The sequence below is a fragment of the Paraburkholderia sp. J63 genome, from assembly GCF_905220245.1.
GTDB lineage: Bacteria > Pseudomonadota > Gammaproteobacteria > Burkholderiales > Burkholderiaceae > Paraburkholderia.
In genome coordinates, this window is record NZ_CAJMZF010000021.1 from 1 (window position 1) to 115,343 (window position 115,343).

Consider the following 115,343-nt stretch of genomic DNA (forward strand, 5'->3'; position numbering starts at 1 on the left):
CGCGGCGCAAACGTGAATGGATCGCAGGGTTCGTGCATGGGTGTCGGGCCCTGTTCGATGGGTCGGCGTTGTTGCGGTGCGTTCACGGTCGCATCGGGCAGGCGCGGTGTCAATGCGATCCGGCGTACGTTGGCCGTTCGGCTATGACGTTCGCGAGGGCCGTTCGGCGGCGCACGAAGCTGGCCGTTCGGCCGATGCCACGGGTGTGGCTTCCTGAGATAATCTGACAATCCAGACACTCAAAAGAAACCGCCCCAAGCATGGTCCGTCATACCGCCCGTCCTTCCGAAGAACCCACTGCGGCGCAGCGCGCGGCGTGGTTGCGCGCCGAACTCGAGCGCGCCAATCACGCGTACTACGTGCTCGACCAGCCGGAGCTGCCCGACGCGGAATACGACAAGCTGTTCCGCGAACTCCAGCAGATCGAGTCCGGGAATCCGGAGCTCGTCTCGCCCGATTCGCCCACGCAGCGCGTGGGCGGCGAGGCGGCGGCCGGCTTCGAGCCCGTGGTGCACGACGTGCCGATGCTCTCGCTGAATAACGGCTTCGCGGACGAAGACATCGTCGCGTTCGACAAGCGCGTGTCCGACGCGCTCCACAAGAGCGAGGGCAACCTGGTCGAGTACGCCTGCGAGCTCAAGTTCGATGGCCTCGCCATCTCGCTGCGCTACGTGGACGGCGTGTTCGTGCAGGCGTCCACGCGCGGCGACGGCACGACCGGCGAAAACGTCACGGAAAACGTGCGCACCATCCGTTCGCTGCCGTTGCGCCTGAAGGGCAAGCGCGTGCCGAAGGTGCTCCACGTGCGCGGTGAGGTGCTGATGTTCCGCCGCGACTTCGACCGCATGAACGAGCGGCAGCGCGAAGCGGGCCACAAGGAGTTTGCGAACCCGCGCAACGCGGCAGCGGGCAGCTTGCGCCAGCTCGATTCGAAGATCACCGCGCAGCGGCCGCTGTCGTTCTTCGCGTACGGCATCGGCGTGCTCGACGGCGAGCCCATGCCGGCCACGCACAGCGAACTGCTCGACTGGTACAAGGAAATGGGCCTGCCCGTGAACAGCGAGCGCGCAGTCGTGAAGGGCGCGCAGGGCCTGCTGGACTTCTTCCGCGCCGTGGGCGAGAAGCGCGACGCGTTGCCCTACGACATCGACGGCGTGGTCTACAAGGTCAACCGGCGCGACGAGCAGGAGGCGCTCGGCTTCGTCTCGCGCGCGCCGCGCTTCGCGCTCGCCCACAAGTTCCCGGCACAGGAGGCGCTCACGAAGGTCGTCGCCATCGACGTGCAGGTGGGCCGCACGGGCGCCATCACGCCGGTCGCGCGTCTCGAACCTGTGTTCGTGGGCGGCGCGACCGTCACGAACGCCACGCTGCACAACGAAGACGAAGTGCGCCGCAAGGACATCCGCATCGGCGACACGGTGATCGTGCGTCGCGCGGGCGACGTGATTCCCGAGGTGGTGAGCGCGCTCCTCGACCGCCGTCCGGCCGATGCCCGCGAGTTCGTGATGCCCACCGAGTGTCCCGTGTGCGGCTCCAGCATCGAGCGTTTGCCCGACGAGGCGATCGCGCGCTGCACCGGTGGCCTGTTCTGCCCGGCGCAGCGCAAGCAGGCGCTGTGGCACTTCGCGCAGCGCCGCGCGCTCGATATCGACGGTCTGGGCGAAAAGATCATCGACCAGCTCGTCGATCAGAATCTCGTGCGTACGCCGGCCGACCTCTTCAATCTCGGGTTCTCCACGCTGGCTGAGCTCGATCGCATGGCGGACAAATCGGCACAGAACCTGCTCGATTCGCTGGAAAAAGCCAAATCCACCACGCTCGCGCGCTTCATCTATGCGCTAGGGATCCGGCACGTCGGTGAATCCACGGCGAAGGATCTGGCGAAACATTTCGGCTCGCTCGACCCCATCATGGACGCCACCCTCGAACAACTGCTCGAAGTGAACGACGTCGGGCCGATCGTGGCCGAGTCGATTCATCAGTTCTTTGCGGAAGAACATAACCGCACCGTAATCGAGCAACTGCGCGCGCCGGGCAAGGTCAGATGGGCGGACGGTCCGCCCGCGCCGAAGGCGCCGGTGGGCGTGCTGGCGGGCAAGACGGTCGTGCTCACCGGCACGCTGCCCACGCTAAAGCGTGAAGAGGCGAAGGAGATGCTGGAGGCGGCCGGCGCGAAGGTGGCCGGCTCGGTGTCGAAGAAGACCGACTATGTGGTGGCGGGCGCCGACGCGGGCAGCAAGCTCGCGAAAGCCGAGGAACTCGGCGTGCCGGTGCTCGACGAAGAAGGGTTGCACAAGCTCCTGGAGGGGCACACGACATGATTCGCGAAATTCTCAGGATGGGCGATCCGCGCCTGCTCGGCATCGCCAGACCGGTCGACCATTTCGATACGCCCGAGCTGCACGAACTGATTGCCGACATGTTCGACACGATGCACGCGGCGAACGGGGCGGGGCTGGCCGCTCCGCAGATCGGCGTCGACCTGCAGGTCGTGATCTTCGGCTTCGAAAACAACGAGCGCTATCCCGAGGCGCCGGCGGTGCCGCAGACGGTGCTGATCAATCCGGTCATTCATCCGCTCTCGCACGACATGGAAGAGGGCTGGGAAGGCTGCCTTTCGGTGCCCGGCATGCGTGGCGCGGTGAGCCGCTATTCGATGCTGCGTTACGACGGCTTTGACCAGTACGGCAAGCCCATCGAGCGCGTGGCGGAAGGTTTTCACGCGCGCGTGGTCCAGCACGAATGCGACCATTTGATCGGCAAGCTGTACCCCATGCGTATCACCGACTTCTCGAAGTTCGGCTTCACCGACATCCTGTTCCCCGATCTCGACCCGAAGAGCGATGATTGAGAATGCCCGCGCCTGAAAGCAGGCGCGCATGAAAAAACGGGAGCCAGTGTGATCTGGCTCCCGTTTTTTGTTTCGGCTCGGCGCGCGATGTACGGGCTTCAGTGGTCTTTCAACAAGCTCAGAAGGCCTCGTCAGCCGACAGATAGCGCCATTGCCCTTGCGGCAGCGCGCCCAGCAGCACGCGGCCCATGCGCACGCGCTTGAGGCCCACGACCTTCAGCCCGACCAGTTCGCACATGCGGCGGATCTGGCGTTTCTTGCCTTCGCGCAGCACGAAACGCAGCTGTTCGCCGTTTTGCCAGCTCACCATGGCGGGCTTGAGCGGCACGTCGTCGAGCGAGAGGCCGTGGCGCAGCTTCGCGAGCAAGTCGGCCGGGAAGTGTTGGTCGACTTCCATCTCGATGTCGCCGTAGGTCACGCGCACGAGGTACTCCTTGTCGATATCGGAGCTCTCGCCGATCAACTGCTTTGCCACGCGGCCGTCCTGGGTCAGGACGAGCAGACCCGTCGAATCGATGTCGAGGCGGCCCGCCGGCGCGAGTGTGCGCAGGTGTTGCGCCGAGAAACGGATGCCCGAGCGGTCGCCGTCCCAATGATTGTCGGCCGTGACGAGCGTGGCCGCCGGCTCATAGCCGTCTTCGGCCTGACCCGAGACGTAGCCCACCGGCTTGTGCAGCAGGATGGTCACCTGGCGAGCCTGCGCGGCGAGCGCGGCGGGATCGACTTCGATGCGCTGCTCGGGCGTGACCTTCGCGCCCAGTGTGTCGACGACTTCGCCGTCCACGTAGACCCAGCCTTTCTCGATCCATTCGTCGGCCTCGCGGCGCGAGCACAGGCCCAGTTCCGACATGCGCTTGGAGAGGCGCAGGGCGTTGTCGCCTTCGACTTCCACGCGCGTTGCGCGCTGCGGCGCCTGGTCGCCGTCTTTCGCGAAGGGCTTCGGTGCGGGCTTGCGGGTCGGGGTGTCTTCCGTGCTGCGCCGCTCGCGCGGTGCGAACGACTCGCCGTCGTTGCGGCTGCGCGGACGCGAACCGGTGCTGTTGCGCTCGTTTGCGTTGCCCCACGATGATTTCACTGGGCGTGCGAAATCCCGCTCGCCGCGCGGTGCGGCTCCCGGTGCGCGTCGATCGGTCTGGAACGGGCGGCGTTCCTGGTTTTCGCCGCGTGGGCGGGCGGGGCGTTGGTCGTCGCCTTCGTCACGGCGGGGGAAGCGGCGTTCGCCACCTTCATCGCGAGCGCGGAAGGGGCGTCGATCATCGCCTTCATCACGCCGTGGGAAGCGGCGTTCGCCGCCTTCTTCACGCGCGCGGAAGGGGCGTCGGTCGTCGCCTTCGTCACGGCGGGGGAAACGGCGCTCACCACCTTCTTCGCGAGCGCGGAAAGGGCGTTGCTCGCCACCTTCATCGCGCCGTGGGAAGCGTCGCTCACCGCCTTCGTCGCGAGCACGGAACGGACGTCGGTCGTCGCCTTCGTCACGACGCGGGAAACGGCGCTCACCACCTTCTTCGCGAGCGCGGAAAGGGCGTTGCTCGCCACCTTCATCGCGCCGCGGGAAGCGTCGCTCACCGCCTTCGTCGCGAGCACGGAACGGACGTCGATCATCACCTTCGTCACGACGCGGGAAACGGCGCTCACCACCTTCTTCGCGAGCGCGGAAAGGGCGTTGCTCGCCACCTTCATCGCGCCGTGGGAACCGCCGCTCACCACCTTCCTCACGCGCACGGAACGGACGTCGCTCATCGCCTTCACGGCGCTCGCGCGAAAAACTGCGCTCGCCGCGCTGATCGCCCTCGGCGCGGCGTGCGGGCCGCGCATCGCGGTCCCACGGCTTGGTGGCGCGCGGTGCGTCGCCCGTATCGCGGCGGCGGCGCTCATCGCCGTAGCCGCCGCCTTCGCGCGGCGCGCGAGCGGGGCGGTTCGATGCGTCGCGCTCGCGCCCCATCGCCGGTTTCCCTGAGGGCGACTTGCCACCGGGCTTTGCCGCGGAGGGTCGCCCTTGACCGGGGCGCGCGTCGGCGGGCCGCCCCTCAGCCGGCCGCCCTTCGGCCGGGCGCACCGGCTTGCGGGCGGTCGTGCTGCCGCGGCGGACGGGGGCGCGTTCGGGCGTGGCCGGGCGCGGATGTTTGGCTGTCAGTTTGGCTCGCATGGTTCTACGTCTTTCGCTGTTGCTTTCACACTGCTATCGCGCGCAGCAGTTCGGTTTCGACGCGGATCTGCTGCCGGTTGTCGGAGAGCCCCGAGCCGTCGAGCAGAAACACGTCCTCCACGCGCTCGCCGAGCGTATTGATCCGCGCCGCCTGGACGCCGATGCGGTGCTCGGCCAGCACGCGCGCGATGGAATAAAGAAGGCCCGGCCGATCGTTCGCCGACACGGACAGGATGTAGTACTGGCCGCGCTCGTCGGCCCGCAGGTCGACGCGCGGCGTGACCGGGAAGGTGCGCGACAGGCGCGACAGACGCCCCTTCGAGGGCTCCGGCAGCGGGTTGCCGGACGTCCCGAGGCGCTGGGCGAGCTCCTGCTCGACCAGATTCGCGATATCGCGGTAATGCACGTCGCCCTCGGTATGGGCGACGATGAAATTGTCGAGTGCGTAGCCGTGACGCGTCGTGCTCACGCGCGCGTCGAGCACGGACAGGCCGCTGCGGTCGAAATAGGCGCACATCGTCGCGAACAGGTCCGGGCGGTCCTTCGCGTAGACGAGCACTTGCAGCGCCTCGCCGACTGGCGAAGGCCGCGCGCGCACGACGGGCGAGGGCGTCTCCACATGGCGGTAGAGCACGCGTGTCTGCCACGCGATATCGGCGGCATCATGGCGCAGGAAGTAGCCGACGTCGAGCTTGTCCCACAGCGCGCGGTGCGCATGCTCCGGCACGGTTTCGAGGCGCAGCAGCGCGAGCGCCAGCTCCTGGCGCGTCTTGAGTTCCGAGTGCGCGTCGGGCTCGGCGCCGCCTAGCACGGCGAGCGTCGAGCGGTAGAGGTCCTCGAGCAGCTTGCCTTTCCAGTTGTTCCAGACCTTGGGGCTCGTGCCGCGGATATCGGCGACGGTCAGCAGATAGAGCGCCGAAAGCCGCCGCTCCGTGCCCACCAGATCGGCGAATCGCTTCACCACTTCGGGGTCGCTCGTGTCCTGCTTCTGCGCGACCTGACTCATGGTCAGATGCTGCTGCACGAGCCAGACGATCAGGTCGGCGTCTTCGCCGGCGATGCCGTGTTCACGGCAAAAGCGCCGCGCGTCCGCCATGCCGAGCTGCGAATGGTCGCCGCCGCGGCCCTTGGCGATGTCGTGAAAGAGCGCCGCCACGTAAAGCACCCAGGGCCGCTCGAAATTGCCGATCAGCTGGCTGCAGAACGGGTACTCGTGCGCATGCTCGGCCACTGCGAAGCGGCGGATGTTGCGCAGCACCATCAGGATATGCTGGTCGACCGTGTAGACGTGATAGAGGTCGTGCTGCATCTGCCCGACGATGCGCCGGAAGTTCAGCAGATAGCGCCCCAGCACGCTCGTCTGGTTCATCAGCCGGATGGCGTGCGTGATGCCCGCGGGCTCCTTGAGGATCGCCATGAAGAGGCGCCGGTTTTCCGGGTCGCGGCGCCAGTGCTGGTCCATCTTCTCGCGCGCGTTGTAGAGCGCGCGCATCGTGCGCGCCGACAGGCCCTTCACGCCTGGCACTTGCTCGTAGAGCAAAAAGGCTTCGAGAATCGCGTGCGGTTCGCGCTCGAATACGTCGTCGGACACAATCTCGATCATGCCCTGTTTTTCGACGAAATGATTCGAGAGGGTGCGCGTGATGCCGCTCGTGCTCGGGAACAGTTGCGCCTCGATGTTCTGGATGAGGATGCTCGAAAGCTGCGTGACCGCTTTGGCGGCCCAATAGTAGCGGCGCATGAGCTGCTCGCTCGCGCGCCGCGCTGCGCTGGCCGAGTAGCCGAAGCTTTCGGCCACACTCGTCTGCAGGTCGAACACGAGGATGTCCTGGCGGCGCCCAGCGATCACGTGCAGGCGCGCGCGCAGCGTCTTCAGGAACGCCTCGTTGCGGCGCAGCTCGCGCGCCTCGCGCCCGGTAATGAGTCCGCGCTGGTCGAGCTCCTTCCAGCTGCTGCCGAATGCCGCGGCTTCCGTGATCCAAAGGATCAATTGAAGGTCGCGCAAGCCGCCGGGGCTTTCCTTGACGTTCGGCTCCAGCGAGTAGGGCGTGTCCTGAAAGCGCGCGTGGCGCTGGCGCATTTCCAGCACTTTCGCCTGGAAGAACGCGCGGGGGTCCATGGCGTCGCGGTAGCGCTGCGCGAAATCGCCGAACAGCGTCGGGCTGCCCGTGAGGCGGCGCGCTTCGAGCAGCGACGTGCGCACGGTCACATCGTTGGCGGCCTCTTCGAGGCATTGCGAGACGCTGCGCACGCTGCTGCCGATATCGAGCCCGAGGTCCCACGCAAGACCGATGAAGCGCTCGATGCGCGCTTCGAGCGGCGCGAGCGCTTCGTCGTCGGGGAGCAGCACGAGGATGTCGACGTCCGAGTACGGCGCGAGCTCGCCGCGTCCGAAGCCGCCCACGGCCACGAGCGCAAGCGAGGCCGGCAGCTCGCAGAGGCTCCAGGCTTGGCGCAGGGTGTCGTCGGTGGTGCGGGCCAGCGCGCGCATCAGCGAGTCGACGTTGGCCGCGCGCTTGAAGCGTTCGAGCAACTCGGCCTTGGCGGCCTTGTAGTCGGACTTCAGCGACGACGTATCGGGTGCGGCGACGGCGGGAACGCTCATGGGCTTCGGTGCGGTTGGCGCGATTGGAAGGGGCCCGGCCGCGCGCGCGGACTGCCGGGCGGCGGACCGTGCGGGCGCGGGATGATGCCGGTTGTTGCCTTGGTGGTGCCTGGATAGTGCCTGGGTCGTACCTGCTGGGCCATACCTGGTTGGTGCCAGTGTGGCGCCAGCCGATCCCGGTAATACCGATTTAATGCCGATTTTTGCCTGGCCGGCGCCCGGTTGCGGCTCGCCGCGGCGTCTTGCCGCGTGAATGCGTAACTGCGTAAGCGCGTGGCGAAGCAGTAAGCACTGCGTGTTGCGGCCGGCCGCGCAGCGCCTTGCAATCAATCAAATCAATCAGGCCGGATCAGGCCGCCGTGCCCGCCATCTGCGCGACGATAGCCGGCTTCGCCGGCGTGCCGGCCGAAACCGTCAGCACTTCGTAGCCGGTCTCGGTCACGAGCACCGTGTGCTCCCATTGCGCCGAGAGGCTGCGATCCTTGGTCTTGACCGTCCACTGGTCGGGCATGGTGCGGATATCGCGGCGGCCGGCGTTGATCATCGGCTCGACGGTGAAGATCATGCCCGGCAGCAACTCGACGCCGGTGCCGGCGCGGCCGTAGTGGAGCACCTGCGGCTCGTCGTGGAACACCGTGCCGATGCCGTGGCCGCAATATTCGCGCACGACGCTGTAGCCCTGCGATTCGGCGTAGCGCTGGATGGCATGGCCGATGTCGCCCAGATGGCCGCCCGGTCGCACCTGGTCGATGCCGAGCCACATACATTCATACGTGGTCTGCACGAGGCGCTTCGCCAGAATCGACCCCTCGCCGACGATGAACATGCGGCTCGTGTCGCCGAAGTAGCCTTCCTTGATGACGGTGATGTCGATATTGAGCGTGTCGCCGTTCTTCAGCGCCTTGTCGCCCGGAATACCGTGACAGATCACGTCGTTGACCGAGGTGCAGATGGCTTTCGGGTAGGGCGGATAGCCGGGCGGCTGATAATTGAGCGGCGCGGGCACCGTGCCCTGCACGTTGGTCATGTATTCGTGGCAAAGCCGGTCGAGTTCGCCCGTCGTCACGCCCGCCACGACGAACGGCGTAATGTAATCGAGCACCTCGCTCGCCAGCCGGCAGGCGACGCGCATTTGCGCGATGTCGTGTTCGTTCTTGATCGAAATGGCCATGGTGTGCGCCCGAAAATGCAGTCGAATATCAAATTATCGCACCTTATCCGCACGGTCGCAGGCTTTTGAGAAGCGGGGCGGGCGCTTGCGGCCAACTTGGGGCCAGACAGGCTTAAAGCCCGGGCGCACTCGCTCCGAGGGTAATAGCTGGCTTGAGTACGGTCAGTTTTACGTGCTATAATCTTCGGCTAAGTCGCTTCCTATGTTCTTTCGATTGCGAAAGTGCAGTGAGGGTGCAAGCGGCGATTATGCCTGCTGTCGCCGCGGGCAAAAAATAACGGCGGCAATTGAGCAGTAGTAAGTAGCAAAGTGAAATCGCGAGCCGGCGCACCCAGGGTGTCGGGCGCGCCAGTCCTGCAAGAGAGCGGGGCGGCGCACCGATACGGCAGCCGGCTTAAGACCCAACCCTAGCGGAGAATTGCAACATGGCAGTTACCATGCGTCAGATGCTGGAAGCCGGTGTCCACTTCGGTCACCAAACGCGCTTCTGGAACCCCAAGATGGCCCCATTCATCTTCGGTCATCGCAACAAGATTCACATCATCAACCTCGAAAAGACGCTGCCGATGTACAACGACGCACTGAAGTACGTGCGTCAACTGGCAGCGAACCGCGGCACGATCCTGTTCGTCGGCACGAAGCGTCAATCGCGCGACACGATCTCCGAAGAAGCAAACCGCGCTGGCATGCCGTTCGTGAACGCGCGCTGGCTCGGCGGCATGCTGACCAACTTCAAGACGCTGAAGGTTTCGATCAAGCGCCTGAAGGACATGGAAGCGGCCGTGGAAGCCGGTGAGCTCGAGAAGATGAGCAAGAAGGAAGCGCTCCTGTTCGAACGCGAAATCGCCAAGCTGCAAAAGTCGATCGGCGGCGTGAAGGACATGGGCGGCATTCCTGACGCAATCTTCGTGGTCGACGTCGGCTACCACAAGATTGCCGTGACGGAAGCCAACAAGCTGGGCATCCCCGTCATCGCCGTGGTCGACACGAACCACTCGCCGGAAGGCATCGACTACGTGATCCCGGGTAACGACGACGCCAGCAAGGCCGTCGCGCTCTACACGCAAGGCGTGGCGGACGCGATCCTCGAAGGCCGTGCAAGCGCGGTCAACGAAGTGGTTGCAGCCGTGCGTGGCAACGAAGGCGACGACGAGTTCGTCGAGGTCAATCCGGAGGCGTAAGCCGCCCCGTGTCCGGCAAGAAAAGGGGGCTTTCCATAGGCCCCTTTTTTTTAAGCCGTGGCGTTCGAAGCCGCATCATATTGGCGGCACCGTAGTCCTGTAGAAGCAGCTGTAAAAAAGCGTTTCAGCACGGCATTTACGGAAACGAATTCCTGCTGGCCGCATCGAACTATGCGGCCGGCGCGTACCAGACAGATTCAAGGAGCGAATGATGGCGGCAATTACCGCAAGCATGGTGGCAGAACTGCGCGCGAAGACCGATGCGCCGATGATGGAATGCAAGAAGGCGCTGACGGAAGCCGACGGCGACCTCGCGCGCGCTGAAGAACTGCTGCGCGTGAAGCTCGGCAACAAGGCCAGCAAGGCCGCTTCGCGCGTCACGGCCGAAGGCGTGATCTCGTCGTTCATCGGTGCCAACGCTGGCGCCGTGGTCGAGCTGAACTGCGAAACCGACTTCGTCGCGAAGAACGACGACTTCCTCGCATTCGCCAAGACGATCGCTGAACTCGTCGCCACGCAGAACCCGGCTGACGTCGCTGCCCTGTCGGCGCTGCCGCTGGAAGGCTCGACGGTCGACGCAGTGCGCCTCGCGCTGGTCGGCAAGATCGGCGAAAACCTCTCGATCCGCCGTTTCGCGCGCTTCGAAACCGCCAACAAGCTGGCTGCGTACCTGCACGGCACGCGCATCGGCGTGCTGGTCGAGTACACGGGCGCAGAAGAGCAAGTGGGCAAGGACGTCGCGATGCACATCGCCGCGATGAAACCGGTCTCGCTGTCGTCGGACGACGTGCCGGCCGAGCTGATCGCCAAGGAGCGCAGCATCGCCGAGCAGAAGGCCGCCGAATCGGGCAAGCCGGCTGAGATCGTCGCCAAGATGGTCGACGGCTCGGTGCAGAAGTACCTGAAGGAAGTCTCGCTGCTGAACCAGCCGTTCGTGAAGAACGACAAGCAGACGATCGAGCAGATGCTCAAGGCTGCTGGCACGACGGTGCAGAAGTTCGCCCTCTTCGTGGTGGGCGAAGGCATCGAGAAGCGCCAGGACGACTTCGCCGCCGAAGTGGCCGCGCAAGTCGCTGCTGCAAAGCAGCAATAAAGGCCGCGCAAGCCTTTCGCGTATTTTGAGTAGCAAGCAGCACCAAGTTTTACCGCAGTAAAAGCCTTACCGCAGTACCGTAGCAAGCCGCGGCGGAGTGATCCGCCGCGGTGGGCAGCGTAGCGACGCCCGATGTAGCGGCGCCTTGCGCGGCGGACCCCGCCGCGCCCCGTGGCGCAAATCTTCGCTATTCTGGCGGCGCTTGCCCCAAGCCGTATTTCACCCCTACAGTTTCAAGTTATTGCCCTTTGCGCGCGATCCTGGATACCTCCATGCCCACACCCGCCTATAAACGCGTCCTGCTCAAACTTTCCGGCGAAGCCCTCATGGGCGACGATGCCTTCGGCATCAACCGCGCCACGATCGAACGAATGGTGGCAGACGTGGCCGAGGTGGTGCGTCTGGGCACCCAGCTCGCAGTCGTGATCGGCGGCGGCAATATTTTCCGCGGTGTCGCGGGCGGCGCGGCCGGTATGGACCGCGCAACGGCCGACTACATGGGCATGCTCGCCACCATGATGAACGCGCTCGCGCTGCAGGACGCCATGCGTCACGCCGGCATCGAGGCGCGCGTGCAGTCGGCGCTGCGCATGGACCAGGTGGTCGAGCCGTACATTCGCCCGCGCGCGATTCGCCAGCTCGAAGAGGGCAAGGTCGTGATCTTCGCCGCAGGCACGGGCAACCCGTTCTTCACCACCGACACCGCCGCCGCGCTGCGTGGCGCGGAAGTGGGCGCGGAAGTCGTGCTCAAGGCCACCAAGGTCGACGGCGTCTACTCGGCGGATCCGAAGAAGGACCCCGCGGCCACGCGTTACTCGACGATCAGCTTCGACGAGGCAATTGGCCGCAACCTGCAGGTGATGGACGCGACGGCGTTCGCGCTGTGCCGCGACCAGAAGCTGCCCATCCGGGTTTTTTCCATCGTCAAGCCGGGTGCACTCAAGCGCATCATTCAAGGCGAAGACGAAGGCACGCTCGTCCACGTGTAAACTCTCGTCTCACGCGAGACACGAACGCGGGCCGCGCCGCCCCTTGAGCGCGCTGGCGGGCCCGTACCGTAATGAAGGTTCGGAGGTATCAAAATGGCTGTGGCTGACATCAAGAAGGGCGCTGAGCAGAAAATGCAGCGCTCGATCGACGCGTTCAAGAGCGACCTGGCGAAGATCCGCACGGGCCGCGCACACACGGGCCTGCTCGACCACATCCAGGTCGACTACTACGGCTCGCCGGTGCCCATCTCGCAGGTCGCGAACATGACGCTCGTCGACGCGCGCACGATCGGCGTTCAGGCGTGGGAAAAGAAGATGGTTCCGGTCATCGAAAAGGCCATCCGCGAGTCGGATCTCGGCCTGAACCCGGCGACGCACGGCGATCTGATCCGCGTGCCGATGCCCGCGCTGACCGAAGAGCGCCGCAAGGAGCTCACGAAGGTCGTCAAGAACGAAGGCGAAACAGCCAAGGTCGCCGTGCGCAACCTGCGCCGCGACGCCAACGAGCAGCTCAAGAAGCTCGTGAAGGACAAGGAAATCTCGGAAGACGACGAGCGCCGTGGCGGCGACGACGTCCAGAAGCTCACGGACCGCTTCGTGGCCGAGATCGACAAGCTCGTCCAGACCAAGGAAGCCGAGATCATGACGGTCTGAGGCCGTCAGGCTCTCAGTTCCGCCAGGGTTTGCTTTCCCTATTGTCCGCATCCGCAGTTTTAGTCCGACGGCCATGACCTATACCAGCTCAACCGTTCGCGTGCCCGACGTGGCGGCCGTGCCGCGCCACATCGCGATCATCATGGACGGCAATGGCCGTTGGGCGACTCAACGCCGCTTGCCGCGCGTCGCGGGCCATACGCGCGGCGTGGACGCCGTGCGCTCGGTCGTCGAGGCCTGCGTCGAGCGCGGCGTCGAATATCTCACGCTGTTCGCCTTCAGTTCGGAGAACTGGCGACGTCCGACCGACGAGGTGTCGTTCCTCATGCGTCTGTTCGTCACCGCGCTCGAACGCGAAGTGGCGCGCCTGCATGCGAACGGCATTCGCCTGCGCGTGGTCGGCGACCTGTCGATGTTCAACGAGCGCATCCAGGACCTGATCCGTCGCGCGGAAACCAAGACCGCGCGCAACACCCGCCTGACGCTCACGATCGCCGCGAACTACGGCGGCCGCTGGGACATCATGCAGGCCACGCGCAAGCTGGTCGAGGCCGCCGCGGCCGCGGGCGAACCGGTGCCGGTCACCGAGGACACCATCGGCCAGTATCTGGCCATGAGCTACGCGCCTGAGCCGGATCTCTTCATTCGCACGGGCGGCGAGCAGCGCGTGAGCAATTTCCTGCTCTGGCAGCTCGCTTACGCAGAATTTTATTTCACCGACACGTTCTGGCCGGACTTCAACGCCGAAGCGCTCAATCGCGCGATCGGCTCCTATACCGAACGTGAGCGCCGCTTCGGCCGCACGAGCGCCCAGCTCGAAAACCAATCCCAGAACGCCGACTCGCTTTCATGCTAAAGACCCGTGTCATCACGGCGATCGTCCTGCTGGCCGTCTTCCTGCCGGTCACGCTGTTCGCGCCGGTGGCCGCCTTTGGCGTGCTGATCCACCTCGTGGTGGTGTTCGCTGCGTGGGAGTGGGCGCGCCTGCTCAAGGCCGGCAAGGTGGGCTCGATCGTCTACGCGATACTGGCGGCGCTGGCCGTGTCGGCGAGCACGCGGTTCGACTCGGCGCATTCGCTGTATCAGGCCGCCGGCATCTTCTGGCTCGTCGCCGGCCCTTATGTGCTCCTGCGCAAGCCGACGCTCGCCGCGGGCGTCTGGCGCGCGTTCCTGCTAGTGGCCGGGCTGGTGATCTTCTGTGCCTGCTGGCACGCGCTCGTGGCGGCGCGTGCGGTGGGCGTCGCGTTCGTGCTCTCGCTGCTGCTGGTCGTCTGGCTCGCCGATATCGGCGCATACTTTGCGGGTAAGGCATTCGGAAAGCATAAGCTCGCGCCCGCGATCAGCCCCGGCAAGACCTGGGAAGGCGCCGTGGGCGGCTGGGTGGCCGTGATGGCCGTGTCCATCGCCGCGCTCGCGCTGCATGCGTTCGAGCCGACCCTGTATTCCGCGCTGGCAGCCCGTCTGGGTCTTGTCAGGGCGCTCTTCGTGTTGACCGTGCTGGTCGCGTTCAGCGTGATCGGCGACCTGTTCGAGTCGATGACGAAGCGCCAGGCCGGCGTAAAAGATTCGAGCGGCCTCCTGCCGGGCCACGGTGGCGTTCTCGACCGCATCGACGCATTGTTGCCGGTGCTTCCGCTTGCCATGCTCCTGCTGGGTTAGAGGCGCTCGACCAGAGAAATGAAAATGCAAAAACGACTCACTTTGCTCGGGTCCACGGGCTCGATCGGAGACAGCACGCTCGACGTGGTCGCGCGTCATCCGCAACGCTTCTCCGTCTACGCGCTCACCGCGCATCGCAACGGCGAGAAGCTCGTCGAACAATGTCTGCGCTTCGCGCCCGAAGTGGCCGTGGTCGGCGACGCCGAGACGGCCGCTGCGGTCGAGCGCAAGCTGCGCGCGGCCGGCTCGAAGACCATCGTGACCTACGGGCCGCAGGCGCTCGTCGAGGTCGCGAAGAGCGACGGCTGCGACACCGTGGTCGCGGCCATCGTGGGCGCGGCGGGCCTCGTGCCCACGCTCGCGGCGGCGCAGGCCGGCAAGCGCATCCTGCTCGCGAACAAGGAAGCGCTCGTGATGTCGGGCGACATCTTCATGGATGCGGTGCGCGAAAACGGCGCGGTGCTGCTGCCGGTGGACAGCGAGCACAACGCCGTGTTCCAGTGCCTGCCTTCGGAAGGCACGCAGCATGGCGGCGTGACGAAGATCATCCTGACCGCGTCGGGCGGCCCGTTCCGCACGCGGGAGCCTGCCACGCTCGTGGGCGTGACGCCCGACGAGGCCTGCAAGCATCCGAACTGGTCGATGGGTCGCAAGATCTCGGTCGACTCGGCCACGATGATGAACAAGGGGCTCGAGGTCATCGAGGCGCATTACCTGTTCGATCTGCCCGGCGAGCGTATCGACGTGCTGATCCATCCGCAGAGCGTGATCCATTCGATGGTTTCGTACGCGGACGGTTCGGTGCTCGCGCAACTGGGCAACCCGGACATGCGCACGCCGATCGCGCATGCGCTGGCGTTCCCGGAACGCCTGGATTCGGGCGTTGCCCAGCTCGACCTCGCCCAGGTGGCCACGCTCCAGTTCGAGCAGCCCGATTACGCGCGTTTCCCGTGCCTCGCGCTGGCCATGAAGGCGCTGGCCGAGGGCGGTGTGGCGAGCGCGACGCTCAACGCGGCCAACGAAATCGCGGTCGAGGCGTTCCTCAACCGCCGGATCGGCTTCATGGCGATCGCGCAGACGGTCGACGCCGTGCTCAACGCGCTGGACAATCGCAGCGCCGCGAGTCTCGAGGTCGTGCTCGAAGCCGACGCAGCCGCGCGCCGCGCGGCGCTCAAGATCATCGACAGCTTGCCGGTGCCGGCTTGATGCCTCGCTCGGGTTGCGCCTGGACGGCGTTCGGGCGGCTCGGGCAAGAGGTCATGAGGGTCTCGTCGCAGGCCCGTCGGCCCGCCCATGAGGCTGGCCCCGCACCGGCGCGCTGCTTCCAGTAGAGGAGGCGCATATGAATCTGCTCACCGAACTGGTGGCGTTTATCGTGGCGATCGGCGTACTCGTCGTCGTACACGAATATGGGCACTACAGCGTCGCGCGCTTGTGCGGCGTCAAGGTTTTGCGGTTTTCGATCGGCTTTGGCAAGCCGCTCGTGCATTGGGTCAGCAAAAAGAGCGGCACCGAATGGACGATTTCGGCGCTGCCGCTCGGCGGCTACGTCAAGATGCTCGACGAGCGGGAATCGCAAGAGAAAATTCCTTCGGCTGATCTGCCGAATGCCTTCAACCGGCAGTCGGTGGGCAAGCGCATTGCCATTGTCGCGGCCGGACCGATTGCCAATTTCATCCTCGCCATCGTGCTGCTCGCCGCGGTGTTCGCGAGCGGCGTGACCGAGCCGACCGCGATCGTGGCCGCGCCGCCGGCGCAAACGGCCGCCGCGCAGGCGGGTTTCCAGGGCGGCGAGACCATTCTCTCGGTGAGCGACGCCAACGGCAGCGACACCGAGCCCGTGCGCTCGTGGGCGGATCTGCGCTGGAAGCTGCTTTCGGCGGCCTTCGATCAGCATCGCGTCGTGCTTGTTGCGCGTGACGGCGGCGGCACCTACGACTTTCCGCTCGATCTCTCGCATCTCACCAGCAAGGATCTCGACGACGACTTCATGTCGAAGCTCGGCCTCGAGGTCGGCGGCAGCAAGCTGACGATCGCGGGCGTGGAGCCGGGCAGCGCCGCGCAGCAGGCGGGGCTGGAAAAGGGCGATCGTCTGCTGGCGATCGATGGCCGACCCGTTGACAGCGCAAGCACTTTCATCGGCTACGTGAAGGCCCATGCGGGCAAGCCCGTGCACTTGCAGATCGTGCGCGGCGGCGATGCGCAGAACGTGGCGCCTGGCGCGGCGCCCAGGACCGGACAACCGGCGCAGACGATCACGCTCGCGGTCACGCCGGCCGCACAGCGCGACGACGAAACGGGCGAGCAGGTGGGACGTATCGGCGCGGCGCTCGCGGCGCAGGCGCCCACGGTCGACGTGCGTTACGGCCCGATCGAGAGCATTCAGCTCGGTGCGTTGCGCACCTGGAATATCGCCTTCTACTCGCTGCGGATGTTCGGCCGCATGCTCACGGGCGAGGCGTCGCTGAAGAATCTGTCGGGCCCGGTGACGATTGCTGACTATGCGGGCAAGAGCGCAAGACTCGGTCCGTCTGCGTTCCTGTCGTTCCTCGCCCTTGTCAGCATTAGCCTTGGCGTACTCAACCTGCTCCCAATTCCGGTATTGGACGGGGGGCATCTGTTATATTATGCGGTTGAAGCCGTAACGGGCAAAGCCGTCTCGGACCGCTGGCAGCTCGTGCTGCAGCGCGCGGGACTTGCCTGCATCGTCGCGCTGTCGGCGATCGCGTTGTTCAACGATCTGGCTCGGTTAATCCATTTTTAAAGATGTCTGGCGGCGTCCGAGGGCGGGCCGCCTGATCTGATGCAGCTATACACACTGGGGAAGCACGTTGTTTAGACCTCATCGCTTGGTTCCAAAAACGGTTGCGGCCGCGGCGATCGCCGCACATGGCCTCGTCGCTCACGCAGCGACAACGCCTTTCGTGGTACAGGACATCCGCATCGAAGGACTGCAACGCGTCGAGCCGGGCACGGTGTTCGCGTACCTGCCGATCAAGCAGGGCGATACGTTCACCGACGACAAGGCCTCAGAGGCCATTCGCGCATTGTATGCGACGGGCTTCTTCAACGACGTGCGCATCGCAACCGAAGGCAGCGTCGTCGTCGTGCAGGTGCAGGAGCGCCCGGCGATCGGCACGATCGACTTCGCGGGCATCCACGAGTTCGACAAGGACAACCTCACGAAGGCGCTGCGCGCCGTCGGTCTCTCGCAAGGCCGCTACTACGACAAGGCGCTCGTCGACAAGGCCGAGCAGGAGCTCAAGCGCCAGTACCTCACGCGCGGCTTCTACGCGGCCGAGGTCACGACCACGGTCACGCCGATCGACCGTAATCGCGTGGGTCTGCTGTTCTCGGTGGTCGAAGGCCCGAGCGCGAAGATCCGCCAGATCAACTTCATCGGCAACAAGACCTATAGCACCGGCACGCTGCTCTCCGAGATGCAGCTCTCCACGCCGAACTGGTTCTCGTGGTACACCAAGAACGACCTGTACTCGAAGGAAAAGCTCACGGGCGACCTCGAGAACGTGCGCTCGTACTACCTGAATCACGGCTACCTCGAGTTCAACATCGACTCGACGCAGGTCTCGATTTCGCCCGACAAGAAGGACATGTACCTGACGATCGGGATCCACGAGGGCGAGCCGTACAAGATCTCGGGCATCCATCTGGCCGGCAATCTGCTCGACCGCGAGGCCGAGCTCAACAAGCTCATCAAGATCAAGCCGGGCGACCGCTTCTCGGCCGAGAAGCTGCAGGCCACGACCAAGGCCATCGTCGACAAGCTCGGCGAATACGGCTACGCGTTCGCGACCGTCAATGCGCTGCCGCAGATCAATCAGGCCGATCACACGGTCGACCTCACGCTGCAGGTCGATCCGAGCCGCCGCGTCTACGTGCGCCGCATCAACGTGATTGGCAACACGCGTACGCGCGATGAAGTCGTGCGCCGCGAAATGCGTCAGCTCGAAAGCTCGTGGTTCGATTCGAGCCGACTCGCGCTCTCGAAGGACCGTATCAACCGTCTCGGCTACTTCACCGACGTCGACGTGACCACGGTGCCCGTGGAAGGCACGGCCGACCAGGTGGACGTCAACGTCAAGGTGACCGAGAAGCCGACCGGCGCGATCACGCTGGGCGCGGGCTTCTCGTCGACGGACAAGGTGGTGCTCTCGGCGGGCGTCTCGCAGGACAACGTGTTCGGCTCGGGTACGAGCCTCTCGGTGAACGTGAACACCGCGAAGTCGTACCGCACGCTGGCCGTCACGCAGGTGGACCCGTACTTCACGGTGGACGGCATCAAGCGCATTACCGACGTCTACTATCGCACGTACCAGCCGCTGTACTACTCGACCGATTCGAGCTTCCGCATCATCACCGCGGGTGGCGACCTGAAGTTCGGCATTCCGTTCTCCGAAGTGGATACGGTGTTCTTCGGCATCGGCTTCGAGCAGGACCGCCTCGACGTCGACGCGTACACGCCGCAGAGCTATATCGACTACGTGAACGAGTTCGGCCGCGTGTCGAACAACGTGCCGCTCACCGTCGCGTGGTCGCGCGATGCGCGTGACAGCGCGCTGGTGCCGAGCCGCGGCTACTTCGCGCAGGCGAACGCCGAGTACGGCACGCCGCTCGGCTCGACGCCGTACATCAAGACCGACGTGCAGGCGCAGTACTATTACTCGTTCGCGCGCGGCTTCGTGCTGGGCCTGAACTTCCAGGCGGGCTACGGCAAGGGCCTCGACGGCAAGCCATACCCGATCTTCAAGAACTACTACGCGGGCGGTATCGGTTCGGTGCGTGGCTATGAACCGAGCTCGCTCGGTCCGCGCGACGCCAAGACGAACGACCCGATCGGCGGTTCGAAGATGGTGGTCGGCAATATCGAGCTCACGTTCCCGCTGCCGGGCACCGGCTACGACCGCACGCTGCGCGTCTTCACTTTCGTCGACGGTGGTAACGTCTGGGGCGACGAGGGCAACACGAGCACGGGTGCGAACGGCCTGCGCTACGCCTACGGTGTGGGTCTTGCATGGATTTCGCCGATCGGCCCGCTCAAGCTGAGTCTCGGCTTCCCGATCGTGAAGCACGAAGGCGACCAATACCAGAAGTTCCAGTTCCAGATCGGTACGGCCTTCTGACGAGGCACGCAGGAACAGGCATTTACAGAAACGAGAGGATAACTTTGCTAACGGGACTGTTTTCCAGACGGACGATCGGGGCCTTGACGCTAACGCTTGCGATGCTTGCTTTTGGCACGGGCGTCGCCCATGCGCAGGAAGCGAAGATCGCCGCGGTCAACTCCGACCGCATCCTGCGCGAATCCGCCCCCGCGAAGGCCGCGCAAACCAAGCTCGAAGCCGAGTTCGCGAAGCGCGACAAGGACCTGCAGGACATGGCGCAACGCCTGAAGTCGATGTCGGATGCGCTCGACAAGAATGGCCCGAGCATGTCGCCGGGCGATCGCGCGCAGAAGCAGCGCGATCTTTCGCAGCTCGACAGCGACTTCCAGCGCAAGCAGCGCGAATTTCGCGAAGATCTGAACCAGCGCCGCAACGAAGAACTCGCGGCGGTGCTGGACAAGGCGAACAAGGTGATCAAGCAGATCGCCGAGCAGCAGCACTACGATCTGATCGTGCAGGAAGCGGTGTACGTGAGCCCGCGCATCGACATCACCGACCAGGTCCTCAAGGCGCTCGCAGCGTCGAGCGGCACGGGCAGTAACACTGGCAGCAGCAATTAAGGCAGGAGCAGCACGCGCATGGCTTTTACGCTTGAGGACATCGCCGGGCGGTTCGGCGGCGAGGTGATCGGCGACCCGACGCAACGTGTCGGCTCGCTCGCGCCGCTCGACCAGGCCGGTCCGCAGCAGCTGGCGTTCCTCGCCAATCCGAAGTACCTGTCGCAGGTCGAGGCGACCCGTGCAGGCGCGGTCCTCATCAGCCCGGACGATCTCGAAAAGCTCGCTTCCCGCGAAGGCCGCAACTTCATCGTCACACCCAATCCGTATGCTTATTTCGCGCGCGTCGCGCAGGCGTTCATCGACCTCGCCGCGCCGAAGGTGCAGCCGGGCGTGCACCCGAGCGCGCACGTCGACGCGAAGGCGTCGGTTGCCGCGAGCGCGGTGATCGGCCCGAACGTCACGGTAGAGGCGGGCGCCACGATCGGCGAGCACGTGCGGCTCGACGCCAACGTGTTCATCGGGCGCGGCACCGAGGTGGGCGAGGGCGCGCACTTCTATCCGGGCGTGACGGTCTATCACGGCTGCAAGATCGGCGCGCGCGCCATCGTGCACGCCGGCGCCGTGATCGGCTCGGACGGCTTTGGCTTCGCGCCCGACTTCACGGGCGAGGGCGATGCGCGCGCGGGCAGCTGGGTCAAGATTCCGCAGGTGGGCGGCGTATTGATCGGGCCGGACGTCGAGATCGGGGCGAACACCACGATCGACCGTGGCGCGATGGCCGACACGATCATCGAAGAGTGCGTCAAGATCGACAACCTCGTGCAGATCGGCCACAACTGCAAGGTGGGCGCGTACACCGTGATCGCGGGCTGCGCCGGCATCGCGGGCAGCACCACGATCGGGCGTCATTGCATGATCGGCGGGGCGGTCGGCATTGCGGGGCACGTCACGCTCGGGGACTACGTGATCGTCACGGCGAAGTCCGGCGTGTCGAAGTCGCTGCCCAAGGCCGGCATCTACACGAGCGCGTTTCCCGCGGTCGATCACGCCGACTGGAACAAGAGCGCCGCGCTGCTGCGCAATATCGACAAGCTGCGCGATCGCATCAAGGCGCTCGAAGCCGCCGCCCAGAAGCCGCAAGGCGGCGCATAACAAGGGCAGGTTCGGGGGGCTCGGGGCGAAAGCGTTCGAGTCCGGGCCGCGCGCCCCGGTCTGCGTGAGCCGGGCTACATGCCCCGGTCTGCGAGACCCGGGGCAATCCGCATGCACGAAGTGCCTTGCGTGGCGCATACTGCGCGTCAGCGCGGGCCGCAGGGGTACCGCCGGAGCCGGGCTTCGGTATGCCGGGCACTTCAGGCATTGCATTCGACAGTCACACGCAATTCCTGCGTGAGCAGAAACACCATGAACATCGAAAAACTCAACTTCGACATCCACAAGATCCTCACGCTGCTTCCGCACCGTTATCCGTTCCTGATGGTGGACCGGGTCATCGATCTCGAGCCGCACAAGAGCATCAAGGCGTTGAAGAATGTGACGGTCAACGAGCCCTTTTTCACGGGCCATTTCCCGCAGCGCCCGGTCATGCCCGGCGTGATGATCCTCGAAGCGCTGGCGCAGACCGCCGCGCTGCTCACGTTTTCGGAAGAAGAGCAGGACTTCGAAAACACGCTGTATTACTTCGTCGGGATCGACGGCGCGCGCTTCAAGCGCGTGGTCGAGCCGGGCGATCAGCTCATCCTGAACGTGACGTTCGAGCGCTACATGCGCGGCATCTGGAAGTTCAAGGCACAAGCCGACGTGGACGGTGCCGTCGCCTGCGAGGCGGAACTCATGTGCACTGTCAAGAAAATGGACGCGGCGCAATAAGATGCGCCCCCGCGTGCCGCTGCGCGTCCTGGCCATAGCCGGGCGCCGCGGCGCGGCAACAGAATCGGAGAGCGAGGACGAATGAGCAGGATCCATCCCACTGCGGTCGTCGAGTCCGGCGCGCAAGTCGATGAATCGGCCGAGATCGGGCCGTATGCGGTGATCGGCGCCAACGTCACCATTGGCGCGCGCACCAAGGTCGGCTCGCACAGCGTGCTGGAAGGCCACACGACGATCGGCGAGGACAACTCGATTGGCCACTACGCGATCGTCGGCGGCCGTCCGCAGGACATGAAGTACAAGGGCGAGCCCACGAAGCTCGTGATCGGCAACCGCAATACCATCCGCGAGTTCACGTCGATTCATACTGGCACGGTGCAGGACACCGGCGTCACGATCGTCGGCGACGACAACTGGATCATGTCCTATGTGCACGTGGGACACGACTGCCGGCTCGGCAACAACGTGATCATGTCGAGCAACGCACAGCTCGCGGGCCACGTAATCGTCGACGATTACGCGATCGTCGGCGGCATGACGGGCGTGCATCAGTTTGTGCGCATCGGCGCGCACTCGATGGTGGGCGGCGCATCGGCGCTCGTGCAGGACGTGCCGCCGTTCGTGATCGCCGCGGGCAACAAGGCGGTGCCGCACGGCATCAACGTCGAAGGTCTGCGCCGCCGCGGCTTCTCGCCCGACGCGATCTCGGCGCTGCGCGCGGCCTACCGCGCGCTGTACAAGAACAACCTGTCGCTCGAAGAGGCGAAGGTGCAGCTCGCCGAGCTCGCGCAAGCGGGCGGCGACGGGGACGCGCACGTGAAGGCGCTGCTCGATTTCGTCGAGCAGTCGCAACGCGGCATCATCCGCTAACCGATGGCGCTGCAAACCCGTCCGCTGCGCCTCGCCATGGTCGCCGGCGAGCCGTCCGGCGACCTGCTCGCGGCGTCGCTGCTCAAGGGGCTGACCGGCCGGTTGCCCGATACTGCGCAGTACTACGGAATCGGCGGCCCGCGCATGCAGGCCGCCGGTTTCGACGCGCACTGGCCGATGGACAAGCTCACCGTGCGGGGCTACGTCGAGGCGCTCAGGCACATTCCCGAGATTCTGCGCATTCGCGGCGAACTCAAGCATCAATTGCTGGCCGATCCGCCCGACGTGTTCATCGGTGTGGACGCGCCCGATTTCAACTTCGGGCTCGAACATCCGCTGCGAGACGCCGGGATTCCCACCGTTCATTTCGTGTGTCCGTCGATCTGGGCGTGGCGCGGCGGCCGCATCAAGAAGATCCAGAAGGCCGTGGATCAAATGCTCTGCGTGTTCCCGTTCGAGCCCGCGATTCTCGATAAGGCCGGCGTGGCGGCGACCTACGTGGGTCATCCGCTCGCCGACGACATCCCGCTCGAGCCGGACGTGCCCGGCGCGCGCCGCGCGCTCGGCCTGCCCGAGAGCGGCCCGGTGATCGCGGTGCTGCCGGGCAGCCGCCGCTCCGAGATCAACCTGATCGGTCCGACGTTCTTCGACGCGATGCAGATCATGCAGCAGCGCGAGCCGGGCCTGCGCTTCGTGATGCCTGCGGCGACGCCGGCGATCCACGCACAGTTGCAGGAGCTCGCGAACCAGCACGAGGGCCTCGCGCTCACGATCATCGACGGTCAGTCGCAAGTGGCGATGACGGCCGCCGACGCGATCCTCGTGAAGAGCGGCACGGTCACGCTCGAGGCGGCGCTGCTCAAGAAGCCGATGGTCATCTCGTACAAGGTGCCCTGGCTCACGGGGCAGATCATGCGCCGCCAGGGCTATCTGCCGTACGTTGGCCTGCCGAACATTCTCGCGGGGCGCTTCGTGGTGCCCGAGATCCTCCAGCACTTCGCGACGCCCGAGGCGCTCGCGGACGCCACGCTCACGCAGTTGCACGACGAGGCGAACCGGCGCACGCTCACCGAAGTGTTCACGCAGATGCATCATGCGCTGCGCCAGAACACGGCGGAGCGCGCGGCGGAAGTGGTCGAGCGCGTCGTGCAGCGCCGCAGGGGGCAGGCATGAGCGAGGGTCCGATCAAGCGCGTTCGCGCGAAGGCGCCGGCGGCGAAGACCGCCGGTCAAGCCGCGCGGCAAGCTCTGGCCAAGGCGCCCTCGAAAGCGGCGGAAAAGCGCGCGTCGCGGCAGATGTGGGCCGAACAGGCCGGCCTGTTGTTCGAGTCGCCCGACGACATCATCTGCGGCGTGGACGAAGCCGGACGCGGACCGCTCGCGGGCCCGGTGACGGCCGCCGCCGTGATTCTCGATCCGGCGCGTCCGATCGCCGGCCTCGACGACTCCAAGGTGCTCACGGCGAAAGCGCGCGAAGCGCTCTACGAGCTCATCGTCGAGCGTTCGCTCGCATGGTGCGTGGCGTCAGCGAGCGTCGAGGAAATCGACACGCTCAACATCCTTCACGCGACCATGCTGGCGATGCGGCGCGCCGTGGAGGGCCTGGGCGTGACGCCCACGCTCGCCAAGATCGACGGCAACCGCTGCCCGGTCCTGCCCGTGCGCAGCGAGGCCGTGATCGGCGGCGACGCGCTGGTGCCCAGCATTTCCGCGGCGTCGATCATCGCGAAGGTCACGCGCGACCGCCTGCTGCTGGAGCTGCATGAGACGTTCCCCGTCTACGGCTTCGATGCGCACGCGGGCTATGGCACCGCGCAGCATCTGGCGGCGCTGCGCGCGCATGGCCCTTGCGTGCATCACCGGCGCTCGTTCGCACCGGTGCGCGACGCCTATGCGCTGCACGGCCTCGCGTTGCCGGGCGCGGCAACGGTGATCAGCGACGTCGCCGGTCTGGACGACGACGCTTTCGCGCCAGCCTGAGCCGGCAATGCCGCGGTTCACGCAAGCCGGCGCCGCCTCGTGCGGCGCCGTTTTCCTTTCCCTTCATCCTTTTTCAGATCGTCAGGCCCGCCCGTGAAAGCCATTACTTCGCGCGACAACCCGCTCTACAAGCGCCTGAAGGCGCTGGCCGGCTCGACGCATCAGCAGCGGCGCAGCCATCAGGCCTTGCTCGAAGGCTTCCACCTCGCGAGCGCGTGGCTCGACGGCGGCACGCAGCCCGAATACTGCATCGTGACCGAGGGCGCGCTCGCGCATGACGAGGCGCAGGCCATCGTCGCGCGCGTGGACGAGCGCCGTGTCGTCACGCTGCCCGATGCGCTGTTCGGCCAGCTCTCGAACGTCGTGCACGGCGTGGGCATGCTGCTGCTCGTGGACATGCCCGAGACGCATCTGCCGGCGCGCGTCGAATCGACCTGTCTCGTGCTCGACGGCCTGCAGGACGCGGGCAATGTCGGCTCGATCCTGCGCAGCGCGGCCGCCGCCGGGATCGACAAGGTGTTCTGCACGCCGGGAACCGCTTACGCGTGGTCGTCGAAGGTGCTGCGCTCGGCGATGGGCGCGCACTTCCTGCTGCAGGTCTTCGAGAACGTCGAGCCGCAAGCGCTGATCGACCTGCTCGGCGTGCCGGTCGTGATCACCGATTCGCATGGCGCGCAGGCCATCGACGAGAGCGACCTCACGGGTCAGCTGGCGTGGGTCTTCGGCAACGAAGGGGCGGGCGTCTCGCAGGTGTGGCGCGATACGGCGGCGCTGCGCGTGACGATTCCGCAGCCGGGCGGCATGGAATCGCTGAACGTGGCGGCGGCGGCGGCCATCTGCGTCTTCGAGCAATGCCGTCAGCAGCGCCACGCGCGCTGAGCGCCGCGCGAATTCTTTCGGATCGTGGCAACAAAAAGGCCTGCGCAATGCAGGCCTTTGTCGTTTCTACGCGAGACGATCTTCAGTACGCGGGCTTGTCGAGGCGGATTTCCTGCAGGATCGTCGTGGCGATTTCCTCGATGGACTTGTGCGTCGACGAGAGCCACTTGATGCCTTCGCGGCGCATCATCGCTTCGGCTTCATTCACTTCGTAGCGGCAGTTCTCCAGCGCCGCGTACTTGCTGCCGGGCCGCCGCTCGTTGCGGATTTCCGTGAGACGCTGCGGATCGATCGAGAGCCCGAAAATCTTCGAGCGATACGGCAGCAGCGAATTGGGCAGCTTGCCGCGCTCGAAGTCGTCGGGGATCAGCGGATAGTTGGCCGCCTTCACGCCGTATTGCATCGCCAGATAGAGGCTGGTCGGCGTCTTGCCGCTGCGCGAGACGCCCACGAGGATCACGTCGGCGTCGTTGAGATTACGGTTTGACTGGCCGTCGTCGTGCGCGAGCGAGAAGTTGATCGCTTCGATGCGGTTCTTGTATTCGTCGGTGTCGGCGTTCTGGTGGCCGCGGCCCATCGCGTGGCTCGACTTGAGCTCCAGTTCCTGCTCCAGCGGCTCCACGAAGGTCTGGAACATGTCGAGCACGAGCGCGTTCGAGCGCTTGACGATCTCGTTCGAATTGCTGTCCACGAGCGTCGTGAAGACGATGGGGCGGCGGCCTTCCTGCACCGCGGCCTCATTGATCTTTTCGGCGGTCGAGTAGGCCTTGTCCGTCGAATCGACGAACGGCACGCGCACGAGGCGGAATTTCTGGTCGAACTGAGAGAGGATCGAATGCGCGAACGTTTCGGCAGTGATCCCGGTACCGTCGGAGACGATGAATACGGTAGGCGGCATCGGTTGAGGCTGGTACGTGAGCGGGGCTTCGGCGAGCGCGCGAGGGGCCCGGGAGGCGCCCTGAGAGCGTTGTGGAACGATATCGAGGCGCGATTCTCGCCGACAGACACATTTTCGGGAGTCGGCACGGTAGAATAGCGGCAACCTGTTGGATAAGCAATTGCAGTGCAACCGCGCCCAACCGCTGCCCATCGTGGCTCAATCGGGCGTCAACCTGCAGCGATTTTGCATAACTTCGTGTAATCGCGCGCATCTTCGTGCTTTTCCTCATGCTGGATGCCGGCCCCCGGGCAGTGGCGATTGCTTTTCCAACAGGTTGCGCAAGACGCAAATCCGCTTCCAATGGGCGATCTGCGTTCGAGCCCACTTGCGCAATCGTGAATTTTTTTCACACTTAGGGGCTTGTATGACTAACACCGTTGCCAAGGATCAGGCGTATGTAGTGCCTTTCGAGCAGTTGCGGATGACCGATGTCGAGATCGTGGGCGGCAAGAACGCCTCGCTCGGCGAAATGATCAGCCAGTTGGCTGAGGCTGGCGTGCGGGTGCCCACGGGCTTCGCAACCACGGCGCTCGCCTTCCGCGACTTCCTCAAACACAACGACCTGACCGAACGGATCGCCGCTCGTCTGGAAACGCTCGACGTCGACGACGTCAAGGCGCTGGCCGAAGCGGGCAAGGAAATCCGTCAATGGATCGTCGACGCGCCGCTGCAGCCGAAGCTCGAAGCGGACATCCGCGCGGGCTTCGAGACGCTGCAGAACGGTTCGCCGGCTGAGCTCTCGTTTGCCGTGCGTTCGTCGGCGACGGCGGAAGACCTGCCCGACGCTTCGTTCGCGGGTCAGCAGGAGAGCTACCTGAACGTGGTGGGCGTCGAGGACGTGCTCGATCGCCTCAAGCACGTGTTCGCGTCGCTCTACAACGACCGCGCCATTTCCTACCGTGTCCACAAGGGCTTCACCCACGCCGAAGTCGCGCTGTCGGCTGGCGTGCAGCGCATGGTCCGCTCGGACCGTGGCGCCGCGGGCGTGATGTTCACGCTCGACACGGAATCGGGCTTCAAGGACGCCGTCTTCATCACGTCGAGCTACGGTCTCGGTGAAACGGTCGTGCAGGGCGCCGTGAATCCGGACGAGTTCTACGTCTTCAAGACCACGCTCGCGCAGGGCAAGGCCGCGATCATCCGCCGCTCGATTGGCTCGAAGCTCATCAAGATGGAATTCACGCAGCCGGGCGAGCCGGGCCGCGTGAAGACGGTCGACGTCTCGCACGAACAGCGCAACCGCTTCTCGATCACCGACGAAGACGTGATCGAGCTCGCGAAGTACGCCGTCATCATCGAGAAGCACTACCAGCGTCCGATGGACATCGAGTGGGGCAAGGACGGCCTCGACGGCAAGATCTTCATTCTCCAGGCGCGTCCGGAGACAGTGAAGAGCCAAGCCGCGGGCAAGGTCGAGCAGCGCTTCAAGCTCAAGGGCCAGTCGCAGGTGCTGGCGACGGGCCGCGCGATCGGCCAGAAGATCGGCGCGGGCCGCGTGAAGGTGATTCACGATCCGTCCGAAATGGAACGCGTGCAGCCGGGCGACGTGCTGGTCGCCGACATGACCGACCCGAACTGGGAGCCGGTGATGAAGCGCGCTTCGGCCATCGTCACGAACCGTGGCGGCCGGACCTGCCACGCGGCGATCATCGCGCGTGAACTCGGCGTGCCGGCCGTGGTGGGCTGCGGCGACGCAACCGACGTGCTGAAGGACGGCGCGCTCGTGACGGTATCGTGCGCCGAAGGCGACGAAGGCCGCATCTACGACGGTCTGCTCGAAACCGAAGTCAGCGAAGTGCAGCGCGGCGAACTGCCGTCGATTCCGGTCAAGATCATGATGAACGTCGGCAATCCGCAGCTTGCCTTCGACTTCTCGCAACTGCCGAACGCCGGTGTGGGCCTCGCGCGTCTCGAGTTCATCATCAACAACAACATCGGCGTGCACCCGAAGGCGATCCTCGAGTACCCGAACGTCGATGCGGACCTGAAGAAGGCGGTCGAAAGCGTCGCGCGCGGCCATGCGTCGCCGCGTGCGTTCTACGTCGACAAGCTCACGGAAGGCATCGCCACGATCGCGGCGGCGTTTTATCCGAAGACCGTCATCGTGCGTATGTCGGACTTCAAGTCGAACGAGTACAAGAAGCTGATCGGCGGCTCGCGCTACGAGCCGGATGAAGAGAACCCGATGCTGGGCTTCCGCGGCGCGTCGCGCTACATCGCCGACGACTTCGCGCAGGCGTTCGAAATGGAATGCCTCGCGCTCAAGCGAGTGCGTGAAGAGATGGGCCTCTCGAACGTCGAGATCATGGTGCCGTTCGTGCGTACGCTCAAGCAGGCGGAGCGCGTGGTCGGCCTGCTCGCGAAGTACGGTCTGAAGCGTGGCGAAAACGGCCTGCGCCTCATCATGATGTGCGAAGTGCCGTCGAACGCGATCCTCGCCGAAGAGTTCCTGCAGTACTTCGACGGCTTCTCGATCGGCTCGAACGACCTCACGCAGCTCACGCTCGGCCTCGACCGGGATTCGGGCATGGAGCTGCTTGCCGCCGACTTCGACGAACGCGATCCGGCCGTGAAGTTCATGTTGAAGCGTGCGATCGAAACCTGCCGCCGCCTGAACAAGTACGTCGGCATCTGCGGCCAGGGCCCGTCCGATCATCCGGATTTCGCCCAGTGGCTCGCCGAGGAAGGCATCGCCTCGATCTCGCTGAACCCCGACACGGTCGTCGAGACATGGCAGGCGCTCGCGAAGGCGCAGGCGAAGTAATGCCCGCCTGCTAATGTCACACTGAGCGTTCGCGCTCCCGCCGCGCGCGAAAGTTGAGGCCGCTTACGCTTCGCTTTCGCACGTTGCGGAAAACAGTGTCAGCTTCGTGCTATAACACCCCGGTCAAGCCGGGGTGTTTTACTTTGGGAGGTCGACGTGGGTCCGCATGGTTTGTTCTGGTGGATCGGCGCGGGTGTGCTGATCGTGGCCGAGCTGATGACCGGCACGTTCTATCTGCTGATGATCGCGCTCGGGTTTCTCGCGGGCGTGCTGTCGTTCGAGCTGGGCGCGCCGCTCGATGCGCAACTGGTGGTCGCCGCGCTCGTCGCGCTGGTGGCCGTGATCGCGTTGCGGCGCTCGCGGTTCGGGCGGCGCCGGCGCATGGTCGATGCCTCGACCGATCCGGGCGTGAATCTCGACATTGGCTCGACCGTCACCGTTGCCGCGTGGCATGAGGGGCGCGCACGCACGATGTATCGCGGCGCCGAATGGGACGTCGAGCTCGCGCCCGGCGAGCCTGAGGACGCTCATCTTTACGAAATCAAGGCGGTGCGGGGCAGTTGCCTCATTCTCGCGGCCCGGCGCGCGAGTGGCGCGGTCGCGGGCGCACACGGGGCGCACGAAGGGACGCGTCACGCGTAGCGAAGCCGAAGTCAAATCGAAGCAAAAAGGGGGAAGCGTATGCAAGTGCCTATCGTCGGGGTGATCCTGCTCGTGATCGTCATCGTGCTGATCTCGAAGACCATGAAGATCGTCCCGCAGCAGCATGCCTGGGTGCTCGAGCGGCTGGGCCGCTATCACGCCACGCTCACGCCGGGGCTCTCGATCGTGCTGCCGTTCGTCGACCGCGTGGCCTACAAGCACGTGCTCAAGGAGATTCCGCTCGACGTGCCGAGCCAGATCTGTATCACGCGCGACAACACGCAGCTTCAGGTGGACGGCGTGCTGTATTTCCAGGTGACCGACCCGATGAAGGCCTCGTACGGCTCGAGCAACTTCGTGTTCGCCATCACGCAGCTTTCGCAGACCACGCTGCGCTCGGTGATCGGCAAGCTCGAACTCGACAAGACCTTCGAGGAGCGCGATTTCATCAATCACAGCGTCGTTTCGGCGCTCGATGAGGCCGCCTCCAACTGGGGCGTGAAGGTGCTGCGCTACGAGATCAAGGACCTCACGCCGCCGAAGGAAATCCTCCACGCCATGCAGGCGCAGATCACGGCGGAGCGCGAGAAGCGCGCGCTGATCGCGGCCTCGGAAGGGCGCAAGCAGGAGCAGATCAACCTCGCGGCCGGCGCGCGCGAAGCTGCGATCCAGAAGTCGGAAGGCGAGAGGCAGGCGGCCATCAACCAGGCGCAGGGTCAGGCGGCGGCCATTCTGGCCGTGGCCGAGGCGAATGCGCAGGCCATCCAGAAGATCGGCAACTCGATCCAGGCGCAGGGCGGCATGGACGCCGTCAATCTCAAGGTGGCGGAGCAGTACGTGACCGCGTTCGGCAATCTCGCGAAGCAGGGCAATACGCTGATCGTGCCAGGCAACATGAGCGATCTGAGTTCGATGATCGCCTCGGCGCTCACCATCGTGAACCGTACGGGCATGAAGGAGACGCAGTTGAGCCGCGATACGACGAAGGGCGCCTGAGCGCGTTCACAGGCGGCGCGCACGAAAAGCGCACGAGAAAAAGGGCGGCTTCGGCCGCCCTTTGTCGTTTTTGCCACATGCCTCGCGCCGGGAGCGCGGATCTCAGGCGTGACGTATCTTTCGCCGTCCGGCGATCAGGTCGGGTTGCGCATCAGGCGCGCCTTCTCGCGCTGCCAGTCGCGCTGCTTCTCGGTTTCGCGCTTGTCGTGCAGCTTCTTGCCCTTGGCGAGGCCGATCTCGCATTTCACACGGCCGCCCTTGTAGTGGAAGTTCAGCGGCACGAGCGTGAACCCGCGCTGCTCGACCTTGCCGATCAGTTTGTCGATCTCTTCGCGGTGGAGCAGCAGCTTGCGGATGCGCGTGGGGTCCGGATGGATATGCGTCGAGGCTTCGGGCAGCGGGCTGATGTGCGTGCCGATCAGGTAAAGCTCGCCGTCCTTGATGATGACGTACGCTTCCTTGATATTGGCCCGTCCGGCGCGCATGGCCTTGACCTCCCACCCTTCGAGCACGAGCCCCGCCTCGTGGCGCTCTTCGATGAAGTAATCGAAGAAGGCTTTTCTGTTGTCGATGATGCTCATAGGAAAATGGGAAACGCCCAACTCGTTTAAAATTACGATTTTAGCAAAGCGGGCCACCGAAAGCCCGTGGCGCCTTCACCCTTGCCTCGCATTACGCAATTTATGGCGGATGTCCAGAAAACCGTATTGATTCGCCATTCGGCGGAGCAGATGTTCGACCTCGTCACCGACGTCGACGACTATCCCAACTTCCTGCCCTGGTGCGGCGGCGTCGAGGTTCGCCGCAAGGACGAGAACGGCATGGAGGCGAAAATCGATATCAACTTCAAGGGCATCAAGCAGCACTTCGCCACGCGCAACTCGCACAAGCGGCCCGAGCGCATCGACATGGAGTTCGCCGACGGCCCGTTCAAGAAGTTCACGGGCGCCTGGCGCTTCACGCCGCTGCGCGCCGATGCCTGCAAGATCGAGTTCTCGCTGCATTACGAGTTTTCAAACATCATTCTCGAAAAGATCATCGGCCCGGTGTTCCACCACATCGCGAACACTTTCGTCGACACCTTCGTGAAGCGCGCCGACCAGCGTTACGGCAAGAACAAACCATGAGCGCGAAACTGTCCATCGACGTCTGCTATGCGCTGCCTGACGCGCAGACGCTCATCGGCGTGGAACTGGCGCCGGGCGCGACGGTGCAGCAGGCCATCGACGCGAGCGGCATCCTCGCGCGCCATCCCGAGATCGATCTGACGAAACTGAAGGTGGGCGTCTACGGCAAGCTCAAGCCGCTCGACACCGTGCTCGCCGATCACGACCGCGTGGAGATCTACCGTCCGCTGGTGGTCGATCCCAAGCTCGCGCGCCAGCGGCGCGTCGACAAAACCCGCAAGGAAGGCTCGATAGAGGGCCGCAAGTGGCAGAACAAGGATTCGCGCTGAATCTGCGCTGAGTGCGCATTGAGGGCCGACTAAATCTGCTTGATCGGCCATTCGATGGAGGCGCGCCGCGCTCCCATTCTGTTCCCGTGGTTCTTCAACTCGCCGCGCGGCGCCGCTCCGTGCCGTTCTTGCGCGGCGGGGCATCCGTTTTCCCGACGTTCGTCCCAACACCCGCAATACTGGGCAGATTGCCTTCGGGCACGATGCCGTCGCCGTGCGCGGTGTCTTCGGGGCCGCCCGCGTGCTGGCGGACCGACCAGCTCACGCCCGCGACCAGCAGCACGATCGCCGCGACTTCGAGCATGCGCGGCAGGCGGTGGTCGTAGACGAAGGCGTAGAGCAGGGCGAACAGCGTCTCGAAGACGATCATCTGGCCCGAAAGCGTGAGCGGGAGGCGCTTGGAAGCCGCGTTCCAGAGGCCGTTGCCGAGCCACGACGCGCCAATGGCCAGCACGAGGTTCAGTTGCCAGAACGCGGCCCAGCGCCCGCCGCTCACGCTCTGCTGGACCGTCCCGACGGGCATGACGAGCACAGCGAGCCAGAGCAGGCCGCCGAGCACGCCCGTGACGACGCCCCACAGCACCGACCACTCGTTGCCGCCGAAATGCGCGTTGCGCTGCAGATAGCGCGCGTTCTCGACGGCATACCACGTCCAGCAGGCGAGCGCGCCGACCGCACAGCCAAGGCCGGCAATCTTCGTGAGCGTGCCCGTGTGATCGCCGGCGCTCGCCGTAAAGACATCGACATTGATGCACACGATGCCGGCGGCAATCATGGCGAGCGGCCAGGCCAGCTTCGAGAGCGCCACGGCTCCGTGATCGCCGCGTCCGAGCAGTGTGACCGTGACCGGCAGGACGCCGACGATCAGCGAGGCGGGCGCGATGCCCACGAGATGAATCGCGCTCGCGAGAAAGAGGTAGTAAAGCAGGTTGCCCACGAGGGCGAGTTTCACGAGCGCGATGAGATCGGCGCGCGTGATGCGCGGCCAGACGCGCCGCAGCATGGGCAGCAGCGCGGCGAGCGAGACGAGGCCGTACATCGCGTAGCGCCCGGCGCTCAGGAGCAGCGGTGAGAACTCCGGCAACTGTCGGGGCACCAGAAACACGGTTCCCCATAACGCCCCGGCGAGCACGCCGTACAACACACCACGCTGCATTTGCCTTGCCTCCGCAATTTCGATCTGGCCGTCCTGGCCGTACAAGATGGGAGGCAGCTTACCCGCGCGCGGTGCGGCCGTCTTGTTCAATTCTGCACGGTGCGATTTATGAGGCGCGGATGGCTGTCCGGAAATCGGGTCTGACGCGCCACTGATGTGCGGATGCACACGGCGCTCCCGGACGCGCGCCCAGGACCTCAACAAAATCCCGAAATCGGCGCTAAGCTACTGTTGATACTGATGATTTCCAGGGCACTATCCCGTATAATCTGCTTTTGCGCCTATAGGATTTGCCATGCGTCTGATCCAGAAAGCACTCACGTTCGATGACGTGCTCCTCGTTCCCGCCTTTTCCGACGTTCTCCCGCGCGACACCAGCCTGAAGACCCGGCTGACCCGCAATATCTCCCTGAACATTCCGCTCGTCTCGGCCGCGATGGACACCGTCACGGAAGGTCGCCTCGCCATTGCGATGGCGCAGCAGGGTGGCGTCGGCATCATCCACAAGAACCTCACGCCCGCCGAGCAGGCGCGCGAGGTCGCGAAGGTGAAGCGTTTCGAGTCGGGCGTAGTGCGCGATCCGATCACGATTCCGCCGCAGATGAAGGTCGCGGACGTGATCGCGCTCTCGCAGCAGCATGGCATCTCGGGTTTCCCGGTCGTTGAAGGCGCACAGCTCGTCGGTATCGTCACGAACCGCGACCTGCGCTTCGAAACGCGTCTGGACGAGCCGGTGCGCTCGATCATGACGCCGCGCGAGCGCCTCGTCACCGTCAAGGAAGGCACGCCGCTCGCCGAAGCCAAGTCGCTCATGCACAGCCACCGCCTCGAGCGCGTGCTGGTCGTCAACGACGCGTTCGAGCTGCGTGGCCTCATGACCGTCAAGGACATCACCAAGCAGACCGAGCACCCGGCCGCCTGTAAGGACGAGCATGGCAAGCTGCGCGCGGGCGCGGCCGTCGGCGTGGGCCCGGACAACGAAGAGCGCGTCGAGCTGCTGGCGCAGGCCGGCGTGGACGTGATCGTGGTCGACACGGCGCACGGCCACAGCAAGGGCGTGCTCGAGCGCGTCCGGTGGGTCAAGCAGAATTTCCCGCATGTCGAGGTGATCGGCGGCAATATCGCGACGGCCGACGCGGCGCGCGCGCTCGTCGAGTACGGCGCGGACGGGGTGAAGGTCGGCATCGGCCCGGGCTCGATCTGCACGACGCGTATCGTGGCCGGCGTGGGCGTGCCGCAGATCACCGCGATCTCCAATGTTTCGGAAGCGCTCAAGGGCACGGGCGTGCCGTGCATCGCCGACGGCGGTGTGCGCTACTCGGGCGACGTGTCGAAGGCGCTGGCAGCCGGCGCGAACGCCGTCATGATGGGCAGCATGTTCGCGGGTACGGAAGAGTCGCCGGGCGACGTGTTTCTGTTCCAGGGCCGCCAGTACAAGTCGTACCGCGGCATGGGCTCGGTCGGCGCGATGAAGGACGGCGCCGCGGACCGCTACTTCCAGGACAACTCGGCGAACATCGACAAGCTCGTGCCGGAAGGCATCGAAGGCCGCGTTGCCTACAAGGGTCCGATCAACGCCATCCTGTTCCAGCTGATCGGCGGCGTGCGCGCCTCGATGGGCTACTGCGGTTGCAGCACGATCGACGAACTGCATGCGAAGGCTGAGTTTGTGCAGATCACCGGTGCCGGCCTGAACGAATCGCACGTCCACGACGTGCAGATCACGAAGGAAGCGCCCAACTACCACGTGGACTAAATCACGATGAAGCCGCTGCTGCGCATAGTGCTGATTGTCGACGCGTTAACGTTGCTGGGTTTCGGCGTGCTGTTTCTGCTCACACCCTGGAACTCGCTCTACAACGCATTGCAACTGGTGCAGCCGCAGCCGGCGCTCATCGGACAGGCGTTCGGCGTGGTGCTGCTCGGCTTCGCCTGGATCGCGGCGCGCGCGGCGTTCGACGGTGGCTTGACCGCCATGGTCGGGCGCACGGTGGGGCACGTCAACTGGATCGCCGGCGTGCTGATGCTGGTCTGGCTGATCGGCCTGCATACGCCGCGGCTCACGGGCTTTGGCCAGTTGGTGGCCGGTGCGGTGGGCGCCTGGCTCATCATCGTCGGGCTGGGCGGCACACGGCTGGCCGGCGCGGTGAAGCGGCGCGAAAAGGTGCAGGCGGCCGAGGCCGCCGCGCAGGAGCGCGAAGCGCGCGCGGTGGCCAGGTCGAAGCGCGAAGAGCCGGTGGTGTACGCAAAGCCGGTTTTTGCCGACAGGCCGGTTGGGACCGGTGCGGCGGGCGCCGAGCCCGTGGTGCCGCCGCGGGCCGTGACGCCGGCATCGCCGGCCCCGGTGCCGCCTGTCGTGACACCGACGGTGACACCAGCAGTGACGCCAGTCACGCCGCGCACGGCAACCGAGGCGGAAGAGGCGCGCCTCGCCGCGCGAGACGAAGCGGCCGGTTCGCCGCGGCCGCCGGTGCGTGGCTGATCGCGCGAGCCGCCCCGGCACCGGCAACGTCAGCCGCTTTGCGCCTGAACTACGCGGTTTATTTCGCTGTCGGGCTCTGCTGCCGTCAAGCGCCACAGTTCCGATGAATTCATGCCGCGCGCCAGCTTCATCCAGCGCGCGGCTTTCTGTATCCGTTCTTTTTTAGGTCTCGTCCGCTGCCATGCACGACAAAATCCTGATTCTCGACTTCGGTTCGCAAGTCACCCAACTGATCGCGCGCCGCGTGCGCGAAGCCAACGTCTACTCCGAAATCCATCCGTACGACGTCGACGACGCCTTCATCCGCGAATTCGCGCCGAAGGGCGTCATCCTCTCGGGCGGCCCGAACTCGGTCACCGAAACCGACACCCCGCGTGCACCGCAAGCCGTGTTCGAGCTGGGCGTGCCGGTGCTCGGCATTTGCTACGGCATGCAGACGATGGCCGAGCAGCTCGGCGGCAAGGTGGACGGCGGCCATCTGCGCGAATTCGGCTATGCCGAAGTGCGCGCGCGCAATCACACGAGCTTCCTCGAAGGCATCGAGGATTTCCGCACGAGCGAAGGCCACGGCATGCTCAAGGTCTGGATGAGCCACGGCGACAAAGTCACCGACATGCCGCCCGGTTTCAAGTTGATGGCATCGACCGAATCGTGCCCGATCGCGGCGATGGCCGACGAGGCGCGCCACTTCTACGGCCTGCAATGGCACCCGGAAGTCACGCACACGGTGCAAGGCCGCGCGATGCTCGAGCGCTTCGTGCTCGGCATCTGCGGCGCGAAGGCCGACTGGGAAATGGGCCACTATATCGACGAAGCCGTTGAGGCGATTCGCAAGCAGGTGGGCAACGAGCACGTCATTCTCGGCCTCTCGGGCGGCGTGGATTCGTCGGTGGCGGCGGCGCTGCTGCACCGCGCGATCGGCGACCAGCTGACCTGCGTGTTCGTCGATCACGGTCTCTTGCGCCTGAACGAAGCCGAGCAAGTGATGTCGATGTTCGCCGACAACCTCGGCGTGAACGTGGTTCACGTCGATGCGAGCGAGGCGTTCCTCTCGAAGCTTGCTGGCGTGGCCGATCCGGAAGCGAAGCGCAAGATCATCGGCGCGGAATTCGTCGAGGTGTTCCAGGCCGAAGCAGGCAAGCTCACCGACGCGAAGTGGCTCGCGCAGGGCACGATCTATCCGGACGTGATCGAGTCGGCGGGCAAGGGCAAGAAGGGCGCGCATACGATCAAGAGCCACCACAACGTGGGCGGCCTGCCGGAGACGCTGAACCTCAAGCTGCTCGAGCCGTTGCGCGAGTTGTTCAAGGACGAAGTGCGCGAACTGGGCGTGAAGCTCGGCCTGCCGCACGATATGGTGTATCGCCATCCGTTCCCGGGCCCGGGTCTGGGCGTGCGCATTCTGGGCGAAGTGAAGCGCGATTTCGCGGACCTGCTGCGCCGCGCCGATGCGATCTTCATCGAGACGCTGCGTAACACGATCGACGAGGAAACGGGCAAGTCGTGGTATGAGCTGACGAGCCAGGCGTTCGCGGTGTTCCTGCCCGTGAAGAGCGTGGGCGTGATGGGCGATGGCCGCACTTATGAGTATGTGGTCGCGCTGCGCGCGGTGCAGACGCTCGACTTCATGACTGCGCATTGGGCGCATCTGCCGCATGAGTTGCTGGGGCATGTGTCGAATCGCATTATTAATGAAGTGCGCGGGATTAATCGGGTGGTGTATGACATTAGTGGGAAGCCGCCGGCGACGATTGAGTGGGAGTAATTTAGGATCCTCTGCAGTGGTCTGCAGAGGTCCGGCGATTCCCTGGTTTCCCACACAAAAACAAGGGTTTATCGACTATTTTGGTCCGCTGCCGTCCGTCGGCAGCGCTACGTCGCCGACGGCATGAGCGACGGTATAGCATCTTTCTCTGCAGACGATCCATTTTGATACCGTCACGGCGCGTGACGGTATCAAACACGGTATCAGTTCACGGAGTATTGAATGCTTACGGACCTCGAATTGCGGGCGCTCAAGCCGACCGGCAGGATATACAAGGTCGCTGACCAGCGCGGCCTGTACGTGGCGGTTACCTCGTCCGGAACGGTGAGTTTCCGCTTCGACTATCGTCTGAATGGTCGCCGGGAGACCCTGGTCATTGGCCGCTACGATCCCGGGCTGCCAGCACGCGGCGCGCGCGCTGCCGACGAACTTTCCTTTGGCATGTCGGTGCGTCTTGCGGAAGCAAGGATGCTCCTTGAACGTGCTCGTCGGGACGTTGAACGGGGCGTCAGTCCGTCGAGAAGCAAGGTTGAAAAGCGTGTGGAAGCGGCCGAATCGATGACGTTCGGGAAGTGGGCCGAAAAATACTTCGCGGAAGCCACGCTCGCGGAGTCGACCCGCGCGATGAGGAAGTCTGTCTACGATCGGAATCTTGCAGCGGAGTTCGGGCGGCTGAAGCTCGAAGAAATCACACCTTCAAGACTCCTAATGAGGTGTGAGAAGATCAAGGAGCGGGGTGCGGCTGCACCCGCTGTTCAGGCACGCGACATCGTTCTGCAGGTCTACCGTTTTGTGCAGGCAAGAGGGCTGAAGGTACTCAACCCCGCGGAAGACATCCGGCCCTCTGCCATCGCTACTTTCAAACCGCGGGACCGGGCACTGACACCGTCAGAAATTCACGTGTTTTTCAAGGCACTGGAGCGGACGCCTACGTTGCCTACGCTGCGGCTGGCTATCAGATTCTTGCTGCTCACAATGGTACGCAAGTCGGAATTTATCCTCGCAACATGGGAGGAGATCGACTTCAATGCGGCACTCTGGACGATTCCGAAAGACCGGATGAAGGCCGGTCGTGCACACCATGTCTATCTGAGCCAGCAAGCCCTGGATATCCTGGTCGCTTTTAAGACGTGCTTCGGCGCAAGCTCGTACCTGCATCCTGGTCGTTACGAGACGGAGCTGCCGATCAGTGCCGCCACCCTGAATCGCGTGATTGACGCTGCTGTCAAGATCGCTCGTGACAGCGTGGAGGATTTTGAAGCCTTCACGGTACATGACCTGCGAAGAACGGCCAGCACGCACTTGCATGAAGCCGGGTTCAACAGCGACTGGATAGAAAAATGTCTGGCGCACGAACAGCGCGGGGTGAGAGCGGTGTACAACAAGGCTGAATATGCCGATCAGCGGAGGACGATGCTGCAGGCGTGGGCGGATACGCTTGATGGGTGGATAGCAAACGATCCTGCGACGGATAGCGCTGCTAACTTAAGATCTACCCCAGGTGCTGTGAGTTCGATTGCGTAGAGGCTTGTGCATAAATTTAAGGTAACCTGCAGGGCTTTGCTCGCTGGCGGGGAGCGTATCAGTGTTTCGGAGCAAGTTCGAAAATCGGCCATCGGGCTCACAAGTTGCCAGTATTGCTGGTGCTCTGCTCGACTGGTACCGTTGCCACAGGGTGTCGGTGCCGGCCCCAAGCAGCCGGACAGTTCGCGGCGGTTATAAAACTGCCGCCGGCCGAACACTTCCCTGCTGAGGGTCCAGGCGCTGTCGGCACCGATACCCGCGAGCAGCGCCATCACGCGTTGCGCACCGCTGCGATCCCCGTCGTTCCTGGGGTTCCGGTCCCGATCCCTTCGCTGACGTTTCGGATACTGAAGTCCTACCGATGCTCGTGAACGCGCCGCAACTTCAGCTGTACAACTGCGGCCCCTAAACCGCGGCTTCACCGCCATTAAAAAGGTATGGTCTGGTCCTGTATGTAGGAACCGTATGAGCGGCGAAATCGATCAACGCGTCCAGCACGCACTGGGCCGCGTTGCTCGGCGGGTATTGCTCCGCAGTCACGATGTACTCGGACAGACGCGTGCGGACGCTGACGTCGAGCGGGCGCACGAGCGCGCCGTCGCGCAGCAATTCCGTCACCCCGTACGACCACGCGAGCGCCACGCCCTTGCCGGCGCACGCAGCGCGATAGGCAAGGTCGAAGTTGTTCACGCGGATCGAACTGCGATGTGGCTGCGGCGTGACGCCCGCGAGAGCGAACCAGTCGTCCCACGTGCTGCAAACGGAGAGGCCTGCTTCGACGTCGATCAGCACTTCGTCGAGCAGGTCGTCAGCGCGCGAGATCGGCCGCGACTCGAGGTACTCAGGGCTGCAGACTGGAAAGATTTCTTCGTCGAACAGCTTGTATTTGACGAGCCCGGGCCAGTGACCGTCGCCGTAGCGGATCGCGAGATCAACCGCTTCGCGGCGCGGGTCGAGCGGCTGGTCGCTTGCCAGCACGCGGATCTCGATGTCGGGGTGCAGCTCGCGAAAACCGATCAGCGCCGGCATCAGCCAGAAGCTCGACATCGCGACGCTCGCCGCGATCGTCACACTCGACGATTCGAGGTTTTCGATCAGCGCGACCGCGCGCCGGATCGACATCAGGCTCTGCGCGATCGCCTGCTGGAAGATGACGCCGGCCTTGGTCAGATCGATCTCGCGATGGCGCCGGTTGAAGAGCGGCACACCGATGCGCTCTTCCAGCACCTGGATTTGCCGGCTTACCGCACCCTGCGACAGATGCAGTTCTTCCGCCGCCTTCGTGAAGCTCATCAGCCGGGCGGAGACCTCGAATGCCGCGATCGTGTTGAGCGGCGGCAGCCGCTTTTTCGACTTTTGCATGGCCATGACGCCCTCGCTTCAGGATGGTTGACCCCAAGCAGCAGACGACGCGTGATGCCTCGCGCCCGGCCGCCGGTTCGATTGCAAAAATGCTAGCCAAAAAGAAATGCCGGACCACTAGGGGATAGTCCCTAGTGGCTTGCCGTAGCGATCCAAAGCAAGCCCCACCAGCCTTTGACGAAAGCCTTGCCGGATGGGCTCTCGCGCTGCCGGCGCAGTTTTGCATGAAAATTCGCATGCAATGCCACAGAAATTGTGGCTTGTCGCGCCCTTTATGTCGGCATGAAATCTATCCCAGCGGTCCGCCGGAACCGCTGCGCCGCGCGAAGCGGCGGTGCGCCACGACAGATGCACGGAACCTCCCATGTTTGACGACACGAAGCTCAACGCATTGCTCGCCGCCTGTGTGCCAGGCCGCCCGTTGCCGCAGGCCTTCTACAAGGACGAAGACCTTTTCGCCGCGGACATGGCGCTGATCTGGGAGCGGCAGTGGCTATTCGCCGGGCTATCCTGCGAGATCAGGCGGCCGGGCGACTGGTTCACGGTGGCGATCGGGGAGACCTCGGTTCTCGTGATCCGCGACCGCGACGACACTATCCGCGCGTTCTTTAATACCTGTCGCCATCGCGGCTCGCGCGTCTGTGCGGGCGAGCGCGGCACCGCGCGCCGGCTGACCTGCCCTTATCACCAGTGGACCTACGGTCTCGACGGCAAGCTGATGTTCGCCCGCAATATGGGCGAGACGTTCGATCCGTCGAAGTACGGGTTGAAGCCCGTCGCGTGCGAAGTCGTCGCCGGCTATATCTTCATCAGTCTCGCGCGGGAGCCGCTGGACTTCTCCGCGTTCAGCGCGCGGGTCACGCCGTACCTCGCGCCGCACGGGCTCGAGCACGCGAAAATTGCGTTCGAATCGACGATCGTCGAGAAGGGGAACTGGAAACTCGTGCTCGAAAACAACCGCGAGTGCTACCACTGCGCAGCCAACCATCCGGAACTGCTGCGCACCATTTCCGAGTACGACGGCCCGACTGATCCGCGCTACGGCAGCGACGGCGTCGTGTTCGCCGCGAAGACCGCGCGCGACGAGGCGCGCTGGGCGGCCGCCGGCCTGCCGTATGCGCCGGTCGAGGAAGCGCCCGAGTACCGCCTCGTGCGGGCCGCGATGGAACGAGGCGTGTCGTTCACGATGTCGGGCGAAGCGGCCAGCCGGCGCGTGATGGGGACGCTGCCGGAGCAGGACGTCGGTTCGCTGCGGCTGCTGCGCTTTCCGAACACGTGGAATCACGCGCTCGGCGACCACGCGGTCGCGTTCCGTCTGCTGCCGCTCGGCCCGCGCGAGACCCAGGTCACGACGCGCTGGCTCGTTCACGAAGAAGCGGTCGAAGGCGTCGACTACGACCTCGACACGCTGACCGAAGTCTGGAAAGCGACCAACGCGCAGGATCAGCGGCTCGTCGAAACCAACCAGCTCGGCATCAATTCGCTCGGTTACGAGCCGGGAGAGTATTCGCCGCTCGTCGAAAGTGGCGTGATGGCGTTCATCGCGTGGTATCTCGATGCGATGCGCGACGGTGTGGCTGCCCGCCGCCGCACGCTGCCGATCCGGGTTGCGTGATGACGGTCGCGGACCGGGAATTCGCGCCGGTACGGTGCGTGTCGGTCGTGCGCGAAACGCACGACGTGAAGACCTTCACGTGGCGTTTCGAGGACGGACGACGCTTCGAGCATGCTGCGGGTCAGCACGTGACGTTCGAGGTGCCGCTCGACGACGGTCCGCAGTTTCGCTGCTACACGGTGTCGTCGGTGTCGGTCGCAGATCGCGCGTCGTTTTCGATCACGGCCAAAGCGGCGCCCGAAGGACCGGTGTCGACGTGGCTGCATCGGCGCGCGACGCCTGGCGCGGTGCTGCGCGCGGCGGGACCGTCGGGCACCTTCGTCGCGCCCTCGGGGCGCGAGCCGGTGCTGCTGATCGCGGGCGGCGTCGGCATCACGCCGCTGATCGCGATGGCGCGTCACTGGCGCGCGACGCTGCGCGACGACGGACCGGACGCCGTGTTCGTGCAGTGTGTGCGTACGCCGGGCGACGTGCTGTTCCATGACGAACTGATCGGCTTTGCGCGCGACTGGCCTCGCTTTCGCGTGCACGAAGTGATCTCTCGCGCGCCGGGCAGCGGGCGGCTCACCGCCGCGATGCTCGCGCACCTCGCACCGGATGTCGCACAGCGCGATGTCTATTGCTGCGGGCCCGAGCCGTTCATGCGCGAGGTGAAGGCGTTGCTGCTGTCGATGGGGCTCGCGGCCGCGAAATATCACGAAGAAAGCTTCACGCTGCCGCTGCCCGCCGAACGGCCGCCGGCGGCCAGCGACGCAACGTTTCGTGTGCGCTATGCGCGTGCGGCGCGCGAGGGTCCCTGCGCGGCGGACGCCACGCTGCTCGACGCGGCGAAAGGCGCAGGCCTCGTGATTCCGAGCGCGTGCCGGGCGGGCGTGTGCGGCACCTGTTGCGTGCGGCTGCTCGCGGGCACGGTCGACATGAGCGACGCCGGCGGCATCGACGAAGACGAGATCGCGGCGGGCTATGTGCTCGCGTGCTGCTCGCGGCCGACGTCGGATGTCGAGCTCGACGTTTGAGATTTCATTCGGCACACGAACGCTGCATGCGGATTTGCATGACAGCCATTGCCGAAATTCGGTTGTGACAGTTTTTTGTACTCCCCAAGATGCAGATAGTGCGGAGTGCAAACGAGCTAGGCGCTGCGGAAGACACACCCGCGATGCTCTGAACAACCGGCGTTGCATGCATCCATGAATGAACCTGTGAAGGAAACGAGATCGATGAAGAGTCATTGCCAGGTAGCGGTCATTGGCGGCGGCGTGGTCGGCGCCTCGGTGCTGTACCACCTGACCCGGTTCGGCTGGAAAGACGTCGTGCTGCTCGAGCGCAAGGTGCTGACCGCGGGGTCGACCTGGCATGCGGCCGCGGGCTTCCACGCGTTCAACGGCGACCCGAATATCGTGCGGCTGCAGGAATACACGATCTCGCTCTACAAGGAGATCCAGGAAGTCGGCGATCAGGACGTGGGGCTGCACGTGCCGGGCGGCATCACGATCGCCGCGACGCCGGAGCGCTGGGAGTTCCTGCGCACGGAGGCCTCGCGGCACCGCTTTATGGGTCTCGAAACTGAGCTGATCACGCCGGCGGAGATCGCCGCGAAGTGCCCGCTCGTCGACGTGAGCGACGTGAAGGGCGGCCTGTGGGCGCCGAACGAAGGCCACCTCGATCCGTACGGCTGCACGCAGGCGTATGCCCGCGCGGCGCGCCGCCAGGGCGCCGAGATCTATCAGCACACCTGTGTCGAGGCGCTGCGGCAATGCCCCGACGGCAGCTGGATCGTGACGACGGACAAGGGCGAGATTCACGCGGAGCACGTGGTCAACGCGGCTGGATTGTGGGCGCGCGAAGTGGGAGCGATGGCCGGTGTGAAGCTGCCGCTGATTCCGATGGAACACCACTATCTGGTGACCGAGGACATTCCCGAACTGGTCCAGCTCGGCCGAGAGATCCCGGTGATGGTCGATCTGGACGGTGAAATCTACATGCGTCAGGAGCATCACGGCGTGCTGTTCGGCGTGTACGAGCGCAGTTCGACGCCGTGGGCGCTCGGCGGCACACCGTGGGAGTACGGCGAGACCGATCTGCTGCCGCCGCGCCTCGAACGCATCGAAGAAGAGCTGATGCACGGTTTTCAGCGCTTCCCGAGCGTGGGCAACGCGGGCATCAAGCGGGTGGTCAACGGGCCGTTCACGTTCACGCCGGACGGCAATCCGCTTGTCGGGCCGGTGCGCGGGCTGCGCAACTACTGGGCGGCGTGCGGCTGTATGGCGGGTTTCAGTCAGGGCGGCGGCGTGGGTCTCGCGCTCGCGCAATGGATGATCGAAGGCGAACCACACGACAACGTGTTCGGCATGGACGTCGCGCGCTTCCCGAATCTGACGCAGACCTATGTGACGGCGAAAGCGCAGGAGTTCTACGAACACCGCTTCTATCTCGCGCGGCCGAACGAGCAATGGCCCGCGGGCCGGCCGATGAAGACCACGCCGCTGTACGACCTGCAGAAGGACGCCAACGCGGTATTCGGCGTGATGTACGGGCTCGAAGCGCCGATGTGGTTCGCGCCTCCCGGCACGCCTGCCGAAGAAACGCCGAGCTTCCGCCGCTCGAACGCGTTCGAAACGGTCGCCGAGGAATGTCGTGCGGTGCGCGAGGCGGTGGGCGTATTCGACGCATGTGGTTACGCGAAGTACGAGGTGAGCGGACCTGGTGCGGCCGCGTGGCTCGACCGCGTGTTCGCGAGCCGGCTGCCGGATGTCGGACGCGCGCGTCTCGCGCCGCTGCTGTCGGAAAGCGGCCGCCTGAAGGGTGACCTGACGCTGCTGCGCCTCGCGGAGGACCGCTTTCTGATTACCGGTTCCGGTTATCTGCAGGAATGGCATCAGCGCTGGTTCGACCGTTTGCTGCCGGCGGACGGTTCGGTGCGCATCGACAATCGTAGCGATTCGCTCGCGATGCTGGTGGTCGCCGGTCCGCGCTCGCGTGAGTTGATGCGCGACCTGTTCGGCGCGGACAGCGCGGTGCCGGCGCAGCGCTTCATGCAGGTCGTGCAGGGCGACGCCGACGTGGCGCCGGCGTGGGTCGCGCGGTTGTCGCTGTCGGGCGAGCTCGCTTACGAGATCTATGTCGAAGCACCGTATGTCCGCAGCGTTTACGCCAGGCTGCTGTCGCTGGGCGAAGCCTACGGCCTGCGTCCGTATGGGGTCTGGGCGCTGCTGTCGCTGCGCATCGAGAAGGGCTTCGGCATCTGGTCGCGCGAGTTCGGCCCCGAGTACACGCCTTCGATGGCGGACCTCGAGCGCTTCATCGCGTACGACAAGGGTGATTTCATCGGCCGCGACGCGGCGCTCGCGCAACGCGGAGTGACACCCGGGCAGCGTCTCGTGACCTTCGATGTCGACGCGCTCGATGCGGATGCGGCAGGCTTCGAACCGGTCTGGGTCGGCGACCAGGTCGCGGGCTACACGACCTCGGGCGCGTACGGGCACAGCACCGGCAAGAGCCTCGCGATGGCCTACGTGAAATCGGTATGGCTGGACGGCGGCGCGAAGCATCCGTTCGAAATCCAGATTCTCGGCGAGCGCCGCGCGGCGCGGCTGCTGTGCGAGCCTGCCTACGATCCGGCCGGCGCGCGGATGCGCATGTGAGGGATGCACTCATGAAGATACTGGTGGCGGTGAAGCGCGTCGTCGACGCGAACGTGAAGGTGCGGGTGAAGGCGGACGGCAGCGGCGTCGATGTTGCGAACGTCAAGATGGCGCTCAATCCGTTCGACGAGATCGCGGTTGAGGCGGCGGTACGCCTGAAGGAAGCGGGCCTCGCCGGCGAGGTCATCGCGGTATCGATCGGCGGCACGGAAGTGCAGGAGACGCTGCGCACCGCGCTCGCGATGGGCGTCGACCGCGCGATTCGCGTCGACACGCAACACGCCTGCGAGCCGCTCGGCGTCGCGCGGGTTCTGGCAGAAGTGGCGCAGCGCGAAGCGGTCGGCCTTGCGTTGCTCGGCAAGCAGGCCATTGACGACGACTGCAACCAGACCGGTCAGATGCTGTCGGCCTTGACCGGGTGGCCGCAGGCGACCTGTGCTTCGGCGCTCGAATTCTTTGGTGCGGGCGAAGCGGTGGTCACGTGTGAAGCCGACGGCGGCGTGGACACGCTGTCGCTGCGCCTGCCGGCGGTCGTGACGGTCGACCTGCGGCTCAACGCGCCGCGCTATGTGACGTTGCCGAACCTGATGAAGGCGAAGAAGAAGCCGCTCGATACGGTGACGGCCGAGTCGCTAGGCGTCGATATGACGCCGCGCCTCGAAGTGTTGCAGCTGCGTGAGCCGGCGCCGCGCGAGGGTGGCCGCCGCGTGGCGGACGCCACGGAACTGGCCGGCGCGCTGAAGTCGTTCGTCGCGCCAGTCGCTGCAATGGGAGCACGTTGATGAGCACGCTGATCCTCGCGGAACACGACGGCGCGCATCTGCATCCAGCGACGGCGAGTGTGATTGCCGCCGCCCGTGCGTTGCTCGGGCCGATCCATCTACTGGTGGCAGGGGCGAACATCGGCGCAGTCGCGGACGAAGCCGCATGTGTCGAAGGCGTCATGCGCGTGCTGGTGGCGGACGACGCCGCACTCGAGCATGCGCTCGCAGAACCTTGGTCCACGCAGCTGCTCGCGCTGGCAGGCGATTACGATTGCCTGCTTGCCGCGGCAACGTCGATCGGCAAGCGCGTGATGCCGCGTGTCGCCGCACGCTTGAACGTGCCGCAGGTATCGGACATCACTGCGGTGATCGACGCTCACACGTTCGAGCGCCCGATGTACGCCGGCAACGTGATCGCGACGGTGCGGGTCAATGACGGTGTGGTGGTCGGTACCGTGCGCGCGTCGGCGTTCCCGGCGGTGCAGCAGACGCAGCCCGCCTGCGAACGCGTGACAGTCGAATGCGCCGCGCGCGCCGACACGACTACCGCGCGCTTCGTGCGCCGCGCCACGACCGTGAGCGAGCGGCCGGATCTGGCGACGGCGCGGGTCGTCGTATCGGGCGGACGGGGCCTTGGTTCGGGAGACAACTATCAGCGCGTGCTGACGCCGCTGGCCGATCGGCTCGACGCGGCGCTCGGCGCATCGCGCGCGGCCGTCGACGCGGGCTTCGTGCCGAACGACTATCAGGTCGGCCAGACCGGCAAGATCGTCGCGCCCGACCTGTATGTCGCGGTCGGTATCTCCGGCGCGATCCAGCATCTCGCGGGCATGAAGGACGCGCGTACGATTGTCGCGATCAATCAGGACCCGGAGGCGCCGATCTTCGGCGTCGCCGATGTCGGGCTCGTCGCCGATCTGTTCGACGCGGTGCCGGCGGTGGTGGCGGCGCTGTGAAGAAGAAGGAACGCCCGCGTCGCTGCATCACTCAGCGCACGCGACGCGCGGGCAGGTTTCACGAAGCAGGCGGTAGAGCAGCAGTTGCGCAATCGGGGTATTGGAGCCAATCAACGAACGGAGTGGAGACATGTTTAAACGGTTTTTCACGCATACGCTGGCGCGTGCGCTCGTCGTGTGCGCGGTCGGTGCGCTGGGTGCGAACGCGCAGGCCGCGGACCTCGCACAGTCGTCGTGGTGCGCGGCCGGCAAGCCGGTGAAGTTTGCGGAGATGGGGTGGGACAGCGCGAAGTTCATGACCGAGGTCATCCGCTACGTGCTCGAAAAGGGCTACGGCTGCAAGACCGAGCTGACGCCCGCCACCAACGCGATCGCGCTACAGGCGGTGTCGACGGGCGACCTGAACGTGATGGTCGAGTACTGGTCCGGCCGCACGCCGGCGTTCGAAACCGCGGCACATGACGGCCGCGTGAAGATCGTCGGTTCGCTCGTGAACGGCGGCAGCGTCGAGGGCTACTACGTGCCCGACTACGTGATCAAGGGCGACCCGGCGCGCGGCATCAAGCCGATCGCGCCGGACCTGAAGAGCGTGACCGACCTGCCGCGCTACAAGGCGCTGTTCGCGGACCCGGAAGACCCGTCTCACGGCCGCCTGTACAACTGCCCGATTGGCTGGCAGTGCGAGTCGGACACCGAGCAGAAGATGAAGGCCTACAAGCTCGACGCGTCCTACACCGATTTCCATCCGGGTTCCGGGCCCGCGCTCGACGCGGCGATCGAATCGGCCTTCACGCGCGGCAAGCCGATCCTGTTCTACTACTGGGAACCGTCGACGATTCTCGGCCGCTTCCACGCGGTCAAGCTCGACGAACCGGCCTACAACGCGGCGTGCTGGAAGACCATCAACGGCAGCAAGGACGCGAACCCGTGCGGCTCGGCGTCGCCGCCCACCACGCTGCGCGTCGTCGTGTCGAACTCGGTGGCCGATAGCGACCCCGCGGTGCTGTCGCTGTTCGACAAAGTCCAGTTTCCGATCGGCGCGATCAACGCGACCCTCGCGCAGATGGCGAGCACGAAGCTTGCACCGCGTGACGCGGCAGTCGATTATCTGAAGGCGCATCCGGCCATCGTCGCCGGCTGGGTGCCGGATGCGGTCGCGCAGAAGGTGGAGGTCAGCCTGAAGTAACCGACGGATCGACGGCGCCGGGCGGCGCCGTCCACTGAAAAGGGTAGTGCAATGAACGGCATCTTCTATCCGCTGCACCTGGGTGACCCGATCAACCAGTTCTTCACCGGCGTGGTATCGCGTTACGGCGACGTGTTTCATCACGTCAGCGTGGTGCTGCTGATGTACGCGCTGAATCCGGTCGAGGCGCTGCTGAAAGCGGCGCCGCCGCTCGTCGTGATCGCGTTGATCGGCGCGATCGCGTGGCTCGGCGGACGGCGCATCGGACGCGCGCTGCTGCTGATGGCGCTCACCTATGTGATCGGTTGTCTCGGCCTGTGGGACAAGCTGATCTCGACCTGCGCAATCATGCTGACCGCGCTCGTGCTGACCACCATCATCGGCGTACCGGTCGGCATCACGGTGTCGCGCAGCGCGTGGCTCGCGCGGGTCTGCAATCCGGTGCTCGACATGATGCAGACGCTGCCTTCGTTCGTTTATCTGATCCCAGTCGTGATGCTGTTCGGGCTCGGCCGTGTGCCGGCGATCTTCGCGACGATGATCTACGCGCTGCCGCCGCTCGTCAGACTCACCGATCTCGGGCTGCGGCAGGTGCCGGCGGATGTCGTCGAGGCGTCGAAATCGTTCGGCGCGACGTCGTGGCAGCAGTTGATCGCAGTCGAACTGCCGCTCGCGCTGCCGTCGATCATGGCCGGTGTCAATCAGGCGGTGATGATGTCGCTCGCGATGGTCGTGATCGCGTCGATGATCGGCGCGCGCGGGCTCGGCGAGGACGTGCTGTCCGGCATCAACAATCTCGACATGGGCCAGGGCGTTGTCGCGGGCGTGGCCATTGTCATTCTCGCGATCGTGTTCGATCGCATCACGCAGTCGTTCGGCGTGAGCCGGCGGCTGCGCCGACAAGCCCGGAGCGCATCCGTATGACACTCTCCATTCTGCGCGGCCTGCGCGCTTCGCTCGACGCCGGCGCGCATGGTCCGGCGGCCCGGCCGGCCGCCGATGCATCGTTTGTGGCGGGCGCCCGGCCGGCCGCCGGTGTGGGCTCCGCTGCTTCTGGCGCGCCGATTCTCGAATTGCGACATCTGTACAAGGTGTTCGGCGGGCACCGGCGCCAGGTCGAATCGGCGCTGTCGCTCGCGAAACAAGGCGTGACGAAGGACGATGTCCTGCAGCGCACTGGCTGCAATGTCGCGGTGCGCGACGTGTCGCTGTCGATCCGCGAGGGTGAGATCTTCGTCATCATGGGCCTGTCGGGCTCGGGCAAGTCGACGCTCGTGCGGCACTTCAACCGGTTGATCGAGCCGAACAGTGGCGAACTAATGTTCCGCGGCATCGACGTGCTGCGCCTGGGCCCGCGGGCGCTTCGCGACATGCGGCGCAATCACATCGGCATGGTGTTCCAAAGCTTCGCGCTGCTGCCGCACAAGACGGTGCTCGAAAACGTCGTGTTCGGCCGCTGGGTGCGCGGCGATCCGAAGGCGGAATCCGATCGCGTGGCGCGCGAATGGATCAACGGGCGGCTCGGCCTGAAAGGCTACGAACAGCGCTATCCGGACGAACTCTCGGGCGGCATGCGGCAGCGCGTCGGGCTGGCGCGCGCGCTGGTGTCGGACCCGGACGTGCTGCTGATGGACGAGGCGTTCAGCGCGCTCGATCCGCTGATCCGTGGCGAGATGCAGGACATCCTGCTGGAAATGCAGGCGGTGCTGCGCCGGACCATAGTGTTCATCACGCACGATCTCGACGAAGCGATGAAGATCGGCTCGCGCATCGCGATCATGAAGGACGGCGCCGTGATCCAGGTAGGCACGCCGGACGAGATCCGCCGCGCGCCCGCCAACGACTACGTGCGGCGTTTCGTCGACGCGCGCTGAGGGGCGGCAGGGCGATAGTCAGATAGACCGACGAAGACTACGAATTCGCGCATCTTCGTTGCATCGCCTGTTAGTTATCCTGATAGATGGTTGGTTAAAGGTAAAGGACGTATTGCATATTATGGACAACACCTCAGTCGACTGGCTGTTCACCTTCCAGTGTCCCGACCGGCTCGGTATCCTCGCGAAAGTCTCCGACCTGCTGTACAAGCGCGGCGCCTTCGTGACGGCGTCGTTCCACTACGGCGACCCAGGCACGCAGACCTTCTTTTGCCGGATGATTTTCGATGATCACGTGATGAACGTGCCGCTCGAAACGATGCGCGACGATCTGGATACGCTCGCGTCCGAACTCGACATGCGCTACGTGCTGCGCCGCGCGGACTATCGCCCGAAGGTGCTGATCGCGGTCAGCCGCTATGACCATTGCCTCACGCTGCTGCTGACGAAGTGGCGCGCGGGTGCGCTCGCGGTGGATATCGTCGGCGTTGTGTCGAACCATGAGGATTGTCGCGCGCTCGTCGAATGGCACGGCATTCCGTTCCATCACTTCCCGATCACGCCGCAGACGAAGCCCGAGCAGGAAGCGCGCATTCTCGCGCTGTTCGACCGGACCGGATCCGAACTGCTGGTGCTCGCGCGCTACATGCAGATCCTGTCCGACGACATGAGCCGCCGGCTGGAAGGCAGGGCCATCAATATTCACCACTCGTTTTTGCCGGGCTTCAAGGGTGCGCGGCCGTATCACCAGGCGCACGAGCGCGGCGTCAAGGTGATCGGCGCGACCGCGCACTTCGTCACGAGCGATCTGGACGAAGGGCCGATCATCGTGCAGGAAGTGAAGCCGGTCGACCATACGCAGCGCGCCGAAGACATGGCACTTATCGGCCACGACACCGAAGCCATCGCGCTCGCGAGCGCCGTGCGCCTGTTCAGCGAGGGCCGGGTGTTCCTGAACGGCCAGCGCACCGTCGTTCTTTGAACGCTCATTCGTCCGGCGAGGGCAGCAGGTGGAAAAGTATTCGTTTCTGAACATCGTGCGGCACGGGTTGCGCGGGCACCGTCAGTGGCAGCCCGTGTGGCGCAACCCCCGGCCGAAGACGCGCTACGACGTGGTGATCATCGGCGGCGGCGGGCAGGGGCTGGCCACCGCCTACTATCTCGCAAAGCGGCACGGCATCACGAACGTCGCCGTGCTCGAGAAGGGCTGGCTCGGCGGCGGCAACACGGGCCGCAATACGACCGCGATCCGCTCGAACTACTTCTACCCGGAGAGCACGAATTTCTTCGAGCACTCGCTGAAGCTGTACGAAGGGCTGAGCCACGAGCTGAACTACAACGTAATGCTGAGCCAGCGCGGCGTGCTGACGCTCGCGCACAACCCGCATCAGATGGACATGCTCGAGCGCTGGTCGAATTCGATCCTGCTGCAGGGCATTGACGCCGAAATGCTCGAAGTCGGGCAGGTGCGCAGCTTCATGCCGCTGCTCGACACGCGGCGCAGCGCGCGCTTCCCGATCTACGGCGGCTTCATCCAGCGGCGTGGCGGCGTGGCACGTCACGATGCGGTCGCGTGGGGTTACGCGCGCGCCGCGGACGCGCTCGGCGTCGACATCGTGCAGAACTGCGAAGTGACCGGCATCGAGGTCAGCGACCGGCGCGTGCTGGGCGTGCGCACGCGCGACGGGCTGGTGCGCGCCGACAAGGTCGCGATCGCGGTGGCCGGCAATTCGTCGGTGGTTGCGCGGATGGCCGGGTTATCGCTGCCGATCGTGAGCGGTGCGCTGCAGGCAATGGTCAGCGAACCTGTGAAGCCGGCGCTCGACGGGCTCGTCGTGTCGCCCACGGTGCACGCGTACATCAGCCAGTCGGATCGCGGCGAGATCCTGATCGGCGGGCGCGCCGACGGCTATCCGTCGTACGGCCAGCGCGGAGCGCTGCCCGCACTCGAAGACACATTGAGCGCCGCGCTGAACCTGTTTCCGAGCTTCAGCCGCCTGAAGCTGATGCGCCAGTGGGCGGGCATCGTCGATATCTCGCCGGATTCGAGTCCGATTGTCGGCAGGACGCCGATCAATGGCCTGTATCTCAGCACTGGCTGGGGCACCGGCGGCTTCAAGGCGATTCCAGCGGGCGGCGACACGCTCGCGTATACGATCGCGCACGACCGGCCGCATCCGCTGGTCGAGCCGTTCGGGCTCGATCGTTTCACGACTGGCCGCTTCGTCAACGAAGCCGCGGCGGCCGGCGTCGATCACTGATTCCATCTCCGACCATGCTCCGTCTCCACTGTCCGTACTGCGCGAGCCTGCGCGACGAAGAAGAGTTCACCTACGGCGGCCCGCTCGAACGCGTGCGTCCCGCCGACCCGTCCCAGCTCGACGATGCGGCGTGGGCCGCGTGGCTGTTCGAGCGCGACAACCCGCGCGGCCTCGCGCACGAGCGCTGGCGCCATACGTTCGGTTGCCGCAAATGGTTCGGCGTCGAGCGCGACACAGTCACGCACGTCGTACGTCGCACCGCGCCGCTCGACGCGTGCGCGCGTCACCCTGAGGCCTTGCTGCCTACTTACACGCGAGGTGCCGATGAAGCCGCTTGAACGTGTGACGCCATTCGGCCGCGAGGATGCCGGCGATCCTGCGCAGATTCCGTTTACGTTCGACGGAAAGCGCTACACCGGCCGCGCCGGCGATACGCTCGCGGCCGCGCTGCTCGCGAACGGCGTCGATATCGTGGGTCGCAGCTTCAAGCTGCATCGTCCGCGCGGCGTGTTTGCCGCGGGCATCGACGAATGCAACGCGCTCGTGCAACTCGAAGCCGGCGGCTTCGACGAGCCGAACGCGCGCGCCACCCTGGTCGAGCTGTACCCGGAACTGCGCGCGCGTGGCCAGAACGCGTGGCCGAACGTCCGCTTCGATCTGTTCAACGTGCTGGACCGGTTCCAGCGCTGGCTGCCGGCGTCGTTCTACTACAAGTCGATGATCTGGCCGAACTGGCACTTCTACGAACGCTTCGTGCGGCAGATCGCGGGGCTGGGCCGCGCGCCGGAAGCCGACGATGCACAACGCTACCAGCGCCGCAACGTGCATTGCGACGTGCTCGTCTGCGGTGCGGGGCCGGCAGGACTCGCCGCGGCGCTGGCGGCTGCTCGTGCTGGCTTGAACGTGATCGTCGCGGAGCAGGGGCGCACGTTCGGCGGCGCGTTGAACGACACACGCGAACTGCTGGATGGCGTTCCGGCGATACGCTGGGTCGAGTCAGCAACGGCGACGCTGCGCGCGATGCCGCGTGTGCGGCTGCTGTCGGATACTACAGTTTCGGGCTACTACGAGAACAACTTTCTGGTGGCGGTTGAGCGCGTCGCGAACGCGCAGGGACCGGCGGCGGGTGAGGGCAGTTTGCGCGAGCGCTTGTGGCGGATCCGCGCGGGCGAGGTCGTGCTCGCGACGGGTGCGCTCGAAAGGCCGCTCGTCTTTGCCGACAACGACAGGCCCGGAGTAATGCTCGCGGGCGCGGTTCGGAGCTATCTGAACCGCTTCGGCGTGGTGGCCGGACAGCGCATCGTCGTGGTAGCCAATCACGACGACGCTTACCGGACTGTGTTCGACTTCCACGCTGCGGGACTGCGCGACATCGTCATGGTGGATACGCGAAGCAATGTACCGGCGCGCTTGCGTGCGGCGCTGTCGGAACGCGGCATTGCATTGCACGCGGGCTACGGTATCCAGCGCGTGCGCGGCAAGCGTCGCGTGCGGGCCGTTGAGATCGCGCGTCACACGGGCAGCGGCCGGCTCGAAGGCGTATCCGTCACGCTCGCGTGCGATCTCGTCGCGATGTCGAGCGGCTGGACGCCCACGATTCATCTGTTCAGCCAGGCGGGCGGTAGCCTGCGTTATGACGACACCCAGTTCTGCCTCGTGCCGGATCAATGTGCGCAGGCGGTGCAGGTGGCGGGCGCGGCGAACGGCGTGTTTTCGCTCGCGGCGTGCCTGCGCGAGGGCGATGCGGCGGGACGAAAAGCGGCACGGCGGCTTGGCGCGAAGGTGGACGTCTCTGCCACTGCGATAGCTGCACGGTTACCACACGCCGAAGAAGAACCAGCAAAACTCGGCATCGAACCCTTCTGGTTCACGCGCACCACGCGCACCGACAAACAGTGGCTCGATTTCCAGTACGACGTGAAGGTGTCCGACGTGGCGCTCGCGATGCGCGAGAACTTCCAGTCCGTCGAGCATGTGAAACGCTACACGACGGGCGGCATGAGTATCGATCAGGGTAAGTCGAGCAACTTCAACATCCTCGCTGTGATGGCCGAACTGAGCGGCCGCCCGATCGTCGACGTCGGCACGACGCGCTTCCGTCCGCCGTACGCGCCAGTCACGCTCGGCACGTTCGCGGGGCCGACCGTCGGCGAGCGCTACGCGCCGTGGCGCACGCTGCCGGCGCATGCATGTCACGCCGCGCAGCAGGCGAGCTTCGACGATTACGGCTGGCGCCGGCCGGGCTGCTACCTGCGCGACGATGAAGATATCGCCGCTGCCACCACGCGTGAGGTGCTCGCAGTCCGCAATGGTGTAGGGCTATTCGACGGCTCGCCGCTCGGCAAAATCGACGTGCGCGGTCCGGATGCGGCGGCGTTTCTCAACCGCGTCTATGTGAACAATCTGGCGACCCTCAAGCCCGGCTTCGCGCGCTACGCGATGCTGACCAACGAGAACGGCGTGCTGATCGACGACGGCGTGATCGCGCGGATTAGCGACACGCGCTTCATCGTGCATGCGACGAGCGGCGCGGTCGATCGCGTGTTTCTTCTGCTCGACGAATATCTGCAATGCGAGTGGCCCGACCTACGCGTGTTCGTCAACAACGTGACGACGCAGTGGGCCAACGTGACGGTGTCCGGGCCGCATGCCCGCGCGCTGGTGAGCAGCATCGACTCGGACATTGACTGGGATCCTCAAGCGTTCGGCCACATGCAGTTCCGGCAAGGCACGTTCGCGGGCGCGCCTGCACGCGTGCTGCGCGCGAGCTTCACGGGAGAAGCGACCTACGAGATCTCGGTGCCGGCGCGTTACGCCGCGTCGCTGTGGGAGACCGTGCAACGCGCGGGCGCGCCGCTCGGCGCGACGCCGTACGGCATCGAGGCGCTCGAGGTGATGCGCACCGAGAAGGGCTATCTGCACATCGGTGCCGACACGGACGGCGCGTCGAACCCGCACGACATTGGGTGGGAAAGGATCATCGCGAAGAAGCAGGGCGACTTCATCGGTCGCCGCTCGCTGCAGCGTCCGGCGGATCTCGACGCGCGAAGGCTCGCGTTCGTCGGCATCGAAGCGATCGATGCGGGCGAGCCGCTGCCGGTTGGCGGCCACTTTGTCGAAGCGGGGCCGCTCACGCCGCCCACATGCTCGCAAGGGTACGTAACGGCCGCTTGTCTTTCGCCGATGCTCGGGAAATCGATCGGGCTCGGCATCCTCAGCAACGGCGCGGCACGCATCGGCGAGACCGTGCAGATCTACGCAAAGGGCAAGGTCTGCGCGGCGCGCATCGTCCCGCCCGCTCATTTCGATCCGCAAGGAGAACGTCTGCATGTCTGAGCTCGCTGCACGCTCGCTGACGGCAACCCAATGGGCGCCGCCCGGACGGTTCCCGGTCGGCACGCCAAATCTGTCGATAGAAGAGTTGCCGCTCGCCGGCATCGTTCGTCTGCAAAGCCGCCTCGACGAGTCGGGATGGTTAGTGAGACTCGCCGCCGCGGCCGGAGTCTCCGCGCTGCCGGATACTGGGTGCTGCACGGTCGTCACCCCGGCCGAGCACTTCATCGCATGGAGCGCGCCGCGCGAATGGCTGGTCTTTTGCCCGCTTGCTGAAGAAGCGCAACGGCTCGAAGCGCTCGAAATCTTGTGCGATGACAGCCTCGCGGTCGCAACGTTGATCTCAGACAGCCGCGTGGGCTTCCGTGCAACCGGCGCCGATGCGCCTGCGCTCCTTGCCAAGGGCACGGCGCTGAATCTGGAGACGGACGCTTTTCCTCCGGGCAGCGCGGCCGCCACGCGCTTCGCCGGATTGGCCGCGACGATCGTTCATCGGGTGCCCGGCGAGTACCTGGTCTATTTCGATGTCGCGTACAGCGAGTTCCTGATGCGCTGGTGGCTCGACGCGGCAGACGAATTTTTCGCCGCGACTCGCTGATATCAACGCTATTGCCAGCACCAAGCCAAGAGCCAACGTCAGCGCCTGCGCCAACATCAACTCGTGCGGCGTGCCCATCGTCCGATGCGCACGCGCCACCTACCTCGACACCGACCATGATCATTGACGGAAAAGCCATTGCCGCCGAACTGAACGCGGCCACGCGTCGCGCCGTAATGCGACTCCAACAGGAACACCATGTGACGCCGACGCTAGCCGTCGTGCTCGTGGGCGAAGATCCGGCAAGCCAGATCTATGTGCGCAACAAGGTGGTGCAGGCTGAGGCGGCAGGATTGCGCAGCATCCGGCACGTGCTGCCGGTCCACACGCCTGCCGACGAACTGCTCGCGCTGATCGGCACGCTGAACGTGGCGCCCGACGTGCACGGCATTCTGGTTCAACTGCCGCTGCCGGCGCACATCGACGAAGGCTGCGTGATCGAAGCGATAGCGCCGCACAAGGACGTCGACGGCTTTCATCCGGTCAATGGCGGCGCGCTGCTGAACGGCGATGCAAATGCGCTCGTGCCGTGCACGCCGCAGGGCTGCATGCTGCTCGCGAAGCGCGCATTCGACGGTGCGCTGTCCGGCAAGCGTGCGGTCGTGGTCGGCCGCTCGAACATCGTCGGCAAACCGCTCGCGATGCTGCTGGTGCAGGCTGACTGCACCGTGACGATCGCGCACTCGCGCACGAAGGATCTGGCTGCGGTGTGCCGCGAAGCGGATCTGCTGTGCGTGGCGGTTGGGCGGGCGGAGCTGGTCAAGGCCGAGTGGGTGAAGCCGGGCGCCGTGGTGATCGACGTCGGGATCAACCGGGTGGGGGAGGCGGAGCGCGGCTATCGCGTGGCGGGTGACGTCGATTTCGTCGCGGTGCGGGAGGTGGCGGGGGCGATCACGCCAGTGCCGGGCGGTGTCGGCCCGATGACGATCGCCTGTCTGCTGCGCAATACCGTGCTGGCGGCGAGCCGCGTTGCGGGCGTGGATGTGTCGATCTGAGTGGTGTTGGCGACGCGGCTACGGCTATGGCCGCGTGACGCGCGTCGCGGAAGCGAAGGGCCACGCGACGCGCCGAAAACGGTCCAGCGTCAAAGCGCAAACGGCGAACCGCGAACGTCAAAAACGCAAGACGGGGGTTGTCAAGCACTACGCGCCGCCACCCCCGCCTTATGCCATCAAAACACGTGCAGAATGCCGAGCCGCACGACGCCTTGCTTGCTGGTCGACGACGAATTGTCGGTACCGGTGATGTACGCGTCGTCGAGGAACGTGCCGGTGGAACCCGACACCTTCTGGTAAACGGCATGCGCATACACCATCGTGCGTTTCGAAATGTTGTAGTCCACCACGAGGCCGAACTGATTCCACTTCGGCTTCGAGTCGCCGTTGCTGCCGTCATAGCGGCCGCTCGTGTAGGTGTACATCGCGCCGGCTGACAGCGACGGCGTGAAGTGGTAGAGCGCGTTGAGTTCGAAATTGTCGAAGGTCAGCGAATTCACCGTGATGCCTGCCGGAAAGGACGAAGGCGTCAGATAGCCGTTGCCGGTCGGCTGGTCGAGCCGCGTGTGCGTGTAGACGAAGCCGAGTGTCGCCGAAGCTAGCGTGTAGTTGGCGCCCGCGCCGAACTCGCGCTGATGGCCGGCAAAGAAGCTGGCGTCGTTCGCGGCGACGGCGCCTGTCGAGCCGATGCCGACGTTGTTCAGGTCCATGTAGGCGGCGCCGAACGTCAGGTCGCCGATCGCGTAGCTCGCGCCGAAGCTCATCGCACGGTTGTTCGCGAACTGGCCGGCCGCGTTGCTGAAGCCATACACGCCGCCGAATTTCAGGCCGCCGTAGTTATTGCTTGTGTACTTGACCGAGTTCGAGACGCGAAAGGAGTTATCGGTGTTGTCGTTGTCGTACGGGTGCGCGAACAGGTAGCCCGCCCAGTTGCCGTTCGCGGTCAGTGGCGCGACGTAGTCGACCATCGAGTCGTATTGTCGGCCGGCCGTGAGCGTGCCGAATTTGTCGCTGGAAAGCCCGACGAGCGCCTGACGGCCGAACATGCGGCCACCCTGGTTCAGCCGGCCGGAACTCAGGTCGAAGCCGTTTTCGAGCGTGAAAATCGTTTTCCAGCCGCCGCCCAGATCTTCCGCGCCCTTCAGGCCGAACCGGTTGCCGGCGCCATAGCCCGCCGCCATTTCGATGTTGTGCTTGCCACCGGTATTGGTTGTGTAGTTCAGGCCTTCGTCGAGAATGCCGTACAGCGTGACGCTCGACTGCGCGAACGCGGGCGAGGTCAGCGTGGCGGCTAGCGCGACGACGATCGACTTCTTCTTCATTGACATGCTCCAGACGTGGACTTCACTTATGAATATTTAATTGCCAGTCCGTAGCGGCGTATTGCGCGATCCGGTTACTGGTGTCTGAGCGTATGAAGACTAAAATTCGCTGACAAACCAAAGAAACGCATGGCATGCATCAAAATCCGAATCCATGCGAGGAAGGGGCGGGACTATGTCGCTTCATCCAAAGTCACTCGGTAGATCTTCAAATTGCGACGCGAATGCCGCGCGGTTTTATTTTGGCCAGTCGCACAGCCAAAAGTGCATGATGCGATAATTCATGTCGCGACCTGGCCTTAACGCATATGCCCGCCTTCAGACGTTCGATCTGATCGTGAATCGTATCCACGCGATCTTTCAAGTCCAGTTACCTGCGCCTTCTGGGGCGCGTCGCGACATAAGAGCGAGCCACGTCCGCGTTGCCCCCTTTTCAATTCCCTGATATCCAACTTTAGCGTAGGCGTCCGTTCCCTCGCCATGCAACATCGACTCATGCTGCCATGAGTCATGAGCGCTGGTCGCCGTTCGGTCCATTGAGGTTGTGCGCCAACCCTGACTGCGCGTCTACGCTGACATGCGCGTTCAACTCGCGCGAGTGATCTCACTTTTTCGTCTGGTTCACGTCTGGGTTACGTGTGCGGGCGGCGTTCTTCGTCGAATTGAGTGCTAAAAACTAAGTGGCCTCGCCCGCTGAGCCGGAAAAGTCTCATCAAGGAATTCCCGGTTACGCGCGCTTCGTTGACAGATCCAGACCAAGAGTGAGTTTCGTAATCAAGGGTAGCCCGATTCACCAGGTTATCGCGAGAGTACTTTATCCGCACATAGGTGCCACGAGTTCTGGAGACCGCCAGCAGGCAAATGACCGGGGCCGAATGCCGTCTCTTCAAAATTTTGGCCGGTAGCGCGTACGGCCTCCCGAACAGACCGCACTACGAAACGCTTCCACCGTCCTGGATTCATCATCTACGCGGGTCACCATGAACAGAGTTGTCGTCAGCTTGACGTCGGTTATGCGCAGAAACCTGACGTCCTTGCGATTGTTTTTCGCGATGGATTGCCCAACCATCGTCACGCCGAGTCCAGCTCCGACCAGCGCCAGTGCGGTATGTGTTTCGACTGCCTCATAGCCGACCCCCGGATCTGCGCCTGCCTGCCGCAGCGCAGCCAGCATCTGCTGGCCGAAGGGACTGCGCGGGTCTTTCGGATAGAGAATGAATGGGTGCGCAGACAACTCGGCCGCCGTCACGACTTTTTGCTTCGCGAGAGGACCGTCCAGGGGAACGGCTGCGACGAAGGGATCATCGTAGATGAGCGTGTAGTGGAGTTCAGGATGTCGCTCGAATGGCCCGATGAATCGTGATATGCCGACATCAATGCGCTTTTGCAGAAGCTTTTCCGGCTGATACTCGGTCAGGACTTCAACGAGATCGAGATGAACGTCGGGACACGCTTTCCTGAATCGACGAATGCTATCGGGCAATAGCGAGAAATTCGCAGACCGCACGAAGCCGATCCCTATCCATCCACGCTTGCCTTGCGCGATCCCCTTCACTTCGTCATCCAGTCGCGTTGCGCTGGACAGCAATTCCCTGGCGCGCGGATAAAGATACTGGCCTAGCGAGGTCAGTTCCATCGGCCTGCGCGAGCGGTCGAACAGGTCGCCGCCGATATGCTCTTCAAGTTGCGCGAGCTGCATGCTGATAGCGGTCGGGGCGACAAAAAGAGCCTGCGCCGCGAGGGCCGCGCTGCCCGATTCTACGATGGCACAGAAGTAACGAAGCTGTCTTAAGTTCATGATTCGTGAACATACCATCAAATAATCATGTTTGATCTGCGGTTCACTTTATCTAACACTGGTCGCTATTTCAATTGCGGAGTGGAACATGAGCGGTCACGCGGGTTTACCAGAGGCTGAAGCGCTTGCGGCCTTGGCGGATTTTGGCAGCGCCACGGTTTACGAGGCGCAGGGCGCGAAAGGCGCGCTGGATAGCGGCATCAAGCCGATTGACGCGGGCATGCGCATCGCGGGCCGCGCCGTGACCGTGGACGTGCGCCCGGCCGACAACCTCATGCTCCATTACGCATTGCTGCACGCGAAACCTGGCGACGTGCTTGTCGTCGACGCGAAGGGGTTTCTCGAAGCTGGCCCGTGGGGCGATGTCCTCACCGAGCAGGCGAAGCACCAGGGACTTGCGGGTCTCGTCATCAATGGCGCGGTGCGCGATGCGAGGGCGATCATCGAGATGGGCTTTCCGGTGTTCTGCCGCGGCCTGAGCATCAAGGGAACAGGCAAGAATCAGCCGGGCAAACTGAACGTGCCGGTGTGTATCGGCGACGTGGTGATTCATCCGGGCGACGTGATCATCGGCGATATGGACGGCGTCGTCGTGGTGCGTCCTGATGAACTCGATGAAGTCGTGCTCAAGAGCCACGCACGTGAGGAAAAGGAAGCGCAGTTTCGCGCTGGCATACGGGCCGGCGCGAACACCGCACAGTTGCTCGGGCTGGAAGAGACCTTGCAACGCCTGAACATCCGCTAAGACCAAAAGACAAGATCAGGACGGAGGAGACGATGAAAAAGCTCACTGCCCAGGCCGCGCTGGGCGCGCGTAGCACAGCGCTCAAGGCGACACGCTACCGGTGGATCGTGGCGGCGTTGTTCTTCGTGATCTATACGATCGCGGCAGCGGACCGCGCGAACCTCGGTGTGGCCCTGCCGTTTCTGCGCAGGCAATTCGCGATGAACAATGCGGAGGCGGGCGCGCTGGTCAGCCTCTTTCTGATCGCATACGCGGTGGCGCAATTGCCCTCCGCATGGCTGATATCGAAGTTCGGCGTCAAGCGCGTGTTCTCGATTTCGATGCTGCTGACATCGCTCGCGACGGGACTGACGGGGACAGTCGGCTCGCTGTTTGCGTTGAAGATGTGTCGCATCGGGCTCGGTTTCGCTGAAGGCCCGTTGCCGATCGGCATCACCACGACCATCAACAACTGGTTTCCCGCGCGCGAGAAGGGCACCGCGGCAGGATTGTTCCTGTCGGCGGTGAAGTTCGGGCCAGTGATCACGCCGATCATAAGCGCAGCCGTCATCGCCGTATGGGGATGGAAAGAAGTCTTCATCCTGTTCGCACTGCCGGGCGTGCTGCTCTCGGCAGTCTGGTATCTGATGGTCGCTGACAAGCCGTCGCAGAGCCGCGCCGTGAACAGCGCGGAGCTCGAACTCATCAACGCCGAAAGCGAGCGCCGGGAATCGGGGGCAGCCGTCGCGAACAAGCGGACCTGGCTGGACCGGCTCATCCGCGCGCGACGCGCGCCGTTGCTCGACACCACGCGAAAGGTGGCCACGTCATGGAACATCTACGGCTGCGCGCTCGGTTACTGCTGCCAGCTCGGCATTTCCAGCGTCCTGCTTGCGTGGATTCCGACTTACCTCTTGACCGTAAAGAAGTTCTCGGTAGTCAGCATGGGCTTCGTCGCTGCCGCGCCCTGGGTCGGCGCCGTGTTCGGCAACATTCTCGGTGGCCTGATCTCCGACCGCCTGCTGGACAAACGCAGAAAGCCGGGGATGCTGATTTCAGCGGTGGGCACCGTAGGCATGATGTTCGCACTGATTCACTCGCCGTCGGACCCCGTGCTGTATGCGGCGCTCATCTTCCTGACCGGGATGACGCTGAGCATCGGCTTTTCGGCTTACATGGCATATCCCATGCCGCTTGTTTCGAAGCAGAAGTTTCCTCTGGCGACTGCGATCGTCAATATGGGCGGGCAGCTCGGCGGCGCCGCGACGCCGTTCATCACTGGCGTGCTGCTTGATCGTTACGGCTGGGATTCGGTGTTCGCGTTCATGGCGGCCGCGTCGGCGCTGACGGTCGTCATTTTGCTGACCATCTCCGAACCGCGCAACGTTGAGGACTAGTTCGGTGGTGAATCTCAAACTCTCATTCCGTAAAAGACGATGAGCAAGCTCGAACGAGCACTTTGCCTGAACGACTTCGAGGCGATGGCGAAACGTCATCTCCCGAGGCCGATCTTCGGCTATATCGCAGGTGCTTCGGAGGACAATGTGTCGTACGAAGCAACGCGTGCATCTTTCTCTGGCTTCGCATTCCTCCCGCGCGCGCTGGTCGACGTATCGAAGCGCTCGATATCGACAAGCCTCTTCGGACAGCGCTATGCGGCACCGTTCGGCATCGCGCCGATGGGCATCAGCGCGCTGTCTGCGTATCGCGGAGATATCGTGCTCGCGCGCGCCGCGAAGGCGAGCGCGGTGCCGATGATCATGAGTGGCTCGTCTTTGGTGCGTCTGGAGGAGGTCGCGGCCGTCAATCCGGATGCCTGGTTCCAGGCCTATCTTCCGGGGGAACCAGAGAAGATCGTTGCACTCATCGAACGCGTGAAGGCAACCGCATTCCGTACGCTCGTTATCACCGTCGACACGCCGGTCGCCGCGAATCGCGAGAACAACGTTCGCACGGGTTTCTCTACGCCATTGCGTCCGTCGCTGCGGCTCGCGTGGGATGGCATCACGCACCCGTCGTGGCTGTTCGGCACTTTTCTCAAGACGATCGTGCGTCATGGCATGCCGCACTTTGAGAACAACTACGCAGAACGCGGTGCGCCCATCCTTTCGCCAGGTGTTTTGCGCGACTTCTCGGATCGCGGACACCTGACCTGGCAGCATTTAAAGATGATCCGCTCGCTCTGGCCTGGGGTGCTCGTGGTCAAGGGTATTCTTCGCCCCGACGATGCGCGTCGTGCGGTGGAATCGGGCGCTGATGGAATCATTGTTTCCAATCACGGAGGCAGACAGCTCGATGGGGCGGTTGCGCCGTTGCTCGTTTTGCCGCGTATCGTTGCGGCTGTACCTGACACACCCGTCATGCTGGATAGCGGCGTGCGCAGAGGCGCAGACGTGCTGAAGGCCATTGCGCTCGGTGCGAAGTTCGTTTTCGTGGGCCGTCCGTTTGGGTACGCGGCATCAATTGCAGGAGAAGCCGGTGTTGGGCACGGCATCAGGCTCCTCGCCGGGGAAGTCTTGCGCAACATGGGCATGCTTGGCCTCACGTCGCTCGATGACGTAACGCTAGACTGCCTGTTTGTGAAAACGCCGCTACTCCCTCCGGTCGACCAGGCCGAGTTTCCAGTGAGCGCAAGGGCATCGAATGCACGCAACGAGATAAATCTGAATCGACTGATGCTTTGAGCGCCGACTTTGAACGCCGGCGCCCCGAACTGCGGTGTCTCCAGCAGGAGCATCCGCACAGGACACGTGCGAGCTATGCAGCCTGCAGGACCGGAACTTTCACGATGGCTCCTGCGTGAGCTTTGTTTCGCTTCTCCTCAGAGGATGGCAAGGACCATTCTCACTTCTGCGCACATGGGGGATCGAGCTTTATCACTTTCGCATCGCCATCCTCTTGACGACCCAAGAGCCGCCTTTACCATCTGCGAAACGCACTCCCACGACCCATCCTGTCTGCCGAGAACAAAAGGAATCCTGCCCAAACGGCGGACGTTCATGTAGAGCACTTACAATCAATCTGATCGTCTGCTGATTGATGACACCTTCAATCGTCCGCTTCGGGAATCGGAATCTTCGACGAAAGCTTCACCTCGCGCAGCGACAGGCTCGACTGTATCGACGCGATACCGGCTTGCCGGCGCAACACGCGTTCGACGAACTCGCCGTATGCATCGAGATCGGTGGCGACCACCTGCAGAATGTAATCCGCCTGGCCGGTGATCTTGTGACACGACAGCACTTCCGGGCGATTGAGAATCATCGCTTCGAAGTTGTCCGACGATTTATCCGAGTGCATGTTGAAGACGATATGCACGAATGCAAACAGGTTCATGCCGACCGCGCGCCGATCGATGGTGGTTTGGTAGCCCGTAATCACGCCCGTGTCTTCGAGGTGTTTGCGCCGTCTCCAGCAGGGTGTCACGCTGAGCGACAGCTTCTCTCCCAACGCCGCGTTCGACATCGACGCGTCATCCTGCAACAGACGCAGCATTGAGCGGTCGACTGCATCCAGTTCGAATTTTGAACGATTTGTGCCCATTTTTTAGATCGCGTAGATAATTTGTGCTTCAAGTGTAGGGTCTGGCGCAAACGAAAGCAAAGTAAATGCGCTTGCCTCTCCGTAAACTGGTGGCTGTTTCCAACGCGACAGTCAACCATGCTTACCATCTACAGCGGCGATCATCGCCTGCATCACGGCGTCGAATTGAAGGACGGCGCGGTCACGCCATCGTTTGAACAACCCAGCCGCGTTGAGACCGTGCTGGCGCGGGTGCATGCAACAGAGCTTGGCGAGGTGATCGATCCAAAGAGCTATCCGTGCGAACACTACGTCGGCGCGCATAGCCGGCGATACGTCGATTTTCTGGCCGGTGCCTGGGAAGAGTGGGCCGCGTCGGGGCGTACGTGCCAGGCGTTGCCGCTCGTGTGGCCGGTACGCGGCTTGCCCAGTGTGGAGTTGCCCGACTTTATCGACGGCAAGCTGGGTTTTTTTTCGATGGACGCCGGATCTCCGATCAACGCCGGCACGTGGAATGCCGTGCGTGCGAGCGCGAACTGCGCGCTGACCGGTGTCGATGCGCTATCTGCCGGGGCGCGCTCGGCATTCGCGCTGTGCCGTCCTCCGGGGCATCACGCGGGTCGCGAATATATGGGCGGATATTGCTATCTGAACAACGCGGCCATTTCCGCGCAGCACGCCCTGCGTAACGGCTCGAAACGCGTCGCGGTACTCGACATCGACTTTCACCACGGCAACGGCACGCAGGACATTTTCTACGATCGCGCCGACGTGCTGTTCGCGTCGATTCACGGTGACCCCGCTGTGTCGTTTCCTTACTTCTCTGGATACGCCTCCGAGCGTGGCGCCGGGGCGGGGCTGGGCTTCAACCTCAATCTGCCGCTGGAGAAAGGCACTGCCTGGCGCGGTTACGAACAGGCATTGCGTGATGCCGGTACAGCAATTGTCGCCCATGCGCCCGATGTGCTGGTCGTGTCGCTCGGCGTCGACACCTTCGAAGACGATCCGATCAGCCACTTCAGCCTGCGCACGCCGGACTTCCTGCGCATGGGTGAGGCCCTCGCGAAATTCAACGTTCCCACGCTGTTTGTGATGGAGGGCGGCTACATGGTGGATGAAATTGGCGTCAACGCGGTGAATGTGCTGCTCGGTTTTGAAGGGCGCGGGTAACCGGTTCGATGCAGGTGACCACCATTAACAAAAAGGAGCAACAGGCATGACGCGATACATAGACGTGAAGGATGTTTCGAAACTGGTGTCGGAAGTCGGCATGATTGAGGTGATCAGGGCAATGGCATCCTACATCGAGCACGACTACCAGCGCTGGGATGCGTTCGAGAAGACCGCGCGGCTGGCGAGCCACTCGACGGATGGCGTGATCGAATTGATGCCAACCTCCGACGAACGGCTGTACTCGTTCAAATACGTGAACGGTCATCCGAAGAACACGAAGGCAGACATGCTGACGGTGATGGCTTTCGGCGTGCTGTGCGACGTTGATACGGGCTATCCGCTGCTGCTGAGTGAAATGACGTTGACGACCGCGATACGCACAGCGGCGACGTCCGCGTTGTTTGCACGTTACCTGGCCCGTCGCGATTCGCGCTCGATGGCGCTGATCGGCAACGGCGCGCAAAGTGAGTTTCAGGCACTGGCGTTCCACGACATGCTGGGCATTGAGGAAATCCGCGTGTTCGATGTCGACACAGACGCAACCGACAAGCTGATCCGCAACCTCGCGCCATTCAGGACGCTTCGCGTCGTCAGAGCGCATTCCGCCGCGGATGCCGTGCGCGGTGCCGATATCGTGACCACGGTCACCGCCGACAAGACGAACGCGACGATTCTCACACCGGACATGATCGAAGCGGGCATGCACATCAATGCGGTCGGCGGAGACTGTCCGGGCAAGACCGAATTGCACGCTGACATACTGCGCCTCGCGCGCGTGATCGTCGAATACGAACCACAGACACGGATCGAAGGCGATATCCAGCAACTGCCCGCGGACTTTCCTGTGATCGAGTTTCAGAAGATCGTCCGCGGCGAAGAGACTGGCCGCGAGGCCGATCGACAGATTACGGTGTTCGATTCGGTGGGCTTCGCGTTGGAGGACTTTTCGGCGCTGCGCTATCTCAGCGCCGTTTCGTCGGAACGCAACATCGGCGCCGGGCTGGAGTTGATCCCAGCGCCGCTCGATCCGAAGGATCTGTATGGCGTCGCAATGGACCGCAACGTCGAAGCGCCGACGCATCACTCCGTCTGTAGGGCGCCAGCTTGAACCGCCTGTCGACCACCATGATGTGGTGTAAACGTTCCTGGGAAAACTCAATCATGCAAACGAATCAGAAGTGTGCGGCGGGCATTGCGGTGACCGCAACGCTATTCACCATGACGCTTAACGCTAACGCGGACGACGTCGTGCGGATCGGCCACGTGGGTCCACTGACGGGCGCGATTGCGCACCTTGGCAAGGATAGCGAGAACGGTGCGCGTCTTGCGGTCGAGGAGATCAACGCGAAGGGGCTGTCGATCGGCGGCAAGCGGCTGACGTTGCAGCTCGACCCACAGGACGACGCCGGCGATCCGCGCACGGCGACGCAGGTCGCGCAAAGGCTGGTGGACGACAACGTGGTCGGCGTAGTGGGGCACCTGAACTCGGGGACATCGATCCCTGCATCGCGAATCTACAACGATGCGGGGATCGTCGAGATATCGCAAGCGGCGACCAATCCCGCGTACACGCAGCAGGGTTTCAAGACCACGTACCGGGTGGTCGCCACCGATGCGCAGCAGGGACCGGCGCTCGCCGCCTATGCAGTAAATAATCTGCGGGTGAAGACGGTGGCGATCGTGGACGACTCGACCGCTTACGGTCAGGGACTGGCGAACGAGTTCGAGAAAGCGGCGAAAGCGGCCGGCTTGCGCGTGCTGTCGCACGACGCAACGAATGACAAGGCCGTCGACTTCAGGGCGATCGTCACGAAGATCAAAGGCGAGAATCCGGACGCAATCATGTACGGCGGCATGGATGCAACCGGCGGTCCGTTTGCCAAACAGGCGCGGCAACTCGGCGTGCGCGGCAAGATACTCGGCGGCGATGGGGTGTGCTCAACCGACCTGCCAAATCTCGCCGGGCCGGCCTCTGATAGCGTGATTTGCACGGAAGCCGGCATGGCGCTCGAAAAGATGCCGGGTGGCGCGGCGTTCGTGCGCAGGTACGAGGCACGCTTCCATCAACCATTGCAGGTCTATGCGCCATTTGCCTATGACGCGGTGTACATCATCGTGGACGCGATGAAGCGTGCGAACTCAACCGACGCGGCCAAGGTGCTTGCGGCCATGCCGGCGACCGACTATCAAGGCGTAATCGGTGAGACGAGCTTCAACGCGCAAGGCGACCTGAAGCATGGTGCCATTTCGGTGTTCTCATACAAGGACAGCAAGAAAGTATTGCTGGACGTCGTGCGAATGTAACGCAGTGTGAGAGGGGATGATGGGTGGGTCGATGGTCTTCGAGGTTGACCAGCCCGTCAGACAGACCATACCCGCATTTCATGCGGACTATCGCGTTAAACTTTTTGTGAGACCGTGTATCCGGGTGGTGCGGATTACAAGAAACACCCGACCGATTGTGCGGCGAATGGAGCCGCCGCAGCAGCACATCATCTGACACAATCCGACACCGAGTGATGTTGTGATGCCACGGCGCATCATACGGTAAGTCGAGGCGCTCTTTACGTATGATGCAATGATGCGCCTCCTTGATCTTATATCCAGGCAGCACGAAGTGCTGACGGACTAGGGCCTAAACTAAGCATGAGCGAAATGCTGATGTGTGACAAGCCTTGCAAAAGCAGCACGTCTCGCATTCGCGCCTAGGGGCGGTTGGTGGCTGTTCTCGATGCGAGTGTTCACGCGTGCAGCCGCTTCGACGGTGACGTGCTAAATCTGTGCAAGCTCTGGTTCCCAGGCCTTTGTCGCCGGAAAACTGCGCACCTGACCGGCAACGATTCTCTTCGGCGCCGGCTTTGAACGCAGCACTCGCCGGGAGAAAGGTTTGTCTCCGGCCTCGTCGGACCGTTTGACACCGGCACGTCGAGTTCTACGCCGTGCTCATCAACCTCCCGCCACAACAGATGCGGCTCGCCGTCCGGTGTCACGAATATTTCGTCTAATGCCTTGCGCCGCATCGCCTTGGCGCGTTGGGCGAATCCCGCACCAAACCTATCGCACCAGAAAGGGACCGTTTCCCAAGTGACCACGACACCACGCTCAAAGCAACAACTCGTCGATGTCGCGCGGGGCCAAGCTGAACCGGAAGACCCTACGAGCGAACTGCGCAACCGATGACCAAAGCAGGGAAGCGATGGCCATGATAGCGATTTCGTCTTCTTCATCGCTTCATTTTGTTGCCGCATCTCCAGCAACCGGACAGTGCTGTAACTGGTAGGGCGACCTATTCGGCCCACAGGTCAGTCCGCAGTCGCCTTAGCACGCAATGCGGTCCCGATGCGTCGAGTGACTGTTCGTCCGGTCCAGTTTCAAACGCCACTGTTATCCCGAGAGCGATTCAGGATGCGCCGGCGCCGGCACGCCGCTAGCCGCTCCGTTCGTCGCACAACTGGAGAAGTATGCGAAGAACATGTCGTACTTCGTGATCGGGACGACGCAGACCGCATCGAAACCGCGAGACTGATTGAACTCGGCAACGAGTTATCGTCGGGTGTGGGACGGCGAGGAGGCCATGATGTTGAAGCCGGATTTCGATGCTGGCGCGACCGCGCGATGGAGGGCTGCGGATATTCGGACGGCATTCACAAGATTGGCGGTGCCTGCGCAAGTGGCGATGCAAAGCAGGCGGCTGAGTTGTATTAGAAATGGAAGCCGTTCATTAGCTACGAAAAACGACCCCGAATAGTTCTGCAAGCTCGCCGCGACAGCGCTTCATGAGTTGTCGTGCAGGCCATGGCGGACGCGGCTGTGCACGCGTTGAGCTATCCCACCGTACAGGAGCCTGCGCCGAACAAGGGGTGGTGGGCGGCCAGGGCGGACCAGCACATTAATCTTTCCGACCAGCACGCTGGTTGCCTCGCAGACATGGATGCCGTCGATCTACCTGCCCGCTGGATTCACCGCAACGGTCCTGCCTGTAGGCATGGAACTGGTGGTGTATCCGTATCACGAGCCGGATCTCTTCCGGTTTGAATACGCGTTCGAACAGGTCTTCCGACATCGAATTGCGCCAGTCCTGAAAGGAACATCAGCCGCGACGCGCGAGGTGAATGCCGGCGAGCATGCAACGCACTGAACCGCCCGCCATTTCGATGGTCGGGACATCAAGCGGCAGCATTTGCGCGGACCGCTCGATCAGCTTGCACTGTCGCGGTGTGAGACAGTCGAGTGCTCGCTGGGAGAGCGCGAGCACCCGGCCGTCGCGGCCCGTCAGTTCGAGCGCATTGCCAGCGAAATTGCGAAGCTGAGCATTGTCGAGCGCGATTACCGTGCGTCCCGTTTCCGCGAGACGCCGATGAATGTGCTCGCGGCGAGCCGTGTCGCTGATCACGTCAAAGCCGACGAGCGCGAAATCCGTCGCGACGCTCATCATCACGTTGGTGTGGTAGACCGGTTGCCCGTTCGTATCCGCTGTATCGAAACACATCGGCTCGAAGTTGAAATGCGTGCAGAAGCGTTCAAGTGCAACGGGGTCGGCGCGTCGCGAACGCGCTGTGTACGCGATGCGCGCCACGTGATCGAGCACCATCGCGCCCGTGCCTTCCAGAAAGATATCGTCGTGTTCAAGGCCCGAATAGTCGACGACGTCCTGCACCCGATACTCCGTCTTGAGCATGTCGATAACGTCGGGCCGCCTTTCGCGCCGGCGGTTGTGGCTGTACATCGGATATAGCGCGACATGGCCGCCGGGATGCGTCGAGAACCAGTTGTTGGGGAAGACGGAGTCGGGCGTACCGTTTTCGCCGGGATCATCAAACATGTGCACGCGAACACCCACGTCGGACAGTCGCCGTGCGGCGGCCGTCACTTCGTCGCGCGCTGCGTCGGCGAGAGCGTGTGCATGGGTATCGTCATGCCCGGCGGGCTCGCGTTGAAAGGCGTTATCCCCGGCTGTCTCGGGGTTGGGTGTGAAGCGGTGAGGACGCACCATCACGACGGCCGACGGGGCCTGAATCGACAAGCGGTTCATATGTGCAAATGGAAGGCAGTTCGACGGAACGTTCGTGATTCAATGCGTTGGTTCGAGCGCGACGATTCGGGACGCGGGCGCAGTCTGCATGCTGACCAATGCAAAGAGATTCTTCGGATCGGCGGCCGGTGGGATCAGTGAAATCTCCGTGCCAGCGACGTATTGCACCGCAAGCGCATACAGATAGCGCAGTGCGGAATAGTCTTCCAGCGCGAAGCCGACGGAATCGAAAATGGTGACCTGCGATGCGTTTTTCCGGCCTGCTGTTTCGCCTCGAAGCACTCGCCAGAGTTCGGTGACTGGAAAGTCAGAAGGCATCTGCTGGATGTCGCCTTCAATACGGGTTTGCGGCTCGTACTCAACGAACACGTGGCCTATCCGCAGCACATCGGCGTGCAACTCTGTCTTGCCGGGGCAATCGCCGCCCACTGCGTTCAGATGCATGCCCGGTTCGATCATGTCCAGTGTGAGGATGGTTGCGTAGGCCTTGTCGGCTGTAACCGTCGTGACGATATCGGCACCGCGCACGGCATCTGCCGTCGATGCCGCACGAACGACACGCAGCGCAGGGTAAGCAGACAGATTGTGCACGAGCTTGTCAGTTGCACGCGCGTCCACATCGAAGATACGGATTTCCTCGATACCGAGTTGCGTGTGAAACGCGATCGCCTGGAATTCGCTTTGTGCACCGTTACCGATCAGCGCCATCTTTTTCGAGTCGGGTCGCGCCAGGGCCTGCGCGGCAAGTACGGAGGTCGCGGCCGTGCGCAGCGCAGTCGTCAGCGTGAGTTCGGCAAGCAGCACGGGGTAGCCGGTATCGACGTCGGCGAGCGCGCCGAACGCCATCACCGTATGAATGCCGCGCTGCGCGTTGATCGGGTGACCGTTGACATATTTGAACGCGAACAGTTTGGCATCAGCGACTGGCATCAGTTCGATCACGCCGTCGCGCGAATGGCATGCGACACGCGGCGATTTGTCGAAATCGGGCCAGCGCAGATAATCGGCGCGCAAGGTGCCGACGAGTTCGGCCAGAAAGCGCGGTACGCCTAGGCTCGCGATGAGGCGGCTAGTGTCGGGTACGTCCAGAAAGCGGGTCATGGATGTGTCTCCTCCGGTGACTTGCGGCGGCCAGGTGCCGCGCGATAGAGACATTATTTCCATGATCGAAGCCAACAGAAAGATGGCAAAGATGCCAAAATTGCTAGTAATGTTGGCATTTTGTTAAGTCTAGGTGAGCAATATGTTCAAGTGCGCTATTTTACGCGCTACGTCGGCCGTATGCTCGGCGCCTACTCACCGCAAAAAAGGTCCCTTATGATCAATCTCGACGACGTCGATCGCCAACTCATCGCGCTGTTGCGAGACAACGCACGGGCCTCAGTTGTAACGTTGGCGAAGGAACTAAGAGTGGCGCGCGCGACGGTCCAAAACCGTCTGACACGGCTTGAGAAGAACGGCGTGATAGTCGGCTATACGCTGAGGCTCAAGCCGGCGGCAGAGAAGCATCGGATTCGTGCGCTGATGTCGATTGCCGTGCAGGGTAACCGGGCCACTGATGTGATCAAGGTGCTGCGCGGGCATCCGAACGTAGCGACCATCCACAGCACAAATGGGCGCTGGGACCTGATCGCCGAACTGCACGCTGATTCGCTGGAAAATTTCGATCGCGTGCTGGGCGCGATCCGGCTGATCGACGGCATTGCAAATACCGAGACCAGTATTTTGCTGTCGACACACAAGGCATAAATGGTTGCGGAGACTGCTTATGACTTAAATCTATCGAAACCATCCGTTTTCCGCCCTTAACTCCGGGAGCAAGGATTGCCGCGCGGCAGACTACAAGTGATTGATGGGCGACAACAATCAAGGCAGCGCCTCAGCGGACAACTGTGCGGTCAAGGTGGCTGCTTCAATGCGTCGAACCGACGGTCGGTTCGTTCCTGAGTCTGTCGTTGAGCACTATCGCGCCAAGGCGCGCGACGTTACGGCGCGGCGTACGACCGGGGTGCCTGCCCTGGAGGCCCGCCAGGCGCTCACTGACGAAGCGGTGATGGTGATAAAACGCGAATCGCATCTCAATTCATTCGTGATCCCTCCGGGTGAGGTCCCTTCATCGAGCAGCAGGATCAATCGCGCCCGTCGTATTTTGGCAACGGTCATCCTTCGGCTGCGCCGCATCGACAACAGTTCTTCTCGCTCGAGTTCATTCAGAATCATTTTGCCCATGCACCTTCAGAACAGTGCAATTTCATTGGATGGACTACGCGGGAATTGCTCAATGGTGGCAGGGCAAACGAATATCACCGCGGCGAGCTTGGCGGATAGCCGCGGGCGGCTGCTTCAATGCTGCAGAATTTTGGTCAGGAAGTCTTTGGTCCGCGGCCGTCGGGCATCGGGATTTCCGAAAAACTCATCGCGACTGCAGTCTTCAAGGATGTGCCCACCAACGTCGATGAACACCACCCGGTTGCTGACCTTCCGCGCAAATCCCATCTCGTGGGTGACGACCATCATCGTCATGCCTTCGTTCGCGAGCTTCACCATCACATCGAGAACCTCGCCAACCATTTCAGGGTCGAGCGCAGACGTTGGCTCATCAAAAAGCATCACGGCCGGGTCCATCGATAAAGCGCGCGCAATGGCGACGCGCTGTTGCTGCCCGCCGGACAACTGACCAGGATACTTGTCCTTGTGCGCAGCCAGGCCGACACGGTCGAGCATTGCAAGACCACGCTTCTTTGCCTCATCGGGGTTGCGTCGCAGCACCTTGATTTGTGCGATTGTCAGATTATCGGTGACAGACAGGTGCGGGAAGAGTTCGAAGTGCTGAAAAACCATCCCGACCGTGCTTCGCATCTTCGGCAGGTTGGTCTTACGGTCGTGGAGTTTGGCGCCATTGACTGTGATTTCACCCTTCTGGAATGGCTCCAGTGCGTTGACCGTTTTGATGAGCGTCGACTTTCCAGATCCCGAGGGGCCGCAGACCACAACGACGTCGCCCTTATTGACGTCGAGAGAGCAGTCATTGAGGACCTGCACCGGGCCATACCACTTGGAGACGTTTTTGATTTCAATCATCGGTTGCGACATATCGGTTTCCTCAACGGCCTCTCATCGAATGATGGCGATACGCTTGTGCAGGCGCTTCACCATGTAGGAGAGTAAGTAGCAGATAACAAAGTAAAACACCGCGGCCATTAGATAGCTCTCCACCGAACGACCCAAGTTAGTGCCGGCGACGACGAACCCCTTGAAGAGGTCGTTTGCGCCGATTACGTACACCACGGCGGTGTCCTGGAACAAGACGATGGTTTGCGTCAGCAGCACGGGGAGCATGTTGCGGAAAGCCTGGGGTAGGACAATCAGGCGCATGTTTTGCCCAAAGCTCATTCCTAAAGCCTGACCGGCAAAAGTCTGCCCATGCGGAATCGACTGGATGCCAGCGCGCATGATTTCGCTGAAATACGCAGCTTCAAATGCGATAAACGTTATGACTGCCGCAAGGTCGGCGCCAACCGGGCGCCCAATCAGAAGTGGTACGAGCAGAAAGAACCACAGCAGAGCCATCGGAAGAGGGATGCTGCGCATGCCATTCACGTACAGTGCTGCGGGACGTTCAAGCAACCACGCGCCGGACAAGCGCATGATGGCCAACACTGTTCCCAGCACGATGCCTCCCGCTGTAGCAATAAGCGTGAGCATGATGCTGAACTTCAGTCCAGATAGCAGGTAGTCGTGGAAAACGTGCCAGCTGTAAAACGATAGGTCGAGGTGCATGATTAGTGGCTCCGCGCACCGGCTAGTTTGGTCAGACCGGGCACGCGGGAGCGACGCTCGATGACAGCCATGATGCGGTTTATCGCAACTGCGGATACGATGTACAACACGGTTACGGCTGCGTAGATTTCAACGGGACGTGCCGTCTCTTCGCCCACTTGCATGGCGAACCAGGTAAGCTCGGTGACGGAGACAGCGAAGGCGACGGACGAGTTCTTGAGGACGTTCATCGCTTCGCTAGTGAGCGGCGGAATGATGATGCGATAGGCCAGCGGTAACAGAACAAAGCGGTAATACTGAGGACCGGTGAATCCGAGTGCCATCCCTGCATAGCGTTGTCCGCGGGGCAACGCCTGAAGGCCGGACCGAACCTGTTCCGCGATTCGAACGGAGGTATATAGGCCTAGTGCAATCACTACCAGAAAAAATCCACTTACGTTTTTGAGTGCCGGAATGAATGGTGGGATGACGTAATACCACAGGAAGATCTGGACGAGCAGCGGGATGTTGCGGAATAGTTCAACCCAGCACGTTGCAAATCCAGCGAGAATCGGCCTGTCGTGCAAGGTCCGCATGATGCCAATGATTGACCCGAGCACAAGCGCAATGGCGAGTGCAGAAAGTGCTACCGAGAGCGTCCAGCCCCACGCCGACATCATCCATTGCCAGTAGGTCGGATAGTCGCCGGGACTCTGGAAGAAGACTTTCCAATCCCACGTAATCATAGTGAAAACCTGAATCAAAATAAGTGTCACAGGATAGCGCCGCGCTCACGCTATTTCTCTCGCAATGCCTGCCAAGATAGGAGCAGGCGTAGCTACGCTACCGCCTGACTTTGAGAATCGCTTCAACCTCGACTGGAATCCCGTGCGGCAACGACGACATCCCGACTGCCGAGCGGGCGTGCTTCGAAGCCTCTCCGAAAACCGACGTGAACAGGTCTGAGAAGCCGTTCATCACTGCGGGATGATGCCGAAAATCATCTGAGGTGTTGACCATGCCGAGCACTTTCACAAAGTGTTCTACAGCGTCGAGGCTGTGAAGGGCTTGGCGGATGGTTGACAACATGTTGAGACCGGCGAGGCGAGCGGCGGAGTAGCCAAACTCAACATCGTCTTCGCTTCGAATCTTCCCCGAGACATATGTGCCGTCCAGTTGCCTGGGTGCATGCCCAGAGAGGAACATCAAGTCCCCTGCGAAGCGATACGGGATGTAGTTCGCACTCGGCTTCGGCGCTGGCGGGAGAACAATGCCAAGTTCGAGAAGTTTGCGCTCTGCGCTCATTGCTAGACCTCTGCGATGCATGAAAGAGCCGGCCAAAGCCGGCTTCGGTGTGGATTACTGAACGCCGGTGCTACCGGGGTTCTTAAAGTTCGCCGCGTTTGCGGCCGACATCGGCAGGTTCAGATTCAGATTTTTCGGCGGGATGGGCTGCGTGAACCATTTTGCATAGAGTTGAGCGAGCTCACCACTGGATGCCATTTGTCGAATCGTGCTGTCGACAACCTTTCTGAACTCGGGGTCGTTTTTACGGAACATAAAGGCAAACGGCTGCGTTTGGAAGTCGCCATCGAGAATCTTGTAATCGTTGGCGTTGCCGGTGTTGGCGACTTGACCTGCGAGCAGAGCATCTTCCTGAACGAAGGCGGAGGCGCGGCCGGCCGACAGCATGAGGAACGAATCGGGCACGTCCTTGCCGTAGAGGAACGTCACATCGATGTCGTTCTTCGACTTGAACGCACGAAGCAGTTGCACTGCCGTGCTGCCCGAGGTCGTCGAGACAGTCTTTCCCTTAAAGTCGGCGAAGCTATTGATGCCCGACGACTTCATTACCACTGCGGTTTCGCGCGCTTCAAAGACCGTCGGCGAGAAATCGACCTGTTCCTGGCGGGCGATAGTGTTGGTCGCGGTGCTGCACTCAATATCGATAGTGCCGTTTTGAATCAATGCCTGCCTGTTCGCGGGCGTTACCACCGTATAGTTGACCTTGAGATTCGGCGCGCCAATCCGGGCCTTTACGGCCTCTGCAATCTTGTTGCAGATGTCCACCGAATACCCCATCGGTTTGCCTCCCGAGGCCGTGACGTAGGAGAACGGAATCGATGCATCACGCGCCCCGATGTTGATAACGCCGTTCGCCTTGATGGTGTCGAGCGTGCCTGCATGAGCTACTTGAGTCGTAGCCGCGATGAAAAGGACAGAAAAGGCGGCGAGGAAACGGTTACGGTTTTTCATGGCGACACCAAAAATGAATGGTTGGCGAGTTTGTGGGAGGACCTCGGTGATCGATGGAATCACCTCTAACACCGCGATTCAGTGCGTCCAGTCTAGCCATGCAAATTTCAAAACAGGGTGAAATATTCCGATTCATAAACATCGTAAAAATCGATGTTTAGGCGAAGTGTTCAGAAAAATTGCTGCGTTCAACCCAAAATTACGGGTTTTTACCGATCAATATGAACCAATATGGTGCATATGGCGGGTCGTAGCGATGTATCATTGATTAATTCTATGAGTTGCATAGAATGGATGTAAGCGGACCAACGCGCCATGATGCGTAAGGGTGGAACAATGACTTTGAAGCAACTGGAGGCTCTTTACTGGGCTGCCACGCTTGGGGGCTTTCAACACGCGGCAAACAAGCTGCACACGACGCAATCCACGATTTCACAGCGAATCTCGGAGCTTGAAGATTTGCTGGGCGCTCCCTTGTTCGACCGAAGCACCCGGAACGCCAAGCTGACGGACAAAGGGGCGCAGCTACTAACCACAGCGCAACGGATGCTTGAGTTACGAGACCACGCAATTGAGCAATTAAGCCTTCCAAATGTCATCGAGCGCACCTACCGGATTGGCGTCACCGAGCTCACGGCCATGACCTGGTTGCCGCGTCTTATCGAGCTGCTGAAGGCGCACTATCCCAAGCTCACTGTCGAGCCTCACGTCGACATGAGCACGAACCTCAAGGAGCGGCTTCTCGCAGAAGAAATTGACCTTATGGTGGCGCCGGACGCATATCCAGATTTGCAACTCTCGACGCACTTGGTTGGGTCGGTCCAAAACGCATGGATGTGCAAGCCTGGCATATTGGGTGAGAAAAGGGCCTTCAGGATTCACGAGCTCGCGGACAAGAAGGTTCTCACCAACAGGTCTGGTCCAGGCTTGATTTACCACCGATGGTTCCGTGAAATCGGCTTCGTCCCGGATACCTTACTCGCATCTAACAGCATCGTGGCTCTGGTGGCACTCGTGGTCTCGGGAGTTGGCGTCAGCTATCTGCCGCTCAACAGTCTGACACCTCTGGTGAAGGCCGGTAGGCTTGAGGTGCTCAGCGTTGACCCTCCGTTGCCCCCCATCGACTACGTTGCTGTCTACAAGACTTCTCGTGCGAGTGCACTGACGTCGTCCATCATCATAATCGCTCAGGAGTGCTGCGATTTCGACCACGTATTGAAGGTTTGAGGAATTTTGACAGAAGAGGCTCTTTAGGAAAATCAATGCTAGAGCATCGAGAAAATTCATGCTGTCGAAAATTTCTTTCGATTAGCATGGACCACTTTGCGAAACTATGTGCAAAGGCATCTCGCAGGAGCTTCAACAAGAGCATGAAATCGAGACTCGCCTTTGTCCGCTTGGAATGTCAAAGGCTATGAAAATTGGACTCATCGGTGCTGGCAAAATTGCTTTCAGTCTCGCTACTGAGCTGATTCGGAACGGGCACGAAGTCGTATTCGCATATTCGCGTGGAAAGACGTCTCAACCATTCGACACGCTCGCAGTTCCCTCAGTACAACATCTGAATGCCGATGACATCCGCTCAGTTAACCTGATGGTTGAGGCCGCCTCTGCCCAAGCGTTGCACGAACATGGACTGGCTGTCCTGGCGCAGACCGACCTCGCAATTCTTTCAACGACCGCGCTGGCAGATTTAGAGTTCGAACGGGCGGTGCGTGAGCGAGGCGCTGCAGCTGGAACGAAAGTTCATGTTCTCGCTGGAGGCATGGTTGGTTTGGATGGAGCGGCATCGGTTTCGGGTTACATCAAGAGTCTTGTCATCACGACAACCAAGACGCCGGCGGCTTGGGGCATTGACGCTCATGCAGGTACTCAGACCCTGTTCGAGGGTTCCACGCGTGAAGCCTGCGTCAAGTATCCACGCAATGTGAACGTGCACGCAGGACTTGCCTATTCTTCAATCGGCTTTGACCGCTGCCGCAGTATTCTTGTCTCGGACCCTCATGCGCACGTGCTCTCCCAAAAGGTTGAAGTCGTGTCCGAAGATTTCGGGTGGACGATTGACCTTTATTCGCGCCATATCGGTGGCGTGAGCGGGTCACTTACCCCGCGCAGCGTCCTTGGTTCCGTTCTGAGGATTTTGTCCTCGGCCGCTTGATTCCTAACCTTCAAAATGGTGTGCTATGAGTTTTGGTATCGATGACATTCGGCGCGCTCGCGAGACTATCGCAAGCAAGATTGTGGAAACTCCGCTGCTGGAGTCGCCCTTCCTTAATCGCATGCTCAACTGCCGCCTGTTCGTTAAGGCAGAAAATCTGCAAGTGACTGGTGCGTTCAAGTTCCGAGGCGCACTGAACAAGATTTCGTCATTACCCGAGGAGCAGCGGAAAAACGGCATTCTGGCCTTCTCATCAGGCAACCACGGCCACGCGGTCGCTGCGGCAGCCAGTCTGATGGGCTGCCCTGCAGTTATCGTTTTGCCCAACACGACCGCCGCCATCAAGGTGGAAAACTGCCGTTGGTGGGGAGCTGAGACGATTTTCTACGATGCAACCAAGGTTGACCGCGAGACCTTTGCGAAGGAGATCGCAGAGAGCCGTGGTCTTACTGTGGTTCCTCCGTTTGACGATGAACTCGTCATGGCGGGCCAGGGCACCGTTGGACTCGAAATCCACGAGCAGTTGGACGTGCTCAACGTTAGTCCGGACCTGCTGGTCAGCAATTGCAGTGGCGGCGGGTTGTCTTCGGGCGTAACCGAGGCATTCAAGCATTTCTACCCTTCGGCCGAGGTTGTGCTTGTCGAACCGGCGGGTGGCGAGAAGATGTCTCGTTCCCTCGAATCGGGCAAGCCCGAGCGTAACTTCAATCTTGGCCCTACGATTCTTGATGGTATCAACGGCCCGCTTGCGGGCACTAAGACCCTTGAGGTGCTGCTCCGTCACGGTGTTGGCTGCACCAGCATTAACGAAGACGAGGCGTTGGCCGGAATGTTCGCCGCATTCAAATTCCTGAAGCTTGTCATTGAGCCGGGCGGCGCGGCGAGTCTTGCAGCTATTCTTGCCAAGAAAATCGACGTCACTGGAAAAACTGTTGTTATCCTGGCTTCGGGCGGTAACGTGGACCCTGCCGTCTTTACCCGCGCGTTGCAACTGGCAGAGCAATGATTGGGTCATCAGATGGTCGCGTGTTCGGTTAATGTTCTCGGACGCAAGGTGGTGGGTATAGCGAGACCGCAACCGCGACCCCGCCGCATCAAAACAGCATTGACCCGACCTAATCTATGGATGCTCTGCAACTCCAAAGCTTCGTGATGGTGCTTGAACTTGGCTCCCTCTCCGAAGCCGGGAAAAAGCTGGGTGTCACCCCGGCTGCGATCGCGGCCCGTGTTCGCAGTCTGGAGGACGAGGTCGGCGTCCCCCTGGTAATGCGAAGCGGCAGATTCGTTAAGCCTACCCAGGCTGGCATCAATATTCTTGAACGCTCTCGGCGCCTGTTACGCGAAATTCGTGACCTGCGGGTTGCGGCGAGCAATGGGGATTCCGTTGGAGAGCTCCGCCTCGGGGTATTTCCGTCGGCGATGACAAGTCTTCTTCCTCCAATACTGAAGAAGCTGTATGACGCTACCCCGGCGCTCAACATCCTGGTTTCTTCGGGGACATCGCTGGACCTTTGCCGCGCAGTTGACAGTGGCGCCATCGATGCAGCAATCGTCGTCGAGCCGCAATATGTCATTCCCAAGCGATGTGAATGGCGCGAACTAGCCGCTGAGCCTCTGGTGCTGGTCGCACCGGCAAGTCTGGCAGGTGGCGATGCTCATGAGTTGCTGAGCGCAGAGCCTTTCATTCGATACGACCGAACGTTGCTGGCAGGACAGCTCGCAGAGCGATATTTGCGGGAGCACGAAATCCAGCCACGTGAGCGCCTTGAGCTCGATGCACTCATGGCTATCGCAGCGCTTGTTGACCAGGGCTTGGGCGTATCGTTGCTTCCCGACTGGAGGCCGATGTGGCGCTCGGGCCTCGACATCGTCCGCATCGAACTGCCGGCACGCGCGCCCGTCAGGAAGGTCGGTTTGATTTGGGCCGCACACGGGCCGCGAGCACAGCTCGCCGAGAAGTTCTATGTAGCTGCGAAGGCGGGAATTCGCTAGTTCGTCAACAGCGGCTCGCCCCGACGCCTGCATGCGCCATCGCTTGTTTCGCGAACAGGCGGTCCACTCTTTGAATTCAATTGGCCGAGAGTGTGTCAAAACGCGAGCAATCGCCTAGACTGAATCAACCTGTTAGCGCGAGAGGCGAAGATGGGGCGATTTGTCGAAGGTGCAAGCCGCAATCAGGGCACGTTGCTGCCGGAGTGTCTCGAAGACTTTATCGCTGAAGACAATCCCGTGCGGATCGTCGACGCATTCGTAGACGAACTCGATCTGGCTTCCATGGGCTTCGAAGGCACCACGCCGGCGATCACGGGCCGACCGTCTTACCATCCGTCCGTTCTGCTCAAACTCTACATCTACGGCTATCTCAATCGCGTGCAATCGAGCCGACGTCTGGAGCGCGAGTGCCAGCGTAATGTCGAACTGATGTGGCTGACCGGTCGCCTCGCGCCGGACTTCAAGACGATTGCCGAGTTCAGACGCAGCAATGGCGCCGGCATTCGCAATGTATGCCGCCGCTTCGTGGTGATATGCCGCGACCTGAAGCTGTTCACGCAAGCAGTCGTTGCCATCGACGGCAGCAAGTTCAAGGCGGTCAACAGCCGCGATAACAACTTCACGCCCAACAAGATCGCAAAGCGTCAGGAGCAGATCGAGCAAAGCATCCAGCGCTATCTGGATGCGCTGGAAACTGCTGATCGCACGCAACCCGCAGAGGTCGAAGCGAAAACCGAACGGCTGCGGGAAAAGATCGAGACGCTGCGCGAGCAGATGCGCGATCTGGATCGGGCAGCGGAACTGTTGAATGATTTACCGGAAAAACAGGTTTCGCTGACTGATCCCGACTCACGTTCGATGATGTCGCAAGCCAAGGGCACAGGTGTCGTGGGCTACAACGTTCAGGTGGCTGTTGATACGAAGCACCATCTCATCGTGACACACGAAGTGACGAACGTCGGTAGTGACCGCGCTCAGCTCAGCCCGATGGCCAAAGCCGCGCGCGAAGCGATGGGCAAGAAGAAGCTCAAGGCGCTGGCCGATCGCGGGTACTACAGCGCCACGGAAATCAAGGCTTGCGATGACGCTGGTATTGCAGCGCTGGTGCCAAAAACACAAACCTCCAGTGCAAAGGCAGATGGACGGTTCGATCGGGCCGACTTCATCTACATCGCGAAAGACGACCAATACCTATGTCCAGCGGGGCAACGGGCGATTTACCGATTTACTTCCGTCGAGCGCGAAACTCCGATGGCCCTGCGTACCTACTGGAGCAGCGCTTGCCCGAAATGCCCGATAAAGAACCGGTGCACGCCCACCGACTACCGGCGTATTCGACGATGGGAACACGAAGCGGTGCTTGAGGCGATGCAGTCCAGGCTGGATCGCCAGCTCGACGCCATGACGATGTGGATAGGCTCGCTCTTGCCGCTTTATCCTCGCGGGCATTTAAACAGACGACATGTCTGGCCTGCGACAACAACGTAGATCCAGGGAAGACATGCAACGATGAGCAACGAAAGCGAACCGAAGAATCGCGAACCTTCGGCAGAAATGCTGAGCGAATTGGCCGCAGTTATAGCCGAGATGACACGGGTGGTTTCGCGGACTGAGCCAACCACCAGCCAGCGCATCGGCGCCTGGGTGATAGGAGTGACCGCGTTCGCTGAACTCGCGGGCCTTGTGGTCGTGGCTTTTCTACTCCGCTCGCAAGTGGCGGCGGCGATGGTTGTGCCTAGCGGTGCCCGCTGGCTCGCGGGGATGATTATGGCAGCCATAGCTTCTACCGGTTTGATCCTGTTTTTAGTCAGCACGATACCTTCGCTGCTAGCGATCAGGAGAGATCCGTTTGGCGCGGTGCTTCGCGCCGTAGATACTGACATGAGGGAATACGCTCACTTCCTCGCGTTGCTGGCGAGCTATCCGAAATCGCTTCTTGAATACGCATTAATGCAGTACCGGTTTCATCGCGACGCGTTCGAGATTCGAATCGCGCTGACGAGCGGCGATCTTAAAAAGATCGGACTGTTTCCGGCATGGCTGGCTGTCACTGCTGGTGCCCAGAAGCTCACCACCACTGACAATCCATGGCTTTGGATGCCGGTCGTGCTGGCGGGCTGCTTCTACCTGCTGGCGTTCGTTTTTTCTGACAAACCTCAGCAGATGAGCAGGGTTGTCTCGTTGCTTGAACATGTCATGTCGTACTACGACGACTATTGCTGTGATGGTGAAACGGATGCTTCGGCGCCAACCACCGGGTTGCCAGTACAGGGCAGGTCCCGAGCCAGGCGAAGGGGAGCTCTGGTTGTTCAGCTCGCGCCAGATCCACGATGGCCTTTTGCTGGCGGAGGCATAGTCGCCGGGAAGTCGTGGTGGCGGGATCCGCAGGGAGGCGATAAATATACCCAAAAATCAAATCAATCGGCCTAATGCGCGCTTAGCTGCCCGAGTTACCTGGTAGCGCCGTAGACTGGCGGTTTGATCGCGTGCGATCAATGGTTACCGCCGTTGGCTGAAGGGCCAGTGCACTATGTCGCAAAATGGATAAGCGTCCCTTGTCACGGATGGAGCATGCACGACGAATTCCAGCTTGATGTGGTTGCGATCGCCGACGTGTGGGCACTTCGCGATGAGATCCTCCGCGCCGGCCTGCCGCCCGGCGATAGTATGTACGCGGGTGATCAGAGTGCCGACACTCTTCACGTTGGGGCGTTCAGTCATGGGCACCTCGTGGCGGTGAGTTCGATCTGCCGTGACGTTAGCGGCGAGCGCAACACTCAGGTATGGCGCCTTGGCGGCATGGCCGTCAAGCCCGAATGTCGGAACTGCGGAGTTGGCACCACGCTCGCCAGATACTGCATCGCATATGCCAAACGCTCCGGCGCTGAAAGTGTATGGTGCGCAGCCCGGATTAGCGCGTTGACCTTCTATCAGAATCTTGGCTTCTCGATGATCGGTGAGATCTGTTCGCGAGCCGATATGGGAGAAGAGAGATTCGTCCGAATGGAGTTGGCTTTTTCAGGCTGACGGCTTATGCATGAAATAGATCGACGGTGAAGTTGACGTCGCGGGGAGGCAATGCCATGCCATGAAGCCGGCATAAACAGCTGCCGTTTTCCACGGAGTTGCGCTGTTCCGGCATCACTTTCAGGCATCGCATGGCGAGTACCTTTTGGCGGCGCGGATATGCGCGGACGCTCCAGGATTGCCTTCCGATCGCTGTCTGGATTCAAGTCGATGGCGGGACGGTGGTATTCAGGACCCAGGCAGAGTCAGCCAGCTTGCTTCGCGATCTGGAGTTCCAGTAAGGTCGTCTCGCTTCTTCTGGGCCATTGGCCGCGACTACTCGGACGTATCGCTCGCTGCCCTTGAGTTGGCAGCGAGGGGCTGAGCTTCCCGGTATGACCGGCGCGGCCAGAGCGAATTGAAACGGGTGCGAACGCTTCGTTATCTTGCGGACTTCATGAGGTGGGCGGCTGAACTTTGGTGCCGAAAATCACCCGATCGGCCGCGATTGTAGCCAGTGCCGGCCCGGGATGCCGTCGAACTAATCTGGCCGCCTCACCCGAAGGCTGTATTTTGGTATCCACGCAGAACGGACCCACCTGAGCCAATACTGCTGGCTCAGGTGGGTCAACCCAACCTGAACATCAGCACTCGGAGACTTGAAGGAAGCAGTTCCCCTACATAAACAGGCGGTAATCGTACGAGTGGTCCGAGAAGCGATCGAGAAGTGCGCCGATCTTCGCGACGCGCCGAGACGTCTCGATTGTTGCCGGAAGTTGCCCGTAGAGGTCGAAACTGTTGAAATTCATTTTCGACAAGCCGAGAACTTCGTCGGCAATGGTCATCAAATCGGTCGTGCCCGCATGACGGCGAATTACCAAGGGGGCTGGAATTCGCCGCTTGCCCTGGAAATAGTGTCTTCTGGGATTTAGAGCAGTAGATGCGCCGTGGACCCACAATAGAGCCGTGTGATCGTCGATGACCACTGTCGTTCCCCGCCGTATGGGATAGTTGTCGATCTCGAACTTTCCGTCGGGGGTCGGATGAGACGCCACATACCGTAGCGTGTCGTCAACGAAGATCTGCAATAGCTCTACGCACGCAACCCCCTCAAGTCCAGCTTGGAGCCCAAGGCGTTCTTCGCGAAGGAACGGGGTCTGTTTGTGGATCACCACCCGCTCGGGAAGTCGAAGGTGAGCGGCGAAAAACAGTTCACGGATTCCCTCTCCGAGCCGTCTCGCGTCGTCGAAGCTCATGAAGGGATTCTTGTTGCGCATGATTGGATCTTCGATCTTGCTCAGGCGGAACTGCAGACCGATGCCGTTCGGGCTATAGAGGTGGCTACAGCCCAGCACGACGTGTGCGCCCGCATTCTGCGTCGTTTTACGTTTGACGCTGAAGCCGAGACCAACATAGGCGGATTTCTCGCTGAGTCCCCCCAACGTCCACGGCGTGCGCATGCTTTTCACGTACAGGGCAAGCGAGAGCCACCAGCGCACGCGGCATTGCTGCTGCGTGTTACGGAGGGTTTCCTCTTCGACAAACTGTGTGGCGCAACCTTTCGGAATCGCCGCCGCCTTGACGAAATCGTGTAGATCGAACTCTTCATCGTCGATCATGTAGTTGCGCAACGGAGCCCAGCGATCGGGGACGTAAATGATGGTTACGTCGGGACGCTGCGACGCGCTCAAGGAGGCAATCGATCTCGTGATTGCTCCGGCCAAAGCGCGTGCTGAGGAGGGTGTCATGCTGTCCGGCTCGTCAAGCTGGACGAACGATTGTTCACCAACCACAGGGATCTCGAGCGGGCACTGGTAGGCGGACGCGAAACCTGGGAACGGCGGGAGATAATCCGCGTCCTTCCCTGGCTGTGCCGCGACGTGAAGCTGGGACAGGTACTGGTGAACTCGTGTGGCGTCCTGGGCAGGCGCAATGATTCCGACGCGGATGGAGGAAGCTATGCCTGTGGTGGTGAGGCTGGAATCGAACGGCCTGTTGTTGATCAGGCCTCGGACGGGATGGGTGTCGAATGCCAGTCCGGCTGCCGATCTGCGCGCGAATTTCAGTCGCGGTTCTGCGAGTTGAAGTCCGGCTTGCCGCGCGGCTAACTCCTGAGCGGAACTGAGTGAAACGGTACGCTCGCGCTCGTCAGTGATTCGCGCAAACAGCGGTCGTCCAGAGAAAGTCAGGTCGATACCGTCTTCATGGTCGGGGAAGCGGACATGAAAATCGCGCTGAGGCACGAGGCGACGTCGCCACGCTTCGGTTGCGTCGTTGAATTCCTTGTTGTGCTGATAGCCCAGCACGCGCTGCTTGACGAGCCGCTCCGTATCCTTGGGTGCGATCGCGCCATTCTTGTCGGTAACGTACAGGGTGGGTTTCAGGACGAGCGCCATCTCGCTTCCGAGCGGGCGTATCTGGACCAGTACGGCCTGGTGAACTTTCCAGTCGACCCTGTCCAGGCGCAAATTCTCGACATTCTCGGATGTCCAGATCAACGACTCGCCGTCTGACGGGCAATTCGCCTTAGCCGATAAGGCGAGGACGGTCGCACGGCGGACAAGCTGGTTGATGACGCCGTCTTCGTATCGCAGATCGTCATCGTTCAGGGGGACCCGTTTGATTTCCCCTTTCAGATTCTCGCCGAAGGCGAGGCGCAGACTATCGGCTATAGCGATCGCATAAATCTTCGATCGGAACGGCGCGGCGACAAAATTGTGTTTGTCGCCAAGCTCCCTCAACGTGGCCCACACGGTTCCGGACGCCGGCCATTGATGCAAATCAAACTCAAGAAGCTCCTGCGGCGGTGTCAGCGGAATTGCGTTGCTTTTGATGAGGCCGGTCGGGGGAAGAGGCGGGAGCCCGAAAGCGGTGAGCTGGTTAACGGGCGTCGTCGCATGCTCGTCGAGGATTTTATTGATGCGGTCTCTGGCCGGCCCCTTTGACAGGTAGAGCGCCAACCGCCGCATGAGATCGTCGAAGGAAACGCCCGGAACGAGGAAGCGGGATGGCTCGTCGTCGTTCGTCGATAGGAAGGCGCTGACCGTGTCCAAAGGCGGATCCTCGCCGTATTGCGTCCAGAACAGCGGCAAATCTGTTCGCGCGAGACCTGATACCGCGTATTGACGGAATGCCTGCATCACACTCTCGTCGCGACCGCTGTATCCAGCAACAACGACGGTATGCGTTCTTAAGGCCTCAATGAGCGAGTCACGAAGCTGGACTTCGACCTGGGCGAGTTCTCCTGGCGAATTTTTGAGGCGATCGTATCGGTAATCGCCATGCATCGAGACGCAAGCGAGCTCGCCTTTACCTGGAGCGCGGTAAAGTCGTTGCTGGGAATCTATTCCAATTTCGATGGGTGTCAGATTCGTGGCGACTGCAGCGCGCGCGATGAGTCCGTCGAAATTTGTCGTCCACACGGTCTGAATCAAACCGGAAGCCGCGAGCTCGGCTAGTAGCCTGTAACCGGTGTGAGGTGTGGACTGCTTGACCCATCTTTCAAAATAGCGACGACGATCGTCACTTCGCGAGAAGCAGGCTTCAATGTAGGCCCCATATTCGTCAGGATGCCCGGCGACCGGATAGCACCGTTGCCTGTCCAGCCATGTTTGAATTCTGTCGCGGACGGAGGGGAGGGAGAGTTCGCTAAACTGCTCTTCGATACCTGGATTATTCGAAAGAAAAATATCCCGCTTCCATTCCCAGATACATTGGGCGGCGGACGGCATCCCGGAGCTCATCGATGCACCCGCGCCAAGGAAAAGCATCAAAGGTCGGTCTTGGGACACGGCCAGTGAACGAATCAGGGCATCCACAGCCATGCGCCTTACAGAAGTCCCCGTTTGCAACGCAGCGTGCTTATGCATATTGGATTTTCATTCGTGACGTAAAATCAAAACGCGGTGCGGAGTGTGAATTGTCGAATCTTCAGTGGCCACACTGATGCCTGCATCTATTGGTCTCTACGCTGATGGTGCCGCGCAGTAAGTATATGGTGTTCCGGTACGGGTGAGCGCAAACAGGCCATGTACTACAGTCGCGATGTCGCCGACTTGTCCACTCGCAAATCCAAACAGGTAATTCGTTAATGAGCTGAAGATGGCCTCGCAGAGGGCCTCGTCGTCGCCTCAGAAGTAGCTCCGGAGGCGCTCCTACGATCTGATGCTCGACTAACAGCATCATGGGTTAATCGTCGCCGCCCGTTGCGTGGCCGTCCGTCGCCTCCGGTAGCAGTCGTCAGTTATGAACCAGCATGCGCCTTCTGGGATTGGGTGAAGGGGCCGTTGCAAAATCTAAAATCTAGTAGTAAGATTATCTTACCACCCGATTCGGGGCACTGACAAGGCTGACGTATGACGCAACTTGAGCTTGAAGAACTGTTGATCGTTGCGGTGACCAACGTTCAGAAATCGAGCGGTCGCGAAGAAACGAATGTAACCGCGGAGACGGTGCCGCTCGATGAACTTCCGGGCTTCGATAGCCTTAACGGCGTGGAAATCACGGTTGACGTCATGGAGCAGCTCGAGTTGCCGTTGGAAGCGAATAACATTTTTGTCGCCGACGACAAGCCTCTCTCTATCCGGGACGTCGCGAAGATGCTTTCTGCCATGCACCCGAAGCTGAGCGGGCCGATTGGAGTCTGAGATGTCCATTGCGGAAAGGTTGAAGGAAGCGCGAGAGATTGCTGGGCTCTCGCAGGGCCAGGTCGCGAAGCGACTTGGCATGCACCGCCCAACCATCAGCGAGATTGAAGCGGGGCGGCGCAAGGTTGCAGCGGATGAGCTTGATCTATTCGCGGAGCTCTACGACGTTTCGGTCGAGTGGATCGTCAATGGTTCTGTGAAGGATGAGGCGGCCGACGCCCGCATGCTGATGGCAGCCCGGGAGCTCAGCAAGATGTCCGACCAGGACCTCGATCGCCTGATGAATATGTTGCGGATGCTGCGAAAGGGCGAGGACAAGTAATGTCGGACAAAAAGTCGCTATTCACTGCGGCGGTTGCGAAAGCGCTGCAGACGCGCAAGCGGTTGGGCATCTCACTGGAAGACGCTGTATCGCCTCTTGATGCGGCAGAAAAACTCGGCGTCGAAGTTAGGCTTGCCGATCTTCCTTCCATGGAAGGAATGTACGTTTCTGGCGGCAGACCGACAATTATCCTGTCAAGTATGCGTCCATTCGGGCGACGCAACTTCACTTGTGCACACGAACTCGGTCACCATGCGTTTGGCCACGGCGAACAGTTTGACGAACTCACTAGTGATCGTTCGTACGGGCGCGCGACCGATACCAAGGAATTCCAGGCCGACACTTTTGCTGCGTTCTTTCTGATGCCTAAAAGCGCGCTTGAAAACGGGATGTTGCGTCGTCAGCTCCGCTACGACACGCTCGACCCAATCACCGTGTATGGGTTGGCTAACTGGCTTGGCGTCGGGTACGCGACGCTCGTGAATCATATGGTGAACGGTATAGGGGCTATTTCCCGTACGGTCGGCGATCGTTTTCTTCGCAGTGCTCCGCGGGATATACGGCAGCAACTCGTTGGCACACCGTCGGCCGCCCAGCAAATCATCTTGGCTGACCAGCACTGGCGTGGCCGCTCCGTCGATTGCGAGGTTGGTGATCTGATTCGCGTCCCTCAAAACTGTCGCTATGAAGGTGCGCTTGCTGCTAGCGAGATCGCAGGCTTTGCGCAAGCGTATTCACCAGGTATTTCGCGTGTTGTGCACGACGACACTGGCTGGAGCGCTTTCGTCCGAACGTCCCCAAAGAACTTCAAGGGGCGCGCGTGTTTTCGTTTCGAAGAGGAAGCAGACGAATGATCAAGCCGCTTTTCAAATCGGCGTCCAGCATTTCTGAAGCGTGGGCGGAAGTTTTCCTTTCTACCATGGAAAAGGGCGGAGCAACCCGTCATCCGGTTGTAGTTACGATTGACGGACTCCAACACAACCGCGAAATCGAAGTACCGTCGATCAGGACGCGTCTCGACACTGAACTGATAGCGTTTTCTGAAAACAAGTGCAACACCGTCGCGAATACCATCTTCCCGATGTCCATGTGGAATCCGCATCTGGACGATAACGCTGACGCGCTTTTCCGGCGCTATGAGCGCGCGTGGCCAGGGATTAAGAAGTGCCCTGCGAACAAGTACGGCGTGTACTTTCGACGCCTCACCGCCTATCAGCCAAATGGTGTACAGAAGCCGGTGAACCAGATCGAATCTATCATCGACTCATACAAGCGTGGCAATCACCGCAAGAGCGCGTTGCAGGTCTCCGTCTTCGACCCGACGCGGGACCACACAGATCAGCGGCAGAAGGGCTTTCCCTGCCTGCAGCAGGTCTCTTTTACTCCGCTTGAGAATGGACTGCTGTCGGTCACGGGATTTTACGCGACGCAATACCAGTTTGAGAAAGCGTACGGCAATTACCTTGGACTCTACTGGCTGGGCAAATTCGTCGCAGCGCAGTTGGATATGACGTTGTCGCAAGTTGTCTGTTCGGCTGCAGTGTTGTCACGCGGGAACCCTCAGGCGCATCAATTGCAGCCGCTGGCATCTGACATTCAAAACATTCTTGCAGAGTTGCGCGCGCAGCCGAAAAACCAGACATGAGCAAGAAGCAATACGTGCAAAATACGAAGTCCAATGACGCGCCAAAGTCGCGGAATAGCACCCGACGTCCGACAGTTTTTTCAACCTTGGCGCCGGCAGTACCAACAGAAGTATTCGACTCATATTGGCGGTTTGCGGCGCTGCGTCAGGATGTCTTTTTCGCGCGATTCGAGGGCCTTTCAAGGCCTTGGTCGAAAGATGCGATTCTCAACGAGTACAAGTTCACCAATGCATATCGGGCGTCCGACCGCGTTAGTCAGTTCCTGATTCGCCATGTTATCTATAACGGACCTCAGGAGCCCGATGAGCTCTTTTTTCGAATACTGCTCTTCAAGCTCTTTAACAAGATCGAAACCTGGAAGCTGCTCGAATCGACTCTTGGCGAAATTTCATGGAATACATATCGATATTCGGACTACGATCGTGTTCTCGCAGAAGCCATGTCCGCAAAAGCGACGATCTATTCCGCCGCATACATCATGGCGTCGGGTCATCAGATATTCAATGTCGGCCGCAAACACCAAGGTCATCTGAAGCTTCTGGAGCTTATGCTTAACGACGCTGTTCCGCAGCGGATAGCTGAGTGCGCAAGCATGCGCGACGCGTTCGAACTGTTGCGATCCTATCCGTTGATCGGGGATTTTCTTGCGTACCAGCTTGTGACAGACCTGAACTACAGCGAGCTTACGCCCTTTTCTGAAATGGACTTTACGATGCCGGGGCCGGGCGCACGGGATGGGATTCGCAAGTGTTTTAGCTCCCTTGGTGGTCTTTCCGAAATCGACATCATTCGACTTATGGCAGACAGGCAGGAGCATGAGTTCGATAGGTTGGGGTTACGATTTCGGGATCTTTGGGGGCGGCGACTCCAGTTGATTGACATCCAAAATGTTTTCTGCGAAGTAGACAAGTACGCAAGGGTCAAGCACCCGTCAGTGGCTGGGGTTTCTGGCAGAACACGGATCAAGCAGAAGTTCAGGCAGACAGAGGATCCGGTCCAGTACTTCTATCCGCCGAAATGGAAGCTCCAGTTGCCGACGATGCCGCTTCCACAAGTGCGAAGCAAACAACAGGGTGCATTATTCTGAGGGGAGGCGCGCAGTGCTATTTTCAACTTATCAACAAGAAGCGGAAAAAACGGATCAGACGGAAGCGCGGAATGCTGACATGATGACCGGTATCATGGTTCCTTTGCTTGGCCTTGCTGGGGAGACAGGCACTCTGCTCACGGAATATAAGAAGTATCTAAGAGATGGGGCGGCATACAGAATCTTTAATGAGAAAATCGCGGAAGAGCTTGGAGACATCCTTTGGTATGTGTCGACAATTGCTACGAAGCAGGGGCTCGATCTCGAGTCGATCGCCCGGAGCAACCTTGCCAAGGTTTCTGATCGGTGGCATGAACACAGCAGTCCGCTATTTGGTCCCAAACTGTTCGACGATGGACGACAAGAAAGCGAACAGTTTCCTCGACGCTTCGACGTGGTTGTGAATACGGTAGTCGATGATGACGGCAAGGAGCGCGTCCTGCTGTCCTTGAATGGGGAGCCGCTGGGTGACCCGCTTCGGGATAATACGTACGAGGATGACGGATATCGGCTGCACGACGTTTTCCATCTGTCGTACGTTGCGGTCCTGGGGTGGTCTCCGGTCATGCGCAAACTGTTCGGAAAGAAACGAAAGACGGATCCTTTGCTTGACGAGAACGAAGACGGGGGGCGCGCCCAGGTCATTGATGAGGCGATTTCGGCGCTGGTGTTCGAGGAGGCCAGAAAAACTTCTTTCTTCGCAAATGTTCAGGCGCTGGATTATGAGTTGCTGCGCACGATTAAGGGATTGACGACACGGCTCGAGGTTGGCCGGTGCTCGGGGAAACAATGGGAGGTCGCAATACTGAGTGGCTTCGAGGTTTGGCGTGCTTTGCGCAATCGACGAAGCGGTACCATCTGTTGCGACCTCATCGCAGGAACGATCAAACTGATCTGACGGGTATGGCGGCATCGCAAGCGATGTCTAGCGAGTGCTGTCATCATGGGGATGACAGCACGAATCTTCGCTTTATGGAATCCTGTGATAAACCCACCGTTAGTGGGAACGCTGGACCGGGGAAACCACAAGGTTCCTTCGGAGCAACTCAACTTGGAATGGGCTTCGGTAGTATCGAATGCTTCTTGTTACCTTCGACGGCCGACAGTAGCGTCAAGGCATTGAAGAAGAAGATCATAAGGGCCCCGTCTGATCCGGTCGAAGCCCTTTACGACCCCGTGGATCCAGGTTTGCCCTGGGTTGCCGAACTTGGACAACCTGATCGCGTAGTTTCCCTTTTCTTCGTCGCCAGTTCCGTCGTTCGCAATTTCGATCGTTCCTAGGTGGCGACGTCGCGACACGTCGCCACCGGGCAGCAGTTCAATCGTGACCCGGATCATTTTTTTTGCCGTTCAGTTGTATCATCGCGAGAGTCTAGCGAAGTAAGACGGGAATGTCATCTGCCGTCGGCTGTAGACCGAGGTGGATTTATTGATCATCTGATGCTGTCTACGAAGCGCTGATAAGTACAGCCTGGGCTTTTCGATTTCGTCACAACCTGAGCTTCGTGAAAGCTGCGCAGACAAAGTGTCCCATCAACGTGCACCCATCGCTTATGTAGCAAACAAGGTTGCCGGTGTTCACTACGACACCTCTCCGACGGGGCGTCTTAACGAAGCCAAGATGCGTGCCCTCGGTGAGTTGATGGACCGCTTTCACATTCGCGCGGAAGGCGGATCGCTACTCTTGTACTCAGGTCCCGCGCCGGCGAAACCGAACCGACGGGCTTCAGAACGAGCCTGACCTATCGGCGGAGTGTTCTTGGGTAAGCGGGCATCCCCTCATTGAGGAATTCCCTGTGGGACGGCCCCGAGGGATACTATGGAATTCCGACCCGGATCAGGCTCTGTGAATTGAGGCGTCGGCGCCGGCAGGCTTTAATCGGACCGTGTTGGAAAATGCTTTGCGGTATCGATGACGGTATTTCCAGCAGCAATGGTCTCGAGGTACTTCATCTTCGGGACTGCTTTAACAGAGTTGGTACTGGATATCCGATGGGGTCCGCGGAGCCGCGGCAAGTACCGGAGGTATTTTTCGGTATCCTTGGCGGTATCGTCGGTATTTGAACTAGCTGCTTCCCTGTCCAGATAAGGTTGCAGCCGTCGGGTTGACAATCGAGTGGGAGTAGGCGTTAAAAAAATCATAAAGAAATCAATGACTTGAAATTGCGCGAGAAATCCTTGCTTGCTCGAGCGTGGATTTCAAGTCTTTGAATATAATGCGATTTTTCGGCGATTCCAGAGACGGCCAAGGACGTCTGCGTCACAAGATGACGGCAAAACGGATGGTATCCATCTCATTCATTATCCGGACTCGATAATTTACCGGCAGCGCGATTCGGGCGTGACGGTAAATTTTTTTTCCAAAAACCTAGCGTGGTGCGGGTCCTCGGGCACATCGAAGGTTTGTGGTTGGTGAGGATAAAAGTTGTACCAACCATGAGAACGAGAAACGATGCTCACCGAATTTGCACACCGCAACCTCAAGCCTGTACAAGATCGTCGACCGCGACGGCATGTACGTCGCAGTATCTCCGGCAGGCACCATTTCTTTTCGATACGACTACCGCATCAACGAGCGGCGAGAAATGCTGACCATTGGCCGCTACGGTCGAGGGGCATCTCGCTGGCGTAGGCGCGGGAAAAGCTGCTGGACGCACGTCGTGTTGTCCGTGAAGGCAGGTCGCCGGCCCTGGAGATGGTTGGTGTCGCGTCGATCTCCACGTTTGTGCCGAAGGACCGGGTCCTGTCTCCATTGGAAATTCGGCACATGCGACGACGTCGCTTGCGCCGTCCGGCATCTCTTAAAGCCATGTGCTTTGACGTTTAGTCGTCCAAGCCGCCGGAGGATGCGGCCTTGATGTCAATGGCACCAGCATGGAGATGCTCAGTGCCCAGTGCCTCCTGAGGCAGCCACATGCCCGCAGACCAAACTGCTTCTAGATCTGCGGCCAGTTCTATGCCGAGCCAGGCAGCCGCCAGTCCAGCTGCATAGGTTGCACACTCGGGCTTTTCACGCCGGACCCCGTTCGCAAGCAACCAGCGGTACAACGGGAACGCCGCAGAAACGGTCGGATAGCCTGGCTCAACGGAACGGTTGAAGTCTAGGGGAATTGACAAGCCCCTCGGGTCCAGGTCGCCAAAGTACTCCGCTGAAGAAGCTCCTGTTTCATGCATCGCTTGGCGCAACGCTCGCCCAGTAAGCCTGAAGTTTTCGCCTCCGCCATAGATGACCGCCGTGTATCTGCGCGTGGTCTCGTTCCATTCCGCGAAGCTCCAGTACGTGTTGTGGTTTTCAACAACGAGTACGGGCTTGCCCGGCGTATCAACCTTGCGATACGGTAGCGGCTGGGGCACCCGGAAGCAACCGATGACGGAGAGTGGAAGTCGCCCGCTAAAGAGGAAGTCCCCGGCGCACATGTTGTCGAGCCGCTTCTCGTCGCCGAAGATTTCCAAGGAACGCTCCTTGATTGGAACTGGGGAGAATGCCCCTCGGCGTCGAAGCAGGAAGTCATTGATGGGCCGTAGCGCTGACAACTGCGATGGCCTCAACTCCGGCCAGAACCCGAGCTCTGGCGCCCAGGTCACGTCAGCATGGTTCACAGAAATCCCGGAGCGTGGTGAATTCTTCAACGTGATCCACAGTGGAAGAGCAGGCGAGCCCGCCTGTTCCCAACTTCCGCTAGCAGGCAGCGAGAGGGCGCCGTCAGCTTCCAGCTCCTTCAGCGCCCTTAGCAGCATCAGACCACGATCTGGGCTGTTCTGGACATCTGGGTACAGCGAGAAGTAGCGCCGGCGCAGTTCGTCGAGTGGCACACGCTTGCGCGGCGATGACAGTAGCGCTTCAAGGAATTCGCTCAATCTGCCAACTCCTCGGGTACGTTGTTGAGCTTCAGGTTCGCGAACTCGAGGTGCCAGCGTCTAGTTTTGTTGTTCTGCCCGGCGCGGCGCAAGCGGATGAATCGCTGGAACTCGCCGAGAGCGTTGAAGTCCTGAAGCGCCGTTGCGAATATCAACTGAACGTTCATGGCCCCGGCCAGCAGCCGTTGGGCACGCCACATGGCGGGACTGGTGGCCTTCGCGAACGGGTTGTCGAGGATGAGCGGCCCACCGGCGATGCGATGTACCTGCGCATGGTTCTCAGCCCGCAACTGGTTGATGACCAGGTACAGGAACATCGCCATGACGACGCCTTCGCCACCGGAGTTCGAAACCCGCTCAACCGGGACATACTGCTCCGTCTCCTCGATGGACATCTTCAGGACTTGCAGTCCCAGTGGACGCCCATAAACGCGTGCCACAGCGTCGGCGATGAGGTCCGTACCGCGCGGAGGGAACACGTTCGTATCAACCAACGTGTCGAGGTAGGCGCCGAGGGTCTGGCGTCGTGTTTCGACGGGCACCGAGCCGAAGTTTGCCCGCATCTTCAGGACTTGCTTGCCACCGACGTACGGGGCGCCCACCGGCACTGACTTGTCCTTGCTCGTCGCGCGATTGAGCGTTGTGATGGCTGAGCGGACGACAGCGAGCACCTCATCGACGCAGGCATCGAAGTCAGTCTGCATCGACCGCAGCGTTGCCTCGGTCGTCGCAATACGATCGTCCAGATGCTCCAGGAGCCGTTTCGCGTCCGTACACGCGGCACCGAATTCGTTGGTGACCATCTGCTGCGCAACATCGGGGTCGACCTCCCTGAACGACGGCTCCATTGCAGCTGCCTTGACGAGGTCGAAGGCCACGCGGGCCTTGCTCTGCAGGTTGCTGACGCGTTGGTCCTTTCCCATGTAGTCCTTTAGCAGCGCGTTGACCTGGCTGCTGGCGTCGGCTTCGAGAATCAGGCTGTCGGGGTCCGGCACCTCCAGGGTCATTCCCACTTGGGCGCCGATTTCCGCTGCAACGAGAACTGGGTCGGGCTTGTCTTCAAACCCCATGCTGCTGCGCAACAGCGCCTCAACTTTCCCGTCGTCCTCGGCTGCAGCGCGCTTCCGATTCGCGCGTTCCGCTGCCTGGTTCGCGGCTTCGTTGGCCACACGCATCCGTTCCAGCGCCGCAGCCACTCGGCTCTCGGTTTCCACCATGAGAACGGCCAGGGCATCCAGGTCCAAAGGCTCATGAGCGGGTACTGTCGGCCCCAGGTTCGTCTTGTTTTGGTCGAACCACTTTTTCGACTCGTTGCTGACGACCTGCAGGTGCGAAGTGGCGGTTACTTGCTCTGGTCTGGCCGCCTCCAGCGCGGCGGCGACGTTAGCCAATGCCTCTTCATGGCTCACATCCAGGAAAGGAGCAAGATCCGCCATCTGTAAACCCTTGAACTCACGGGTGAACTCCCTGGCTTTGTCCTCCCGGCGCCTGCGCGCATCGTCCAGCTTGTGTGCGAGGAGCCCCAATCGCTCCTTTTCCGTGGCTAAGTAGGTCGCTTCTGCATCGCGGTAGATGCGACGCAGAGTCTCCACCGGCCGCGGGTTCTGCAGCAGTTGTTCGTGAGCCGGATAGTCCTTGTTGTAGTGAGCGATGCCCGCCCGCTCTTCGCCAGCAAGCTTGAGTTCATGGTCCGTGCTCACACGCGAGCCCTGATCGCGGTCGTGCTCAGCCTGCAACTGCTCAAGGCCCCTGTTGGCTGCGGACTTTCTCCCCTGTTCCGTGGTGATACCTTGCGCCAAGTCCGCCAGTCGAAGAACGCGCTCCGCGTGGCCGGCTTCGTGTTCGCTCTGAAACGTGCGGATTGCTGTGGAAGATAGAAGTGCTGCCTGGCGTTTCTCATCGGCTGCCTGAGCTCGAAGCTCCAACCGTTGAACCTCCTCATCCAGCTCAAGCCCCAGCGATTCGAGAGATTCCGCGCGTGCTGTCGCCGTGGCCTCGTCTTCCTCGAGGGCTGCCTTGTCGGCTCGCGCCTGTCCGAGTTTGCCGTCGCCGAATTCCTTCGCATAGGTATCGAGCTCGTGGACTGCTTTCAGTGTCTGGTCGTAGCGCTCCTGATATGCGGACCGCCGTTCATCTTCTTCGGCGATACGCAGTTCGAGATTCAGGCTCAGCCTGGCGGCAGCTTCAATGTTAAAGGCCGAATCATCCTCAGCCGGGACGACCACACGCTCCTCCAGTTGCTCCGCGGGCTCAAGGGTTGCCGCTGATACCACAACAGGACGTGTAGGCTTGCGCGCCTCCCAGGCGACGGCCCTGGCTTTTTCGAGTTCCGTGGACGCCACGCAGACTCCGAGGAAGCGGGCGGGGTCGCTGGCGACGAGCGCTCGCGCCTTGGAGGCATCCGGCAGGGCGTGTGAGATGTACTCGTTATAGGCTTTGGCCGAGCGAACTCCTGCCTGCAGAAGTGTCTCGACGACGAGTGCAACGTCGATGCTGTAGCCGGCAACCCCGGTTTCAGCAATAGCCTGCCTGGTGGCGCGCAGCTCCGCCAGGCGAACGTCTCCCAGAGACACTTGTCTTGCTGACTCAGAGACGACCTCGCGCAGGCGGGCAGGCAAGGCCGCGGACAACGGGTCGACGCGGTCCGATTCGACGGCATTCAGAAGAGCAGGTAGCTGCGCCAGGCGCTCGACCCCGGCTTCCCCTCGTGCGATGAACTCGCCGAGTGCCTCTGCCTTGCCGGCCAACCCGGCTGCGCGGACCTTCTCCGCTGCGGCGGCCTGTCGATGCTCTCGCGCCTCTCTGGTGCAGCGTTGCTGCGATGCTCGATGCAGATCACGCTCGGAAGCCGCAGTTGCAGCTTCTGCGTCCAGTCGTTCAAGTGCCTCCGGAGTTTTCTCATCGGGTCCGAGAAAGGTCCCATCCACTTCAAGCGCTTGCCTGCGACGTGTATAGGAGTCTTGGGCCGCCTGGAGCTTCGACTGTTCTCCTACCTGGCGAAGCTCGTCAGCTTCGGCTTGATCCCGTTGCTTGCGAAGGGCCGTTCGTTCTGCCTCCCGCGCGGTAGCTCGCTCATCGAGCACCTGGAGCGCCCCCTTCAGTCGCTGCTCTTCGTTGAACAGCGCCCGGCGCAGCAGTGCCCCTTGAATCTCGACGTGGTCCTTGGTCGGCTTGAGATTCTCGCGCTCGGCTTCGGCTAGTGCGTCAAGCTCTTTGAGCTCGTCGTCGATGCCGACGATTTCCTTTTGCAGTCGTGCCGCTCGAATGAGCTGTTGGTTCCGCTCCAACTGCTTCACCTGGCCATCGGCCCCCTCCTTGCATGCCTTCGCCAATGCGCCGCGCTTCTGGTGCCAGGCCCAGGTAACCGCGGCCTGCTCCTTCGTATACGCGGTCGAGTCCGCAAGTGCAAGTGAGGCCAGTCCTCGCTGGGTCTGCTCGAACTCCAGTTCCCGGTCGCGGTCAAGGAACAAGGAGGCGGCCCGGGCCTGCAAGGCCTGGACCATCTGAGCGCCCCGAATCAGCATCGAGCGCTGAGCGGCAAGCGTCTCAAGGTACAGATGAGCAGCCTCGGCGAAAGCGTTCAGCGATGCCCGAAACTTGGTCAGCTCATCACGACGCTTCTGGAACTGAGGCTTGCGGCGATGCTTTTCGCATACCGCAACCACCAGCTTGCGTGCCTCGTCGGCCTTCGCGGTGTCGCTAGTCAGGTGCAGGAACTTGCGTAGGAACTCGCCTTCCGTCTTGAAGTCGAGGAAGCCCGTGTCGAAACCGCCTTCTTGGGCCGAGAAGTTGACCTGCATGCGCAGCATGTCCAGGTCAATGAGACGCTCGTCTTTCAGATGCCGCTGCCACTCCGCCTGGCGGTTGTGGCTGATGAAAACGTCACCCGGGTATTTTTTCTGCTGCGCATGTAGCCAGCGAGAATACTCCTGCATGGAGGGCGGTGCGGGCTGTGCCAGACCAGGGGCCGGAATGTCCCCGAGGCCGAGGTCGGCGTGCTCCTCGAATGAGAAGAACATGCGGTCGACCTCCGGTGGCTCGGTGTGCGACCTTACCGCGACCGCCTGACCGGTCACCAGGCGGTAGGGCTTGCCTCCTGCCATTCTGGACGGCATGAGCCATTCAACGATGATGAAACCCGGCGCGCCATCGTGGGTGAAGTACTGAGAGAACGTGTTGTGTTTGCTCTGGATGTGCTTGAGGAACCTTTCTTGAGCTGTCTCGAAGCATGAGAACACAAGCCCGATGAGCGTGGTTTTGCCGCCGCCGTTCTCCAGGTTGATGAGCGTGTCGGTGGGTTGACCGCTGTCCGGGTCGGTTAGCTCAAAGGTATTTCCGTCGTACCATGCGGTGCGGTAGCCGCAGTTGCCCAGGTGGATGCGGGAAATCTTCTGCATGGTTACACCGCCTTGCGCCCGGTTATAGCCAGTTGCGCCATCTCGTAGAGCCGCCGTAACGCTAGTTCTCGCAACTGCACACGCAGCCGAAAGGTGGGCGTATAAGTCGCAGCCGCTTCGTCTTCCGCGTCGCGGTCAAGCCGGACAAGCCCGTTCTGCGCCATCTGGTTCAGCGCAATCTTGATGACGCCGACGACCGAGGCATGCGACGCGCGCTGACCGGTCGGGATTGCTACTGGTAGTGCTGAAATCGTCTCCCAGCCAGGAGCGAGTTCAGGTGGCACGTCGGGAGGAATGTCAGATGTCTCCTTCAGACGCAGCGCCAGCGCATAGAGCGTGTCACGGCAGGCGGCCACCGATGCCGGGGGCGGGGAGTAGTTGTCGTCGTCCAGCCCATCAGTCGTTGGGAAGAAGACCGCGGAGATGGCGATGTGCGCAAGCACGAGCGCGGCCTTTTGGTCTGGAGTCATGCCGCTGCGGATATCCGTGAGACGCACTGCGAAGCGGCTCTCCTTGGTGGCCGGAACCACGATGAGCCCACGCTGCTCGCTCAAGTCGAGAATCTGCAGTTCCATGCCGGCCGCGACATCCTCGACGTACCGTCTGAATGTCGGGTCCGCCCTGCACAGGGCAAGCAGTTCGCGGTACTCCGAGTCATTGATGGGCGATAACGTCGTGTGCAGCGCCTTGTAGGTCAGTCGCGCGGCGTTGCGCACGGTAGGTTCTGTATTCATTCTGACTCTCCTTGGGGAACGAACTCGAGAGTGCTGCCCTGAGCGATGTCGAGATGGAAGGTGCCCCCCGTGAGCTCGACGCTTACGTCCCTGAACTCGCTCTCAGATCGCGCGAACGAGCGGAACAGGATAAGAACGAGGCACCGTCGCGTCGTCCGGTCCAGGCCTTCGTCCTCGGCGGCATCCAGCAATTGGTCGATGCGCAGCCGTTGGCCGGTGGAGAACTTGCCTGCCAGCCAGTCATTGGCGCGCTGTACGAGTTCCTTCGAAAACTGGTCGGGCAACGGTTCGAGTTTCTCAATCGAGCCTGGATCAGTTTCGACCTCTGTATCTTCCCCACGCTGCTCCAGTAGCAGGGCGAACACGGAGTTCAGGTCGTATACCCTCGGCCAGACCGATGGGTATAGTGCACTGATGAAGACATCCGCCTCTGCCGAGAGTACCCGGGTCGGAAGGTTGACAAGCTGCGGAAGGAGTTGCGGCTCAAGGTCCGGTAGACCGGTGGGTTTGCGTGCACGGAAGACCGCGCGCTGCGCTTCGATGAAACGCTCGGGCGCTACGTTGATATCGGTGACAAGCTGTAGTCGAATGAGGCTGGCGCTACGGATGGTTTCCTTCAACTGCACGAGACTCGCGCGCGTCTTCGGCTCATCGGCGCCAAGCAAGGCCTCTCCAACGGCTTCCTCCATCCGGGCGTCTTCGATTTGACGCTGACGAACGTGCGTCCGCGCTTCGTCGAGCTGCCCGGCCACGTCGCGGCTCCAGTTGACGCTGCCTGGCGCGCGATAGGTTTGATAGAGCCGGTCACGAATCAGTTGCCGGTACTCGATGGAGTACTTCCGGGCTCGCCGGGCAATCTCGACGGCTGCTTCGAACCGGCCGCGGCGCACGAGCAGGTCGAGCATCTTCTCCATCAACTCTTGCGAGTCCTCCGGCGCGAGGTCGAGCATCCCCAGGTAGACGAGGTAGCCTTCGGCGGTGGGGCGGTAGCGGTAGACGTCATCAGCGTCCGGTTCGAAACGAACCAGTCGGTATCGGATCGACTTGGTCGTGCCTGTGGACGCGTCGAAGAACTCTGCTGTGAACTCCTTGTGGTTGTTGGCCTTGTTGTCGAGCGCGTCGAGGACAACTTCCGCGATGCGGCGCGCTTGAGACGACGTAAGGGCAGGCTTCATGCGACCGGCGACGTACCCCAGGTGAATCACAACCTCGACTGAGGTGCTACCGCTGGAGACCGTCGTCGCTTCCATCATCAGGTCAAGGGCGGACAACGCGAGGTAGTGAGTGTCGATGCCGTGGAACAGTGTCCTGTCCGCTCCGCCTTCGTCACCAAGCATCGTCTTGTAGCGCTCGAGCTGGAAGATGGGCCTCAGGAGTAGCAGGTTGCGCTGCTGGCGCGATAGGTCAAGCAGGTCTGTGGAGCCGCCATCCAATCGCACGCTGTCCTTTGCGGATGCCTGCGGCCGAGGCTCCGTCGGAACTATCTTGCGCGACGCAAGGTCCTGTTCTGAGTCTAACGATGGCGCCTCCTGGTGCGGCACGGCTTCCTCCTAAGAACATTTAATAAGTGTATGAACAAAAGGAAGATACGCCTACGTTCGATGCCGCGGAAGACGCGCCGGGTTGACGTGGCGCATAGAAATGAACACGCGCTCGTTCAGGCATTCGTCGCGGAATCGCTCGTTGAAGCTGTCGGTGTAGGTGTGTTCCACAGAGTTGCCGGCCGGATGAACGACGGCGTAACGGTAACGCCCACTTCCTAAGTTCATGCATCCAGCACCTTATCAGCGAACCCCGGGCCATTGTTCGGCGTGATGGAAGCGGGAAGCCGCGCATCTCGCGTAACCGTTCAAGCACCTGCTTAACCCGCAGACCCGGCAAGAATCGTCGACCTCGATAGCTAGGCATTTATGCGTGTAATCGTCAACCACGTTCAGACAGCGAAAGCGCCGACCAAAGGCCAGCCCGTCGCTGACGAAATCCAGACCAGCTTTGGTTTGGCCCCGATTGGCACGGGTCGCGGCTTGCGCTCGAGCCGCTTGGCCAATTCCACTGAGAGCGGTAGAAATGCTATCTTCGTGATACATTAATCATGTATAGAGACTCACCAAGATAGCAAAATGCCGACCCCTCACGCTCCCTCAGCCGGCGTCCGGCGGGCGCTGCGCAAATTAGGCGCCGATATTCACGACGCACGCCGCCGCCGCCGGCTAACCATGGCGGTGATTGCCGAGAGGGCCTTCACGTCGAGAGCGACTTTACAGCGCGTCGAGGCGGGTGATCCGAGCGTGAGCATCGGCATCTACGCGGCCGTGTTACAGGCGCTTGGGCTTCTGGATGGATTGCTGGAGGTTGCCGACGCCGCCCGGGATACAGTGGGGCAGTCGCTGGCGACGGCCGCTTTGCCTCAGCGTGTCCGGATGCCCCGTGACGGAGGGAAGGGTGACCATGGTTGATGTCGAGGTATATATCGATCTCGACGGCGCGCCGCGCCCGGTAGGGCTGCTCAGGCGCCATGCGTCGCGTCGGGAAGAAACGGTCACGTTCGAATATGACGAGACTTGGCTGGCCGACGTCGAGCGCTTTTCGATTGAGCCGGCGCTGGCGTTGACGCGGGGTGTCTTCCCACCGCCGCCAGACCAATCCATCTTTGGTTCGATTGGCGATTCGGCGCCCGATACATGGGGGCGCCGCCTCATGCAGCGCGCGGAGCGTCGACAAGCCGAACGTGAAGGACGGCGCGTCCGCACGCTTGGTGAACTGGATTATCTGCTGGGCGTAGCGGATGAAACGCGCCTGGGCGCGCTGAGATTCCGCTGGAGCGGAGACGATGAATTCCAAGCGCCCGTGCCCGCCGGTGTCCCCGCGCTGATCGAGCTGGGGCGGCTGTTGCAGATCACGGAGCGCATCTTGAGGGACGAGGAAACCGATGAGGATCTGCAACTGATCTTCGCGCCCGGGTCATCACTTGGTGGCGCGCGTCCCAAGGCATCGGTTATCGATCAGTATGGCCATTTGTCGATTGCCAAATTCCCGAAGGAGACCGACGAATACAGTATCGAGGCGTGGGAGGAAATCGCCCTTCGTCTGGCCGAACGCGCTGGCATTTCCACCCCGCATTTCCTTCCTCTCTGCCATGTCAATGACAGGATCGCGGGACGGCCAACGAGGCAGCTATCCCGAACTGGTTGATGCACTGACGCAACACGGTGCGAAGGCGCGGGCCGATGCTGCGCAGTTGTATCGTCGCGTGACCTTCAACGTACTGGTTTCCAATGTCGAGGACCATTTTGCGAAGGCGCGGGCCGATGCTGCGCAGTTGTATCGTCGCGTGACCTTCAACGTACTGGTTTCCAATGTCGACGACCATTTGCGCAACCACGGTTTCCTCTGGGCCGGCCGCGATGGCTGGGTATTATCACCGGCCTATGACCTCAATCCCACGCCAACCGACGTCAAGGCGCGCATCCTGACGACTAACATCGATCTCGACGAGGGAACGTGTTCGGTCGGCCTCCTGGAAAATGCGGCGGAGTTTTTCGGCTTGTCGCTGAAACAGGCTCGGGCCACGATTCGTGAGGTGGCGGACGTGACCCAGACATGGCAAGCAGTTGCCTAGGAGGTTGGCTGCAGGCGCGCAGAGATCGTCCGCATGGCAAGTGCCTTCGAGCACGACGATCTTGGTGCAGCATTGCGGTTGTGACGGTATCAAGGACCATGTCCGAACGAGCCTGTCGGTATCAACGACGGTATCGCGCTCACAAATCGTCCTGAGACGCCCTGTGTTCGCGATTTATCAAGCAAAGCGGGCGAAGATTCTCCGGTGGGTTCCGACAACGGCCGTCAACTGCCAGTCACTATTTTCGGCATCGCCGACGGTATCGTCGCTACACGACCAAGCGGAAACACCGTCCTCGCACGGTTTCAGCCCGTAGGTTGACAATCGAGTGGGAGTGATTGACGTCTTTCGGCGGCAGGTATCGACGTCGCCGAATTAAGCTCCTTCCATTTCAGGCTTTTACCGTCTTTGACGGTAAAAGCCTCGTCAGGAAAGCTTGTTTTATTCGGCTTTTCGGACATCAGCAGGTCTACTGCTTCCAGACGGTACCTCCTGCCACGCCTACCGTTTCAGCTGTGAGCGCGCAGCAATGTGCGCAACAAGCCGCGTCTGACAGCAACATCCTTCAATCCCTCTTCGAAGTTTTTTGCCATCCTGGAACACTCGGCACCAGGCGCCACGGCGAACGATCATCTGGCGATCGATAGCGCACGAAGCGAAGGAGGCAACATGGGTGTTTGGCCTGACGGTTTCCACGATCTTCCCGGTTCAGGCGCCCGCGTGAGCATCCATGAAGACCGATCCAGCCAGGCTTGATCGTGGCGCAGCCAGCGATACCACGACAGCCGGTATCGAGACCAGGGCGCATCACTGGCTCGTGGGCAGTCTAGCGGTCGGTTCCGCACCCACGCCGCTGGCAGAAACGATTCGCACCGCACTGACCTTACCCATGGTCCTCGCCTGTGCGTTCCATTTTTGGGGTCCAGGAATCGCGTTGTTCGCGTCGCTCGGCGCACTGCTTGTCGTGTTGGGCGAGCGGCCCGGCACGACGGGGCAACGGATCTTCAAGGCGGGAAGCGGGTTGCTAGCAGGTATTCTGGCGATGGCTTTGGGCCCATTCACTGCGGGCACGGGCATAACCCCTGTGCTTGTCGTACTCGGTTTTACGGTTCTTTCAGGCGTGTTGAGCGCCTACGGTCCCGCGCTTTCCTTCGCCGGTATGCAGCTTCTCGTGCAGATGTCGGTTGCGGGCGGATTGAAAGTGGATCTGCCTCTCGAAGATAAATTGATTGCGTATTCGTTGGGCGGTGTCGTTGCGCTGGCGGGCGCGTGGCTGGTGAGCGCCTTGCCGCGCACTGATCGACTTTACGGCGCGCAACTGGCCGATGTGCTGGCTGCCTTGACGCTTCGGGAGCGATCGCGCGCAACGGATCAACCTGATGAAGAAGCACTTCTCGCACGAAGAAGCATCGACGGAACGCTGGCACTGGCGAGCAGCCTGGTGCTGACTGCGCGCGCAATCGGGACGAGACATGAGCGTCTTTTGCGCACGCTTCGGTCTATACGCGATGGTGTATCGGTGACGACCGCTAGATCATTCGCCGGCGCATCGCCAGTGGACCCCGACACGTTGCAAAGCACGGCCCAGACCTTGCGAAGCGGCATTTACACCGGACTGCCACTATGGCTCACCAATTATCCGGGCAGGCCGTCCGAGTCGATCACGAGGCTCGTGACCAGGCCCTGGTCAGATCGACGTAACCGGCTGTTCATCGTACGGTTGAGTCTTTGCATGGTCGCGGGCGAGTTGATACGACAGGTGAGGCCGTTTGGACACGGATACTGGATTCTCCTGACCATCGCGTTGTGCCTGAAGCCCGACATCACGTCGGTATTTTCACGTTCGCTGCAACGGGGCATTGGCACAGTCATTGGCGTAGTGGTCGCCAGCTTCGGGACGTTACTCGCGCCGGGCTACACGGTCATTCTTGTCGCGGGTCTGCTGGGTGCCGGCATTCCCTGGTCCGTGCGCCGCAATTACGCCTGGTTTTCCGTGCTCATCACGCCACTCGTTCTCCTGCTGCTGGACCTCGGTGGCACCGCCGGCTTCAGCGTGCAATTGCAGCGCGTGATACATACGCTGACGGGCTGCGCGTTGGTGCTTTCGCTTGCGTATGCATTCTGGCCGGACACGTGGCGTCCATCTGCCCGGCCGGAAATCGCGCGCCTATGCGATCAACTGGCGGAGCTCGCGCAGTCGGTTCCGCTGGATTTCGACAGCGCCGCTGCCGTTGTACTCGCCGATCGACGGCTCGCTATTGCTCAGGGCATCGCCGAGCTTCGGCTGCGAGCCACCACCGCATCGAACGAACCAGAAGGTCCGCGCCTGCGTGCTCGACACTGGCAGGACGTGGCCGCATGCCTCGAAACGGTATTGCAGGCCATAGTGCGCTCGCCCGGCACTCCGTCCATCGACGTCGTAGTTCAGGCGCTTCGATCCCTCGCGGTTGCGCTTCGAGACAAGGATCGGCTGGCAGTTCGTCTTTACGATTCGATGCCGATACGTCGGAGTTGAGCCAATGCTTAGGTTAGCTGACAGAGGTCGTGTCTCACCTGCATGCGTATGGCCAGTCAGGCGACACACGAAACTCGTGACGATTCAGTCGCGCATCGAATCGATCGTCGTGTCCAGATCCACGAGGCGTGACCGCGCCGATGATCGTGGTGCCGTGCGGCGCTGGCCCTGCTCGCGCGCGAACGCGGCCGGCGTACAACCGACGTGTCGCTGGAAACGCCGGGTGAAATGGCTCTGGTCGGCAAAGCCCGTCATCAGCGCAATTTGCACAAGCGGCAGCGCAGTTTCGAGTATCAGCGATTGGGCGCGACGTATCCGGCATTGCTCCACGTAGCTGATCGCCGTGACGCCGATCGTGCGCTTGAATAGCCGGCTGAAATGGAACCGGCTCACGTTCACGAGTGCCGCCAGATCTTCGAGGCAGATGGGCCGGTCGAGATTTTCTTCGATGAATTCTGTCAATCGGGCGACTTCGAGCTTGCCGAGCGCGTGGTCCGGTGCGGACTCGAGGGGCTCGAACACGTTGTAGCTGCGAAGCAGGTGAGCCGCCAGCGCCGCGGATAGGGAATCGACGATCAGCACCTGGGTCGGATGTGCCTTCATGTCGATTTCGCTGACGAAGCTCAGGGCAAGCCGCTCAATCATCGGATCGCGAACCAGGAAGATGTTTCGGATTTCAATCGGGACGCTCTGGTGGCCGAGTTGCTCGCCAGCGAGTGCAACGAGCGAAGGCGGGACGCGCAGGCGGACGGACTGTCCGAAATCGCCTTCCCAAACCGAGTCGCAGCCGGCCGGCATGAGGAGGGCGGTTCCGGCCGAGAACGTGCTGCTATGGACGGCGCCGGCCCGTGTCTGTACCAGCTTGGCGCTGCCGGAGGGGTGATAGGTGATCAGATGATGGTCGAGCCCGGCATAGCGCTCGGAGCAGCCGACGTAAGGGCGGTGGACGTCGACAGTGATCCCGTTCCAGCCGCGACCGCGCGTGGTCGCGACCGGCTGCTGCGGCCGCGCACGGAGGATTTCGTCCATCGTGATCAGCCGGCGCTGGCGCGGTTGTCGCGGGATGGTTTCCGCGAACTTCGCGTGATCGGGAGCCTGGGCGCTGCCGTTCCGTCGTCCTGTGGATTCGAAATCAGTGGTCATCAGTGCCTCTGTTCGGCGGGGCCGGATTCGCACATCGCACGTCGAGCCTGACGCTTGTACAGTTTGGCACAACCGGCGTGGCGTTGTCGGGCGAACGCCAGCCGGGTGCGCGTATGTTGGGGCGCGATGGCGCAGTGGGTGCGCCGTGTCCCGCCAGGCGCTTTATTCGCGAGTCCGCGTGCTCAACGATATCGAACGGTAGGTGGGCGATAAGATGCTAGTTGCCTGGCGCCGTTTTTGCATGACTAGCGGACCGGCATCTGCTTGACGATACTAGATGCTTCGTCCATCGGCATACCTTCAACGCTGCTGTGACTCAGCTCACGTTACCAGGATTCGAGTCACCCAGACCGGTGATTCCGGAGCATCACCTGTTTTATGCCGTGATGCCCGATCCAGATACGGCTGCGCGCATTGCCGGGATGAAGGGATGGTTGCGCTCGGAAATGAACGTCAAGGCCAGGCTGCTGGGAACCGAGCGCTTCCATATCACGCTGCACTCGCTGGGCAACTTTGTGCGTGTACCGGAGGTATTTGTCGCGCGTGCATGTGCTGCGGCGGCAGCTGTTCGCGTACCGCCATTCGGCGTGACGCTTGATCAGATCTCCAGCTTCAAAGGGCAGCCGGGGCATCGGCCTTTAGTGCTGACGGGCAGCACCGGAACGGAGGCATTGGCCGATTTTCAGCAAGAACTTGGGAAGGCGCTCAGGGCCGCAAATCTGCGTATTTCGAGCGCGCGTTTCAAAGCCCACCTCACGTTGCTATACGACGAAGGCAGGGTCGAGCAGCGCGCGATCGAGCCGATCACATGGACCGTAAGCGAACTTGTCCTGATCGATAGCTGGCTCGGCAAGACCCACTACGACGTAAAAGGGCGCTGGCCGCTGAAAGGTCGAAGCCCATCGGTCTGAGAGCCTGTTCGACTGCTGCGCCACGGCCATAGAGGCCAACCAAACGGAGCCGATGCCTTAAAGCCCCGGCTCCCACAAGCTTCACTCAATGCTTAAGACAAGTATCCGCATTCTTCCACGTACACGTATCAAGTCCGGTATGAACGATCGGCTTCACCGTCTTGCCTTCGGCCAGATCGCGCATGACCATCGCCGCCTGATAGCCCATTTCCTCGGGCCGTTGCCCCACGAGCACATTGACCTTGTGCTCCTTGAGCGCCTGCAGCTCCGGTCCTAGCGTATCGGCCGAGACGATCACGAATTTGCCGCTCTGGATCTTGTCCATGATCGGCGCGACGACCTGCGAATACGCCTGCGGCGCGAAGAGCGGCCAGCCGCCTTCGAACACGAACGCATCGAGGCCGGTGGCATTGGCGGTCAGCGTATCCTGCATCATCTGATTGGCCTTCGCGGCGTCGTCGTTCACGTAGAGCGGGCAGGCGCTGATCTCGTGCCAGTTGTTCTCGCCCGCGAGCTTCGCGATGCCTTTCTTGCCCGAGAGCGCGTCACGTGTGCCCTGGGCGCGCTGGTTGATATTCTCGGCCGCGGGATTGCCCATCACGAGGCAGATATTGCCGCCCTTGGGCATCAGCAGCTTCAGTTGCTCGCCGAGCTTGTAGCCGAGTTCGTAATTATCAGTGCCGACATAGGCCTTGCGCAGCGAGGCGTCCTTCGGCAGCAGATCGGCATCGGCCGTGATGATCGGAATCTTCGTGTTGCGGCGGCGGATCACCTCGGCGATGGCTGGTGCGTTCGACGGCGAGATCGCAATGGCCGAGACGCCCTTGGTCAGCAGATCGTCGACGATCTGCACCTCGGCGCTTTCGTCGGCGGCCGTCGCGGGGCCGGTGTAGTAGCAGGTGTAGCCTTCCTTCTTGAGCTCCTTGTTGGCCCGCTCGCAACCCTGATGCATGAGGTCGAAGTAGGGGTTGTCGAGACCCTTCACGACCAGCGCGAGGGTCTTGTCCGCCGCAAAGGCGGAGGAGGCCAGCATGGCGAGCGCTCCGGCTGCAGCAATGCACATCCACGTTTTCTTCATTGTTTCCTCCTGTTCTCCTGTTCGGCGCCGGGTGGGCGGCGCCCGCGTCTCCTGCGATTTTTCCTGCGATTGCCATCCTCTTTGAAGGGCAAGCCGGCATGCGGGCCTGGACCTTCTCGCGGAACCTCGCGTGGGTTCTGAATCTCGGCGGCTGGCGGTTCCGCGTGCTGGCCGGCCGCGCCTCCCTCCCATCGCACCGGCGCAGTGGTGGCCGGCGCGCACGAACACGGCTCAATCTCCTTGCCGGTAGCCGCCGAGCCGGTTGAAGAGCACGGCGACGATGATGAAAGCGCCCACGACGGTCCCCTGCCAGAACGAGTCCACGCCGAGCAGGATCAGGCTGTTGCGGATGACTTCGATGAGCGCGGCGCCCACCACGGTGCCGAACGCACTGCCCACGCCGCCCATCAGGTTGGTGCCGCCGATCACGGTCGCGGCGATCACGCGCAATTCGTCTCCGGTGCCGAGGCCCGTCGTCACGGCGCCGAGCCAGCCGACTTCGAGGATGGCCGCGACGCCGGCCATGAGGCCGCCGAGCACGTAGACCGAGCAGATGATGCGCCGCACCGGCACGCCGGTGAGGTTCGCCGCATGACGGTTGCCGCCGACGGCGAACACGTAGCGGCCCCAGCGCGTCCAGCGCAAGGCGAACCAGAAGATCGCGGCGAGGACGATCAGAAACCACACCGGGTTGGCGATGCCGAGCGTCGCGCCGCCGCCGAGCGCGAGCAACTTGCTGCCGTCGGGGCCGAAGTCGAAGATGGTCCGGCTGCCCGAGATCACGAGCGCGAGGCTGCGGCCGACGCTCAGCATGCCGAGCGTCACGACGAACGGCTGCATGTCGAGGTAGGCGATGAGCAGGCCGTTCACGAGGCCGACGAGCGCGGCGGTCAGGAGCCCCATGCCGATGCCGGCCCAGATCGGATAGCCGGCGTTCATGACCACGGAGAGCACGATGCCGCTGATGCCGATCGTCGAGCCCACCGAAATGTCGATGCCGCCCGTGACGATCACGGCCATCATGCCGAGCGCGACGATGGCAACGAACGCGAAGTTGCGCGTGACGTTGAAGAGGTTCTGCGAGGTCGCGAAGCTGGAGGTCGCGAACGACAGCACGACGCAGCCGACGATCGTCGCGAGCACGACCCAGAATACCTGGCTCGCGAGCAGCCCGGTCCAGTGGGTGTGGGTCCTGGCGGCCTGCGGATCGTCATGCAATGTCGGCATTGGCGGGGGCCTTTGCGGCGCGTCGTTCAATTTCGGGTCTCCTGTCCTGTCTTCCCAAGCGAGGCGCCGGCCGCGCGGAGTGCGCCCGCCACGCTCGATGCACGCCCATGCCAGGCGGGACGTGGCGGGCTCAGGCGGCGGCGATCGCTCCGGTAATGAGGCCGGTGATCTCCTCGGGAGAAGAGGTTTCGGTGTTCTTGTCCGCCACCTTGCGCCCGCGCCGCATGACCACGACGCGGTGCGCGACCTCGAACACGTCCGGCATGCGGTGGCTGATCAGAATGACGGCGATGCCATGCTCGGACAGGCGTTTGATGAGATCGAGCACCTCGACGACCTGCCGCACGCTGATCGCGGCGGTGGGTTCGTCCATGATCACGAGCCGCGCCTCGGCAAGCCGCGTGCGGGCGATCGCCACGGCCTGGCGCTGTCCGCCCGACATCTGCCGGACGAGGTCGCGCGGCCGCGTCTCGGACTTCAGCGCCTTGAACAGTTCCTCGGCGCGCCGGTACATCGTCGCGTGATCGAGGATGCGAAAAGGTCCGAAGCCGATCCGTGGCTCGCGGCCGAGAAAGACGTTGGCGGCGGCGGTGAGGTTGTCGCAGAGCGCGAGATCCTGGTAGACGACTTCGATGCCCTGAGCGCGGGCGTCGACGGGCCGGCTGAAATGCACCGGCTTGCCGTCGATGAGGATTTCGCCGTGCGTGGGCGGAAAGTTGCCGGCGATGACCTTCACCAGCGTCGATTTCCCGGCCCCGTTGTCGCCCATGAGCCCGACCACCTGGCCGGGCTCCAGACTGAACGTCACGTCGTTCAGGGCGTGAATGGCGCCGAAGTAACGGGAAACGCCTCTAAGCTCTAGAAGACTCATGGACTGTGTCGCGCTCGCTCGGGTGGGAGCCGCCCACTGCTTGGGTCTTTTCGGTCATCCTGGACGACCGGCTGGCAACCGAAAGACGTGCTAACTAGCATGCTTTCTAGTGCACGATCGGGCTTTTAGCAAGACTATTTCGGGCGTCGGGTTCCGCGGCGGCAGGCGGACGCTCGATCGGCCTGCGCCGGTGCTCGCCCGCCATCGGCAGGCTTTTCGAGGCCCGAAAACACAATCATCGTTCATGCGGGGCATGCAAATGAGATAAAATTGCATATCCGCACTGGACTTATCCCCAGCGAACCTGTTTCACGCTCCGCTCAGTCCTGCAGCGGCATGGCGCTCGTGCCCTTGAGCTCATCGAGGCAAACGATCGAATGCACGCTGCTCACGCCGGGCGCGCGCATGAGCGTATCGAGCAGGAATTCGGACAGCGCCTTGAGATCGCGCGCCACCACCTTCAGTACGTAGTCGATATCGCCGGTCACGGAATAGCACTCCTGCACCTGCGGCAGCTTCGCGACGAGCTCCTTGAACTTGACGAGCTCGCGCATGTGCCCGCGCTCCATCGTCACCTGAATGAAAGCGACCACGCCGAAGCCCAGCGCCTGGGCATCGAGCCGCGTCTCATAGCGCTTGATGATGCCCAGTTCCTCGAGCCGGCGATGACGCCTCAGCGTCTGCGCCGGCGAGAGCTTGACGGTGGCGGCCAGTTCGAGATTCGAGGCGCGTCCGTGCTCCTGCAGCGCGGCGAGGAGCCGCAGGTCAATGGGGTCCAGGGTGATGTTTTGCACTTTTCTTGCCTTGGAAGTGGCCAATGCGAAATGAAATTGTACCAATCAGGGTTTGCCTGCGTATCAGATGAAATCATATTTTTCCGCTCCGCCTATACACTGGGCGCACCTGACAGGGCTGTCGGCTAATGCTGGCGGGCCTGAGAGCGCGCCAGCGCAGAAGGTTGCGCGCGCAATTTTATTTCGCGCGGCCGCGCAGGGGTCCCATCGGGATCGCTGCCGGGCGCATCGATAAAGAAGAGACAGGAAGAGACATGGTTTCAAACGAAACACATAGCGGCGACCAGAACGGCCACCTGAAGCGCGGCCTCAAGAATCGCCATATCCAGCTGATCGCGCTGGGCGGAGCGATCGGCACCGGCTTGTTCCTCGGCATCGCGCAGACGATCCAGACCGCGGGCCCCTCGGTGCTGCTCGGTTATGCAATTGCGGGCATCGTCGCGTTCTTCATCATGCGGCAACTGGGCGAGATGGTCGTCGACGAGCCCGTCGCCGGCTCGTTCAGCTATTTCGCCGACAAATACTTCGGCCCGTTCGCGGGCTTCCTCTCGGGCTGGAACTACTGGGTGCTCTACGTGCTCGTGAGCATGGCCGAGCTTTCGGCCGTCGGCATCTACATGCACTACTGGTGGCCGACGCTGCCCACGTGGGTCTCGGCGCTCGTCTTCTTCGTCGTGATCAACGGCGTCAATCTCGCGAGCGTCAAGTCGTACGGCGAGCTCGAATTCTGGTTCGCGATCATCAAGGTGCTGGCGATCGTCGGCATGATCGCGTTCGGCGGCTGGCTGCTGCTCTCGGGCTCGGCCGGGCCGGACGCGAGCGTCTCGAACCTCTGGCGCCATGGCGGCTTCTTCCCGCACGGCATGTCGGGTCTCGTGATGTCGATGGCCGTCGTCATGTTCTCGTTCGGCGGTCTCGAGCTCGTCGGCATCACCGCCGCCGAAGCCGACGATCCCTCGCACACGATCCCGCGCGCGACCAACCAGGTGATCTATCGCATCCTGATTTTCTACGTGGGCGCGCTGGGCGTGCTGCTCTCGCTCTATCCGTGGGAAAAGGTCGTGTCGGGCGGCAGCCCCTTCGTGCTGATCTTCCATGCGATGAACAGCAATCTGGTCGCGAACGTGCTCAACGTCGTGGTGCTCACGGCGGCGCTCTCGGTCTATAACAGCGGCGTCTATTGCAACAGCCGCATGCTTTACGGCCTCGCGCAGCAAGGCAATGCGCCCAAGGCGCTGCTCAAGGTGAACCGGCGCGGCATTCCGCTCGCGGCGCTCGCCGTGACGGCGGTCGCGACGGCGGCTTGCGTGATCATCAATTACTTCATGCCGGGTAAGGCTTTCGAGTTGCTGATGGGGCTCGTGGTGTCCGCGCTCATCATCAACTGGGCGATGATCAGCCTGATCCACCTGAAGTTCCGCCGCGAGAAGGCGCGCGCGGGCCAGACGACGCGTTTCAGGAGCCTCGGCTACCCGCTCACGAATTACCTGTGCCTGGTGTTCCTCGCGGGCATTCTCGTTGTAATGTATCTGATTCCGGATCTGCGGATTTCCGTCTATCTGATTCCCGTGTGGCTCGTGGTGCTCGCAGGCGCGTATCGTTTCTGGCGCCGCGGCGCGACGCCCGCGCTGCAGGGCAGCGTGCAGACGCGCTGAGCGCAGCCGCACGCGAGGAAGCGGCGCTCCGGCCAGCCGCTTCCGTCAGCATTCCGTATTCGCCTCTAACCAGCAACCGTCAAGCAAACGCCATGTTCGAACATATCGATGCCTATCCCGGCGACCCGATCCTCTCGCTCAACGAGAACTTCCAGA

Annotated in this window: 94 protein-coding genes and 3 pseudogenes (1 of these 97 running past the window's edge); 69 read left to right on the top strand and 28 right to left on the bottom strand. The window is 62.1% G+C overall.

Annotation, left to right across the window (positions count from 1 at the left end):
• Positions 1-260 precede the first annotated feature (260 nt).
• On the top strand, positions 261-2,321 hold the full coding sequence (gene ligA, locus U5775_RS21995; protein ID WP_322060208.1) for an NAD-dependent DNA ligase LigA: 2,061 nt from the start codon (positions 261-263) through the stop codon (positions 2,319-2,321).
• A complete protein-coding gene (def, locus tag U5775_RS22000; protein WP_322060209.1) occupies positions 2,318-2,851 on the top strand; it encodes a peptide deformylase in 534 nt (177 codons plus the stop codon). Before ligA ends, def begins: the two co-directional genes overlap by 4 nt.
• A gap of 118 nt (positions 2,852-2,969) precedes the next feature.
• Here def and U5775_RS39485 read toward each other — a convergent pair whose 3' ends face one another.
• The 3 genes from U5775_RS39485 to map all read right to left on the bottom strand — a co-directional run bounded on the left by U5775_RS39485 (position 2,970) and on the right by map (position 8,773).
• Positions 2,970-4,997, bottom strand: a complete 2,028-nt coding sequence (locus U5775_RS39485) for a pseudouridine synthase (protein WP_415913628.1) — start codon at positions 4,995-4,997, stop codon at positions 2,970-2,972.
• A gap of 25 nt (positions 4,998-5,022) precedes the next feature.
• Positions 5,023-7,602, bottom strand: coding sequence for a [protein-PII] uridylyltransferase (locus U5775_RS22020; protein ID WP_322060213.1), 2,580 nt, complete (start codon positions 7,600-7,602; stop codon positions 5,023-5,025).
• Between the two features lie 349 nt (positions 7,603-7,951).
• On the bottom strand, positions 7,952-8,773 hold the full coding sequence (gene map / locus U5775_RS22025) for a type I methionyl aminopeptidase (RefSeq protein WP_322060214.1): 822 nt from the start codon (positions 8,771-8,773) through the stop codon (positions 7,952-7,954).
• Positions 8,774-9,198: 425 nt separating this feature from the next.
• Between map and rpsB the strand changes: the two genes are divergently transcribed.
• The 16 genes from rpsB to U5775_RS22105 all read left to right on the top strand — a co-directional run bounded on the left by rpsB (position 9,199) and on the right by U5775_RS22105 (position 25,629).
• Positions 9,199-9,954: a 30S ribosomal protein S2 gene (gene rpsB / locus U5775_RS22030; protein ID WP_322060215.1), complete on the top strand. Its 756-nt coding sequence runs from the start codon at positions 9,199-9,201 to the stop codon at positions 9,952-9,954.
• Positions 9,955-10,165: 211 nt separating this feature from the next.
• A complete protein-coding gene (gene tsf / locus U5775_RS22035; RefSeq protein WP_322060216.1) occupies positions 10,166-11,047 on the top strand; it encodes a translation elongation factor Ts in 882 nt (293 codons plus the stop codon).
• A gap of 272 nt (positions 11,048-11,319) precedes the next feature.
• Entirely contained in the window at positions 11,320-12,036 is a 717-nt protein-coding gene (gene pyrH, locus U5775_RS22040) for a UMP kinase (protein WP_322060217.1), read from the top strand.
• A 93-nt stretch (positions 12,037-12,129) separates the two neighbouring features.
• Positions 12,130-12,690 (top strand): ribosome recycling factor, encoded by a 561-nt coding sequence (gene frr / locus U5775_RS22045; RefSeq protein WP_028219493.1) that lies wholly within the window; start codon positions 12,130-12,132, stop codon positions 12,688-12,690.
• 73 nt (positions 12,691-12,763) lie between these two features.
• Entirely contained in the window at positions 12,764-13,546 is a 783-nt protein-coding gene (locus U5775_RS22050) for an isoprenyl transferase (protein WP_322060218.1), read from the top strand.
• Entirely contained in the window at positions 13,540-14,349 is an 810-nt protein-coding gene (locus tag U5775_RS22055) for a phosphatidate cytidylyltransferase (protein ID WP_322060219.1), read from the top strand. The genes U5775_RS22050 and U5775_RS22055 overlap by 7 nt, the downstream gene beginning before the upstream one ends.
• 24 nt (positions 14,350-14,373) lie before the next feature.
• Positions 14,374-15,555 carry a 1-deoxy-D-xylulose-5-phosphate reductoisomerase gene (locus U5775_RS22060; RefSeq protein ID WP_322060220.1) on the top strand — a complete coding sequence of 394 codons (1,182 nt, stop codon included), beginning with the start codon at positions 14,374-14,376 and terminating at the stop codon, positions 15,553-15,555.
• A 136-nt stretch (positions 15,556-15,691) separates the two neighbouring features.
• Entirely contained in the window at positions 15,692-17,113 is a 1,422-nt protein-coding gene (gene rseP / locus U5775_RS22065; protein WP_322060221.1) for an RIP metalloprotease RseP, read from the top strand.
• Positions 17,114-17,180: 67 nt separating this feature from the next.
• Positions 17,181-19,490 carry an outer membrane protein assembly factor BamA gene (gene bamA / locus U5775_RS22070; protein ID WP_322060222.1) on the top strand — a complete coding sequence of 770 codons (2,310 nt, stop codon included), beginning with the start codon at positions 17,181-17,183 and terminating at the stop codon, positions 19,488-19,490.
• Positions 19,491-19,534: 44 nt separating this feature from the next.
• Positions 19,535-20,092 carry an OmpH family outer membrane protein gene (locus tag U5775_RS22075; RefSeq protein ID WP_322060223.1) on the top strand — a complete coding sequence of 186 codons (558 nt, stop codon included), beginning with the start codon at positions 19,535-19,537 and terminating at the stop codon, positions 20,090-20,092.
• An 18-nt stretch (positions 20,093-20,110) separates the two neighbouring features.
• Complete coding sequence (gene lpxD, locus U5775_RS22080; RefSeq protein WP_322060224.1) at positions 20,111-21,184, top strand: UDP-3-O-(3-hydroxymyristoyl)glucosamine N-acyltransferase; 1,074 nt, start codon at positions 20,111-20,113, stop codon at positions 21,182-21,184.
• A gap of 252 nt (positions 21,185-21,436) precedes the next feature.
• Positions 21,437-21,901: a 3-hydroxyacyl-ACP dehydratase FabZ gene (gene fabZ / locus U5775_RS22085; RefSeq protein WP_322060225.1), complete on the top strand. Its 465-nt coding sequence runs from the start codon at positions 21,437-21,439 to the stop codon at positions 21,899-21,901.
• Between the two features lie 81 nt (positions 21,902-21,982).
• Complete coding sequence (lpxA, locus tag U5775_RS22090) at positions 21,983-22,771, top strand: acyl-ACP--UDP-N-acetylglucosamine O-acyltransferase (protein WP_322060226.1); 789 nt, start codon at positions 21,983-21,985, stop codon at positions 22,769-22,771.
• A 3-nt stretch (positions 22,772-22,774) separates the two neighbouring features.
• Positions 22,775-23,944, top strand: a complete 1,170-nt coding sequence (gene lpxB / locus U5775_RS22095) for a lipid-A-disaccharide synthase (RefSeq protein WP_322060227.1) — start codon at positions 22,775-22,777, stop codon at positions 23,942-23,944.
• A gap of 122 nt (positions 23,945-24,066) precedes the next feature.
• Positions 24,067-24,750, top strand: coding sequence for a ribonuclease HII (gene rnhB, locus U5775_RS22100; protein ID WP_322060305.1), 684 nt, complete (start codon positions 24,067-24,069; stop codon positions 24,748-24,750).
• 93 nt (positions 24,751-24,843) lie between these two features.
• Positions 24,844-25,629, top strand: coding sequence for an RNA methyltransferase (locus U5775_RS22105; protein ID WP_322060228.1), 786 nt, complete (start codon positions 24,844-24,846; stop codon positions 25,627-25,629).
• 82 nt (positions 25,630-25,711) lie between these two features.
• On the opposite strand, the gene U5775_RS22110 is transcribed toward U5775_RS22105, so the two are convergent.
• Positions 25,712-26,527 (bottom strand): pyruvate, water dikinase regulatory protein, encoded by an 816-nt coding sequence (locus tag U5775_RS22110; RefSeq protein ID WP_322060229.1) that lies wholly within the window; start codon positions 26,525-26,527, stop codon positions 25,712-25,714.
• 406 nt (positions 26,528-26,933) lie between these two features.
• Here U5775_RS22110 and ppsA point away from each other — a divergent pair, with 406 nt between their 5' ends.
• From ppsA to U5775_RS22125, 3 genes are all read left to right on the top strand, one after another.
• Positions 26,934-29,333 (top strand): phosphoenolpyruvate synthase, encoded by a 2,400-nt coding sequence (gene ppsA, locus U5775_RS22115; protein ID WP_322060230.1) that lies wholly within the window; start codon positions 26,934-26,936, stop codon positions 29,331-29,333.
• Positions 29,334-29,489: 156 nt separating this feature from the next.
• Positions 29,490-29,975, top strand: coding sequence for an NfeD family protein (locus U5775_RS22120; protein WP_322060231.1), 486 nt, complete (start codon positions 29,490-29,492; stop codon positions 29,973-29,975).
• Between the two features lie 39 nt (positions 29,976-30,014).
• Positions 30,015-30,971: a stomatin-like protein gene (locus U5775_RS22125; RefSeq protein ID WP_322060232.1), complete on the top strand. Its 957-nt coding sequence runs from the start codon at positions 30,015-30,017 to the stop codon at positions 30,969-30,971.
• A 134-nt stretch (positions 30,972-31,105) separates the two neighbouring features.
• Here U5775_RS22125 and smpB read toward each other — a convergent pair whose 3' ends face one another.
• Positions 31,106-31,552 carry an SsrA-binding protein SmpB gene (gene smpB, locus U5775_RS22130; protein WP_322060233.1) on the bottom strand — a complete coding sequence of 149 codons (447 nt, stop codon included), beginning with the start codon at positions 31,550-31,552 and terminating at the stop codon, positions 31,106-31,108.
• A 102-nt stretch (positions 31,553-31,654) separates the two neighbouring features.
• On the opposite strand from smpB, the gene U5775_RS22135 reads away from it, so the two are divergent.
• Both U5775_RS22135 and U5775_RS22140 read left to right on the top strand, forming a co-directional pair.
• Complete coding sequence (locus U5775_RS22135) at positions 31,655-32,098, top strand: type II toxin-antitoxin system RatA family toxin (protein ID WP_322060234.1); 444 nt, start codon at positions 31,655-31,657, stop codon at positions 32,096-32,098.
• Positions 32,095-32,427, top strand: coding sequence for an RnfH family protein (locus U5775_RS22140; RefSeq protein WP_322060235.1), 333 nt, complete (start codon positions 32,095-32,097; stop codon positions 32,425-32,427). Before U5775_RS22135 ends, U5775_RS22140 begins: the two co-directional genes overlap by 4 nt.
• A gap of 94 nt (positions 32,428-32,521) precedes the next feature.
• Here the strand turns inward: U5775_RS22140 and U5775_RS22145 are convergent, their stop codons facing one another.
• The gene (locus tag U5775_RS22145; RefSeq protein ID WP_322060236.1) at positions 32,522-33,583 is read right to left on the bottom strand and encodes a DMT family transporter; all 1,062 of its coding nucleotides are present in this window, start codon (positions 33,581-33,583) and stop codon (positions 32,522-32,524) included.
• 295 nt (positions 33,584-33,878) lie between these two features.
• On the opposite strand from U5775_RS22145, the gene guaB reads away from it, so the two are divergent.
• From guaB to U5775_RS22165, 4 genes are all read left to right on the top strand, one after another.
• Positions 33,879-35,339, top strand: coding sequence for an IMP dehydrogenase (gene guaB / locus U5775_RS22150; RefSeq protein ID WP_322060237.1), 1,461 nt, complete (start codon positions 33,879-33,881; stop codon positions 35,337-35,339).
• A 6-nt stretch (positions 35,340-35,345) separates the two neighbouring features.
• Positions 35,346-36,065, top strand: a complete 720-nt coding sequence (locus U5775_RS22155; RefSeq protein WP_322060238.1) for a hypothetical protein — start codon at positions 35,346-35,348, stop codon at positions 36,063-36,065.
• Between the two features lie 181 nt (positions 36,066-36,246).
• Positions 36,247-37,830, top strand: a complete 1,584-nt coding sequence (guaA, locus tag U5775_RS22160; RefSeq protein WP_322060239.1) for a glutamine-hydrolyzing GMP synthase — start codon at positions 36,247-36,249, stop codon at positions 37,828-37,830.
• 222 nt (positions 37,831-38,052) lie between these two features.
• Complete coding sequence (locus U5775_RS22165) at positions 38,053-39,354, top strand: tyrosine-type recombinase/integrase (RefSeq protein WP_322060240.1); 1,302 nt, start codon at positions 38,053-38,055, stop codon at positions 39,352-39,354.
• 405 nt (positions 39,355-39,759) lie between these two features.
• On the opposite strand, the gene U5775_RS22170 is transcribed toward U5775_RS22165, so the two are convergent.
• On the bottom strand, positions 39,760-40,716 hold the full coding sequence (locus U5775_RS22170) for a LysR substrate-binding domain-containing protein (protein WP_322060241.1): 957 nt from the start codon (positions 40,714-40,716) through the stop codon (positions 39,760-39,762).
• Between the two features lie 364 nt (positions 40,717-41,080).
• Here U5775_RS22170 and U5775_RS22175 point away from each other — a divergent pair, with 364 nt between their 5' ends.
• The 14 genes from U5775_RS22175 to U5775_RS22240 all read left to right on the top strand — a co-directional run bounded on the left by U5775_RS22175 (position 41,081) and on the right by U5775_RS22240 (position 57,942).
• Complete coding sequence (locus U5775_RS22175; RefSeq protein ID WP_322060242.1) at positions 41,081-42,331, top strand: aromatic ring-hydroxylating dioxygenase subunit alpha; 1,251 nt, start codon at positions 41,081-41,083, stop codon at positions 42,329-42,331.
• On the top strand, positions 42,331-43,347 hold the full coding sequence (locus U5775_RS22180; protein WP_322060306.1) for an iron-sulfur cluster-binding domain-containing protein: 1,017 nt from the start codon (positions 42,331-42,333) through the stop codon (positions 43,345-43,347). The genes U5775_RS22175 and U5775_RS22180 overlap by 1 nt, the downstream gene beginning before the upstream one ends.
• Before the next feature lie 204 nt (positions 43,348-43,551).
• Positions 43,552-45,975: an FAD-dependent oxidoreductase gene (locus U5775_RS22185; RefSeq protein WP_322060243.1), complete on the top strand. Its 2,424-nt coding sequence runs from the start codon at positions 43,552-43,554 to the stop codon at positions 45,973-45,975.
• A gap of 11 nt (positions 45,976-45,986) precedes the next feature.
• Positions 45,987-46,757, top strand: a complete 771-nt coding sequence (locus U5775_RS22190) for an electron transfer flavoprotein subunit beta/FixA family protein (protein WP_322060244.1) — start codon at positions 45,987-45,989, stop codon at positions 46,755-46,757.
• On the top strand, positions 46,757-47,695 hold the full coding sequence (locus tag U5775_RS22195) for an electron transfer flavoprotein subunit alpha/FixB family protein (RefSeq protein ID WP_322060245.1): 939 nt from the start codon (positions 46,757-46,759) through the stop codon (positions 47,693-47,695). The genes U5775_RS22190 and U5775_RS22195 overlap by 1 nt, the downstream gene beginning before the upstream one ends.
• Before the next feature lie 130 nt (positions 47,696-47,825).
• Complete coding sequence (locus tag U5775_RS22200) at positions 47,826-48,881, top strand: glycine betaine ABC transporter substrate-binding protein (RefSeq protein WP_322060246.1); 1,056 nt, start codon at positions 47,826-47,828, stop codon at positions 48,879-48,881.
• Positions 48,882-48,932: 51 nt separating this feature from the next.
• The gene (locus U5775_RS22205) at positions 48,933-49,805 is read left to right on the top strand and encodes a proline/glycine betaine ABC transporter permease (RefSeq protein ID WP_322060247.1); all 873 of its coding nucleotides are present in this window, start codon (positions 48,933-48,935) and stop codon (positions 49,803-49,805) included.
• Positions 49,802-50,755, top strand: coding sequence for a betaine/proline/choline family ABC transporter ATP-binding protein (locus tag U5775_RS22210; RefSeq protein ID WP_322060248.1), 954 nt, complete (start codon positions 49,802-49,804; stop codon positions 50,753-50,755). The genes U5775_RS22205 and U5775_RS22210 overlap by 4 nt, the downstream gene beginning before the upstream one ends.
• Positions 50,756-50,876: 121 nt before the next feature.
• Positions 50,877-51,737, top strand: a complete 861-nt coding sequence (gene purU / locus U5775_RS22215) for a formyltetrahydrofolate deformylase (RefSeq protein WP_322060249.1) — start codon at positions 50,877-50,879, stop codon at positions 51,735-51,737.
• Positions 51,738-51,765: 28 nt separating this feature from the next.
• Positions 51,766-53,016: a sarcosine oxidase subunit beta family protein gene (locus U5775_RS22220; RefSeq protein ID WP_322060250.1), complete on the top strand. Its 1,251-nt coding sequence runs from the start codon at positions 51,766-51,768 to the stop codon at positions 53,014-53,016.
• Positions 53,017-53,030: 14 nt separating this feature from the next.
• The gene (locus U5775_RS22225; RefSeq protein WP_322060251.1) at positions 53,031-53,354 is read left to right on the top strand and encodes a sarcosine oxidase subunit delta; all 324 of its coding nucleotides are present in this window, start codon (positions 53,031-53,033) and stop codon (positions 53,352-53,354) included.
• On the top strand, positions 53,341-56,352 hold the full coding sequence (locus U5775_RS22230; RefSeq protein WP_322060252.1) for a sarcosine oxidase subunit alpha family protein: 3,012 nt from the start codon (positions 53,341-53,343) through the stop codon (positions 56,350-56,352). The genes U5775_RS22225 and U5775_RS22230 overlap by 14 nt, the downstream gene beginning before the upstream one ends.
• The gene (locus U5775_RS22235) at positions 56,345-56,947 is read left to right on the top strand and encodes a sarcosine oxidase subunit gamma (protein ID WP_322060253.1); all 603 of its coding nucleotides are present in this window, start codon (positions 56,345-56,347) and stop codon (positions 56,945-56,947) included. Before U5775_RS22230 ends, U5775_RS22235 begins: the two co-directional genes overlap by 8 nt.
• A gap of 116 nt (positions 56,948-57,063) precedes the next feature.
• Complete coding sequence (locus U5775_RS22240) at positions 57,064-57,942, top strand: bifunctional methylenetetrahydrofolate dehydrogenase/methenyltetrahydrofolate cyclohydrolase FolD (protein ID WP_322060254.1); 879 nt, start codon at positions 57,064-57,066, stop codon at positions 57,940-57,942.
• A gap of 176 nt (positions 57,943-58,118) precedes the next feature.
• On the opposite strand, the gene U5775_RS22245 is transcribed toward U5775_RS22240, so the two are convergent.
• A complete protein-coding gene (locus U5775_RS22245) occupies positions 58,119-59,264 on the bottom strand; it encodes a porin (RefSeq protein ID WP_322060255.1) in 1,146 nt (381 codons plus the stop codon).
• 886 nt (positions 59,265-60,150) lie between these two features.
• The gene (locus U5775_RS22250) at positions 60,151-61,062 is read right to left on the bottom strand and encodes a LysR family transcriptional regulator (protein WP_322060256.1); all 912 of its coding nucleotides are present in this window, start codon (positions 61,060-61,062) and stop codon (positions 60,151-60,153) included.
• Positions 61,063-61,150: 88 nt separating this feature from the next.
• Here U5775_RS22250 and U5775_RS22255 point away from each other — a divergent pair, with 88 nt between their 5' ends.
• From U5775_RS22255 to U5775_RS22265, 3 genes are read left to right on the top strand one after another with little or no spacing between them, the layout of a single operon-like run.
• A complete protein-coding gene (locus U5775_RS22255) occupies positions 61,151-61,807 on the top strand; it encodes a 4-carboxy-4-hydroxy-2-oxoadipate aldolase/oxaloacetate decarboxylase (RefSeq protein WP_322060257.1) in 657 nt (218 codons plus the stop codon).
• A 32-nt stretch (positions 61,808-61,839) separates the two neighbouring features.
• Positions 61,840-63,183, top strand: a complete 1,344-nt coding sequence (locus U5775_RS22260; RefSeq protein WP_322060258.1) for an MFS transporter — start codon at positions 61,840-61,842, stop codon at positions 63,181-63,183.
• 39 nt (positions 63,184-63,222) lie between these two features.
• Positions 63,223-64,470 (top strand): alpha-hydroxy acid oxidase, encoded by a 1,248-nt coding sequence (locus U5775_RS22265; RefSeq protein WP_322060259.1) that lies wholly within the window; start codon positions 63,223-63,225, stop codon positions 64,468-64,470.
• A 364-nt stretch (positions 64,471-64,834) separates the two neighbouring features.
• Here the strand turns inward: U5775_RS22265 and U5775_RS22270 are convergent, their stop codons facing one another.
• Complete coding sequence (locus tag U5775_RS22270) at positions 64,835-65,329, bottom strand: Lrp/AsnC family transcriptional regulator (RefSeq protein ID WP_322060260.1); 495 nt, start codon at positions 65,327-65,329, stop codon at positions 64,835-64,837.
• A gap of 117 nt (positions 65,330-65,446) precedes the next feature.
• On the opposite strand from U5775_RS22270, the gene U5775_RS22275 reads away from it, so the two are divergent.
• The 3 genes from U5775_RS22275 to U5775_RS22285 all read left to right on the top strand — a co-directional run bounded on the left by U5775_RS22275 (position 65,447) and on the right by U5775_RS22285 (position 68,785).
• Positions 65,447-66,478 (top strand): histone deacetylase family protein, encoded by a 1,032-nt coding sequence (locus U5775_RS22275; RefSeq protein ID WP_322060261.1) that lies wholly within the window; start codon positions 65,447-65,449, stop codon positions 66,476-66,478.
• 46 nt (positions 66,479-66,524) lie between these two features.
• Entirely contained in the window at positions 66,525-67,589 is a 1,065-nt protein-coding gene (locus U5775_RS22280) for an ornithine cyclodeaminase (protein WP_322060262.1), read from the top strand.
• Positions 67,590-67,699: 110 nt separating this feature from the next.
• A complete protein-coding gene (locus tag U5775_RS22285; RefSeq protein WP_322060307.1) occupies positions 67,700-68,785 on the top strand; it encodes a branched-chain amino acid ABC transporter substrate-binding protein in 1,086 nt (361 codons plus the stop codon).
• Positions 68,786-70,571: 1,786 nt separating this feature from the next.
• Here U5775_RS22285 and ctlX read toward each other — a convergent pair.
• Positions 70,572-71,513, bottom strand: coding sequence for a citrulline utilization hydrolase CtlX (gene ctlX / locus U5775_RS22290; RefSeq protein ID WP_322060263.1), 942 nt, complete (start codon positions 71,511-71,513; stop codon positions 70,572-70,574).
• A gap of 39 nt (positions 71,514-71,552) precedes the next feature.
• The gene (locus U5775_RS22295) at positions 71,553-72,614 is read right to left on the bottom strand and encodes an ornithine cyclodeaminase (protein ID WP_322060264.1); all 1,062 of its coding nucleotides are present in this window, start codon (positions 72,612-72,614) and stop codon (positions 71,553-71,555) included.
• 216 nt (positions 72,615-72,830) lie between these two features.
• Here U5775_RS22295 and U5775_RS22300 point away from each other — a divergent pair, with 216 nt between their 5' ends.
• A complete protein-coding gene (locus U5775_RS22300) occupies positions 72,831-73,262 on the top strand; it encodes an Lrp/AsnC family transcriptional regulator (protein WP_322060265.1) in 432 nt (143 codons plus the stop codon).
• A 594-nt stretch (positions 73,263-73,856) separates the two neighbouring features.
• Here the strand turns inward: U5775_RS22300 and U5775_RS22305 are convergent.
• The 5 genes from U5775_RS22305 to U5775_RS22325 form a co-directional block, all read right to left on the bottom strand.
• Positions 73,857-74,594 carry an amino acid ABC transporter ATP-binding protein gene (locus U5775_RS22305; protein ID WP_322060308.1) on the bottom strand — a complete coding sequence of 246 codons (738 nt, stop codon included), beginning with the start codon at positions 74,592-74,594 and terminating at the stop codon, positions 73,857-73,859.
• A 33-nt stretch (positions 74,595-74,627) separates the two neighbouring features.
• The gene (locus U5775_RS22310; RefSeq protein WP_322060266.1) at positions 74,628-75,293 is read right to left on the bottom strand and encodes an amino acid ABC transporter permease; all 666 of its coding nucleotides are present in this window, start codon (positions 75,291-75,293) and stop codon (positions 74,628-74,630) included.
• A gap of 2 nt (positions 75,294-75,295) precedes the next feature.
• Complete coding sequence (locus U5775_RS22315) at positions 75,296-76,015, bottom strand: amino acid ABC transporter permease (protein ID WP_415913630.1); 720 nt, start codon at positions 76,013-76,015, stop codon at positions 75,296-75,298.
• Between the two features lie 100 nt (positions 76,016-76,115).
• Positions 76,116-76,577: a RidA family protein gene (locus tag U5775_RS22320; protein WP_322060267.1), complete on the bottom strand. Its 462-nt coding sequence runs from the start codon at positions 76,575-76,577 to the stop codon at positions 76,116-76,118.
• Between the two features lie 54 nt (positions 76,578-76,631).
• Complete coding sequence (locus tag U5775_RS22325) at positions 76,632-77,528, bottom strand: amino acid ABC transporter substrate-binding protein (protein WP_322060268.1); 897 nt, start codon at positions 77,526-77,528, stop codon at positions 76,632-76,634.
• A 336-nt stretch (positions 77,529-77,864) separates the two neighbouring features.
• Between U5775_RS22325 and U5775_RS22330 the strand changes: the two genes are divergently transcribed.
• The 7 genes and pseudogenes from U5775_RS22330 (at position 77,865) to U5775_RS22360 (ending at position 84,705) form a co-directional block, all read left to right on the top strand.
• Positions 77,865-78,755 (top strand): LysR family transcriptional regulator, encoded by an 891-nt coding sequence (locus U5775_RS22330; protein ID WP_322060269.1) that lies wholly within the window; start codon positions 77,865-77,867, stop codon positions 78,753-78,755.
• 187 nt (positions 78,756-78,942) lie between these two features.
• Complete coding sequence (locus tag U5775_RS22335; protein ID WP_322060270.1) at positions 78,943-79,686, top strand: aspartate dehydrogenase domain-containing protein; 744 nt, start codon at positions 78,943-78,945, stop codon at positions 79,684-79,686.
• Positions 79,687-79,711: 25 nt separating this feature from the next.
• A complete protein-coding gene (locus U5775_RS22340) occupies positions 79,712-80,692 on the top strand; it encodes a threonine/serine dehydratase (protein WP_322060271.1) in 981 nt (326 codons plus the stop codon).
• A 116-nt stretch (positions 80,693-80,808) separates the two neighbouring features.
• Positions 80,809-81,678 carry a LysR family transcriptional regulator gene (locus tag U5775_RS22345; RefSeq protein ID WP_322060272.1) on the top strand — a complete coding sequence of 290 codons (870 nt, stop codon included), beginning with the start codon at positions 80,809-80,811 and terminating at the stop codon, positions 81,676-81,678.
• A gap of 150 nt (positions 81,679-81,828) precedes the next feature.
• Positions 81,829-83,082: pseudogene (locus tag U5775_RS22350) on the top strand (IS1182 family transposase); the annotation flags it as partial.
• A 105-nt stretch (positions 83,083-83,187) separates the two neighbouring features.
• The gene (locus U5775_RS22355; protein WP_322060273.1) at positions 83,188-84,108 is read left to right on the top strand and encodes a hypothetical protein; all 921 of its coding nucleotides are present in this window, start codon (positions 83,188-83,190) and stop codon (positions 84,106-84,108) included.
• A 141-nt stretch (positions 84,109-84,249) separates the two neighbouring features.
• Positions 84,250-84,705, top strand: a complete 456-nt coding sequence (locus U5775_RS22360; RefSeq protein WP_322060274.1) for a GNAT family N-acetyltransferase — start codon at positions 84,250-84,252, stop codon at positions 84,703-84,705.
• A 656-nt stretch (positions 84,706-85,361) separates the two neighbouring features.
• Here U5775_RS22360 and U5775_RS22365 read toward each other — a convergent pair.
• Positions 85,362-88,508 (bottom strand): SIR2 family protein, encoded by a 3,147-nt coding sequence (locus tag U5775_RS22365; protein WP_322060310.1) that lies wholly within the window; start codon positions 88,506-88,508, stop codon positions 85,362-85,364.
• Between the two features lie 531 nt (positions 88,509-89,039).
• On the opposite strand from U5775_RS22365, the gene U5775_RS22370 reads away from it, so the two are divergent.
• The 7 genes and pseudogenes from U5775_RS22370 to U5775_RS22400 form a co-directional block, all read left to right on the top strand.
• A complete protein-coding gene (locus U5775_RS22370; protein WP_011488075.1) occupies positions 89,040-89,330 on the top strand; it encodes a hypothetical protein in 291 nt (96 codons plus the stop codon).
• A 1-nt stretch (position 89,331) separates the two neighbouring features.
• The gene (locus tag U5775_RS22375) at positions 89,332-89,652 is read left to right on the top strand and encodes a helix-turn-helix domain-containing protein (RefSeq protein WP_011488076.1); all 321 of its coding nucleotides are present in this window, start codon (positions 89,332-89,334) and stop codon (positions 89,650-89,652) included.
• Complete coding sequence (locus U5775_RS22380; protein WP_322060275.1) at positions 89,652-90,506, top strand: ImmA/IrrE family metallo-endopeptidase; 855 nt, start codon at positions 89,652-89,654, stop codon at positions 90,504-90,506. Before U5775_RS22375 ends, U5775_RS22380 begins: the two co-directional genes overlap by 1 nt.
• The gene (locus U5775_RS22385; protein WP_322060276.1) at positions 90,503-91,297 is read left to right on the top strand and encodes a hypothetical protein; all 795 of its coding nucleotides are present in this window, start codon (positions 90,503-90,505) and stop codon (positions 91,295-91,297) included. The genes U5775_RS22380 and U5775_RS22385 overlap by 4 nt, the downstream gene beginning before the upstream one ends.
• Positions 91,294-92,385, top strand: coding sequence for a nucleotide kinase domain-containing protein (locus tag U5775_RS22390; protein WP_322060277.1), 1,092 nt, complete (start codon positions 91,294-91,296; stop codon positions 92,383-92,385). Before U5775_RS22385 ends, U5775_RS22390 begins: the two co-directional genes overlap by 4 nt.
• A gap of 13 nt (positions 92,386-92,398) precedes the next feature.
• Positions 92,399-93,283, top strand: a complete 885-nt coding sequence (locus tag U5775_RS22395; protein WP_322060278.1) for a nucleoside triphosphate pyrophosphohydrolase family protein — start codon at positions 92,399-92,401, stop codon at positions 93,281-93,283.
• Between the two features lie 1,554 nt (positions 93,284-94,837).
• A pseudogene (locus tag U5775_RS22400) lies at positions 94,838-95,080 on the top strand (Arm DNA-binding domain-containing protein); the annotation flags it as partial.
• A gap of 128 nt (positions 95,081-95,208) precedes the next feature.
• Here U5775_RS22400 and U5775_RS22405 read toward each other — a convergent pair.
• The 5 genes from U5775_RS22405 to U5775_RS22425 form a co-directional block, all read right to left on the bottom strand.
• Positions 95,209-96,243: a Wadjet anti-phage system protein JetD domain-containing protein gene (locus U5775_RS22405; RefSeq protein WP_322060279.1), complete on the bottom strand. Its 1,035-nt coding sequence runs from the start codon at positions 96,241-96,243 to the stop codon at positions 95,209-95,211.
• Positions 96,240-100,640, bottom strand: a complete 4,401-nt coding sequence (locus tag U5775_RS22410; protein WP_322060280.1) for a hypothetical protein — start codon at positions 100,638-100,640, stop codon at positions 96,240-96,242. The genes U5775_RS22405 and U5775_RS22410 overlap by 4 nt, the downstream gene beginning before the upstream one ends.
• Before the next feature lie 2 nt (positions 100,641-100,642).
• The gene (locus U5775_RS22415; RefSeq protein WP_322060281.1) at positions 100,643-101,374 is read right to left on the bottom strand and encodes a hypothetical protein; all 732 of its coding nucleotides are present in this window, start codon (positions 101,372-101,374) and stop codon (positions 100,643-100,645) included.
• Positions 101,371-102,813 (bottom strand): hypothetical protein, encoded by a 1,443-nt coding sequence (locus tag U5775_RS22420; RefSeq protein ID WP_415913631.1) that lies wholly within the window; start codon positions 102,811-102,813, stop codon positions 101,371-101,373. Before U5775_RS22420 ends, U5775_RS22415 begins: the two co-directional genes overlap by 4 nt.
• Positions 102,814-102,966: 153 nt before the next feature.
• Positions 102,967-103,143 (bottom strand): hypothetical protein, encoded by a 177-nt coding sequence (locus tag U5775_RS22425; RefSeq protein ID WP_322060283.1) that lies wholly within the window; start codon positions 103,141-103,143, stop codon positions 102,967-102,969.
• Between the two features lie 351 nt (positions 103,144-103,494).
• Between U5775_RS22425 and U5775_RS22430 the strand changes: the two genes are divergently transcribed.
• The 4 genes and pseudogenes from U5775_RS22430 (at position 103,495) to U5775_RS22445 (ending at position 107,508) form a co-directional block, all read left to right on the top strand.
• Positions 103,495-103,830: a helix-turn-helix transcriptional regulator gene (locus U5775_RS22430; RefSeq protein ID WP_322060284.1), complete on the top strand. Its 336-nt coding sequence runs from the start codon at positions 103,495-103,497 to the stop codon at positions 103,828-103,830.
• A pseudogene (locus tag U5775_RS39490) lies at positions 103,823-104,065 on the top strand (type II toxin-antitoxin system HipA family toxin); the annotation flags it as partial. The gene U5775_RS22430 and the pseudogene U5775_RS39490, both read left to right, overlap by 8 nt.
• A 316-nt stretch (positions 104,066-104,381) precedes the next feature.
• A complete protein-coding gene (locus tag U5775_RS22440) occupies positions 104,382-104,993 on the top strand; it encodes a HipA domain-containing protein (protein ID WP_415913629.1) in 612 nt (203 codons plus the stop codon).
• Positions 104,994-105,723: 730 nt separating this feature from the next.
• The gene (locus U5775_RS22445) at positions 105,724-107,508 is read left to right on the top strand and encodes an FUSC family protein (RefSeq protein ID WP_322060286.1); all 1,785 of its coding nucleotides are present in this window, start codon (positions 105,724-105,726) and stop codon (positions 107,506-107,508) included.
• Between the two features lie 84 nt (positions 107,509-107,592).
• Here U5775_RS22445 and U5775_RS22450 read toward each other — a convergent pair whose 3' ends face one another.
• The gene (locus U5775_RS22450; protein WP_322060287.1) at positions 107,593-108,651 is read right to left on the bottom strand and encodes an AraC family transcriptional regulator; all 1,059 of its coding nucleotides are present in this window, start codon (positions 108,649-108,651) and stop codon (positions 107,593-107,595) included.
• Between the two features lie 311 nt (positions 108,652-108,962).
• Between U5775_RS22450 and thpR the strand changes: the two genes are divergently transcribed.
• Positions 108,963-109,562, top strand: coding sequence for an RNA 2',3'-cyclic phosphodiesterase (thpR, locus tag U5775_RS22455; protein ID WP_322060288.1), 600 nt, complete (start codon positions 108,963-108,965; stop codon positions 109,560-109,562).
• Between the two features lie 85 nt (positions 109,563-109,647).
• Here the strand turns inward: thpR and U5775_RS22460 are convergent, their stop codons facing one another.
• The 4 genes from U5775_RS22460 to U5775_RS22475 form a co-directional block, all read right to left on the bottom strand.
• Positions 109,648-110,640: a sugar-binding protein gene (locus tag U5775_RS22460; protein ID WP_322060289.1), complete on the bottom strand. Its 993-nt coding sequence runs from the start codon at positions 110,638-110,640 to the stop codon at positions 109,648-109,650.
• A gap of 231 nt (positions 110,641-110,871) precedes the next feature.
• Entirely contained in the window at positions 110,872-111,867 is a 996-nt protein-coding gene (locus U5775_RS22465; RefSeq protein WP_322060290.1) for an ABC transporter permease, read from the bottom strand.
• A gap of 130 nt (positions 111,868-111,997) precedes the next feature.
• Positions 111,998-112,675, bottom strand: coding sequence for an ATP-binding cassette domain-containing protein (locus tag U5775_RS22470; protein WP_322060291.1), 678 nt, complete (start codon positions 112,673-112,675; stop codon positions 111,998-112,000).
• A 383-nt stretch (positions 112,676-113,058) separates the two neighbouring features.
• Complete coding sequence (locus U5775_RS22475; RefSeq protein ID WP_322060292.1) at positions 113,059-113,532, bottom strand: Lrp/AsnC family transcriptional regulator; 474 nt, start codon at positions 113,530-113,532, stop codon at positions 113,059-113,061.
• Between the two features lie 254 nt (positions 113,533-113,786).
• On the opposite strand from U5775_RS22475, the gene U5775_RS22480 reads away from it, so the two are divergent.
• The gene (locus tag U5775_RS22480) at positions 113,787-115,187 is read left to right on the top strand and encodes an amino acid permease (RefSeq protein WP_322060293.1); all 1,401 of its coding nucleotides are present in this window, start codon (positions 113,787-113,789) and stop codon (positions 115,185-115,187) included.
• Positions 115,188-115,279: 92 nt separating this feature from the next.
• On the top strand, positions 115,280-115,343 hold the start of the coding sequence (locus U5775_RS22485; RefSeq protein WP_322060294.1) for an amino acid aminotransferase. 1,133 nt of this gene lie beyond the right edge of the window; only the first 64 of its 1,197 coding nucleotides appear in the window; the start codon lies at positions 115,280-115,282; the stop codon falls past the right edge of the window.

Coding starts and splice junctions, on each gene's coding strand:
- ligA (WP_322060208.1), top strand. CDS start 261: ATGGTCCGTCATACCGCCCGTCCTTCCGAAGAACCCACTGCGGCGCAG.
- def (WP_322060209.1), top strand. CDS start 2,318: ATGATTCGCGAAATTCTCAGGATGGGCGATCCGCGCCTGCTCGGCATC.
- U5775_RS39485 (WP_415913628.1), bottom strand. CDS start 4,997: ATGCGAGCCAAACTGACAGCCAAACATCCGCGCCCGGCCACGCCCGAA.
- U5775_RS22020 (WP_322060213.1), bottom strand. CDS start 7,602: ATGAGCGTTCCCGCCGTCGCCGCACCCGATACGTCGTCGCTGAAGTCC.
- map (WP_322060214.1), bottom strand. CDS start 8,773: ATGGCCATTTCGATCAAGAACGAACACGACATCGCGCAAATGCGCGTC.
- rpsB (WP_322060215.1), top strand. CDS start 9,199: ATGGCAGTTACCATGCGTCAGATGCTGGAAGCCGGTGTCCACTTCGGT.
- tsf (WP_322060216.1), top strand. CDS start 10,166: ATGGCGGCAATTACCGCAAGCATGGTGGCAGAACTGCGCGCGAAGACC.
- pyrH (WP_322060217.1), top strand. CDS start 11,320: ATGCCCACACCCGCCTATAAACGCGTCCTGCTCAAACTTTCCGGCGAA.
- frr (WP_028219493.1), top strand. CDS start 12,130: ATGGCTGTGGCTGACATCAAGAAGGGCGCTGAGCAGAAAATGCAGCGC.
- U5775_RS22050 (WP_322060218.1), top strand. CDS start 12,764: ATGACCTATACCAGCTCAACCGTTCGCGTGCCCGACGTGGCGGCCGTG.
- U5775_RS22055 (WP_322060219.1), top strand. CDS start 13,540: ATGCTAAAGACCCGTGTCATCACGGCGATCGTCCTGCTGGCCGTCTTC.
- U5775_RS22060 (WP_322060220.1), top strand. CDS start 14,374: ATGCAAAAACGACTCACTTTGCTCGGGTCCACGGGCTCGATCGGAGAC.
- rseP (WP_322060221.1), top strand. CDS start 15,692: ATGAATCTGCTCACCGAACTGGTGGCGTTTATCGTGGCGATCGGCGTA.
- lpxD (WP_322060224.1), top strand. CDS start 20,111: ATGGCTTTTACGCTTGAGGACATCGCCGGGCGGTTCGGCGGCGAGGTG.
- fabZ (WP_322060225.1), top strand. CDS start 21,437: ATGAACATCGAAAAACTCAACTTCGACATCCACAAGATCCTCACGCTG.
- lpxA (WP_322060226.1), top strand. CDS start 21,983: ATGAGCAGGATCCATCCCACTGCGGTCGTCGAGTCCGGCGCGCAAGTC.
- lpxB (WP_322060227.1), top strand. CDS start 22,775: ATGGCGCTGCAAACCCGTCCGCTGCGCCTCGCCATGGTCGCCGGCGAG.
- rnhB (WP_322060305.1), top strand. CDS start 24,067: ATGTGGGCCGAACAGGCCGGCCTGTTGTTCGAGTCGCCCGACGACATC.
- U5775_RS22110 (WP_322060229.1), bottom strand. CDS start 26,527: ATGCCGCCTACCGTATTCATCGTCTCCGACGGTACCGGGATCACTGCC.
- ppsA (WP_322060230.1), top strand. CDS start 26,934: ATGACTAACACCGTTGCCAAGGATCAGGCGTATGTAGTGCCTTTCGAG.
- U5775_RS22125 (WP_322060232.1), top strand. CDS start 30,015: ATGCAAGTGCCTATCGTCGGGGTGATCCTGCTCGTGATCGTCATCGTG.
- smpB (WP_322060233.1), bottom strand. CDS start 31,552: ATGAGCATCATCGACAACAGAAAAGCCTTCTTCGATTACTTCATCGAA.
- U5775_RS22135 (WP_322060234.1), top strand. CDS start 31,655: ATGGCGGATGTCCAGAAAACCGTATTGATTCGCCATTCGGCGGAGCAG.
- U5775_RS22140 (WP_322060235.1), top strand. CDS start 32,095: ATGAGCGCGAAACTGTCCATCGACGTCTGCTATGCGCTGCCTGACGCG.
- U5775_RS22145 (WP_322060236.1), bottom strand. CDS start 33,583: ATGCAGCGTGGTGTGTTGTACGGCGTGCTCGCCGGGGCGTTATGGGGA.
- guaB (WP_322060237.1), top strand. CDS start 33,879: ATGCGTCTGATCCAGAAAGCACTCACGTTCGATGACGTGCTCCTCGTT.
- U5775_RS22155 (WP_322060238.1), top strand. CDS start 35,346: ATGAAGCCGCTGCTGCGCATAGTGCTGATTGTCGACGCGTTAACGTTG.
- guaA (WP_322060239.1), top strand. CDS start 36,247: ATGCACGACAAAATCCTGATTCTCGACTTCGGTTCGCAAGTCACCCAA.
- U5775_RS22165 (WP_322060240.1), top strand. CDS start 38,053: ATGCTTACGGACCTCGAATTGCGGGCGCTCAAGCCGACCGGCAGGATA.
- U5775_RS22170 (WP_322060241.1), bottom strand. CDS start 40,716: ATGCAAAAGTCGAAAAAGCGGCTGCCGCCGCTCAACACGATCGCGGCA.
- U5775_RS22175 (WP_322060242.1), top strand. CDS start 41,081: ATGTTTGACGACACGAAGCTCAACGCATTGCTCGCCGCCTGTGTGCCA.
- U5775_RS22180 (WP_322060306.1), top strand. CDS start 42,331: ATGACGGTCGCGGACCGGGAATTCGCGCCGGTACGGTGCGTGTCGGTC.
- U5775_RS22185 (WP_322060243.1), top strand. CDS start 43,552: ATGAAGAGTCATTGCCAGGTAGCGGTCATTGGCGGCGGCGTGGTCGGC.
- U5775_RS22190 (WP_322060244.1), top strand. CDS start 45,987: ATGAAGATACTGGTGGCGGTGAAGCGCGTCGTCGACGCGAACGTGAAG.
- U5775_RS22195 (WP_322060245.1), top strand. CDS start 46,757: ATGAGCACGCTGATCCTCGCGGAACACGACGGCGCGCATCTGCATCCA.
- U5775_RS22200 (WP_322060246.1), top strand. CDS start 47,826: ATGTTTAAACGGTTTTTCACGCATACGCTGGCGCGTGCGCTCGTCGTG.
- U5775_RS22205 (WP_322060247.1), top strand. CDS start 48,933: ATGAACGGCATCTTCTATCCGCTGCACCTGGGTGACCCGATCAACCAG.
- U5775_RS22210 (WP_322060248.1), top strand. CDS start 49,802: ATGACACTCTCCATTCTGCGCGGCCTGCGCGCTTCGCTCGACGCCGGC.
- purU (WP_322060249.1), top strand. CDS start 50,877: ATGGACAACACCTCAGTCGACTGGCTGTTCACCTTCCAGTGTCCCGAC.
- U5775_RS22225 (WP_322060251.1), top strand. CDS start 53,031: ATGCTCCGTCTCCACTGTCCGTACTGCGCGAGCCTGCGCGACGAAGAA.
- U5775_RS22230 (WP_322060252.1), top strand. CDS start 53,341: ATGAAGCCGCTTGAACGTGTGACGCCATTCGGCCGCGAGGATGCCGGC.
- U5775_RS22235 (WP_322060253.1), top strand. CDS start 56,345: ATGTCTGAGCTCGCTGCACGCTCGCTGACGGCAACCCAATGGGCGCCG.
- U5775_RS22240 (WP_322060254.1), top strand. CDS start 57,064: ATGATCATTGACGGAAAAGCCATTGCCGCCGAACTGAACGCGGCCACG.
- U5775_RS22245 (WP_322060255.1), bottom strand. CDS start 59,264: ATGAAGAAGAAGTCGATCGTCGTCGCGCTAGCCGCCACGCTGACCTCG.
- U5775_RS22250 (WP_322060256.1), bottom strand. CDS start 61,062: ATGAACTTAAGACAGCTTCGTTACTTCTGTGCCATCGTAGAATCGGGC.
- U5775_RS22255 (WP_322060257.1), top strand. CDS start 61,151: ATGAGCGGTCACGCGGGTTTACCAGAGGCTGAAGCGCTTGCGGCCTTG.
- U5775_RS22260 (WP_322060258.1), top strand. CDS start 61,840: ATGAAAAAGCTCACTGCCCAGGCCGCGCTGGGCGCGCGTAGCACAGCG.
- U5775_RS22265 (WP_322060259.1), top strand. CDS start 63,223: ATGAGCAAGCTCGAACGAGCACTTTGCCTGAACGACTTCGAGGCGATG.
- U5775_RS22270 (WP_322060260.1), bottom strand. CDS start 65,329: ATGGGCACAAATCGTTCAAAATTCGAACTGGATGCAGTCGACCGCTCA.
- U5775_RS22275 (WP_322060261.1), top strand. CDS start 65,447: ATGCTTACCATCTACAGCGGCGATCATCGCCTGCATCACGGCGTCGAA.
- U5775_RS22280 (WP_322060262.1), top strand. CDS start 66,525: ATGACGCGATACATAGACGTGAAGGATGTTTCGAAACTGGTGTCGGAA.
- U5775_RS22285 (WP_322060307.1), top strand. CDS start 67,700: ATGACGCTTAACGCTAACGCGGACGACGTCGTGCGGATCGGCCACGTG.
- ctlX (WP_322060263.1), bottom strand. CDS start 71,513: ATGAACCGCTTGTCGATTCAGGCCCCGTCGGCCGTCGTGATGGTGCGT.
- U5775_RS22295 (WP_322060264.1), bottom strand. CDS start 72,614: ATGACCCGCTTTCTGGACGTACCCGACACTAGCCGCCTCATCGCGAGC.
- U5775_RS22300 (WP_322060265.1), top strand. CDS start 72,831: ATGATCAATCTCGACGACGTCGATCGCCAACTCATCGCGCTGTTGCGA.
- U5775_RS22305 (WP_322060308.1), bottom strand. CDS start 74,594: ATGATTGAAATCAAAAACGTCTCCAAGTGGTATGGCCCGGTGCAGGTC.
- U5775_RS22310 (WP_322060266.1), bottom strand. CDS start 75,293: ATGCACCTCGACCTATCGTTTTACAGCTGGCACGTTTTCCACGACTAC.
- U5775_RS22320 (WP_322060267.1), bottom strand. CDS start 76,577: ATGAGCGCAGAGCGCAAACTTCTCGAACTTGGCATTGTTCTCCCGCCA.
- U5775_RS22325 (WP_322060268.1), bottom strand. CDS start 77,528: ATGAAAAACCGTAACCGTTTCCTCGCCGCCTTTTCTGTCCTTTTCATC.
- U5775_RS22330 (WP_322060269.1), top strand. CDS start 77,865: ATGACTTTGAAGCAACTGGAGGCTCTTTACTGGGCTGCCACGCTTGGG.
- U5775_RS22335 (WP_322060270.1), top strand. CDS start 78,943: ATGAAAATTGGACTCATCGGTGCTGGCAAAATTGCTTTCAGTCTCGCT.
- U5775_RS22340 (WP_322060271.1), top strand. CDS start 79,712: ATGAGTTTTGGTATCGATGACATTCGGCGCGCTCGCGAGACTATCGCA.
- U5775_RS22345 (WP_322060272.1), top strand. CDS start 80,809: ATGGATGCTCTGCAACTCCAAAGCTTCGTGATGGTGCTTGAACTTGGC.
- U5775_RS22355 (WP_322060273.1), top strand. CDS start 83,188: ATGAGCAACGAAAGCGAACCGAAGAATCGCGAACCTTCGGCAGAAATG.
- U5775_RS22360 (WP_322060274.1), top strand. CDS start 84,250: ATGCACGACGAATTCCAGCTTGATGTGGTTGCGATCGCCGACGTGTGG.
- U5775_RS22365 (WP_322060310.1), bottom strand. CDS start 88,508: ATGGCTGTGGATGCCCTGATTCGTTCACTGGCCGTGTCCCAAGACCGA.
- U5775_RS22370 (WP_011488075.1), top strand. CDS start 89,040: ATGACGCAACTTGAGCTTGAAGAACTGTTGATCGTTGCGGTGACCAAC.
- U5775_RS22375 (WP_011488076.1), top strand. CDS start 89,332: ATGTCCATTGCGGAAAGGTTGAAGGAAGCGCGAGAGATTGCTGGGCTC.
- U5775_RS22380 (WP_322060275.1), top strand. CDS start 89,652: ATGTCGGACAAAAAGTCGCTATTCACTGCGGCGGTTGCGAAAGCGCTG.
- U5775_RS22385 (WP_322060276.1), top strand. CDS start 90,503: ATGATCAAGCCGCTTTTCAAATCGGCGTCCAGCATTTCTGAAGCGTGG.
- U5775_RS22390 (WP_322060277.1), top strand. CDS start 91,294: ATGAGCAAGAAGCAATACGTGCAAAATACGAAGTCCAATGACGCGCCA.
- U5775_RS22410 (WP_322060280.1), bottom strand. CDS start 100,640: ATGCAGAAGATTTCCCGCATCCACCTGGGCAACTGCGGCTACCGCACC.
- U5775_RS22415 (WP_322060281.1), bottom strand. CDS start 101,374: ATGAATACAGAACCTACCGTGCGCAACGCCGCGCGACTGACCTACAAG.
- U5775_RS22425 (WP_322060283.1), bottom strand. CDS start 103,143: ATGAACTTAGGAAGTGGGCGTTACCGTTACGCCGTCGTTCATCCGGCC.
- U5775_RS22430 (WP_322060284.1), top strand. CDS start 103,495: ATGCCGACCCCTCACGCTCCCTCAGCCGGCGTCCGGCGGGCGCTGCGC.
- U5775_RS22440 (WP_415913629.1), top strand. CDS start 104,382: ATGGCCATTTGTCGATTGCCAAATTCCCGAAGGAGACCGACGAATACA.
- U5775_RS22445 (WP_322060286.1), top strand. CDS start 105,724: ATGAAGACCGATCCAGCCAGGCTTGATCGTGGCGCAGCCAGCGATACC.
- U5775_RS22450 (WP_322060287.1), bottom strand. CDS start 108,651: ATGACCACTGATTTCGAATCCACAGGACGACGGAACGGCAGCGCCCAG.
- U5775_RS22460 (WP_322060289.1), bottom strand. CDS start 110,640: ATGAAGAAAACGTGGATGTGCATTGCTGCAGCCGGAGCGCTCGCCATG.
- U5775_RS22465 (WP_322060290.1), bottom strand. CDS start 111,867: ATGCCGACATTGCATGACGATCCGCAGGCCGCCAGGACCCACACCCAC.
- U5775_RS22480 (WP_322060293.1), top strand. CDS start 113,787: ATGGTTTCAAACGAAACACATAGCGGCGACCAGAACGGCCACCTGAAG.